The 110,692-nt window shown below is 66.2% G+C and carries 108 protein-coding genes and 2 pseudogenes (1 of these 110 only partly in view); 50 read left to right on the forward strand and 60 right to left on the reverse strand.

Annotated elements, in window-relative coordinates; all coding sequences use genetic code 11:
- The 8 genes and pseudogenes from KGR00_RS14930 to KGR00_RS14965 all read right to left on the reverse strand — a co-directional run.
- Positions 1-150, reverse strand: the 5' end (the start) of a protein-coding gene (locus KGR00_RS14930) for an SMI1/KNR4 family protein (protein WP_224424447.1). Its footprint begins 330 nt before the window's first position; only the first 150 of its 480 coding nucleotides appear in the window; its start codon is at positions 148-150; its stop codon lies off the left edge, out of view.
- Between the two features lie 121 nt (positions 151-271).
- A pseudogene (locus tag KGR00_RS14935) lies at positions 272-448 on the reverse strand (IS481 family transposase); the annotation flags it as partial.
- Between the two features lie 468 nt (positions 449-916).
- On the reverse strand, positions 917-1,657 hold the full coding sequence (locus KGR00_RS14940; protein WP_224419495.1) for a hypothetical protein: 741 nt from the start codon (positions 1,655-1,657) through the stop codon (positions 917-919).
- A gap of 186 nt (positions 1,658-1,843) precedes the next feature.
- A complete protein-coding gene (locus KGR00_RS14945) occupies positions 1,844-2,164 on the reverse strand; it encodes a hypothetical protein (RefSeq protein ID WP_224419496.1) in 321 nt (106 codons plus the stop codon).
- Positions 2,165-2,327: 163 nt separating this feature from the next.
- Positions 2,328-3,353 (reverse strand): phage late control D family protein, encoded by a 1,026-nt coding sequence (locus KGR00_RS14950; protein WP_224419497.1) that lies wholly within the window; start codon positions 3,351-3,353, stop codon positions 2,328-2,330.
- 165 nt (positions 3,354-3,518) lie between these two features.
- Positions 3,519-4,550 carry an ABC transporter substrate-binding protein gene (locus tag KGR00_RS14955; protein WP_129140022.1) on the reverse strand — a complete coding sequence of 344 codons (1,032 nt, stop codon included), beginning with the start codon at positions 4,548-4,550 and terminating at the stop codon, positions 3,519-3,521.
- Positions 4,547-5,950 carry a sensor histidine kinase gene (locus KGR00_RS14960; protein WP_224419498.1) on the reverse strand — a complete coding sequence of 468 codons (1,404 nt, stop codon included), beginning with the start codon at positions 5,948-5,950 and terminating at the stop codon, positions 4,547-4,549. Before KGR00_RS14960 ends, KGR00_RS14955 begins: the two co-directional genes overlap by 4 nt.
- Positions 5,947-6,615 (reverse strand): response regulator, encoded by a 669-nt coding sequence (locus tag KGR00_RS14965; protein WP_129140020.1) that lies wholly within the window; start codon positions 6,613-6,615, stop codon positions 5,947-5,949. The genes KGR00_RS14960 and KGR00_RS14965 overlap by 4 nt, the downstream gene beginning before the upstream one ends.
- Positions 6,616-6,749: 134 nt before the next feature.
- Between KGR00_RS14965 and KGR00_RS14970 the strand changes: the two genes are divergently transcribed.
- The 4 genes from KGR00_RS14970 to KGR00_RS14985 are packed head-to-tail and all read left to right on the forward strand — an operon-like array spanning position 6,750 to position 10,770.
- Positions 6,750-7,736 (forward strand): tripartite tricarboxylate transporter substrate-binding protein, encoded by a 987-nt coding sequence (locus KGR00_RS14970; RefSeq protein ID WP_224419499.1) that lies wholly within the window; start codon positions 6,750-6,752, stop codon positions 7,734-7,736.
- Positions 7,733-8,182 (forward strand): tripartite tricarboxylate transporter TctB family protein, encoded by a 450-nt coding sequence (locus KGR00_RS14975; protein ID WP_129140018.1) that lies wholly within the window; start codon positions 7,733-7,735, stop codon positions 8,180-8,182. The genes KGR00_RS14970 and KGR00_RS14975 overlap by 4 nt, the downstream gene beginning before the upstream one ends.
- Before the next feature lie 12 nt (positions 8,183-8,194).
- Positions 8,195-9,694 carry a tripartite tricarboxylate transporter permease gene (locus KGR00_RS14980; protein ID WP_224419500.1) on the forward strand — a complete coding sequence of 500 codons (1,500 nt, stop codon included), beginning with the start codon at positions 8,195-8,197 and terminating at the stop codon, positions 9,692-9,694.
- Positions 9,691-10,770: an AbrB family transcriptional regulator gene (locus tag KGR00_RS14985; RefSeq protein WP_224419501.1), complete on the forward strand. Its 1,080-nt coding sequence runs from the start codon at positions 9,691-9,693 to the stop codon at positions 10,768-10,770. The genes KGR00_RS14980 and KGR00_RS14985 overlap by 4 nt, the downstream gene beginning before the upstream one ends.
- Positions 10,771-10,788: 18 nt before the next feature.
- On the opposite strand, the gene KGR00_RS14990 is transcribed toward KGR00_RS14985, so the two are convergent.
- Positions 10,789-11,595, reverse strand: a complete 807-nt coding sequence (locus KGR00_RS14990; protein WP_343232815.1) for an amidohydrolase family protein — start codon at positions 11,593-11,595, stop codon at positions 10,789-10,791.
- Positions 11,596-11,678: 83 nt separating this feature from the next.
- Between KGR00_RS14990 and KGR00_RS14995 the strand changes: the two genes are divergently transcribed.
- The 4 genes from KGR00_RS14995 to KGR00_RS15010 all read left to right on the forward strand — a co-directional run bounded on the left by KGR00_RS14995 (position 11,679) and on the right by KGR00_RS15010 (position 15,201).
- Positions 11,679-12,416: a GntR family transcriptional regulator gene (locus KGR00_RS14995; RefSeq protein ID WP_224419503.1), complete on the forward strand. Its 738-nt coding sequence runs from the start codon at positions 11,679-11,681 to the stop codon at positions 12,414-12,416.
- A gap of 71 nt (positions 12,417-12,487) precedes the next feature.
- The gene (locus tag KGR00_RS15000; RefSeq protein ID WP_129140013.1) at positions 12,488-13,471 is read left to right on the forward strand and encodes a TRAP transporter substrate-binding protein; all 984 of its coding nucleotides are present in this window, start codon (positions 12,488-12,490) and stop codon (positions 13,469-13,471) included.
- 15 nt (positions 13,472-13,486) lie between these two features.
- A complete protein-coding gene (locus KGR00_RS15005; RefSeq protein ID WP_129140012.1) occupies positions 13,487-13,942 on the forward strand; it encodes a TRAP transporter small permease in 456 nt (151 codons plus the stop codon).
- Positions 13,942-15,201, forward strand: coding sequence for a TRAP transporter large permease (locus KGR00_RS15010; RefSeq protein WP_129140011.1), 1,260 nt, complete (start codon positions 13,942-13,944; stop codon positions 15,199-15,201). Before KGR00_RS15005 ends, KGR00_RS15010 begins: the two co-directional genes overlap by 1 nt.
- 65 nt (positions 15,202-15,266) lie before the next feature.
- Here the strand turns inward: KGR00_RS15010 and KGR00_RS15015 are convergent, their stop codons facing one another.
- The gene (locus tag KGR00_RS15015) at positions 15,267-16,751 is read right to left on the reverse strand and encodes a RimK family protein (protein WP_129140010.1); all 1,485 of its coding nucleotides are present in this window, start codon (positions 16,749-16,751) and stop codon (positions 15,267-15,269) included.
- 175 nt (positions 16,752-16,926) lie between these two features.
- Here KGR00_RS15015 and KGR00_RS15020 point away from each other — a divergent pair, with 175 nt between their 5' ends.
- Both KGR00_RS15020 and KGR00_RS15025 read left to right on the forward strand, forming a co-directional pair.
- The gene (locus KGR00_RS15020) at positions 16,927-17,448 is read left to right on the forward strand and encodes an N-acetyltransferase (protein WP_129140009.1); all 522 of its coding nucleotides are present in this window, start codon (positions 16,927-16,929) and stop codon (positions 17,446-17,448) included.
- Positions 17,449-17,485: 37 nt separating this feature from the next.
- Positions 17,486-17,971 (forward strand): YajQ family cyclic di-GMP-binding protein, encoded by a 486-nt coding sequence (locus KGR00_RS15025; protein WP_224419504.1) that lies wholly within the window; start codon positions 17,486-17,488, stop codon positions 17,969-17,971.
- On the opposite strand, the gene KGR00_RS15030 is transcribed toward KGR00_RS15025, so the two are convergent.
- Entirely contained in the window at positions 17,952-18,779 is an 828-nt protein-coding gene (locus tag KGR00_RS15030) for a class III extradiol ring-cleavage dioxygenase (protein ID WP_224419505.1), read from the reverse strand. The genes KGR00_RS15025 and KGR00_RS15030 overlap by 20 nt on opposite strands.
- 252 nt (positions 18,780-19,031) lie before the next feature.
- Here KGR00_RS15030 and KGR00_RS15035 point away from each other — a divergent pair, with 252 nt between their 5' ends.
- Entirely contained in the window at positions 19,032-19,487 is a 456-nt protein-coding gene (locus KGR00_RS15035; protein WP_224419506.1) for a YbaN family protein, read from the forward strand.
- A 95-nt stretch (positions 19,488-19,582) separates the two neighbouring features.
- Positions 19,583-22,264, forward strand: a complete 2,682-nt coding sequence (gene pepN, locus KGR00_RS15040; RefSeq protein WP_224419507.1) for an aminopeptidase N — start codon at positions 19,583-19,585, stop codon at positions 22,262-22,264.
- A 36-nt stretch (positions 22,265-22,300) separates the two neighbouring features.
- On the opposite strand, the gene KGR00_RS15045 is transcribed toward pepN, so the two are convergent.
- The 10 genes from KGR00_RS15045 to nfo form a co-directional block, all read right to left on the reverse strand.
- A complete protein-coding gene (locus KGR00_RS15045; RefSeq protein ID WP_224419508.1) occupies positions 22,301-23,683 on the reverse strand; it encodes a hypothetical protein in 1,383 nt (460 codons plus the stop codon).
- Complete coding sequence (locus KGR00_RS15050; protein WP_224419509.1) at positions 23,680-24,318, reverse strand: hypothetical protein; 639 nt, start codon at positions 24,316-24,318, stop codon at positions 23,680-23,682. The genes KGR00_RS15045 and KGR00_RS15050 overlap by 4 nt, the downstream gene beginning before the upstream one ends.
- Positions 24,260-25,699 carry an FAD-dependent oxidoreductase gene (locus KGR00_RS15055; RefSeq protein ID WP_224419510.1) on the reverse strand — a complete coding sequence of 480 codons (1,440 nt, stop codon included), beginning with the start codon at positions 25,697-25,699 and terminating at the stop codon, positions 24,260-24,262. The genes KGR00_RS15050 and KGR00_RS15055 overlap by 59 nt, the downstream gene beginning before the upstream one ends.
- Positions 25,683-26,507 (reverse strand): FTR1 family protein, encoded by an 825-nt coding sequence (locus tag KGR00_RS15060; protein ID WP_224419511.1) that lies wholly within the window; start codon positions 26,505-26,507, stop codon positions 25,683-25,685. The genes KGR00_RS15055 and KGR00_RS15060 overlap by 17 nt, the downstream gene beginning before the upstream one ends.
- Complete coding sequence (locus tag KGR00_RS15065; protein WP_224419512.1) at positions 26,497-29,448, reverse strand: hypothetical protein; 2,952 nt, start codon at positions 29,446-29,448, stop codon at positions 26,497-26,499. Before KGR00_RS15065 ends, KGR00_RS15060 begins: the two co-directional genes overlap by 11 nt.
- Positions 29,445-29,954 carry a hypothetical protein gene (locus KGR00_RS15070; protein ID WP_224419513.1) on the reverse strand — a complete coding sequence of 170 codons (510 nt, stop codon included), beginning with the start codon at positions 29,952-29,954 and terminating at the stop codon, positions 29,445-29,447. Before KGR00_RS15070 ends, KGR00_RS15065 begins: the two co-directional genes overlap by 4 nt.
- A gap of 189 nt (positions 29,955-30,143) precedes the next feature.
- Positions 30,144-32,171 carry a hypothetical protein gene (locus KGR00_RS15075; protein WP_224419514.1) on the reverse strand — a complete coding sequence of 676 codons (2,028 nt, stop codon included), beginning with the start codon at positions 32,169-32,171 and terminating at the stop codon, positions 30,144-30,146.
- A gap of 268 nt (positions 32,172-32,439) precedes the next feature.
- Positions 32,440-32,961, reverse strand: coding sequence for an invasion associated locus B family protein (locus KGR00_RS15080; RefSeq protein ID WP_224419515.1), 522 nt, complete (start codon positions 32,959-32,961; stop codon positions 32,440-32,442).
- Between the two features lie 125 nt (positions 32,962-33,086).
- Complete coding sequence (locus KGR00_RS15085; RefSeq protein WP_129139999.1) at positions 33,087-33,380, reverse strand: hypothetical protein; 294 nt, start codon at positions 33,378-33,380, stop codon at positions 33,087-33,089.
- Positions 33,381-33,398: 18 nt separating this feature from the next.
- Positions 33,399-34,256 carry a deoxyribonuclease IV gene (gene nfo / locus KGR00_RS15090; protein ID WP_224419516.1) on the reverse strand — a complete coding sequence of 286 codons (858 nt, stop codon included), beginning with the start codon at positions 34,254-34,256 and terminating at the stop codon, positions 33,399-33,401.
- Positions 34,257-34,616: 360 nt separating this feature from the next.
- On the opposite strand from nfo, the gene KGR00_RS15095 reads away from it, so the two are divergent.
- Both KGR00_RS15095 and KGR00_RS15100 read left to right on the forward strand, forming a co-directional pair.
- A complete protein-coding gene (locus tag KGR00_RS15095) occupies positions 34,617-34,889 on the forward strand; it encodes a DUF1127 domain-containing protein (protein ID WP_224419517.1) in 273 nt (90 codons plus the stop codon).
- 120 nt (positions 34,890-35,009) lie between these two features.
- Positions 35,010-35,705: an aspartate/glutamate racemase family protein gene (locus KGR00_RS15100; RefSeq protein WP_224419518.1), complete on the forward strand. Its 696-nt coding sequence runs from the start codon at positions 35,010-35,012 to the stop codon at positions 35,703-35,705.
- Between the two features lie 2 nt (positions 35,706-35,707).
- Here the strand turns inward: KGR00_RS15100 and KGR00_RS15105 are convergent, their stop codons facing one another.
- A complete protein-coding gene (locus KGR00_RS15105; protein ID WP_224419519.1) occupies positions 35,708-36,886 on the reverse strand; it encodes an MFS transporter in 1,179 nt (392 codons plus the stop codon).
- A gap of 315 nt (positions 36,887-37,201) precedes the next feature.
- Here KGR00_RS15105 and KGR00_RS15110 point away from each other — a divergent pair, with 315 nt between their 5' ends.
- Positions 37,202-37,405 carry a putative motility protein gene (locus KGR00_RS15110; protein WP_129139994.1) on the forward strand — a complete coding sequence of 68 codons (204 nt, stop codon included), beginning with the start codon at positions 37,202-37,204 and terminating at the stop codon, positions 37,403-37,405.
- A gap of 70 nt (positions 37,406-37,475) precedes the next feature.
- On the opposite strand, the gene KGR00_RS15115 is transcribed toward KGR00_RS15110, so the two are convergent.
- The 7 genes from KGR00_RS15115 to KGR00_RS15145 all read right to left on the reverse strand — a co-directional run bounded on the left by KGR00_RS15115 (position 37,476) and on the right by KGR00_RS15145 (position 41,196).
- Entirely contained in the window at positions 37,476-38,108 is a 633-nt protein-coding gene (locus tag KGR00_RS15115; protein WP_129139993.1) for a cell wall hydrolase, read from the reverse strand.
- Positions 38,109-38,329: 221 nt separating this feature from the next.
- Positions 38,330-38,476 carry a hypothetical protein gene (locus tag KGR00_RS15120; RefSeq protein ID WP_224419520.1) on the reverse strand — a complete coding sequence of 49 codons (147 nt, stop codon included), beginning with the start codon at positions 38,474-38,476 and terminating at the stop codon, positions 38,330-38,332.
- Positions 38,476-39,000, reverse strand: a complete 525-nt coding sequence (locus KGR00_RS15125) for a hypothetical protein (RefSeq protein WP_224419521.1) — start codon at positions 38,998-39,000, stop codon at positions 38,476-38,478. The genes KGR00_RS15120 and KGR00_RS15125 overlap by 1 nt, the downstream gene beginning before the upstream one ends.
- 130 nt (positions 39,001-39,130) lie before the next feature.
- Entirely contained in the window at positions 39,131-39,580 is a 450-nt protein-coding gene (locus tag KGR00_RS15130) for a GNAT family N-acetyltransferase (protein ID WP_129139992.1), read from the reverse strand.
- A 151-nt stretch (positions 39,581-39,731) separates the two neighbouring features.
- On the reverse strand, positions 39,732-40,259 hold the full coding sequence (locus KGR00_RS15135; protein WP_224419522.1) for a GNAT family N-acetyltransferase: 528 nt from the start codon (positions 40,257-40,259) through the stop codon (positions 39,732-39,734).
- Between the two features lie 29 nt (positions 40,260-40,288).
- Positions 40,289-40,636 (reverse strand): putative quinol monooxygenase, encoded by a 348-nt coding sequence (locus tag KGR00_RS15140; protein WP_224419523.1) that lies wholly within the window; start codon positions 40,634-40,636, stop codon positions 40,289-40,291.
- A gap of 74 nt (positions 40,637-40,710) precedes the next feature.
- A complete protein-coding gene (locus tag KGR00_RS15145; protein ID WP_224419524.1) occupies positions 40,711-41,196 on the reverse strand; it encodes an Lrp/AsnC family transcriptional regulator in 486 nt (161 codons plus the stop codon).
- 432 nt (positions 41,197-41,628) lie between these two features.
- On the opposite strand from KGR00_RS15145, the gene KGR00_RS15150 reads away from it, so the two are divergent.
- Positions 41,629-43,317, forward strand: coding sequence for a 2-isopropylmalate synthase (locus KGR00_RS15150; RefSeq protein ID WP_224419525.1), 1,689 nt, complete (start codon positions 41,629-41,631; stop codon positions 43,315-43,317).
- 56 nt (positions 43,318-43,373) lie between these two features.
- Here the strand turns inward: KGR00_RS15150 and KGR00_RS15155 are convergent, their stop codons facing one another.
- The gene (locus tag KGR00_RS15155; RefSeq protein ID WP_129139987.1) at positions 43,374-44,192 is read right to left on the reverse strand and encodes a formate/nitrite transporter family protein; all 819 of its coding nucleotides are present in this window, start codon (positions 44,190-44,192) and stop codon (positions 43,374-43,376) included.
- A 129-nt stretch (positions 44,193-44,321) separates the two neighbouring features.
- Here KGR00_RS15155 and KGR00_RS15160 point away from each other — a divergent pair, with 129 nt between their 5' ends.
- The 5 genes from KGR00_RS15160 (at position 44,322) to KGR00_RS15180 (ending at position 48,505) form a co-directional block, all read left to right on the forward strand.
- Complete coding sequence (locus KGR00_RS15160) at positions 44,322-45,020, forward strand: MgtC/SapB family protein (protein ID WP_129139986.1); 699 nt, start codon at positions 44,322-44,324, stop codon at positions 45,018-45,020.
- A gap of 60 nt (positions 45,021-45,080) precedes the next feature.
- The gene (locus KGR00_RS15165) at positions 45,081-46,274 is read left to right on the forward strand and encodes a multidrug effflux MFS transporter (RefSeq protein WP_224419526.1); all 1,194 of its coding nucleotides are present in this window, start codon (positions 45,081-45,083) and stop codon (positions 46,272-46,274) included.
- Positions 46,275-46,355: 81 nt separating this feature from the next.
- Positions 46,356-47,279, forward strand: coding sequence for a lipid kinase YegS (yegS, locus tag KGR00_RS15170; protein ID WP_224419527.1), 924 nt, complete (start codon positions 46,356-46,358; stop codon positions 47,277-47,279).
- 47 nt (positions 47,280-47,326) lie between these two features.
- Entirely contained in the window at positions 47,327-47,764 is a 438-nt protein-coding gene (locus KGR00_RS15175; RefSeq protein ID WP_129140056.1) for a nucleoside deaminase, read from the forward strand.
- A gap of 87 nt (positions 47,765-47,851) precedes the next feature.
- Complete coding sequence (locus KGR00_RS15180; RefSeq protein ID WP_224419528.1) at positions 47,852-48,505, forward strand: hypothetical protein; 654 nt, start codon at positions 47,852-47,854, stop codon at positions 48,503-48,505.
- Between the two features lie 93 nt (positions 48,506-48,598).
- On the opposite strand, the gene KGR00_RS15185 is transcribed toward KGR00_RS15180, so the two are convergent.
- The 4 genes from KGR00_RS15185 to phhA all read right to left on the reverse strand — a co-directional run bounded on the left by KGR00_RS15185 (position 48,599) and on the right by phhA (position 51,600).
- Positions 48,599-49,030: a MarR family winged helix-turn-helix transcriptional regulator gene (locus KGR00_RS15185; protein WP_224419529.1), complete on the reverse strand. Its 432-nt coding sequence runs from the start codon at positions 49,028-49,030 to the stop codon at positions 48,599-48,601.
- A 188-nt stretch (positions 49,031-49,218) separates the two neighbouring features.
- Entirely contained in the window at positions 49,219-50,409 is a 1,191-nt protein-coding gene (locus KGR00_RS15190) for an amino acid aminotransferase (RefSeq protein WP_224419530.1), read from the reverse strand.
- Entirely contained in the window at positions 50,393-50,749 is a 357-nt protein-coding gene (locus KGR00_RS15195) for a 4a-hydroxytetrahydrobiopterin dehydratase (RefSeq protein WP_224419531.1), read from the reverse strand. The genes KGR00_RS15190 and KGR00_RS15195 overlap by 17 nt, the downstream gene beginning before the upstream one ends.
- 53 nt (positions 50,750-50,802) lie before the next feature.
- The gene (gene phhA, locus KGR00_RS15200; RefSeq protein ID WP_129139979.1) at positions 50,803-51,600 is read right to left on the reverse strand and encodes a phenylalanine 4-monooxygenase; all 798 of its coding nucleotides are present in this window, start codon (positions 51,598-51,600) and stop codon (positions 50,803-50,805) included.
- A 283-nt stretch (positions 51,601-51,883) separates the two neighbouring features.
- Between phhA and KGR00_RS15205 the strand changes: the two genes are divergently transcribed.
- The gene (locus KGR00_RS15205) at positions 51,884-53,434 is read left to right on the forward strand and encodes a sigma-54-dependent transcriptional regulator (protein ID WP_224419532.1); all 1,551 of its coding nucleotides are present in this window, start codon (positions 51,884-51,886) and stop codon (positions 53,432-53,434) included.
- Positions 53,435-53,453: 19 nt separating this feature from the next.
- On the opposite strand, the gene KGR00_RS15210 is transcribed toward KGR00_RS15205, so the two are convergent.
- From KGR00_RS15210 to KGR00_RS15220, 3 genes are read right to left on the reverse strand one after another with little or no spacing between them, the layout of a single operon-like run.
- Positions 53,454-54,863, reverse strand: a complete 1,410-nt coding sequence (locus KGR00_RS15210) for an FAD-binding oxidoreductase (RefSeq protein WP_224419533.1) — start codon at positions 54,861-54,863, stop codon at positions 53,454-53,456.
- Positions 54,864-54,886: 23 nt separating this feature from the next.
- On the reverse strand, positions 54,887-56,254 hold the full coding sequence (locus KGR00_RS15215; protein ID WP_224419534.1) for a Na+/H+ antiporter NhaC family protein: 1,368 nt from the start codon (positions 56,252-56,254) through the stop codon (positions 54,887-54,889).
- Positions 56,255-56,312: 58 nt separating this feature from the next.
- Positions 56,313-57,602: an FAD-binding oxidoreductase gene (locus tag KGR00_RS15220; RefSeq protein WP_224419535.1), complete on the reverse strand. Its 1,290-nt coding sequence runs from the start codon at positions 57,600-57,602 to the stop codon at positions 56,313-56,315.
- A gap of 232 nt (positions 57,603-57,834) precedes the next feature.
- Here KGR00_RS15220 and KGR00_RS15225 point away from each other — a divergent pair, with 232 nt between their 5' ends.
- Positions 57,835-58,485, forward strand: coding sequence for a GntR family transcriptional regulator (locus KGR00_RS15225; protein WP_224419536.1), 651 nt, complete (start codon positions 57,835-57,837; stop codon positions 58,483-58,485).
- An 8-nt stretch (positions 58,486-58,493) separates the two neighbouring features.
- On the opposite strand, the gene KGR00_RS15230 is transcribed toward KGR00_RS15225, so the two are convergent.
- On the reverse strand, positions 58,494-58,859 hold the full coding sequence (locus tag KGR00_RS15230) for a hypothetical protein (RefSeq protein ID WP_224419537.1): 366 nt from the start codon (positions 58,857-58,859) through the stop codon (positions 58,494-58,496).
- Positions 58,860-59,018: 159 nt separating this feature from the next.
- Between KGR00_RS15230 and KGR00_RS15235 the strand changes: the two genes are divergently transcribed.
- Positions 59,019-59,915, forward strand: a complete 897-nt coding sequence (locus KGR00_RS15235) for a LysR substrate-binding domain-containing protein (RefSeq protein WP_129139970.1) — start codon at positions 59,019-59,021, stop codon at positions 59,913-59,915.
- 9 nt (positions 59,916-59,924) lie between these two features.
- Here KGR00_RS15235 and KGR00_RS15240 read toward each other — a convergent pair whose 3' ends face one another.
- From KGR00_RS15240 to KGR00_RS15285, 10 genes are all read right to left on the reverse strand, one after another.
- The gene (locus KGR00_RS15240) at positions 59,925-60,476 is read right to left on the reverse strand and encodes a GNAT family N-acetyltransferase (RefSeq protein WP_224419538.1); all 552 of its coding nucleotides are present in this window, start codon (positions 60,474-60,476) and stop codon (positions 59,925-59,927) included.
- A 70-nt stretch (positions 60,477-60,546) separates the two neighbouring features.
- Entirely contained in the window at positions 60,547-61,641 is a 1,095-nt protein-coding gene (gene modC, locus KGR00_RS15245; RefSeq protein WP_224419539.1) for a molybdenum ABC transporter ATP-binding protein, read from the reverse strand.
- Positions 61,638-62,333: a molybdate ABC transporter permease subunit gene (gene modB, locus KGR00_RS15250; RefSeq protein WP_239031380.1), complete on the reverse strand. Its 696-nt coding sequence runs from the start codon at positions 62,331-62,333 to the stop codon at positions 61,638-61,640. The genes modC and modB overlap by 4 nt, the downstream gene beginning before the upstream one ends.
- 12 nt (positions 62,334-62,345) lie before the next feature.
- Positions 62,346-63,155, reverse strand: a complete 810-nt coding sequence (gene modA / locus KGR00_RS15255; protein WP_129139966.1) for a molybdate ABC transporter substrate-binding protein — start codon at positions 63,153-63,155, stop codon at positions 62,346-62,348.
- An 83-nt stretch (positions 63,156-63,238) separates the two neighbouring features.
- On the reverse strand, positions 63,239-63,604 hold the full coding sequence (locus tag KGR00_RS15260; protein ID WP_224419540.1) for a winged helix-turn-helix domain-containing protein: 366 nt from the start codon (positions 63,602-63,604) through the stop codon (positions 63,239-63,241).
- Positions 63,605-63,670: 66 nt separating this feature from the next.
- Positions 63,671-64,339, reverse strand: coding sequence for an amino acid ABC transporter permease (locus tag KGR00_RS15265; protein WP_224419541.1), 669 nt, complete (start codon positions 64,337-64,339; stop codon positions 63,671-63,673).
- Positions 64,340-64,344: 5 nt separating this feature from the next.
- Positions 64,345-65,100 carry an amino acid ABC transporter ATP-binding protein gene (locus KGR00_RS15270; protein ID WP_343232816.1) on the reverse strand — a complete coding sequence of 252 codons (756 nt, stop codon included), beginning with the start codon at positions 65,098-65,100 and terminating at the stop codon, positions 64,345-64,347.
- Positions 65,100-65,774, reverse strand: a complete 675-nt coding sequence (locus tag KGR00_RS15275; RefSeq protein ID WP_129139961.1) for an amino acid ABC transporter permease — start codon at positions 65,772-65,774, stop codon at positions 65,100-65,102. The genes KGR00_RS15270 and KGR00_RS15275 overlap by 1 nt, the downstream gene beginning before the upstream one ends.
- Positions 65,775-65,874: 100 nt before the next feature.
- The gene (locus KGR00_RS15280; protein ID WP_129139960.1) at positions 65,875-66,726 is read right to left on the reverse strand and encodes a transporter substrate-binding domain-containing protein; all 852 of its coding nucleotides are present in this window, start codon (positions 66,724-66,726) and stop codon (positions 65,875-65,877) included.
- Between the two features lie 414 nt (positions 66,727-67,140).
- Positions 67,141-67,617: a peroxiredoxin gene (locus KGR00_RS15285; protein WP_129139959.1), complete on the reverse strand. Its 477-nt coding sequence runs from the start codon at positions 67,615-67,617 to the stop codon at positions 67,141-67,143.
- Positions 67,618-67,832: 215 nt separating this feature from the next.
- On the opposite strand from KGR00_RS15285, the gene KGR00_RS15290 reads away from it, so the two are divergent.
- Positions 67,833-68,453 carry a TetR/AcrR family transcriptional regulator gene (locus KGR00_RS15290; protein ID WP_224419542.1) on the forward strand — a complete coding sequence of 207 codons (621 nt, stop codon included), beginning with the start codon at positions 67,833-67,835 and terminating at the stop codon, positions 68,451-68,453.
- A 71-nt stretch (positions 68,454-68,524) separates the two neighbouring features.
- Here the strand turns inward: KGR00_RS15290 and preA are convergent, their stop codons facing one another.
- From preA to KGR00_RS15310, 4 genes are all read right to left on the reverse strand, one after another.
- Positions 68,525-69,823 (reverse strand): NAD-dependent dihydropyrimidine dehydrogenase subunit PreA, encoded by a 1,299-nt coding sequence (preA, locus tag KGR00_RS15295; protein ID WP_224419543.1) that lies wholly within the window; start codon positions 69,821-69,823, stop codon positions 68,525-68,527.
- The gene (locus KGR00_RS15300) at positions 69,823-71,208 is read right to left on the reverse strand and encodes an NAD(P)-dependent oxidoreductase (RefSeq protein WP_224419544.1); all 1,386 of its coding nucleotides are present in this window, start codon (positions 71,206-71,208) and stop codon (positions 69,823-69,825) included. Before KGR00_RS15300 ends, preA begins: the two co-directional genes overlap by 1 nt.
- Positions 71,209-71,304: 96 nt before the next feature.
- Complete coding sequence (gene hydA, locus KGR00_RS15305; protein ID WP_224419545.1) at positions 71,305-72,747, reverse strand: dihydropyrimidinase; 1,443 nt, start codon at positions 72,745-72,747, stop codon at positions 71,305-71,307.
- A 93-nt stretch (positions 72,748-72,840) separates the two neighbouring features.
- Complete coding sequence (locus KGR00_RS15310; protein ID WP_224419546.1) at positions 72,841-73,707, reverse strand: nitrilase-related carbon-nitrogen hydrolase; 867 nt, start codon at positions 73,705-73,707, stop codon at positions 72,841-72,843.
- A 552-nt stretch (positions 73,708-74,259) separates the two neighbouring features.
- Here KGR00_RS15310 and KGR00_RS15315 point away from each other — a divergent pair.
- Positions 74,260-75,768 carry an NCS1 family nucleobase:cation symporter-1 gene (locus tag KGR00_RS15315; protein ID WP_129139953.1) on the forward strand — a complete coding sequence of 503 codons (1,509 nt, stop codon included), beginning with the start codon at positions 74,260-74,262 and terminating at the stop codon, positions 75,766-75,768.
- A gap of 143 nt (positions 75,769-75,911) precedes the next feature.
- Here KGR00_RS15315 and KGR00_RS15320 read toward each other — a convergent pair whose 3' ends face one another.
- Both KGR00_RS15320 and KGR00_RS15325 read right to left on the reverse strand, forming a co-directional pair.
- Positions 75,912-76,934 (reverse strand): sugar ABC transporter substrate-binding protein, encoded by a 1,023-nt coding sequence (locus KGR00_RS15320; RefSeq protein ID WP_224419547.1) that lies wholly within the window; start codon positions 76,932-76,934, stop codon positions 75,912-75,914.
- A gap of 276 nt (positions 76,935-77,210) precedes the next feature.
- Positions 77,211-78,563, reverse strand: a complete 1,353-nt coding sequence (locus KGR00_RS15325) for an MFS transporter (protein WP_224419548.1) — start codon at positions 78,561-78,563, stop codon at positions 77,211-77,213.
- A 370-nt stretch (positions 78,564-78,933) separates the two neighbouring features.
- On the opposite strand from KGR00_RS15325, the gene KGR00_RS15330 reads away from it, so the two are divergent.
- Both KGR00_RS15330 and KGR00_RS15335 read left to right on the forward strand, forming a co-directional pair.
- Positions 78,934-79,515 (forward strand): ANTAR domain-containing protein, encoded by a 582-nt coding sequence (locus tag KGR00_RS15330; protein ID WP_224419549.1) that lies wholly within the window; start codon positions 78,934-78,936, stop codon positions 79,513-79,515.
- A gap of 9 nt (positions 79,516-79,524) precedes the next feature.
- Positions 79,525-80,739, forward strand: coding sequence for a CmpA/NrtA family ABC transporter substrate-binding protein (locus KGR00_RS15335; protein WP_224419550.1), 1,215 nt, complete (start codon positions 79,525-79,527; stop codon positions 80,737-80,739).
- Between the two features lie 81 nt (positions 80,740-80,820).
- On the opposite strand, the gene KGR00_RS15340 is transcribed toward KGR00_RS15335, so the two are convergent.
- Together KGR00_RS15340 and KGR00_RS15345 are read right to left on the reverse strand one after the other, a co-directional pair.
- Positions 80,821-82,536 (reverse strand): peptidoglycan DD-metalloendopeptidase family protein, encoded by a 1,716-nt coding sequence (locus KGR00_RS15340; protein WP_224419551.1) that lies wholly within the window; start codon positions 82,534-82,536, stop codon positions 80,821-80,823.
- A 202-nt stretch (positions 82,537-82,738) separates the two neighbouring features.
- Entirely contained in the window at positions 82,739-83,581 is an 843-nt protein-coding gene (locus KGR00_RS15345) for a pirin family protein (protein WP_224419552.1), read from the reverse strand.
- Between the two features lie 99 nt (positions 83,582-83,680).
- On the opposite strand from KGR00_RS15345, the gene KGR00_RS15350 reads away from it, so the two are divergent.
- The gene (locus KGR00_RS15350) at positions 83,681-84,634 is read left to right on the forward strand and encodes a LysR family transcriptional regulator (protein WP_224419553.1); all 954 of its coding nucleotides are present in this window, start codon (positions 83,681-83,683) and stop codon (positions 84,632-84,634) included.
- A 36-nt stretch (positions 84,635-84,670) separates the two neighbouring features.
- Positions 84,671-85,675 (forward strand): glutathione S-transferase family protein, encoded by a 1,005-nt coding sequence (locus tag KGR00_RS15355; RefSeq protein WP_224419554.1) that lies wholly within the window; start codon positions 84,671-84,673, stop codon positions 85,673-85,675.
- Between the two features lie 128 nt (positions 85,676-85,803).
- Here the strand turns inward: KGR00_RS15355 and KGR00_RS15360 are convergent.
- Both KGR00_RS15360 and KGR00_RS15365 read right to left on the reverse strand, forming a co-directional pair.
- A pseudogene (locus tag KGR00_RS15360) lies at positions 85,804-85,941 on the reverse strand (DUF188 domain-containing protein); the annotation flags it as partial.
- 22 nt (positions 85,942-85,963) lie between these two features.
- Positions 85,964-86,413: a YaiI/YqxD family protein gene (locus tag KGR00_RS15365; RefSeq protein ID WP_129142112.1), complete on the reverse strand. Its 450-nt coding sequence runs from the start codon at positions 86,411-86,413 to the stop codon at positions 85,964-85,966.
- A 483-nt stretch (positions 86,414-86,896) separates the two neighbouring features.
- Here KGR00_RS15365 and KGR00_RS15370 point away from each other — a divergent pair, with 483 nt between their 5' ends.
- The gene (locus KGR00_RS15370; protein WP_129142111.1) at positions 86,897-88,594 is read left to right on the forward strand and encodes a DEAD/DEAH box helicase; all 1,698 of its coding nucleotides are present in this window, start codon (positions 86,897-86,899) and stop codon (positions 88,592-88,594) included.
- Positions 88,595-88,676: 82 nt separating this feature from the next.
- Entirely contained in the window at positions 88,677-88,790 is a 114-nt protein-coding gene (locus tag KGR00_RS15375) for a 30S ribosomal protein THX (protein ID WP_129142110.1), read from the forward strand.
- Positions 88,791-88,860: 70 nt separating this feature from the next.
- Here KGR00_RS15375 and KGR00_RS15380 read toward each other — a convergent pair whose 3' ends face one another.
- Positions 88,861-90,810 carry a transglycosylase SLT domain-containing protein gene (locus KGR00_RS15380; protein WP_224419555.1) on the reverse strand — a complete coding sequence of 650 codons (1,950 nt, stop codon included), beginning with the start codon at positions 90,808-90,810 and terminating at the stop codon, positions 88,861-88,863.
- Positions 90,811-90,912: 102 nt separating this feature from the next.
- On the opposite strand from KGR00_RS15380, the gene KGR00_RS15385 reads away from it, so the two are divergent.
- The 18 genes from KGR00_RS15385 to KGR00_RS15470 all read left to right on the forward strand — a co-directional run bounded on the left by KGR00_RS15385 (position 90,913) and on the right by KGR00_RS15470 (position 109,446).
- Positions 90,913-91,257: a DUF1232 domain-containing protein gene (locus KGR00_RS15385; RefSeq protein ID WP_224419556.1), complete on the forward strand. Its 345-nt coding sequence runs from the start codon at positions 90,913-90,915 to the stop codon at positions 91,255-91,257.
- A gap of 86 nt (positions 91,258-91,343) precedes the next feature.
- A complete protein-coding gene (locus KGR00_RS15390) occupies positions 91,344-91,838 on the forward strand; it encodes a PaaI family thioesterase (protein ID WP_129142107.1) in 495 nt (164 codons plus the stop codon).
- On the forward strand, positions 91,828-92,277 hold the full coding sequence (locus tag KGR00_RS15395; RefSeq protein WP_224419557.1) for a PaaI family thioesterase: 450 nt from the start codon (positions 91,828-91,830) through the stop codon (positions 92,275-92,277). The genes KGR00_RS15390 and KGR00_RS15395 overlap by 11 nt, the downstream gene beginning before the upstream one ends.
- A 99-nt stretch (positions 92,278-92,376) precedes the next feature.
- The gene (gene htpG, locus KGR00_RS15400) at positions 92,377-94,275 is read left to right on the forward strand and encodes a molecular chaperone HtpG (RefSeq protein WP_129142105.1); all 1,899 of its coding nucleotides are present in this window, start codon (positions 92,377-92,379) and stop codon (positions 94,273-94,275) included.
- Positions 94,276-94,575: 300 nt separating this feature from the next.
- On the forward strand, positions 94,576-95,289 hold the full coding sequence (locus KGR00_RS15405; RefSeq protein ID WP_224419558.1) for a glucosaminidase domain-containing protein: 714 nt from the start codon (positions 94,576-94,578) through the stop codon (positions 95,287-95,289).
- Between the two features lie 146 nt (positions 95,290-95,435).
- Entirely contained in the window at positions 95,436-96,035 is a 600-nt protein-coding gene (locus tag KGR00_RS15410; protein WP_162500931.1) for an isochorismatase family protein, read from the forward strand.
- 526 nt (positions 96,036-96,561) lie between these two features.
- Entirely contained in the window at positions 96,562-98,133 is a 1,572-nt protein-coding gene (locus tag KGR00_RS15415; protein WP_224419559.1) for a Re/Si-specific NAD(P)(+) transhydrogenase subunit alpha, read from the forward strand.
- A 16-nt stretch (positions 98,134-98,149) separates the two neighbouring features.
- Positions 98,150-99,592, forward strand: coding sequence for an NAD(P)(+) transhydrogenase (Re/Si-specific) subunit beta (locus tag KGR00_RS15420; protein WP_224419560.1), 1,443 nt, complete (start codon positions 98,150-98,152; stop codon positions 99,590-99,592).
- Between the two features lie 124 nt (positions 99,593-99,716).
- Positions 99,717-100,778, forward strand: a complete 1,062-nt coding sequence (locus tag KGR00_RS15425; protein WP_224419561.1) for an NAD(P)H-dependent glycerol-3-phosphate dehydrogenase — start codon at positions 99,717-99,719, stop codon at positions 100,776-100,778.
- Positions 100,775-101,260 carry a phosphohistidine phosphatase SixA gene (gene sixA / locus KGR00_RS15430; RefSeq protein WP_224419562.1) on the forward strand — a complete coding sequence of 162 codons (486 nt, stop codon included), beginning with the start codon at positions 100,775-100,777 and terminating at the stop codon, positions 101,258-101,260. Before KGR00_RS15425 ends, sixA begins: the two co-directional genes overlap by 4 nt.
- A 264-nt stretch (positions 101,261-101,524) precedes the next feature.
- Positions 101,525-102,442, forward strand: coding sequence for a 5-dehydro-4-deoxyglucarate dehydratase (kdgD, locus tag KGR00_RS15435; protein ID WP_224419563.1), 918 nt, complete (start codon positions 101,525-101,527; stop codon positions 102,440-102,442).
- Between the two features lie 24 nt (positions 102,443-102,466).
- Positions 102,467-103,738, forward strand: coding sequence for a glucarate dehydratase family protein (locus KGR00_RS15440; RefSeq protein WP_224419564.1), 1,272 nt, complete (start codon positions 102,467-102,469; stop codon positions 103,736-103,738).
- Between the two features lie 63 nt (positions 103,739-103,801).
- Positions 103,802-104,881, forward strand: a complete 1,080-nt coding sequence (locus tag KGR00_RS15445; RefSeq protein ID WP_224419565.1) for a TRAP transporter substrate-binding protein — start codon at positions 103,802-103,804, stop codon at positions 104,879-104,881.
- 63 nt (positions 104,882-104,944) lie between these two features.
- Complete coding sequence (locus KGR00_RS15450; protein ID WP_224419566.1) at positions 104,945-105,475, forward strand: TRAP transporter small permease subunit; 531 nt, start codon at positions 104,945-104,947, stop codon at positions 105,473-105,475.
- Entirely contained in the window at positions 105,475-106,791 is a 1,317-nt protein-coding gene (locus tag KGR00_RS15455; protein ID WP_129142094.1) for a TRAP transporter large permease subunit, read from the forward strand. The genes KGR00_RS15450 and KGR00_RS15455 overlap by 1 nt, the downstream gene beginning before the upstream one ends.
- Positions 106,792-106,801: 10 nt before the next feature.
- Positions 106,802-106,954: a hypothetical protein gene (locus KGR00_RS15460; RefSeq protein ID WP_162500930.1), complete on the forward strand. Its 153-nt coding sequence runs from the start codon at positions 106,802-106,804 to the stop codon at positions 106,952-106,954.
- Between the two features lie 148 nt (positions 106,955-107,102).
- Complete coding sequence (locus KGR00_RS15465) at positions 107,103-107,837, forward strand: FadR/GntR family transcriptional regulator (RefSeq protein WP_224419567.1); 735 nt, start codon at positions 107,103-107,105, stop codon at positions 107,835-107,837.
- 31 nt (positions 107,838-107,868) lie between these two features.
- Complete coding sequence (locus KGR00_RS15470; RefSeq protein ID WP_224424448.1) at positions 107,869-109,446, forward strand: aldehyde dehydrogenase (NADP(+)); 1,578 nt, start codon at positions 107,869-107,871, stop codon at positions 109,444-109,446.
- 121 nt (positions 109,447-109,567) lie between these two features.
- Here the strand turns inward: KGR00_RS15470 and KGR00_RS15475 are convergent, their stop codons facing one another.
- A complete protein-coding gene (locus KGR00_RS15475) occupies positions 109,568-110,515 on the reverse strand; it encodes an AEC family transporter (protein WP_224419569.1) in 948 nt (315 codons plus the stop codon).
- Positions 110,516-110,692: the final 177 nt, after the last annotated feature.

The raw sequence follows: 110,692 nt of genomic DNA on the forward strand, positions 1-110,692 counted from the left end.
GTCAATATAGCTTTCTAGCGGCACGCCTCCATTATATTTTAACAAAAAGCTTTTGTACGCTTCGGGTAATGCATGGCCCAGCTCATCTTCAGCCCTGCTCAAATCCTCAGGGCGTAATTTTTTACCTGTGGCAGTCATATGGCTTAGCATTTTAAAATCCTGTTAGCGAGATGCCGGCGCTGTCGGGCCCCGCTTGGTAAATAACTCGGGACGCTTGGTCTGCCATTCCTTCATCATCTCGATGGGTAATTGATTGTGCTGGGCAAGATTAGTGACGTGTATGCGATCGATCATGTACATCGTCACGGTACCGCCAGCGCCGGATGGTCACTGTGGCAACGCCATACTGACGGACTAGCTCACTATCCGTGATGCTGGAGGGCGCTGCCTGGATCTCGGCACGGATCTTCGGTGTGGTGGTCGCCTGTTTATGTAGCTTGATGTCCATATCCTTGCTCCCGGATGAACTGCTGAAGAAGCTCCTTGGCGGCCAGCAAAGGATAACTTCTATAGCTCATTTGATCATCCGGGACCCTACAAGTACTTGTGAGATGCTGTGGGCATGATCTTGGTCTATTTTTTCCCCGGGGAGCATGTCCCATGCCTCAAGGAAATATCTTTCAAATCCTTCTTTGTTGCCGTTTTGTTCTGCCTCGACAGCCATCTTACCTTTTTCGTATATGAGATTTTCAATTTCCTGTGGGAGTTTTTTTTCCTGCCATGATAAATTTCCTTAATGGCCTATGGGTGGTAGGTATGTTTTTCCAATTTTTGCGCCTTGAGACCTGCTTATCGAGTGATCATCTAAAGTGTAGTTGTCGGAAGCCAGTCTCAATGATCAAGTACAGACCATGCTGAATGGGGCAGGTGGTTGCACTCAGATTTGCGACCGTCTTTGCCAAGCAAAACCCGGTGCTCATAGCAATCTAAAAGAACGTATTGTTTTAAAAAACACATCACTTTTCACCTCCCATAATGGCGTAAAAGTGGTTATCATTACTCTGTAATGACCATGGGGAGCGCTAAAAGAAGCGATGACGGTTGTTGTTTTTTCATTGTCATTGGAAAGATTAAAAATCTCATAAAGACACTCGATTCTTTTTATGCCGCAGTCAGCGATATTTGATGTAGAGATGTCGCCTGACAAGTTTGATTTGAAGCTGCTTTCAAGCGTTAAAGCGTATTCTTCGAGGGTTTGCGATTCATTGCTTTTATCGTAACCAATATACATCGCTACTTTGCCTTTATCGTCCACCGTTTTTAGAATGTAGTTTGTCTTGTTAGGTGCATATACAGTCCATGTGTTTGGAATTAATATGGAAAAATCGCCAATGGTAATTTTGTTCATGGCGGCATTGCTGACTACTTCAGCGTGATTGGCACTTTTTGTAGTGTTGATGGTTTTTTCAGTGGCAGGGATGTCTTTGGCGTGAAGTACTATAATGAAAATCAATGCAAAGTTATAAGCTTTTAGAAAGCGGCTGAAGTTTCTGCCAGATTTTGGAAGACAGAAAGGAAGTGCTATTACTGATGGAATCAAAAATGCCGTTAAAATGACATCCGCCGCCAACCCCTCGTAGTTCGCATAACCGTTGGAGGTGGCTAGAGTAAAAAATGCACAAATAAGGAATAGCAAAAATGAGATGAATATTGTCATATTCTCGCGTTTTCCCGATGAGGTATGGGTTACATTTTAAATTCAAAAGAGTTGTCCGCCCACTAAAATTCTAGCGACTCGACGTAAGTTCTGAATTCAGGAGTGCAACGCCATGCTGAATGGGGCAGGTGTTGCATTGGGCCAGTAGACCGCCGCCCTTTGACACGAAGATTTTAGATCAGACATTCATTGAGCTTCTAAAATCTCGGGAAAGTTTTGGTTGACAAACGATATGGCAAACTCATTAGGATCTACTGAGACGCCTTGCTCCTTAGCTTGATCTAAATACTGCAACCATAAATCAATAATGGTATCTGGCATAGATTCCGGGAAATCCATTTGGGTGCTAACTATTTTTAACCAGCCTCCGCTTGTGTTGTAGATACTGGCTAGTTTTGGTTCCATTTTTTCTAACATTTTTTCCTGGGTATCGCTGAGCTGATTGATGCAAGCAAGGACGTAATGATCAAGTAGTAAAAGAAAAGGCTTTCCTGAATATCTATCCATAAGTCATTCTCAAATAAAATCCGGGTGAGTGGTTAAGCTGTCCAAAAACTCTGAAAAGCTTCTTGAAAGTTTTAGCCTGATCTCGCCTTCGTCATGAAGAAAAATCAAAACCGAAGGAGGGCTGTCACTTAAATCCAAATAAATCTGGTTGTCTCCAGCATCTCTACCGATGGGAAGTTAAGGTCCGCTCGACCTCGCCGCCCTCGTCGTGCAACGGGTGCTGGGTGAGTTCGAACCAGCGCCCGGCCTGGAGCTGGCGGGCGCCGCCGGCGCCGTGAAAGCGCTTGGCCAGCGACTCGTGGGCCTCGAGGCGGTTGGCGGTGAGGCGTTCGCCGCGATCATGGCTGCGGTAGTAGTACTCACCGGCGTAGTCGTAGAGTTCGCGTTTCGGCAGGTCGCCCGGGTCGCTCAGGGTGTCTAGGCCGGTGCGCTTGGGAAGCTGAGGCTGCTTGTAGTCGAAGCTGGCGACGCTGACCCGGGTGGGTTGCTGGTGGCGTCCGCCACCCCAGTGGGTCAGGGCGTCCTCGGCCTCGGTGGCATCCTGGCGGTGGAAGCGGATGGCCCGGGGCTCGACCGGTGCCGTGGTGTCGGTATCGTCGGTGAAGACCACGCAGTGGTCGTCCTCGCCGTGTTCGACGTAGTACCACAGGCCCTCTTCCTCGCAGAGGCGGCTGACGAAGTGCAGGTCGCTCTCCCGATACTGCACGCAGTAGCTGCGGGTCGGGTAGCCGCGGCGCAGGTCGAAGCGCCAGCGGCCGCCGGCGGGCGGGAAGCCGGCGAATACGTCGGTGAGGATGTCGACCACCGAGCGATTCTGGAAGATGCGGGTGTCGCGGCCCAGCTCGAGCATCCTGAGCCACGGCACCAGGGTCAGTTGGTAATAACTGACGCCGCCGTCCTCGCCGAGCAGTGCCGCCTCATGGACCAGCCCGTGCAGCGGCCGGTAGCCACCGTCGGCCTGCAGGATCGACAGACGCGCCGGCTGGGCCATCAGCGTCTTGAGTTCGATGTCGCTCTGCTGGGAGATACAGTCGATGGTGTAGGCGAACGGTTCGCTGACGCGCTCCTCGCCGGCCAGACGGTGCGGGATCAGTGACGCGCCCGGCACCGAGAGCTGCAGCAGACGTTGTGACTGCGACAGGTCGATGCCGAACGTATCGAATAGCGTATCGCGAAGCGTGTCGGTCATGAGCGGCGCGTCTCCCGGGTGATGACGCGGCCACGGGCCGCGCCGTAGCCGACTGTCACGAATGAATCGATGGGAAACTTTACGTAACACGCGCCAATGGTCGCTATCGCGAATGACTGAAAGACCCTGTCGGCAATGTCTTACAATCGTGTCGGCAATCGCGGATCAGTCGCCGTCCTCGAGGATATTGATCTCGCGCCGCCAGCGATCCATGAAGGCCGCGCGGCGCTTGGGGTCGATGAACGCAAGCAGCGAGGCGTCGAGGGGAATCGGGTAGAGATGGTCGCCGACCTGGTCGCGCAGGCGCTGCGCGGTGTAGGGGCCGACCACGTCGGGGCGGATGCTGAACAACGGCGTCTGACCGGCGAGTACGCGCTGGCCGGCGCGACTGAGCAGGAACTCCATGAAGCGGATCGCCGCCCGGGGGTGCGGGGCATCGCGATGCACGAAGGCCATGCGCATCAGCACCAGCGCATAGTCCTTGGGAACCTGCACCATCACTTCGGGATGATCCTGGGCCCAGACCATGGCGTACGAGCCGAGCAGATTGTAGCCCAGCCAGTAGCGTCCCTGAGTGAGGCCTTCGAGCATCGCCCGGGTCTCGTCTTCCAGTGCGACGTCCGCCGCGCCCATGGCGGCGACCAGGTCCCAGAATCGCGAGCTGTAGCGGGCGTCCTGCTGAAAGAGCGTATAGCCGATGCCGCTCACGCTCGGCGAATAGGTGGTCACGCGTCCGCGCAGCAGGGCCGGGTGCGTGTCGAGCAGGTCGTGCAGGTCGGCATGGGTGGTCGGGGGCAGCATGTGCCGGGCGAGATCCAGACGATAGGCCATGACGATCGGCTCGAAGGTGAAGCCGAACACCGCGTCGCGCCACTTGGCCCATTGCGGCCAGTTCCGGGTCTCGGGGGTATCCAGGCGGCGTGCGTAGCCCTGATTGACGCGCGCCAGTTGCCAGGGCATCGCCGAGCTGATCACCACGTCCGGTGGCGGCCCGGCGGCGACGCGTCGGTCGACCTCCCGGGTGGAGCGATCGTGGAAGTGAACCTCGATGTCGGGGTTTTGCCGGGCGAAGGCGTCGAGCAATGGCTGCACGACCTCGCGGTCCAGCGCCGCCTCGATGCGCAGCGGCTGGGCCTGGGCGGCTCCGGCGAGCACCGGGGCGATCGTCAGCAGCAGGGCGGCCATCCAGGTTTTCATGAGGTCGTCCCGGTCGCGGCGAAGGGAAAGCGCAAGCGCGCTCGCAGGCCGCCCTGGTCGCCGGCCTCGAGGGACAGTTCGGCGGCGTGACGCAGGGCGATCGAGTGGACGATCGCCAGGCCCAGGCCCGAGCCTTCGGTGTCCTGACGGCCGCCACGCTCGAAGGGCTGGTGCAGACGCCCCAGCCACGCTGTCGGCACGCCGGGGCCGTCGTCCTCGACGACGAGCTCGACGCTCTCGGCGTCGCGTTTCACGCGCACGGTGATCGTCGTGCCGGCGGGGGTATAGCGCAGGGCGTTGTCGATCAGATTGCCCAGCAGCTCGCGCAGTGCCCAGGGCTCGCCGCGAATCGTGGTCGGTGCCTCGGGCAGCGGTGCCAGGCCGAGGTCGTGATCGCGGGCCGCGAGGCTGGCGGCCGATTCCAGCAGGGTGTCGCGCACCAGCGTCGCCAGCTCGACACATTGCGTTTCGTGATGCCCGGTCAGATGCCGCAGGCGTGCCAGGCTGAGCAGCTGGCTGGCCAGGCGGCTGGTATCGGCGGCACGCCGGTGGATCATCGTCAGGGCCTCGTGCCATGCCTCGGGCGAGCGCTCCTCGAGCGCCAGTTCGCTGGTGTGCTGCAGGCCGGCCAGCGGTGTCTTGAGCTGGTGGCTGGCATCGGCGGTGAATCGCAGCAGGGCGTCGTGGCTGTCGCGTTGCCGGGCGAACAGCGTGTCGAGCGTCTCGGCCAGCTCGCGCAGTTCCTCGGGGACCCTGGCGTCCAGCGGGCGCATGTCCTCGGCCGTTCTCTGGCGCAACAGGTGGCGCAGGCGGCGCATCGGCGTGAGGGCCGCGCGCATCGCCAGCAGCATCAATACGCCGGCCAGCAGGACCATGGCCAGAAAGCGCGACACCGAGCGTTCGAACAGTTCGTGGGCCAGGGCGCGACGGCCGCTCAGGGTGTGCCCGACCCAGATCTGCACGGGATCCTGGGTCTGCCAGCCGGCCGACTCCAGTTCGCGGCCGTGAAGACGCCAGTCGGCGCCCAGGAAACGGGCGTTGCGCCAGACGGGCCGTTGGGCCGCGGCGTCTTGCCAGGCAGCGGGGACGGAGAAGTCCAGATCGGCCGTGATCGTCTCGCCGCGGGCATCGAGCACCGCGTAGAACACCCGCTCCTGATGATGCGTGGCGAGGATCGACAGCGCGGCCGCGGGGATCTTGACCACCGGCTGCCCGCCCTGCCACTGGATGCCCTCGGCGATGGTCAGGCCGGCCGCTTCGAGCTGGCTGTCGAAGGCGCGCTGGGCCGCGTTGCGGGCACCGAAATAGGCTTCCAGCAACAGCAGGGCGCCGAGTCCGCTGACGGTGACCAGCAGCCACAGGGCCAGCCGCGACTTCAGCGACCCGGTGACCTCGATCACGGCGTGTCCATCTCGAGGCGATACCCCAGCCCCCGGAAGGTGCGCACACGCAGGCCGCTGCCCTCGAGGCGCTTGCGCAGGCGGCTGACGTAGACCTCCAGGGCGTTGGAGCCGACCTCGGCGAAGCCGAAGACCCGGTTCTCGAGCAATTCGCGCGGGGCGATGCGCTCGCCGTGCTGGAGCAGCCCCTCGATCAGGCAGCGCTCGCGGTGGGGCAGGTCGAGCGGCGTAGCGTCGAGATACACGGCGCCACTCTGGGCATCGAAACTCAATGGCCCCAGGCTCAGCCGGTTGCTGGTGCGCTGCTGGCTGCGGCGCAGCAGGGCGCGCACCCGGGCCTCGAGCTCGGCCAGCGAGAACGGCTTGGCCAGATAGTCGTCGGCGCCTTCGTCGAGCCCCCGCACGCGGTCGTCGATGGCGTCGCGGGCGGTGATGATCAGTACCGGCGTGGCATTGCCGCGGTCGCGCAGCCAGCTCAGCAGACCCAGGCCGTCGCCGTCGGGCAGGCCCAGGTCGAGCAGGATCAGGTCGAACTCGGCACGCTCCATGGCGGCGTGGGCCGCCTGGTAGGTCGTGAACGACTCGACCTGATGGCCGAGCGGGGCCAGGGACTTGTTCAGGGAGCGCGCCAGCAGCGCGTCGTCCTCGACGACCAGTATGCGCATGGGACCAAAGTCGTAGGTGGTGGCTGTGACGATGACAGGTTGATGAAAGGGTCTCGCCCTACCATCGCTCGTGTCACACCAGTGGCGATGCCGGTGGCGTCGTCGCTTCCACGACAAGAAGACAGGAGTTCGCCATGAAGTTCAACCGCTTGTTCAAGAGCTGTTCGGCGCTGGCGCTGGTCGCCGGCGGTCTGGTACTGGGCAGCGCCCAGGCACAATCCGGCAAGAGCGAATGCATCGCCCCGGCCAAGCCGGGGGGCGGCTACGATCTGACCTGTCGTCTGGCGGCCAACGGCCTGCTGGAGACCGGGCTGATCGACGAGCCGATGGTGGTTACCTACATGCCCGGCGGCATCGGCGCCGTGGCCTACAACCACCTGACCGGGGTGCGCACCGACGACCCGAACCTGATCGTCGCCGCCAGCACGGGCGCCGCGGTCAACCTGTCGCTGGGCAAGTTCGGCGATTACAGCGGTGACGAAGTGCGCTGGCTGGGGGCCTTCGGTGTCGACTACGGGGCGATCGTGGTCAAGGCCGACGCGCCCTGGCAGAACCTCGACGAACTGATGGACGACCTGCGCGACAATCCCGGCGACATCGCCTTCGGTGCCGGCGGCACGGTGGGCAGTCAGGACTGGATGAAGGCCGCGCTGACCGCCAAGGCGGCGGACATCTCGCCGCGCAAGCTGCGCTATGCGGCCTTCGAGGGCGGTGGCGAGGCGCTGTCGGCGCTGCTCGGCAATCACATCCAGGTGTTCACCGGCGATCTGTCGGAACTGCGCTCGCAACTCGCCAGCGGCAAGATTCGCGTGCTCGCCGCGCTCTCCGAGGAACGCATGGGCGGGCCCTTCAAGGACATCCCCACCGCCGCCGAGCAGGGCTATGACGTGCAGTGGCCGATCTGGCGCGGCTTCTACATGGGCCCCGATGTCAGCGACGAGGCCTATCAGGCCTGGGAGAAGCGTTTCGAGACGCTGACCCAGAAGCCGGCCTTCGAGGAGATGCGCGCCAAGCGCGGGCTGTTCCCGATGGCACGTTTCGGCGATGACTTCGACAGCTACGTGCAGCAGCAGATCCAGCAGTTCAAGGGGCTGGCCAAGGAAGTGGGGCTGACGCAATGAATCGGACCGCCGATCGGGTTCTCGGTCTGGTCCTGATCGTCCTGGCGGCGGGTGCCGCCGCCTGGGCGACGCGCTTCAACGTACCGTTCAGCTACGACCCCCTGGGGCCCAAGGCCTTCCCCATGGGGTTGGCGCTGATCCTCGCCGTTCTGTCGCTGGTGCTGGTGATCCGGCCTGGCGCCAACGGCGAGTGGCCGGATCGCCCCATGGCGCTGAAACTGGGCCTGGTGCTGGCCGTGCTGCTGGTCTATGCCTTGCTGTTCACGCGACTGGGCTATCCGCTGACCTCGTTGTGCGCCGTCACCGTACTGGCGCGCCTGTTCGCCGCCAGCTGGCGCAAGGCGCTGGTGACCGGCGTGGCGATGACCGTCGTGACCTACTTCCTGTTCACCCAGGCGCTGGGCATTGGCTTGCCGGAAGGGCGCTGGTTGAGCGCCTGGTTCTAGAAGGAATCCGCAATGTTCGATTTCCTGATTCAGGGCTTCGAGGTGGCCTTGAGCCCGCTGAATCTCGGCCTGGCGCTGTTCGGGGCGATTCTCGGCACCCTGTTCGGGGCGCTGCCCGGGATCGGCCCGATCAACGGCATCGCCATTCTCATGCCGCTGGCCTACACCCTGGGGCTGCCGCCGGAGTCGGCGCTGATCATGCTGGCGGCGATCTATACCGGCGCCGAGTACGGCGGGCGCATGTCGAGCATTCTGCTCAACGTGCCCGGCGACGCCGGCGCGGTGATGACCACCCTCGACGGCCACCCGCTGGCCAAGCAGGGCCTGGCGGGGCCGGCGCTGGGCCTGTCGGCGGTGAGTTCGTTCGTCGGGGCGACCATCGCCATCATCGGCCTGACGCTGTTCGCGCCGCTGCTCGCCGAAGCCGCCGTGCAGTTCGGCCCGGCGGAGCTGTTCGGCCTGATGGTGTTCGCCTTCGCCTCGATGTCGGTGATGATGGGCAAGGACCCGATCAAGACCGCCATCGGTGCGGTGATCGGGGTGATGATCGCCACCATCGGTGTCGACTCGAGCACCGGGGTGATGCGCTATACCTTCGGCATGGCCGAGCTCCAGGACGGCATCGACCTGGTGGTGATGATCATCGGCCTGTTCGCGATCAGCGAGATCCTGCTGATGCTCGAGCACAACATGCGTGGCGGCGGCGAGGGACTGCCGCCGCTCGGCCGGGTCTTCGTCAGCTGGAAGGAGATCCGCCGCTGCCGCGCGACCATGGGGCGCTGCGGCCTGCTGGGCTTCCTGGTGGGGATTCTGCCGGGCACCGGCGCCTCGGTGGCCGGGGCGGTCGCCTACACCACGGAAAAGCGCATCAGCGACAAGGAGGGCACCTTCGGGACCGGCGACATGCGTGGGCTGGCGGCCCCGGAGGCCGCCAACAACGCCTCCGCCGCGGGGTCCTTCGTGCCCATGCTGACGCTGGGCATTCCCGGCTCGGGAACCACCGCCGTGCTGCTGGGGGCGCTGATGCTCTACAACATCGACCCCGGTCCGATGCTGTTCTCGGAGCGCCCCGAAGTGGCCGGCGGGCTGATCGCTTCGCTGTACATCGGCAACCTGGCGCTGCTGGCGCTCAACCTGCCGCTGGCCGGGCTGTTCGCCCGGGTGCTCATCGTCCCGCGTTGGGTCCTGGTGCCGGCGATCACGCTGCTGGCATTCGTCGGCGTCTTCCAGCTGCACTCCAACCTGGCGGCCATCTATCTGATGCTGCTCATCGGCGTGGGCGGCTATCTGCTGCGCAAGCTGGGCTTCTCGCTGGCGCCGGTGATCCTCGGCTTCGTGCTGGGCGGGATGATGGAGAGCAACCTGCGTCGTGCGCTGTCGATCAGCGGCGGCGACCTGGGTATCCTCTGGCAGTCGGGAATCTCCATCGGCCTGTGGATCGCGGCCGTGGCACTGCTGGTCCTGCCCTGGCTGCTGCCGCGTGTTGCGGGCATGGCGCAGAATCGCTCATGAGCGCGGGACCGAATCCGCGGCGGGCCTGGCTGACGGGCGTGATACGTTTTCTGCCGACGCTGCTGCTGGGCATCGCCGGCGGCGGGCTGGCCTATGTGGCCGGCCTGCCGCTGCCCTGGCTGCTGGGCGCGCTGATCGCCTCGACGCTGGTCAGCCTGAGCGGCACGCGTCTGCGCTCGCCGGGGCGGGCGCGCCGGGTCGTGCTGGTCGTCATCGGTGTCATGCTGGGGACGGCCTTCTCGCCCGACATGACCGGCGACGTGACCGCCTGGGGCACGAGCCTGATCGTCATGCTGGCGGCGACGGCGCTGATGATGGCCTTCTCGATGTGGTTCGGGCGGCGTGTCGCCGGGTATTCGGTGAGCACGGCCCTGTATGCCGGCGTGCCCGGCGGGGTGTCGGCGGTCACCCTGATGGCGGTGGAGTCGAACGCCGATTTGCGCATCGTGGGGCTGACGCATGCCGTGCGCATTCTGGTGCTGCTGGTGGCGATTCCGCCGGTGTTGAGCCTGCTGGGGCATGTCACCCTGCAATCGCAAACCGTCGGCTGGGCCCATTGGCTGGCGGTCCCCGGCCCCGGCGACAGCCTGATGCTGGCGTTCGCGGGGCTGGCCGGGGTGTGGCTGGGCCGTTGGCTGCGCCTGCCCAATCCGCTGCTGTTCGGCCCGGTGCTGGTCTCGGCAGCGCTCCACGTCAGCGGCATGACCGAGGCGGGTATCCCGCCGATGATCGTCGCGCTGGCCCAGGTGATCATCGGTCTGTCGGTGGGGGTGCGGTTCGGCGGCACACCGCTACGCGAGGTGGGCCACGGCCTGATGATGGCGGTGGTCCAGGCCGTGGCCCTGTTGGCGATCGCCGTCGGCGCGGCCTGGGGCATCCATGCCGCGACCGGAATCTCCGCGGCGGCGGCGTTGCTGGCCTACATGCCCGGCGGCGCCCCGGAACTGAGCCTGGCGGCACTGTCGCTGGGCATCGACCCTGCCTTCGTGACCTCCCACCATCTGCTGCGCCTCAGCGTCCTGGTCCTGCTGCTGCCCTGGCTGCTGCGCGGGATGTCGCGGCTGGCGCAACGCTGAGCGGCGGGTGCCGCCGCGCTATGCGGTGCGCTCGAACCCGTAGAAGCGACAGGGCGTCTCCCAGGCGATGGTGGTCAGTGCATCGTCTCCCGCCCAGTCCTGCAGGTCCTCGAGGGCCTTGTCGAAGCTGTAGAGATGCTCGTGCTGGGTCCATGGCCAGTCGCTGCCCCACATCAGCCGCTGGGGGCCCAGGGTGTCGAGCAGCCGCTTGGCGGTGTCGGTCACGCTTTCCGCCTGACTGCGGTAGGGGGCCGAGCACTTGACCCAGAAGCGGTCCCGGTCGTGGCCGTTGCAGAGCCGTTCGACGACCGGATCGCGCCAGGCGCTGTCCCGCGGGCGACCGAAGTGGTCGACGACCACCTCGAAGTGCCATTTCGCCAGCCGGTCGAGGATCGCCAGCAGCGCCGGACCTTCGGCCTGGACTTCGAGGTGCCAGCCGCGTTGCTTCAGGCGCCGGAACAGGGCCTGCCACGCCGGCGCGTCGAGCGCGTCGGCACGCTGGCCGATCCAGTTCAGCCGCGTGCCGCGGATGCCCAGTGCCTGCATGCTGTCGAGGCTGGCATCGGTGACGTCCGGGCCGACCACCGCGACGCCCCGCAGGCGGTCGGGATGCTCGCGCAGGCAATCCATCAGGTAGCTGTTGTCGGTGCCCAGGAAGCTGGGTTGCACCAGCACGGCGTGGCTGATCCCCCAGGTGTCGAGTCGCTCCAGGTAGGTGGCCAGCGGCGCCTCGTAGCGAGGCCGGTGGCGTGGATTGTCGGTCACCCGACAGGCGCTCGTGAAGACGTGCGCATGACTATCTATGCTCTTATCCATTGGTCGCATGGTGCTTGTGTCCGCAGTCGTCCTGTGCCATATGTGTCACAGCTTGTCTACTCTTATATAAGACCATAAGTACACTGTGCGCCATGAATTTACAAGATTCCGCCGAGCAAGAGCGTCAGCCGCGGTATTACCGCATCTATCGGGCGATTCTCGACCGCATCCATCGCGGCGAGCTCAAGCCCGGCGACGGGCTGCCGTCGGAAATGAATCTGGCGCAGGCCTACGGCGTCTCGCCGGGGACCACGCGCAAGGCCATCGACCTGCTGGAGGAGCGGGGCTGGGTCGATCGCCAGCACGGGCGGGGCACCTTCGTCCGGCGCGTCGATTTCAGCCATTCCCTGGCGCGCTTCTTCCGTCTCACCGACCGTCAGGGCACACCGCTGACACCGACCAGTGAACTGCTCGGCGTGCGTGCCGTCCCGGCGTTGGCCGAGCCGATCCGCCAGCTCGAGCTGGCCGAGGATGCCGAGCTCATCGAGATCGAGCGCCTGCGTCGGGTGGAGGGCACGCCGCTGCTCTACGAGACGCTGTATCTGCCGGCGGCGCGCTTTGCCGCCTTGCTCGACCTGCCCGCCGAGGCTTGGGGCGATCTGCTGTACCCGCTCTACGAGCGCGTCTGCGGCGAGATGGTCTTTCGTGCGACCGACACGCTCTCCGCCGTCACGGCGAGCGATACGGTGGCGACACAGCTGGCGGTCGAGCCCGCGTCGCCGGTGATCGAGATCACCCGTCTGGCCCGGGGGTACGACGAGCGTCCACTGGAGTGGCGCGTCAGCCGCGGGCGGCTCGATTGGTTCCATTACAGTTTCGACATTCGCTAGGCGGCCACCGGCCGCCACGACAAGCGCCGCGGCAGCGGCGCGACATAAACCAGCAAGTAAGGGGTCACGCCATGTCCTTCAAGAAAGCCGTCATGCTCGCCGGTATCGCCGGCGTCGGGGTGGTCGCACTGTCCGCGCACGCCGAGCCGCGCGAGGTACGCATCGCCACTCACGTCTCGGCCGAATCGCCGCTGGCCAAGCAGGCCGAGATGTTCGCCGAACGCATCGAGGAGAAGCTGCCCGGGCAGTTCGACTTCGCGTTCTATCCCAACGGCCAGCTCGGCAAGGAGTCGGCGCTGCTCGACAACCTGCAGCTCGGCACCATCGAGATGGTCAACGTCGCCTCCGGGGTGCTCAAGGTCGACGACAAGCTGGGGATCTTCGATCTGCCGTGGCTGTTCCAGGGGCGTGATCACGTCCAGCGCGCCATGGCCGCCGGGCTGGAAGACGCCATCACCACGGACATCGAGGACAACATGGACGCCCATGTGGTGGGCATCTACGAGAACGGTTTCCGGCACATCATCAACTCCCAGCATCCGATTCGGATCCCGCCGGATCTCGAAGGCATGAAGATCCGCATCTCGGGCGGTGATTTCCGTCAGCAGATCTTCGCTTCGCTGGGTGCGGTTCCCGCCAAGCTCGCCTGGGGCGAGACCTTCACCGCCATGCAGACCGGCGTGGTCGATGGCGCCGAGGCCGCGGCCTACGGCTTCTATGGCCAGAAGATGTACGAGGTGCAGGACTACCTGTCGCTGACCAAGCACGTCTACACCCCGTCGTTCCTGCTGGCGTCGCCGAGGTTCTGGTCGTCGCTGACCGACGAGCAGCGTCGGGTGTTCGACGAGGTCGGCGAGAACATGCGCGATGCGGCCTACGCCCAGGCGGCCGAGATCGAAGCGTCGAATCTCGAGGCGATGGGCGAGTCGCTGGAGATCAACGAGGTCGACATCAAGCCGTTCCGCGATCGCGTGCAGTCGGTCTATGACGACTACTCGAAGCAGTATGGCGGCGAGTGGCTGAACCTCGTGTATCGCACGGCCAAATCCTCGTAAGGGCGGAGCGCCACGATGCTCAATTGGCTGGATAGACTCGTGCGCGTGGTGGTGGGGGCCCTGGTGGCCGCCACCGCCGTCGCGGTCTGCCTCAACGTCTTCTTTCGCTACGTCCTGAACTCGGGGCTGGTGTGGGCCGATGAGGTGCCGGGCTTTCTGCTGGTGTGGATCGCCTTTCTGGGCGCCTATCTCGCCGCCCGGGACGACGGCCACATCGCCTTCGACATGCTGGTCGATGCCTTTCCGCGTGCGCTGCGCCGCGTCGTGCGGGCACTCGGCGATCTCGCCGTGACCGGCTTCTTTGTGCTGCTGGGCGTGACCTCCTGGCAGATGATTGCGCGCGTCGGCGGACGCTCCATCGAAACGCTGCCCATCGACCAGGGTGTGTTCATGGGCGTGCTGCCGCTGGCGAGCATCCTGATGGTGATCGCCATGCTGGCGCGCCTGATCGACCGTTGGAGGAACGCCTGATGGCCTGGCTGGTAGTCGCGATGCTGTTCGGCATCATTCTGTTGGGCGTCCCCGTGGGGTTCGCGCTGATGATCACCGCCGCGGTGTCCATGTGGCTGGCTGACATCAACCTGCTGATGATCCCCGTGCAGATCTACTCGGGCAGCAATTCGCTGGTCCTGCTGGCGGTGCCGCTGTTCATCCTGATGGGCGAGCTGATGAGCGCCACGAGCATCGCCCAGCGCCTGATCGACCTGGCGGCGGCGCTGGTGGGCTGGATGCGCGGCGGGCTGAGCCACATCAACGTGGTGACCTCGATGTTCATGGCCGAGATGAGCGGCTCGGCGGTCGCCGATGCCGCCGTGATGTCCAAGATCTTCGTGCCGCAGATGGAACGCCGCGGCTACCCCAAGGGGTTCGCGGCCTCCATCACGGCAGTCTCGGCGACCCTGGGCATCATCATCCCGCCATCGATTCCCATGGTGCTCTACGGGGTCACCACCAATACCTCGATCCGCGATCTGTTCATCGCCGGGATCGTGCCGGGGCTGCTGCTCGCGGGGGCGTTCATGGTGACCTCGTGGCTGTTCGCGCGGCGCGATCATCATCCCCGTGAAGGCGATTTCCAGGTCAAGGCGCTGGGCGTGGCGTTCAAGCGCGCGCTGGTGCCGCTGGCCATTCCGCTGATCGTGGTGGGCGGGCTGATCGCCGGCATCTACACCCCCACCGAGGCGGCCGGCATCGGCGTCGTGGTCGCCCTGCTGTTCGGCCTGCTGGTCACTCGCGACCTCAATCCGCGGGTTCTCGGTTCGCTGCTGGTGACCACCGGCCGTCAGACCGCCGTGGTGATGATGATCGTCGCCGGCTCGGCGGTGCTCGGCCAGTACCTGGCCAACGAACGCCTGCCGCAGCAGATCGCCAGCGCGCTGGGCGGCATCACCGACAATTACGTGCTCAACATCCTGATCATCAACGTCTTCGTCCTGCTGCTGGGGATGTTCCTGCACGCCAGCGCGGCGATCATCGTGGTCGTGCCGCTGTTGCTGCCGATGGCCACCCAGATGGGCATTGATCCGGTGCACTTCGGGGTGATCGTCTGTCTGAACCTGGGGATCGGCCAGCAGACACCGCCGGTGGCCAGCGTGCTGCTCACCGTGTGTTCGACCACCGGCCTGAAGATCGAGCAGGTCATGGGCTACTGCAAGTGGTTCCTGCTGTCGATGTTCCTGGTGCTGATGGTGGTGTCCTTCGTGCCGGCAACGGCGCTCTGGTTCCGCTGATGTGGCGGCCTGCCCGCGCGTGACCCGGCCCGCTCGGACCCCGGTGCTGCGCGCGGGCGCGGCCGTCAGGCCGGCCGGCGGCGATTGGCCTCCATGCGTTCGAGAAACACCGCCATCACGCTGTCGTAGAGGCGCGGGCCGAGCACCACGTCCTCGACGCCGGCGTCGAGGTTGGGATTGTCGTTGACCTCGATCACCACCACCCGCTCGCCGATCTGCTTGAGATCCACGCCGTAGAGGCCGTCGCCGATCAGTCGCGTGGCCTTGAGCGCGGCGCGGATCACCGGCTTGGGCACGTCCTCGGGGACGTGCGTCGTGAAACCGCCGCTGCGCGTCTTGCCGCGCGAGTGATCGTAGATCTGCCAGTGGCCGCGGGCCATGTAGTAGCGGCTGGCGAACAGCACCTTGCCGTCGAGCACGCCGATCCGCCAGTCGAAGTCGGTGGGCAGCCACTCCTGGAGCAGCAGCAGGGCGGAGGCGGCGAACAGTCGCTCGGCTTCCTGAACCAGCTGCTCGCTGGAGGCGATCTTGACCACCCCGCGGGAGAAGGCGCCGTCGGGGACCTTGAGGACCATCGGAAACTGCAGTCCGGCGGCCTTTTCGGCCAGCCGCGGCAGGTCGTCGCGATACAGCAGCAGCCCGTCGGGGGCGGGCACGCCCTTGGCGCGCAGCAGCTCGTGCAGGTAGACCTTGTTGGTACAGCGCAGGATCGAGCGCGGGTCGTCGATCACCACCAGGCCTTCGTGTTCGGCCCGTCGTGCCATGCGGTAGGTGTGATGATCGAGGCTCGTGGTCTCGCGGATGAACAGGGCATCGAACTCCGCCAGCCGGCCCTCGTCGCGCTTGGTGATCAGCGAAACATCGATTCCCAGCCGGCGCCCGGCGCGAATGAACTGCTTGAGCGCGCTCTTGTTGCTGGGCGGCAGCGCTTCCTTGGGGTCGACGAGGATCGCCAGGTCGTAGCGATAGCGTCGGCGCGCCTTGGGCGTGCGCCAGACCTTGCGCGAATGGCGGTTCAGGGCCTGGGCGAACAGGTCCTGCTCCTCGCCGCGCAGGGCGGTGAGCGCCAGTGGCTTGAGCCGGGTCAGCCGCCACAGCCCCTGGCGGCGCTGGAAACGCGCTTCGAGCAGCGGGCAGGGCAGCCGCTCGAACAGCCGGCGGGCCAGCCTGCCGAGACCTGGCTCCAGACACTCGCCGAACATCACCCGCAGGGTGAACGCCTCGCCGGGCAGGGCGCCGCGTCGGGCGAGCTCGTCCATCAGCGGCGCCAGCGATTCCAGCTGCAGGTCGACCAGCGCCTTGCGCGACAACTGATTGAGCGTTTCGACCGTGGGCAGTACCCGCTGGCCGCGCGCCTGGGCGAGCAGCGACACGTAGTAGCCGGTCTCCAGATAGTCCAGGTCGCCGCACAGGTTGATGACGTGGGTGGCGCCGTCCTGCTCGCCGTTGGACTCGCGGGCCAGGTAGTCGGCGGCGGTGATCAGATCCTCGGTCGGGTAGTAGGGGCGCCAATCTGAAAGGCGGTCGACGACGATGCGCAAGGGGGCCATGAATGCGTTTCCTGCTTGCAAAGGGAGCGGGACGGGGCAAAATTGCCGCTAGCATGCCCTTGACCGCCACTCGCGACAAGCGGGGGCGCCGGTGAAATAATTTCATGCAACCAGGCCATGACAGGCCGGTTTTCGGCGTCCGACAATGCCTTCGCCGTCAGTTTCGGAATCCGTCATGAATTCGCCGCAACCACCGCTGCTTCGCGACGCCCGCCCCGAGGATCTCGATGCCCTGTGTCGGCTCGAGCAGGCCTGCTTCGCGGGGGATCGCTTCTCGCGTCGCCAGCTCTCCCATCTGCTCAAGCGTGCCAAGGCCGTGACCCGGGTCGTCGTCGATGAGCACGGCGAACTGCAGGGCTACGGGACCCTGCTGTTTCGTCGCAACAGCCGCACCGGCCGGCTCTATTCCTTCTGTGTGCACCCCGAACGGCGTGGCGGCGGCGTGGGCCGCCGCCTGCTCGCCGCGCTGGAAGCGGTCGCCGTCGAGCGTGGCATGCAGCGCCTGAGCCTGGAAGTCCGTGCCGACAATCGCGTCGCCATGGGGCTTTATCGACGCATGGGCTATCTGCCGCGGCGCTGGCTGGACGACTACTACGTCGACGGCTGTGCCGCCTGGCAGATGGACAAGCCGCTGGCCGACACGGCAGTGGACGAGGGCCTGGCAGATACCGCTGCAACCGCGGAGCGCATCGGCTAGGATGCCGAGCCAGCCCCTTACCTTCCGGAGTCCTGCCATGCCCTCTTTCGATATCGTCTCAGAGCTCGACAAGCACGAAGTCACCAATGCCGTCGACCAGGCCAATCGCGAGCTCACCACGCGCTTCGACTTTCGCGGCGTGACCGCGAGTTTCAGCGAGGAAACCGACGCAGTGCTCATGGAAGCCGACGCCGAGTTCCAGCTACGCCAGATGCTCGACATCCTCAAGGCGCGCCTGATCGCCCGGGGCATCGACGTCGGTTGCCTCGAGGAGGAAACCGCCGAGACCGGCGGCGTGCGAGTCCGCCAGCGGATCGTGCTGCGTCAGGGCATCGATCAGCCGCTGGCCAAGAAGATCGTCAAGTCCCTCAAGGACGCCAAGCTCAAGGTGCAGGCGCAGATCCAGGGCGACAAGGTGCGGGTCACCGGCAAGAAGCGCGACGACCTGCAACAGGCCATCGCCCTGCTCAAGAGCGACGAGTCGATCGAGCTGCCGCTGCAGTTCAACAACTTTCGCGACTGACTTCTCGGGCTGGCGTTGCATCCAGCAGCGCAGCGGTAGCGGCGTCCGCCAGTGCCAGCATGCTCAGGTTGCCGAGCATGAAGCTTTCGTGAAGCGTGACCATCGGCGCGCCGCCGAGGGCGGCGACCGCCATCGGCAGGGGCAGGAAGTGCTCCGCCGAGGGATGGGCGAGGGCGCCGTGCGGGGCCCGCTCGCGCCAGGCCGCGAGGGTCTCGGCATCGCCGCGCTCGGCGGCATCGCGGGCCCAGTCGTGAAAGGCGCGGGCCCAGTCATCGGGCTCGCTGCCGGGCGGCTTGCGCTTGCCCAGATTGTGGGTGGCCGACCCCGAGCCGATCAGCCATAGCCCCTCCGCTTCGGCGAAGCGTCCCAGCTCGGTGGCGAACGCGAGCCGCTCGGCATCGCTCATCGCCATGGGAACGCTGACCGGCAGCAGGGGCACGTCGGCCTCGGGCCAGACCAGCGACAGCGGCGACCAGATGCCGTGATCGAGCGGGCGCCGTGCATCGAGATCGACCGCGAAGCCGGCGTCGGTCAGGGTCGCGGCCAGACGCTCGGCGGCGTCGGGCAGGCCCGGCGCCGGGTAGCGCATGCGATAGAGCGCCTCGGGAAAACCGTGGAAGTCGTGCAGGGTGTCCGGCCGGGCCGCACTGCCCAGGCAAGGGCGTGGTGTCTCGAAGTGCGCCGAGATCACCAGCGCGCCTCGCGGCCGGGGCAGGTGCCGACCCAGGGCGGTCAGAAAGTCCCGGGCCGGGTGCGTCTCGAGTGCCAGGCTCGGCGACCCGTGGGAGAGAAACAGGACATGGGGCATGGTGCGTCTCCTGACTGTCTGCCGACGAGCATAACGCCGTGTCACGCCGCTGACAGCGTGCGTTCGGGCAAGGGACCCTTGCCCGAGCGGCAACGATGCCCGCGGTGACCGACTCGCCCCGGCGATGCCAGCAGCCGGTTGGCGGGCATCGGCGTCGCGCTTGACCCAACGCAAGGTGCGACGATCCTTCGCGTGCCAAGATGCGCCGAAATCCGCTAGCCTGAACAGAACCGCGAGACGGAGACACGACCCATGCCCAAGCTCAAGCATGCCATCTATACAAGCCTGGCCGCGGTCAGCTTCGTGCTGGGGGTGGTGGGGCTGTTCCTGCCGCTGATGCCGACCACCGGCTTCATGCTGCTGGCGGTGTGGCTGGCCTCGCGGGGATCGCCACGCTTCGCGAGCTGGATTCGCCAGCACCCGCGGTTCGGGCCGCCGATCCTCGCCTGGGAGGACGAGCGGGCGATTCCCCGGCATGCCAAGTGGATGGCGGCCACGATGCTCGTCGTCTCGACGCTGGTGATCGGCTTCACCGTCACCTCGCCGCTGCTGAAGCTGGCGCTGATCGTGGGGCTCGTCGCGCTCGGGGTGTGGATCGTCACGCGGCCGGAACCGCGCGCCGCCTGTCCGTTCGCCTTGGCCGCCGATGCCGCCGCCGAGAAGCGCCTGTCCGAGACCTCCTGCGCCTCGCGCCAGTCGGGGCGCTGAGCCATCCGGCACCGGGATGGCCCGCCGTCGCCTTTGAGACTCCCGCCTCGCTCGCCGTACAATGCCGGTAACCTTGTACAAGGAGTACCAGTGTCATGTCCGATACGCGCGTTTCCGAAGAGGCCGAGATCAAGCCCGTCGACGCCGCTCACCAGCCGGTCTACCTGAAGGATTATCAGCCGCCGGCCTATCGTGTCACCCACGCCGAACTCAAGTTCGATCTCGAGGCGTCCGCCACCCGTGTCGATGCCGTGCTGCATCTCGAGCGCCACCCCGACAGCGCCCCGGGGCAGCCGCTGGTGCTCGACGGCGAGAAGCTCGATCTCGAGCGCGTGGCCATCGACGGCCAGGACCTGGGCGAGGACGAGTATCGCGTCGACGCCGCCACCCTGACCATCGACGCGGTCCCCGAGCGCTTTCGTCTGGAAACCCGGGTCGTGATCGATCCGGCCAGCAACACCGCCCTGGAAGGGCTGTACCTGTCCAACGGCATGTTCTGCACCCAGTGCGAGGCGCAGGGCTTCCGGCGCATCACCTTCTACCCGGATCGTCCGGACGTGATGGCGACCTTCTCGACCACGGTGATCGGCGACAGTGCCGCGCTGCCGGTGCTGCTCTCCAACGGCAACCCGGTCGAGAAGGGCGAGCTGCCCAATGGCAGGCACTTCGTCACCTGGGAGGACCCGCACCCCAAGCCCAGCTACCTGTTCGCGCTGGTCGCCGGCAAGCTCGAGAAGGTCGAGGACCACTTCACCACGATGAGCGGTCGCGAGGTCACCCTGCAGCTGTGGGTCGAGCCCGAGAACCTCGACAAGACCGAGCACGCCATGCGCTCGCTGAAGACGGCCATGAAGTGGGACGAAGAGACCTATGGCCGCGAGTACGACCTGGACCTGTTCATGATCGTCGCCGTCAACGACTTCAACATGGGCGCGATGGAGAACAAGGGGCTCAACATCTTCAACTCGGCGGCGGTGCTGACCCACCCGCAGACCGCCACCGACGCCGCCTTCCAGCGCGTCGAGGGCGTGGTCGCCCACGAGTACTTCCACAACTGGTCGGGCAACCGCGTGACCTGCCGCGACTGGTTCCAGCTCTCGCTCAAGGAGGGCTTCACGGTCTTCCGCGACCAGAGCTTCTCGGCGGACGTCAACTCGGCGCCGGTCAAGCGCATCGAGGACGTCTCCTTTTTGCGTACCGCGCAGTTCGCCGAGGATGCCGGGCCCACCGCGCATCCGGTGCAGCCCGACCATTACATCGAGATCTCCAACTTCTACACCCTGACCATCTACGAGAAGGGCTCGGAGATCGTGCGCATGCTGCGCAACCTGCTGGGCTGGGAGACCTTCCGCCAGGGCAGCGATCTGTACTTCGCGCGCTTCGACGGCCAGGCGGTGACCATCGAGGACTTCGTCGGCTGCATGGCCGAGGTGTCGGGGCTCGATCTCGACCAGTTCATGCGCTGGTACTCCCAGGCCGGCACGCCGGAGATCGACGCCCATGGCGAGTACGATTACGCCAAGGCCGAATACCACCTGACCCTGCGTCAGCGCACGCCGACCACGCCGGGCCAGCCCGACAAGCTGCCGCTGCACATTCCGGTGCGCGTGGGCCTGGTGGGCACCAAGTCGGGCGAGGACCTGGCGCTGACCCTCGACGGCGAATCGCTCGGCAAGTCGGGCGTGCTGCACCTGCGCGAGGAGGAGCAGACCTTCGTCTTCACCGACGTCGCCGAGGCGCCGGTGCCGTCGTTGCTGCGGGGCTTCTCGGCGCCGGTCAAGCTGCGCTTCCCCTACGGCCGCGAGGACCTGGCCTTCCTGCTGCAGCACGATTCCGACGGCTTCAACCGCTGGGACGCCGGCCAGCGTCTGGCGCTGCTGGCGCTCGACGACCTGATCGCCGCGCACCGCAACGGCGTCGAGAAGGTGATGGACGCGCGGGTCATCGAGGCGTTCCGCACGCTGCTCACCGAGCCCGCCGATGACAAGGCGGTACTCGCCGAGATGCTCACGCTGCCTTCCGAGGCCTACATCGCCGAGCAGCAGCCGGTGGTCGATGTCGACGCCATCCACGCCGCGCGGGAGTTCGTCCGCCAGTCGCTGGCCCTGGCGCTGCGCGACGACTTCCTGGCGCTCTATCAGGCCAACCGCAGCGACGCGCCCTACGCGCCGACCGCCGAGCAGATCGCCGAACGGCGCCTCAAGAACGTCGCCCTGGCGTACCTGATGAGCATCGAGGACGAGGAAGCGGTCGAACTGGCCCGTCAGCAGTTCGAGGATCAGCACAACATGACCGACGTGCGCGCGGCGCTGACCCTGCTGGTGCACAGCTCGCGGGGTGACGTCGCCGATCCGCTGCTCAAGGCCTTCGGCGAGAAGTGGGCCCACGATCCGCTGGTCATGGATCAGTGGTTCAGCATCCAGGTCACCCGGCCGCAGTCCGACGCCCTGGAGCGCGTCAAGTACCTGATGGATCACCCGGCGTTCTCGCTCAAGAACCCCAACCGGGTGCGCGCGCTGATCGGCGCCTTCGCCGGCCAGAACCGGGTCAACTTCCATCGCCTCGACGGCGAGGGCTACAAGCTGCTGGCCGATGTGGTGATCGAGCTCAACCGGCTCAACCCGGAGATCGCCGCGCGGATCATCACCCCGCTGACCCGCTGGCAGCGCTACGACGAGCAGCGCCAGGCGCTGATGAAGGCCGAACTCGAACGCATCCAGGCCGAGGAGCTCTCGCCCAACGTCTACGAGGTGGTCGAAAAGGCGCTGGCCGGCTGATCCGCGTCAACGACGACAGGCAGGACGACGGGCCGCTCATCGAGCGGCCCGTTGCTTTCGAGGGCAAGGGGGTCGCGTATGTACCAGCCAGAGTGGCGTATCGCCGGTCAGTCGGGCGGGGAAGAAGGCGCAGCGCCGGCCGTCGAAGGCATTGACCAGGGCGGCTGTCGAGACCAGCCGCCAGCTGCCCGCGCGCAGGCGAATGGCGGCGTCGCCGTGGTAGTAGGCGTCGGTGACCCCCAACCGGGGCAGCGCCGCGCGCAGCAGCTCGACCTCGTGGTGGGTCACCAGTTGCGAGTCGCCGGGATGATGGCGCAGATAGGCGATCGCCTGCTGGACCGGCGCCAGGCGCGGGGCGCCGGCCAGCGCCCCGACCAGCAGCGTGCCCTGGCCGAGCAGCAGCGCGGCGAGCAGCCCCGTCGCCAGGTACCTCGGCAGCAGGGCGCGCAGCGCGGCGACGGCGAGCAACCCGCCGAGCGCGACGAGCGGCAGCAGGTGACGCAGATGCTGCGGGTTCTGGGCCAGGGCGGTCCAGGCCAGCGCCAGCCACCACAGCAGCAGCCAGGGGCGCAGGGCCGGGCGATGCCGTGTCAGCCACGGGGTGGCGAGGGCCACGACCAGCCCCAGCAGTGCCCAGATCACGCCCTGCACGCCAGCCTCGCGCAGCGCGCCGGGCCAACTGGTGTGGGCGTCACGGGCGCCGGCCGCCTCGCCCCAGATCAGGAAATGGCCCATCACGAAGCGCCAGCCCTCGGCGACGTAGGCGGCGCCGTCGGCCTGCCAGACGAAGGCCAGCGCGGCCAATACCATGAAGATGACGGCGACGACGAAACGCCGCCACGGCCAGCCGGGGCGACGCAGGAAGCCGCCCGCCTGGGCCAGCCACAGCAGCGCGTAGGTGGGCCGCACGCACCCGCCCAGCCCCCAGGCCAGGCCGGTGGTGACGCCGCCGCCGCGCAGCGCCAGCCAACCGGCCAGCAACAGCAGGCAAAGGCCGGGGCCGTCGGTGAGACCGGAGATCGCCACCTGGCCGGTCAGCGGGGTGGCGAGAATCAACAGGGTCACCGTCAGGCCGCCGAGGTCGTCGTCGAGCAGCCGGCGATACAGCGCGCCGGCAAGCCAGGCCATCGCCAGGGTGGCGACCAGCGAGACGCCGAACAGCGCGGCGAAGGGCGTGGCGGTGACAGGGGCCAGCAGGCGGGCCAGCCAGATCATCCCCGGGTAGCCGGGGAAGTTGGGCGAGAACGCGAGGACGCTGAAATGCTCGACGCCGCGGGCCAGGAACAGCGCATCGTCGCTGCCGGGCAGGGCCGGGAAACGCCACAGCAGTACGGCGCCCAGGATGAGCGCCGCGAGCCCGGCAAGGCTGCCCGACCAGCGTGAAGCCGGGCGGCGCAGGCGGTGGGGCGAAGCGCTCATTGCAGCGGCGCGAGGACCTCCAGCAGGTGTTTTCTGGCCTCGCGGTAGGCGTCCGGGTCGGCCGGCTTCTGACCCACGCCGAACACCCCGGGGTTGCCCAGCGCGTCCATGCCGGCGTTGATCGCCTGGTTGGCGGCGTCGCGAGCATCGGCGTCGAGCTGCGGCGTGACCAGATCGAGAAAGCGCTTGGCCTTGAACACCAGCGCCTTGGCGGTCTGGTAGTCGTCGAGGTGTTCGCCGGCGCCGTCCAGGCGGCGCCGGATCTCGGCGACGAAGGCGCTGTCGAGGGCCGCGACCACGGTGCCCGTGTCGCCGCTCTTCACCGCGCTCTCGAGCTCGGCGTAATAGTCGCGGTCGAAGTCTTCCTGCAGGTAGGCCAGCTCCGGCTTCAGATCCTCGAGGGTCTCGAGCGCCTTGGCCTGATCGTCGGCGGCCAGGGCGTCGAGCAGTGTCTGGCGGCCCTCGATCAGTGGCTCCTTGCCGGCGGCGGCATAGGAGTAGGCCCAGGCCTGGCTGGTCGTCAGGGCGAGCAGTACCAGCAGCGCCAGCAGCCAGAGGTGGCGCGCCGGGCGGGGCTCAGGCGACGCTTTGGGTCTCGATGACGGTCTTCTCGTTGCGGTGATTGTAGATCTCATGGCGAAGGTCTCTTTGTTCCAGCAAGGCTTGGGCCGCCAACTGGCCCATCTCCATGGCGGTGTCGGTGAAGATGTAGCGGAAGGTGCCCTGGCGGCCGCACATCAGCAGGTTGTCGAAGCGGCCCAGATAGCCCAGGTTGCGCTGACGCTCCTGATGGTAGCCCAGCGCCATCAGCGGGTAGGCATGCGCGGCGTAGGCGGAGAAGTGCTCGCCGGTGGCGCGCTCGCGGGGGATGCCCAGGCGTTCGAGGTCGGCGTGGGCACGCTCGCGCAGCGTCTCGCCGTCCATCCGCCAGGTGGCGTCGCCGACGTTGCAGGGGATCTCGAGCATCACCGAGGTATGGCCTTCGGGGGCCATGTAGGGCGAGCGACGACGCGGTTCCTGCAGACGGGTGGCGAGAATGTCCGGGTCCGACAGGTACTGCCAGGTGTGCGGCGAGATGTCCGGGCCGCGCATCGGCATGTTGAGAAAGCGCAGCGCGCGAAAGCCCAGCCGCGATTCGCCGCCGAGCATGCGCACCATCTCGGGCAGCGGCAGGCTGCTGATCACCGCATCCACCGGCATCTCGCCTTCGTCGCCGTCGCGGCCGAAGCGCACCGCCTTGATGCGGCCTGCCTCGCGGACGAAGCCCTTGACCGGCGCGCCGGTGATCACCTCGCCACCGTGACGATGGATGAGATCGACCAGGTTGTCGAAGATCATGCCGAAGCCGTGACGCGGGTAGCGGTAGTGGCGGGCGTAGGTGCGCGGGGTGTCGCCACGACGCTGGATCAGCCGGCGGGCGACGTCGCGCAGGTCGATCAGGCTGATGCGCTGGGCCGCCCAGTCGCCGGAGAGCTGGCGCGGGTCGATGCCCCACAGCTTGCCGGTGTAGCCCTCGAAGAAGTTGCGATACAGCGTCTTGCCGAAGCGCGCCTCGATCCACTCGGCGAAGCTGATCTCGTCGTCGCGCTCCTCGAGATTCGGCGGGCGCAGGGTCTTGTTCAGCAGATCGAGGGAGGCCCCGGCGAGCAGCCCGGGCGGGGCGTTGCGCAGCAGGTTGCCCAGCGACAGCGGGTAGTCGTAGGTGCGCCCCTGGTAGCGGATCACGCTGGAGCGCTGGGCGTGCATCAGGTCGTCGCCCATGAGCTGCTCGATGAACGCCAGCAGCTCCGGGTTCTTGGTCAGAAAGCGGTGGCCGCCGAAGTCGAAACGGTAGGTGCCGGCACGGCCCTCGAACACCTGGGTGGCGGCCAGGCCGCCGACACCGTCCTCGGCTTCCAGTACCGTGACCTTGCAGCCGTTCTCGATCAGCTTCCAGGCGGCGGCGAGGCCGGCCGGGCCGCCGCCGAGCACGGCGACGTGGTCGGCGCGGGGGGGCACGTTAGCCGTGCTGGGCATGACGATAGCTCCGTTGCCAGATGACCAGGAATACCGCCAGGTAGACGGCCCATACCGCGAATTGGGCGGTGGTCGGGGTGGCGTTGTAGCCGAACAGGCCGCGCAGGAACATGCCGAACGGGCCCTGGTCGCTGAGCACGCCGGACAGGTCGAACAACTGGCCCTGGAACAGCGGCAGTACCTCGGCGGCCTGCAGGATGTTGGTGGCCGAGGCCAGCAGTCCGGCGGCGATCACGATCAGCAGCAGGCTGGTATAACGGAACAGCGGCTGCAGCGGCACCTTGCGGGCCCGCGAGAAGACCACCCAGACCAGCGCCACGGCCGCCACCAGCCCGATCAGGGCGCCCGTGACGCTGCCCTGCAGGCCGCCGGCGCCGCCACTGTAGGTCAGCGCCGAGAAGAACAGCACGGTTTCCAGGCCCTCGCGGGCGATCGAGACGAAGGCCAGCAGCGACAGGCCCAGCACGTCGCCGCCGGAGACCAGTTGCGAGAGATCCTCGTGGACCTGCGAGACCTTCCTGCCCGCCTGCCTGCTCATCCAGGTCACCATGTAGGTGAGCACCGCGGCGGCGGTGAGCATGATCACCGCCATGAAGATCTGCCGATACTGCTGCTGGTGAAACTGATCGACCACCACCTGGAACATCACTGCGGCGACGAACGACACCACCAGGCCCGCGGCGACGCCCAGGTAGATGTAGCGGAAGTAGCGTCGGGCATCCAGCTTGGCCAGGTGGACGAGGATCACGCCCACCAGCAGAAAGGCCTCCAGGCCCTCCCGGAAGGTGATCAGGAAGCTAGTCAGCATCGGCGGCTCCAAGGGTCTCTCGAAGGTGGTTCAAGGTGATGATGTCGGGGGTGGGCAGGTCGGGGAATGCCTGCTGGACGCGATCGGTGATCCACTGCGGGTAGATGCGGAACTGCAGCTTGCTGTCGACGGTGATCGGCCATTCGACGTCGGCGGGCAACTCGAACGCCTCGTCGCGGTAGCCGTCGGCGGGGATCCGGGTGTCCTCGAGCATCCGCGCGAAGCGCCAGAAGTGCAGTTTCACCGGCCGGCCGTTCTCGTCGCCCATCACCTTGCGGAAGAGGCGGCTGTCCTCGGGCAGGTTGCCGTCGGCGTCGGGGAAGCCGCTATGGATCAGTTCCCGGCCGCTGGCGTCGGTGACCGTGACCTGCAGCCACAACTGGCGGAAGTCGGAGACCCCGGTGGGCAGCTTGTGGGCGGCGCCGACGTTGCGCACGCGGACCACCAGCCGGCCGTCGTCGAGCCGCTCCTCGAGCTCGGCGGCGGTGCGCAGCAGCTCGATGCTCATGCGGCGCTGCTCGTCGCTGCGCAACCCGGCCAGATGGTAGTTGGCGCCGGTGAACTGGTGGCTGACCATGTTCTCCTTCATCGGCCCGCCGTCGGTGCTGCGTCCGGGAACCGGTTCGCCGATGCGCGAGATGTCGCCGTGCATGTGGCAGTCGATGCAGCTGCGCTGCTTCTCGGGGCGTGCCGGGTCGTTGAACGAGGAGGTCTTCCACGCCTGGTAGGTGCCGACGATCTTGGATCCCGGGCCGGGCGAGAACTCGTCGTGGCAGTTGCCGCAGAAGCGTGCGTCGTCGTAGAACGGCTGGCTGTAGGAGTCGGCATGAACCTTGGGCTTGGCGCCGATCAACCGCTCGGAGAACCAGCGCAGCATGGGGTTGTCGCTGGTCTCGCCGGGGTAGGTCGGGCGGTCCTTGAGGTTGACGGTGAAGGCGGCGTTGCCGCCGGCGTCCTCCAGCCGGGTGATGCGGTGGCAGAACAGGCAGCCGGTGCCCTCGTCGAGAGCGTGGCTGGTGTCCCGGTACTGGGCGAGCAGGGTCTGGCCGTCCCTGTCGAACATGCGGTTGTCGTCGGCGTGGGTCTTCTTGCCCACGCTCAGCCGCTGCGGGTTGTGACAGCCCAGGCACCAGGCGCGGAAGCCTTCACCCTCGCTCTCGCCGGCGATGTCCTCGACCACCCGGTAATAGGGATTGGAGGCGCCCATGAAGTGATGATTCGAGTTGGCCCACTGCTTGTAGATGGTGCTGTGACAGCCGGCGCAGGAGGCCGAGCTGAGCCACTCCTCGGGGTGGACGAAGCGTTCGTCGCGGTCGAAGCGCAGCCAGGTGGAGACGTAGGGCAGGTTCTGACGGCGGGTCACGTAGGCGTGCAGATCGTCCATGGCCGTCTTCACCACCGCCGGGGGATGATCGGGATCGACCGGCTTGGCGCCGTCGCGGGTGTCCTCGCCGAGGCCGCCCTGGGTGTCCTGGATCATGCGGATGTAGTCGCCGACGAAGTCGCCGCCGACCATGTGCTCGAGGCCAGCGTGGCCGGTGATGGCGGTGTTGTCCGAACGATTGGGGCCATGCGGATTGGCCTCGCCGGCCGCCATCAGGTAGCGGTTGGTGAAGTTGAAGCCGTCGACGTGGCAGCTGTCGCAACTCATCCAGAAGTCGCCGGCCATCGGGTAGTCGGGGTTCTCGGCGGTATTGGCATCGTTGAAGATCGTCTTGCCGCGACGTACCGGGGCCGGCAGCGGGTCCTCGGCGACCAGTTTCGCCCAGTGGGGGGTGTCGACACGGACCCGCGCGAAGGGCGAGTCGCCGCCGGTATTCAGCCGCGTGACATCGAGGCTCATGGCGTTCTGCACGTAGAGCTTGTCGCCCAGTGCCACCAGCCCGCGCGGGTTGTCGCCGGGGATGTCGCGCACCAGCTGCGAGGCCTGGGCGCCGCTCTCGGTGCCACGGCCACGCTTGCTGTGGCCGAGCTTCTCGGGGTCGTGGACCCCGCGCGAGCGATCGAAGACCAGCACGTCCTCGCTCCCCGCCATGGTCACGTAGACCTTCTTGCCGCTGGCGGAGAACTCGGCGTCCGTGGGGTTGGAGGTGATCAGGGTGCGGTTGCGGGTGTTCTGCAGGTTGATCTGCTGGAACAGCTGCTTGCGCCAGGGCAGGATCTCGCGCTCCTTGCCCGGGGTCAGCGCGAGCTCCGAAATCGCCGGAAACACCGTCGACTGGAACTGGAAGGGGTGGTCGAAGTTCCACAGCACGTGGGGCAGCCAGGCGACGCTCTCGTCCGGCGACACGGCGATGTCGTCGAGGCGCCGCGGCAGGCCCTGGGAGACGCTCTCGTCGGGATTCTGTTCGACGGCGAGGTCGATGCGCTTGACCCGCTTCGGCGGCAGACGGCTGGTGTCGTAGAGCGACACCTGGCCGGTCATGGCGTGGCTGACCAGTAGCCGGCCGTCACTGAGCAGCGCCAAGCCTCGCGGCGTGTCGGCGGTGCCGAGGCGCTGGCGGATCTTGCCGTCGAGGCCGACACCGACCAGCTCGGCCGACTCGTAGAGCGTGACCCAGAACAGCCGATTGCGGGCATCGTAGACCACGCCGAAGGGTTTCTTCGCCAGCGACAGGGTCTTCTCGACCTCGAGGGTATCGGCGTCGAGCAGCCAGAGCGTCTCGGCGAGATCGTCGGTCACCGCCAGCAGCCCCGCGTCGGGTGCCAGGGCCAGACGTCTGACGTCGCGGCCCAGGTGGCGCTCGATGCGCTGGTCGGGATCGTCGACGGCGATCCGCGAGACGCTGCCGGCTTCGAGATTGGCCGAATAGAGGAAGTCACCGTCCGGCGAAGCGATGAAGCCGCCGCTGCTGACCGCCGCCGAGGCCGTGACACAGACCAGCAGGCACACCAGTGCCGTCAGCCCCCGCCACCCCGTGCTGCGCGACACTCGACTCATGGCGTCGTCCGCAGCCAGCCCAGGCGCCGCCACAACGGGCGCAGTACCGACCAGCGGAAGGCGTGACGCAGCAGCAGCGGGGCGAAGGTCAGGGTGGCGATCAGGTGGGCCCAGTGCATGACGGCACCCAGCGTGTCGCCGCGATTGCCCCACCACACCAGATAGAAGCCGCTGACGGCGATGATCAGCAGGAGAATTTCCATCAGCCGGCCGGTGACGCGCAGCAAGGCCTTGCGCGAAGTCTGCAAGAGCCGCCGGTGAGCGAGCCAGAAGGGCGCCACCACGAGTGGCGCGCCGAACATGCCGAGCAGGCCGTGCAGGGCCAGCGACCAGCGCTGCAACGGCCAGTCCGCCGCCCACCAGGCGACCAGCGGCAGGCCGGTGAGCAGCAGGGCGTAGAGGGTCCACTCCGCGGCGCGATGACGATAGGCCAGCCGCCACCAGTACCCGGCGGCGGCCTCGGGCAGCGGGGAGCGCGATGTCAGTCGGGTGGGCAACGTCGTCATGTCGAGCTGTGCGCGATAACCGTTCTCTGCTGGGAGACTAGATGATATCAACCCTCATTCTTATTCGCTTGTTCTTTTCTGCTCGACCTTCGGCGTGGCGCAAGGTTCCTTGACCTGACGCATGTCGCGACGGCCGACAACGCAAAAGGCCGCCCGGTGGGGCGGCCTTCGGTCGAGCGGGGTGGCGTGTCAGTCGGCCGCGACCGTCGCCTTGGCGGCCATGACCGCGGCCATGCCGTTGCCATCGCCGGCGGCGGTGACCTGCGGGACGTGGTCGTCGTCGGTATCGCCGCCCTTGCCGGGGATCACGTGCTCGCCGGTGTCGGTGCCCCATTCGGCGAGCTGCATGCCGCCGTCGAGACTCGGGCCGTTGTGCACGGTGCGGAACCAGCTCACGTAGCGCTGGGTCAGCGGGCCGAGTTCCAGGGCCGCGGCGTTTTCCTGGCCTTCGTTGCGGAACTGCAGCATGGCGCTGCGCAGCCCGCCGGAGATCGCCGCCTCGCTCAGCGGGGTGTGCACGGTGGGCTCGCCGGGCCGGGTGGCCCAGGTGCCCACGGCGTCATCGTAGAGTTGCTCGTCGATGGCGAGATACAGCTTGCGCCCGGCGTCGCGGTACTTGGCATCCTTGGTCGCGGCGAAGGCCGCCCCCAGGCCGCGCAGCATGGCGAACTGGGTGGCCAGCGACCGGCCGTCGTCGGCTGTCACGGCGTCGCCGTCCAGAGTCAGGCCGTCGCTGACCAGGCCATCGTCGGTGAAGGCGTTGGCGAGCAGGAAGTCGGCCTGACGACGGAGCATCGTCAGGGCGCGTTCGCCGAGATCGGTCTCGATTTCGGAGGCCGCGGCCTCGGCGCTGGCGTAGCCGACCGGCTGCGCGCTCTGGGCGCGATGGTAGATGTCCAGCGCCACCAGGCTATAGGCGGCGTCGAAGGTGGTGACGTGCTGGCCGCGCTCGCCGTCCTGCCAGGTATCGACCAGAGTGCCGGCCTCATCGTCGAAGTGCAGCGCATCGAGGTTGCTGAAGACCAGGTGCGCGAGATTGCTGGCCAGCGAGAAGGCGTCGTCGCCGACGACGTCGTTGGTGGTGTCGTCGTCACGATTGGCCTCGGCGGTGGCCTTGAACGGCTGGCCGTCGAACACGGCGAGGAAGGCCGGGTTCTGCGACTGGTTGGCGTCGCGCTGGTCGGTGAAGCCGTAGTACTCGGCGAGCGGCCACAGCAGCATCCATTCGTCGCGCAGCTGCGAGCTGGCATCGGCGACGCTCAGTTCGCCGAGGGCGTTGACGCCCTGCTGCTGGACGAGACTGGTGTCGATGCGATGCGGGAACCACACCGGCTGCTCGGCGGGATCGTAGTCAGGACTCACCTCGGCGCCGAGCGACTCGCCATCGTAGGCCAGCCGGTTCTGGAGCAGGGCCATCTTGTCCAGCGAGATCTCGGTGAGCAGCATGCCGTTGAAGCCGTCGACCGAGGAGACCCCCAGGGCGTAGGTGCCGTCCTGGTCCATGTCGGCGGACCGGGCGGCGGTTTCCTCGTCGCCGTCGGTGGTGTGCATGCCGCCCAGGAAGTCCTGCGACCACATGACTTCCTTGAGCAGCATGCCGCCGATCGCCGCCGGGCTCAGCTGATCGTCCATCTGCGCGGGATCCCAGGCCAGGCTGGCGAAGTCGCGGCTGTAGGCGGGGATGTCGGTCTGCACCGTCTCGCCGCCGGCGGTGGTGACTTCATCGTGGTTGACGACGCTGGTGTCGACCTTGCCGGCGAAGGCGGGCACGCCGGCGCGCAGCGGCAGGCTGATCGGGTAGAGGTTCAGGGGGATCTCGTCGGTGGGATAGCCGACGGCCTGGCTCAGGCCGATCACCCGCTTGCCGAGATCCTCGAGACTACCGCCGCGGGCCTGGTTGCGCGGGCCGTTGGCGAGGTGCGGGCCCATTCGCGACTGGTAGTTGACCGCGTACATGGCCTCTTCGGAGTACTCGTAGCTCTCGATGCCGGCGGTGTAGTCGAACGCCGTGGGCTGGTCGATGGCATTGGGGTCGAGGATGTCGAGGTCGAGACCCAGCGACTCGGCCAGGGGCTCCCCGGAGAGTTCGAATTCGGTATAGGCCAGCATGCCCGGTCCGACCTCGAAGGTGTCGTCGTCGACGTTGACCGTGACGCCGGCCTGGGCCGACGCGCAGGCCAGCAGCCAGGGCGCAACCACCAGTGTTGTGCGTTTCATGGTGTTCCTTTCGTATCCCGATGATGAGTGTCGCGATGATCGACACGCCCGGCACGGCGAGACGAAGGAGCGGTGGCCGCGCAAGCGTGATGAGCATCAAATGATATTGGTTGGCATTTCGGTTGGCAATCGCGAGTCGCTGCGACCTTGTGCCGAGAGCGCGCCATCGGGAAGGGCGAGCGGTGCGGGGGGCGGTGAAGCCGGGCGGGAAGCGACGACGGCCCCATCGCGGGGCCGTCGTCCGGCGGCATGACGCGGCCGCTCGGGGTCAGCGGGCGATCCGCTGGCTGGCGTCGGTAAAGCCCATCAGCGAGATGTCGAGGTCCATGCGCTGGCCGTCGGGACCGATCAGGCTCACGGTCGCCTTGCTGCCGCTGCGCAGCTGGTTGAGCAGCTCCGGCTTGACCGGGATGTCCGCCCGGCAGCCATCCGGCACGCAGACCTGATAGGGGAACTTGAGCGGCTTGCTGTTATCGATGGTCAGTTGCAGGCCCGGGGCGAGGCGCACGCCCAGCGGCAGCAGGAAGACCATCGCCGGCCCGTCGATCTGGGGCGGATAGGCGATCACCACGCGCATCACCGGCTCGTTGCCCCCGGGGTTGTCGATCAGTTGGGTCATGGTGCAGTTGCCCTGGGTGGGGTCGGTCGGGCAGCGCACCTCCCAGTCCTGGAAGCGCTGGGTCTTGACGTTGGCACCGTTGGCGCCCTGCTGCTGGGCGAAGGCCACCGGGGCCACGGCCATCAGTATCAGGGCGGTGGCCAGCAGGCGGCGGGTCAGGCGTTCGAGCATGGCGAGGGGACTCCTTGTCGTCGGATGGTGGAAGGACTCGGGTTCAAGGTAGTTCAACACGATGAGGGGGCCGCTGGCGAATGCGGCGCCCTTGCCGGGGGTGGCGAGCGATCGGCCGGGCCCATTCAGGCGATCAGCCAGCCCAGCACGAACAGGCCGATCAGCACCCAGCAAAGGCCGCCGACGACACTGCCGCGCAGGAAGGCGCGTAGTCCCTTGTAGAGCAGCAGCAGGCCGATGACCAGCACGATCAGGCTGAACAGCGAGGCGCTGATCCCCAGCGAGCCGGTCAGCCCCTCGAGGAAGTCGTGAAGCGCGAAGTAGAGGCCACCGAACAGCGAGCGCAGCAGCTCGACGAGGGCGTGAATGGCGTCGCCGAGCGTTTCGCCCAGCCAGTTGAAGAATCCGTCTTCTCGCATGGGGGTCCTTGTGTCGAATCAGGCGGGCCGAGGCATGGCCTGTTGGGCGCGCAGCCAGGCGATCTCTTCCGACCACAGCGCCGGGTCGATGGTTTCCAGAATCAGCGGAATCCCGTCGAGCCGCGGGTCGCGCATCAGGGTCGTGAAGCCCTCGAGGCCGATATTGCCATGGCCGAGGCTGTGATGCCGATCGACGCGGCTGGCGAACGCGCTCTTGGCGTCGTTGAGATGCATGCCGCGCAGGTAGTCGAAGCCGACCATCTCGCCAAATTCGTCGAGCGTGGCGGTGGTCGCTTGCGCGCTGCGCAGGTCGTAGCCGGCGGCGAAGGCATGGCAGGTATCGATGCACACGCCGACGCGGGACTTGTCGTCGACTTGCTCGATGATCGCCGCCAGATGCTCGAAGCGGTGGCCGAGGTTGGTGCCCTGGCCGGCGGTGTTCTCGATCACCGCGACGACCGACTCGGTCTGCGCATGGGCCCAGTTGATCGACTCGGCGATGCGTGCCAGGCAGTCGTCCTCGCTGATCCGCCCCAGATGGCTGCCGGGATGGAAGTTGAGCAGCGTGAGGCCGAGCTGCTCGCAACGCCGGCATTCGTCGAGGAACGCCGCCCGCGATTTCTCCAGGCCGTCGCGCTCGGGGTGACCGAGGTTGATCAGATAGCTGTCGTGGGGAAGGATCTGCCCCGGACCGAAGCCATGGTGGGTGCAGGCCTCGCGAAACTCGGCGATGGCGGTTTCGCTCAACGGCTTGGCGTGCCAGCGGCGCTGGTTCTTGGTGAACAGCGCCAGGGCGTCGGCGCCGATCTCGACGGCGCGCTCGATGGCTTTCGCCGGGCCGCCGGCGGCGCTGACATGGGCTCCGATGTGCTTCATTCACGGCTCCACGGATTCCGGAAGGGCGTCATGATAGAGCCTGAGCGGACGGTTCGCGAATCGTGCCGGTTGACGCCGTTAATAAGGGATGGTTCTAATGAATGAGCGATGGTCGATAAAGCCATCGCTTTTTCGTCAACCACCCGTCGGACCTCGACATGATGCTATCCCGGGCCACCTGGACCAACGCCACGTACCGAGTCATGAATCATCGTGACCCACGTATGTGCGTCCGTCCGTGTGCCGTCGATCGAGTCTGACTTTCCCGGCCGCGGATCCTACCGCGGCCCCGAGTGATTTCTCACCAGCCATCTCTCTTTGCCTCGCCAGGATCCCGGCCTCCCGACAGGAGACCGACCCATGATTCTGGCAACACTCTACCGCAACATCGCACGTGCGCTGCATGCCCGTCGCCGTGGTCGCGTGACCCTCGAGTCGCTGGCCCACCTCGACGCGCGCCTGCTGCGCGATGTCGGCCTGCATGTCGAGGCCGGCGCCGTCAGGCCGCTCGACCCCGAGGCCTTCGCCGCGCGCGTCGAGGTGCGTCAACTGCCGCTCACCGGCACGCCGCGGGTGGCCGGCAACCGTGACGAAGGGGGATACTGTCCCCACTGTGGCGCGGCGCTGACCTAGCGTGGCCGCGGCCGCCGGAGGAGCGGTCGCGGCGACTCCATGCCCCATCGACGACGGAACCAAGGGATCGGCCCCGTCGTCGCCCCATGCACTGGAATACCTATCCAAGGAGAGACAAGCATGAAGACCATCGGTGTGCTCGGTGGGATGAGCTGGGAGTCGACCCAGAGCTATTACCGGCTGCTCAACGAGGGCGTCAAGGCCCGCCTGGGTGGCTTCCATTCGGCCCGCGTGTGCCTGGTCAGCGTCGACTTCGCCGACATCGAGACCCTGCAGCGGGCCGGCGACTGGGACGCGGCCGGACGCTACCTGGCCGCCTCGGCGCGCCAGGTCGAGGCGGGCGGCGCCGACTGCCTGGTGCTGGCCACCAACACCATGCATTGCGTCGCCGAGGCGATCGAGACCGCCATCGACATTCCGCTACTGCATATCGCCGACGCCACGGGAGCGGCGCTGCGCGAGGCCGGGATTCGCCGCGTCGGCCTGCTGGGAACGCGCTTCACCATGGAGCAGCCTTTCTATCGGGAACGTCTGGAGCAGCGTCACGGTATCGAGGTCGTGGTCCCCGACGCCGAAGCGCGCCAGGCCGTTCACGACATCATCTTCCAGGAGCTGGTACTGGGAACCATCGACGACACCTCCCGCGAGCGCTACCTGGCGATCATCGACACGCTGGCCTCGCGGGGGGCCGAGGGCGTGATCCTGGGCTGCACCGAGATCGCTTTGCTGGTACAGCAGGCGCACACCGCGTTGCCGCTGTTCGATACCACCGACCTGCACGCCCGGGCAGCGCTCGCCTTCGCGCTGGACGACTGAGCTCACGCGGTAGCCGGGGCCGTCTCGTCGCGAATGGCCGCCAGCAGCAGGGCACAGGCCAGCGACACCAGCGCCGTCGCCACGAAGACATGGGGCATACCCCATCCGGCTGCGATGATGCTGCCGAGCAGCGGGCCGAGTACCTGACCGAGGTATTGAAAGGCGGTCGACCAGCCCAGCACCACGCCGAGCTGGGCAGCGTCATTGCCGAGTTCTCGCAGCGCCGCTTTCAGGCAGGGCAGCACGCCGCCGAGCGCGAGCCCCATCGCGAAACGCAGCGTTGTCAGCGTGATCAGATCGTCGACGAAGGCCTGAGGCACGATGCAGGCGATGCTGACCAACAGGCCGGCGATGGCGACACGTCGGGCGCCGTAACGGTCGGCGAGGGTACCGAGCCTCAGCGACGAGATCAGGCTGCCCAGCGCCGTGGCGGAGAGTACCAGGCCGGCCGCCGAGGCCATCGCCAGGCCGTGGTTGTCCAGTCCGGCGACGACCGTCGAGATGATCGGCTCGATCGACAGGGTAGCGACCATCAGGCCTGCGGTGGCCACCAGCACCGCAAGCATGACCGGTCGTACCCGAGTCGTCGCGGGGCGGGAGTCGGCCTGGGAATTGCGGCGCCCCGGCGGTACTCGCTCGCGAATCAGCAGGGCGGTCGCCAGGACGTTGACGAAGATCAGGCTGCCGGTGATCAACAGGGCCTCGCGCATGCCCACATGAGTGGCGAGGATGCCGCCCAGGGCGGGGCCGACAAGGCTGCCCGCGAGGATGCAGGCCGAGAGGGCGCCCTGTGCGTAGCCACTGCGCTCGGCGGGCGCCTCCCGGGCCATCAGGATGGTCGCGCCGGACGCGTAGCCGCCGGCCACGCCGGTCAGCAGGCGCAGCAATGCCAGTTGCCAGGCGCTGGTCGCCAGCCCCATCAGCGTCATGCAGACGAACATGCCCAGGCTGGCGCGGACCAGGTTGAGACGGCAGCCGTAACGATCGGATAGCTTTCCCCACAGCGGCGCGAGCAAGGCCGCGGTGATGAAGGTCGCCGAATAGATCGCCCCTGACCAGAGATACACCGCGTCTGTGGAGTAATCGTCCAGGGTCTCCAGGTAGGCGGGCAGGAAAGGCAACATCAATGTCATCGCCACGACATTGATGAAGGCTCCGCCACCGCTGATCCAAAGGTTCATCTGCCAACTGCCGTTCGTTCGGCTCGGGGGCGTCGTCATCGCCTTGGTACTCGTCGCTTCGGGGGTCGAGTGACGGTATAGCGCTCCTTTTATAAAAACAATTCATGTTTATTATTAATTGGATTCCATAATGTTATCTCAGAGGCTAGGGCGTGATCGCGACACGACGCCATCGGCGAGCGGCGTTCGGGAAGCGGGATGTCACGGTCGAGGCGCTCGTGTTGGTATTTCGTATCCGCGCTAAGGTTGGGCGTGGCGATGCCGATAGACAGGGTGTAGGTTCGACATACACTCACCGATGCCGAGGTTCGCAACGTGGATACATCCGTCAACGCCACCGTGGGCACGGCCGTGGCCCTTCAGCAGTTCAATGCCGACCAGCAGGCCCAGACGAGCCTGCTCAAGCAGGCGCTGGATACGCAAGCGTCACAGATGGAACAACTGATGGACTCCGTGACTCCGCAGAACCAGCTGGCCACGACCGGCACCGTCGGTACCCGCATCAACACCGTCGCCTGATCGGGCGCTACCTACGGCGCCGTGGTGATCCCGCGGCGTCTCCTTTCTCGCCTCGCCGTGCCGGCGATCATCAGCAGGGGCAGTCGCCCTCCGGCCGATAGAAGATGAAGTCGCCAGCCTCGAAGGTCTGGGTGAACTGCTTCGACCAGTAGGGTGCCGCATTGCGGTGATGGAAGAACAGTGCGCCGCCGGTCCGATCTTTCAGTTGCCCGTTGAGCGCCTTGCGTGCGACCTCCTTGGCCGTGTCGTAGGCGGTGTCCTCCCTGGCATCGTCGGCACGCCCGTCGCACCACCACGAGAACTGGCAACTGCCCTGTTCCGAGCCCTGCTTGACCACGCCGCAGACAGTATCGGGGAACCCCGGGCTGCCGAGTCGGTTCATTACCACGTTGGCGACGGCTTCCATGTCGGTGGCCTCGGTGCCGCGGGCCTCCCAGTAGATGGAACGCGCCAGACAGGTAATGGGGTCGTCGAGCGGCGCTTCACCGGCGGGGTCGACGGCCTGGACGCCGGGTGGGGTGATCAGCTCGGCCCTGGTGGGCGGCTTGCCGTCGCCATCGGAGGCGGCGCTGTCCTGCAGGTTCTCCGCCTTTCTTTCGGCGATGACCGCCTTCGGGGAGGGCGCGTCGGCCGCGGCGATGCCCGGGAGCGCGAGGGCAAGACAGAGCAGGCAGGCAGCGATTCCCCGAGTGGGTGAGTGCATGATGGATGACTCCTGACGCGGATTGTCGCGGACGGGCGTCCCGTGTCGACGCTCGCAGTGAGTGTAGATCGTCGCACTGGAAGCCGGTGGCTGGTTCGGTGCGTCATACCGGCCACTGAGGCGGCGTGCACACTGTCCGGTCTGACTCACGCGGTCCGTTCGTGTTCCGGGAGGCCCAGGACCACCCACTAAAACCCAGGCGGCCTGCGGACCCTGCGCCATCACGCCCAGCGCATCGACAGGTCGAGCGACACCAGGATCGTCGCCATCTCGCCCGGCAGATAGTTGGCGGCGCCATCGCCGAGGAAGTGCGTCCATCGGCATCCGGTTATATAGCCTGGGGCGGGAAACCGATGGTTGGGTGTCATTACCACCCTTCCGGCCAGCCTTGCGGCGGTGGTTGTAACTTGGATTTGATGAACGTCAAATACTTGGGATCATCGAGTTCGAAAATTGCCTTGCCTGCAGGGATGTAGGCTCGTGCCAGTTCGTCCTCGGCTCTTGCCATGTTGCCGAGTTCATATTGGCACTGGCCGAGCCGAAGGTGCAGGAATGGATTTCCGATGGCCCCGGGAAGGTGCATTGCGGCACTGAAGTTGTCACGACACGCGGCGTAATCGTCGTCAAGAAAATTGGCATCGCCAATGGCGGCGAGCAGCCATAATGCAGCATCCCACTCTTGCTTTGGCTCGGGTAGAAGTTCCCATGCCTGCCGATAGGTCGCGATAGCCTTGCGGTAATGTTGGCGCTCTGCTAGAGCATCGCCCCGTTCGGAAAGGCTTTTGACTCGGGCGTCGATGGTGGCGGGCAGCTCCTTGGGTTCGGGGGGCTCCGCCGCCATTGTGACCGAAGTGGCGAGCAAGGCCATGGCCATCGTGATGAGCCTTTTCATGATAACCATTCCGTTCCTCTTCTTGACCCGCAGCCTTCTGAGGCTCTGCACACCTGTAGCGGAGCTGCCCCAGCCGGCAATTCTGACGATTTCATTCTGATTCCTACGATGGCTCGCGCTTGGCACTGAGTTAGCAAGGTGCCGACATCAGTACATAACGTTCTCGGGCGGCGAACCCCGCCGAACGATAAAGGCGCTGGGCTTGTTCGTTGTTCCGCGCGACCTCCAGGCTCAGCGCTCGGACACCGAGCGCTGCCAGCGCCTGCTTGACACGATTCAGGATGATCTTGCCGATACCCATGCCTCTTTTTTCTCGAACGATGAAAAACTCGTCGATGGTCGCTTCGCGCCCTCCGAATTCGATGGAATGCACGAAGCAAACTGCAATATATCCTATCGGTTGTGAATCCCAATCAATGATCCATAAGCGGCCCAGTTCACTGTCGCCGAGAAGCGGCCGGATCGAGGATGGCGAATATGTTTCATCACCGCAAATGCCCTCGAACTCATGATAGGCACGAACATAAGGTTCCACGATGTCCAGATCGCTTTCTGTCGCCATTCTCAAATGGATGTCCATGTTCTATCTCCGTCAGCACTGCAATCGGTCAGGTGTTCTGTGTGTGCCTGACAATCCCTTTGGCCGTTCATGCAGGGTGAGGAATGGAGCGGGGCGGAACTCGAACAAGCGCATTCAAGGCGTCGCCCTATGGTGGCGTCCGAGGTGGTCCTTATCTAGCGTTCGGCGCCCCGGTACCGAGTGTCTTCTCCATGCCCAGCGTGGCGTTTTCCTCGATCGCCACGCGATACCCGTGACGCCGGTAGAGATCGAGCGCTGGACTGTTCTTGAGCACGCGCAGCCGAATGCGATCCAGCCGCCGGTGGCGGGCGAGCCGCTCCACTTCGCGCAACAGCCAACTGCCGATGCCACGCCGACGATAGGCGGGCACGAGCTGCAGTTCGCGAAGATAGGCGTGCGTGGCGGTGTAGTTCAGGGAGAGAAAGCCGACGAGCGTCTGGCCGGCCATCAGGCGATAATTGTCCGCTTCGGCATAGCCCTCGCGAAACAGGCGGGGGCGCCAGGCGACCCCGACTTGCTTCAGGGAGGGGCGCATGTTGTCGCGCACCAGTCGCTCGGCTCGCCCGCGGTCGGCCGGAGTCGCGGGCTCCAGATGCACGATCTCGTCGCCGAGGTTGAGGGTGACGGCGTCGGTCGACCGATACATCGCCAGACGCGGGCGGTGATCGTGGCCACTCATGTCATGGGGTCTGCAAGCGGGTTTCCAACCTAGAGCGCCGGGGCGTCGAAATCGCTGGGCTCGTCGGTATAGACGCAGACGTTGGCGTCCTCGATGTCGCCGTCCTCGGCTTCCAGGTGCGTGGCGAAGAACCGGCGGATCTCCTCGCGCTGGCAGTGGGCCTCGAAGGAGGCGCGATCGGCCCAGACCTCGTGGAAGACGATCGGGTAGCTGGTGCCCCGGGCGAAAGGGTTGTCGACATGGCGGGTCACGGTATAGCGCAGGCAGGCGTCCTCGCGATGGGCGTTGGGTTCCAGGGCCTGGAGCGCCCTGAATACCGCATCTTCCTTGCCGGGCTTGGGCTTGAAGCTGGCAATGCAATAGACCTTGGATGACATGCGGACTCCGTGACGGATGGGATCAGGCCGCTCACGATAGCATGTTCGAAACGCGTGCGGGCAGGTCACGGGCGTCATCCCACCGGTACCACCGGGTGGTCGATCACCCGGCGCAGCACGAAGCTCGAATGGGCGCCACTGACGCCGTCGATGCGCGTGATGCGGTTGAGCAGCAGGTCCTGATAGTCGTCCATGTCGCGGACCACCACCTTGAGCTGGTAGTCGGCCTCCTGGCCGGTGATCAGCAGGCACTCCTGGACCTGGGGCAGGGCGGCGACCTTGGCTTCGAAGTTGGCGAAGCGCTCCGGCGTGTGGCGGTCCATCGATATGTGCAGCAGTGCCGTCAGGCTGTAGCCGAGACGCTTGCTGTCGACCTGGGCGCGGTAGCCGGCGATCAGTCCCGATTCCTCGAGGGCGCGAACGCGACGCAGGCAGGGCGATGGCGAGAGGCCGATACGCTCGGCGAGCTCCTGATTGCTGATGCGGCCCTCGCGCTGAAGCACCTCGAGGATGTGGCGATCATAGCGATCCAGAGCAGGGATTGGCGATGTCTCGGACATGATGGGCAATTTATTGGGCTTGAAGGAATGGTTGTAGGCATTTTATGCCAATATCTCGTCGAATCGCCATGTCATTCGCAATCCTTCGTCGCGTCGTCTGGCTTATGCTGTTGTTTATCGTCACGAGCGATAGAGAAACACTGCACAAATGCCTGCACGGGCGAATCGCTGCGTTGCGCGGTGCGCGGAATCCTCACATATACCCCATATGCTTCGGTTCCTGTGCTCCGTGCGCCTTGCGCTTCATCCCGCTCGCCTATTTGTTCAGCGCTTCCCTAGCCGGCGGTCGTCACCACACGCCCGCTCGGCGATACGCAACGGGCCGGACACCCCACAAGGGTCGGCCCCGTTCCCGACGCGCCCACCCGGCCGGGGAACGCGACACCAGGCGGCCAGCCGCCGCCTACATTTATCGTTGGCAAGGAACCCGACATGGCTTCGTTCGACCATCGCAAGTATCGCCCCGCCCCCCGTGTGCCCGCCTTCGACCGCCAGTGGCCGGATCGCCAGCTCGATCGTGCCCCGACCTGGCTCAGCGAGGATCTACGCGACGGCAACCAGGCGCTACTCGAGCCGATGAGCGTCGAGCAGAAGAAGGCGCTGTGGCGGGTGATTCTCAAGGTGGGTGTCAAGGAAGTGATGGTCGGCTTCCCCTCGGCCAGTCAGCCCGACTACGACTTCGTGCGCTGGCTGATCGAGGAGGACCAGATTCCCGAGGACGTGACCATCGCGGTGCTGGTGCAGTGCCGCGAACATCTGATCGAGCGCACCTTCGAGGCGCTGGTCGGCGTCGAACGCGCGATCATCCACCTCTACAACTCGACCTCGACCGTGCAGCGCGAGCGGGTGTTCGAGATGGACCGCGAGGGCATCACGCAGATCGCCGTCGACGGCGCCACCTGGGTCAAGGAACAGGCCGCGCGCCATCCGGATGTCGACTGGCGCTTCCAGTATTCACCGGAAAGCTTCTCGAGTACCGAGATCGATTTCTCGATCGCCATCTGCGAAGCGGTGATGGACGTCTGGCAGCCGACCCCGGACAACAAGGTGATCCTCAACCTGCCCAACACCGTCGAGGCCGCCGGACCGCACCACCACGCCGACCAGATCGAATACTTCTGCCGGCACATCAAGAATCGCGAGTCGGTGATCGTCTCGGTGCACACCCACAACGACCGCGGTGGCGCGGTGGCGGCCGCCGAGCTGGCGCTGCTGGCCGGGGCCGAGCGCGTCGAGGGCACCCTGCTGGGCAACGGCGAGCGCACCGGCAACATGGACATCGTCACCCTGGCGATGAACCTCTACAGCCAGGGCATCGACCCGGAGCTGGATCTGTCCAACCCCGACGAGATCATCCAGGTGGTCGACGAGTGCACCGGCATCGCGCTGCACCCGCGACATCCCTGGGTCGGCGAGATGGTCTACACCGCCTTCTCGGGCAGTCACCAGGACGCCATCCGCAAGTCGCTGCGCAAGCAGGGTGACGACGAGCCCTGGCAGGTCGCCTACCTGCCCATCGACCCGCGCGACATCGGCCGCGACTACCAGGCGGTGATTCGCGTCAACAGTCAGTCCGGCAAGGGCGGCATGGCGTTCCTGCTGGAGCGTGACTACGGCATCAGCCTGCCGCGCTGGCTGGCGCTGGAACTGGCACCGCACGTCCAGCAGGCCAGCGAACGGGTGACCGGGGAACTCAGCAGCGCGCAGATCCGCGATCTGTTGCGCGAGACCTTCGTCATCGAGGCACCGCTGCGTCTCAAGGGCTACCGGCTCGACCGCGACGAGGCCGAACAGCTCAGCATCACCCTGTACGAGGGTGAGAAGACGCTCTCTCTCGAGGGCGCCGGCAACGGCGTGATCTCGGCGTTCATGGACGCCTGGCAGCGTCACAGCGGTCAGGTGGTGAGCGTGGTCGACTATGGCGAGCACGCCCTCGGCGAGGGCAGCGACGCCTCGGCGATCGCCTTCGTGCAGCTCAACATCGACGGCCAGCGTGTCAGCGGCATGGCCGAGGATGGCGATACCGTCAGCGCTTCGCTCAAGGCGGTGCTCTCGGCGATCAATCGCGTTCGGGCCGGGGCCGCCGAGACGGTGGCGAGGCGCGAAGCGACGCCGGCCTGAGCGTCGCGACAAAGAAGTGAGGTCCCGACGACCGCCCGCCAGGCGGTCGTCGACGATCAGCTGTCGCTGCGAATCTGGGCGTGACTGATCAGCGCGAAGATGAAGGTACCGCCGACCACGTTGCCGGCCAGGGTGGGCAGCACGAACGACAGCAAATACTCGCCGAACGAGGCCTTGCCGGCGAACACCAGATAGATCACCTCGGTGGAGCCGGCAATGATGTGGGTGAAACCGCCGATCGCCACCAGATAGGTGACGATCAGGATCACCCAGATCTTGGCCGCGCCGGCGGCGGGAATCAGCCACACCATGGTCGCGATCATCCAGCCGGCGACCACGCCCTTGGCGAACATCGCGCCGACACCGTTTTCCAGCAGGTGATGGCCCAGGCCCAGGAATATCTTGTGGGTCTCGCCGTCGAACAACGGCATGGCGACGATGGCGTAGGCGGAGATCGCCGTACCCAGCAGATTGCCGACCAGCACCACGCTCCAGAGCCGCAGCAGGCGCAGCAGCTTGAAGAAGCGCGGTTCGCTCATCAGCGGCAGTACCGCCGTGACGGTGTTCTCGGTGAAGAGTTGCTGCTGGGCGAGAATCACCACCAGAAAGCCCACGGTGTAGCCGAGCGAGGCCACCAGATAGGCGATGTCGGTATCCGGCAGGTGGGCGGCGAGCAGGCCCTTGGCAAGCATCGAGAAACTCATCGACAGCCCGGCGGCGAGCGCCGACCAGAACAGTGCCGAACTGGTACGGGTCAGCTCCTTCTCGCCGTCGGCACGGATGGTTTCGTGAACGGCCGCGGCCTGGGAGGGCAGGTGGTCGTCGTCGAGCTCGAGATCATGGCTCGGCGGGGTGGTGGATCCGGTTGTCGGCACGCGAAGCTCCTTTTCGGCGGTGGCCTGAGGCCTCGACTCTGCGCGAAGGGGGCGGGACTGACAAGTCTTCCGCGACACGATTCGGCTATTCTTGAATCAGGGTTCGACGATGGAAGAGGGAGTGACACCATGCAGGGAGAGGCACTGACGATCGTCTTCAACCTGGGAGCTGCCTGGCTGGCGGGCAGCCTGATCGGTCTCGAACGCAGCTTTCATGGCCGGCCCGCGGGGTTTCGTACCCATGCGCTGGTGTGTGCCTCGTCGGCGCTGCTGATGCTGGTCACCACCTATCAGTGGCAATGGCTCGACGCGGGAATCCCCGAATCGACCATTCGCACCGACCCCACGCGCATGGCGCAGGGCATCATGACCGGTATCGGTTTCCTGGGCGCCGGGGTGATCTTCAAGGAGGGGCTCAACGTCCACGGCCTGACCACCGCCGCCTCGATCTGGATCACCTCGGCGCTGGGCATCCTGTTCGGCGTGGGCTTCATGATGCCGGCGGTGCTGGCCACCGTGGGCACGCTGCTCACGCTGTCGCTGTTTCGCTGGGTCGAGCAGCACCTGCCCAGCGAGTGCTATGCCGACCATGTGCTGAGCTATGCCCGGGAGTCGGCGCCCGATGAAGCCTCGGTGCGGCGTTTCATCGGCGAGTACGACTGCCGGGTCCAGTCGATCAGCTATCGGCTCAGCGAACATGGCAGCCTGTTCCAGTATCACATGGTGTTGCAGACTCACGACAAGCGGAATCTGGCGCGTCTGGCGCATGATCTGCGCCATTCATCGCCCAACGTGCTGGAATTCCGGCTGGCGCCTGCCGGCGAATGAGCGGCTTGCCCTGGCCGGCCAGGACGTTACAGTAGTCGGCCCACGACAGTCGGAGTTTCCATGTCCCTCGATTCATCCCCCGCCGGGCCGGCATATCGCTGGCTGTTGCCGTTGCTGATCGGCGGCGTGATGCTCATGCCGCTGGCGATCGATATCTACCTGCCGTCATTGCCGGTCATGGCCCGCGACTTCGGTCGCCCTTCCGCCGCGCTGCAGGTCACCATCACGCTGCTGCTGTTCAGTGCCGGGCTGGGGCAGATTCTGGTCGGTCCGCTCGTCGACCGTTTCGGGCGGCGTCCGCTGCTGATCGTCGGCGCCGGTGTCTATGCGCTGGGTGCCCTGATGGGCATGCTCTCGATGTCGCTGACCCCGCTGTATCTCTCGCGGGTGCTGCAGGGGCTGGGGGCCTGTGCGGTCACCGCGGTGGTCTTCGCCGCGGTGCGCGACGCCTTCACGCCGACCCAGGGAGCGCGCCTCTACAGCTATCTGAACGGCTCGCTGTGCCTGGTGCCGGCGCTGGCGCCGGTGATCGGCGGCCTGCTGGCGGTAAGCCTGGGCTGGCGCAGCAATTTTGCCTTCATGGCGCTGTTCGCGTTGACGCTGCTGAGTGCCGCCGTCTGGCGTTTCGCCGAGACCCGGCCCAGCGACGTGACCCCGCCGCGTCCGCTCTACAGCTGGGCGCGTTACCGCGAGGTGCTGGGAAACCGGCTCTTCGTGCGCTATGCCGGCACCGCCTGCATCGGCATGGCGGCGATCCTGGTCTATGTCTCGGCGGCGCCGGTGTTGCTGGTGGAGCAACTGGGGCTCGACGAGCTGACCTTCGCCGCCTGTTTCGGCGGCAACGCGCTGATCAACATCATCGCCTTCTTCCTGGCGCCCCGCGTGATCCATCGCCTGGGTCGGCGTCCCACCGTGCGGCTGGGACTGGCGCTGGTGCTTCTGGCCGGCTTGTTGCATGGTGTTGCCGTGGTCGCTGCGCCGCTGTCGATCGTCTCGTTCATGGGGCCGGTGGCGGTGCTGTCGATCGGCTTCTCGCTGGCGCTGGGGGCGGCGTCGAGCCTGGCCCTGGAGCCGTTCCGGGCGCTGGCGGGCACCGCCGCGGCGCTGCTGAGCGCCATCCAGTTGGGCGGTGGCGCGGTGGTCGCCACCGCGATGCTGGCCACGCCGCTGCCCCTGCAGGGCGCGCTGGCGGTGGTGGCCACGCTGCCGGTGGCACTGTTGCTGTTCAGCGACAGGCGCGGGAGCCCGGCATGATGGCGCGAGCGCTTGCGATGCGCGGTGCGACGGGCGATGGTATATCTCTCAATGGACTGAACGAACAAGGAAGGCGTGCGCATGGCCGAGACGGAGCGCCCTCAGGCTCGCTTGATCATCAATGGCAAATCGGCACAGATTCCCGAGGTCCGCGATGCGGTCGATGCCCTGCGCGACCAGGGGCACGCGCTGGACGTGCGGGTCACCTGGGAAGGCGGCGATGCGATCCGCATGGTGCATGAAGCCGTAGACGCCGGCATTTCCCGGGTGATTGCCGGGGGTGGCGACGGCACGGTCAACGAAGTCGTCACCGGGCTGATGGCCCTCGAGGCGTCGCAACGCCCGTCGATGGGCATTCTGCCGCTGGGCAGTGCCAACGATTTCGCCAATGGCGTGGGGTTGCCGCTGGAAGCCGAGCCGGCGTTGACGGTCGCGCTGGAGGGACATCGCCATCGGGTCGACGTGGCGCGCCTCGGCGAGGACTGTTTCATCAACATGGCCACCGGGGGCTTCGGTGCCGAGATCACCACCTCCACGCCGGTGGCCCTCAAGCGATTGCTGGGCGGGGGGGCCTACTCGCTGATGGGCATGCTCAAGGCCTGGCGTTACCAGCCCTATGCGGGCCACTTGCGCTGGCCCGACGGCGAGCTGGAGACGCCGCTGTTCCTGCTGGCGATCGGCAACGGCAGGCAGGCGGGTGGCGGCCAGCAACTGGCGCCCCAGGCCAAGCTCGACGACGGTCTGCTGGACGTGCTGGTGGTGCGCGATTTCTCGTCGTTGCACGAGATGCGCCAGGTACTGAGCGAGATCGAGCGCCTGCCCGAGGATGGCGAGTTCGTGCGCAACATTCGCACGCCCCGGCTGAGCTTCACCAGTGACGCGGCCTTTCCGCTCAATCTGGACGGCGAGCCGCGTCGCCTGCGGCAATTCGAGGTGACGCTCGAGCCGCGCGCCATCGAATTGATGATGTCGTCGGACACGGCCGTCTTGTCGTCGGCATCGTGACGGGACGGACATAGAGGAGGATCAGTCGCATGGAAGAAAATGAGGTCGTGGACGCCTTCATGCAGGCGGCGATCGACGAGGCGCGCCAGGGGCTGGAAGAGGGCGGGGTGCCGATCGGCTCGGTGCTGGTCCACGACGGGCGAATCATCGGTCGCGGCCACAATCGCCGCCAGCAGAAGGGCAGCGTGGTGCTCCACGGCGAGATGGACGCCCTGGAAAACGCCGGACGACTGCCCGCCGCCGTGTATCGCCAGTCGGTGCTCTACACCACGCTGTCGCCCTGTCCGATGTGCAGCGGGGCGATCCTGCTCTACGGCATTCCCCGGGTGGTGATCGGCGAGCATCGCACCTTCCTGGGCGACGAGGCCCACCTGCGCGAGAGGGGCGTCGAGCTCGAGGTGCTCGACAGCGCGGCCTGTCGCGAGTTGATGGCCACGTTCATCGCCCGGCACCCCGAGGTGTGGAACGAGGATATCGGCGAGTGAGCTGCCGGGCGCCCTGTTGCGCCGTGGCATGGCGTTTGCTGCAATAGCGGCCGTCTGGCCGACCCACCGAACTCAAGGAGAACATCGATGCCCAAGATGCCCTGGAAACTCGCCGCCGTGACGGTACTGGTTCTGGGCCTGTCGGCCTGCAATGGTGATGACGAGGCGTCGAGCGCGTCGGGACAGAGCGATACCACCGACGCGCCGAGCCAGTCGTCGGTGGCGTCGTCGCAAGCCGCGCAGGACGCCAGCGCCGCGACCGGCGAGGCGAGTTCACGGCCCTCCCGCGAGCCGGCCGCCGGCGAGAGCCGCACGGCGCGGGAGGCCGGCGAGACGTCGTCGACCCCGGCAGCACTGTCGGACGACGGGAGTGATACGACCCTCGCCGACGACGCGTCAGCGCCGGCCGATGACGGCGCCGTCGCGGGCGATGACGCCGACACGGCGCAGGCCGGGGCGTCGGCAAGCGCCGGTGACGTCGCCGCGGACGAGCCCGAGACCGACGGTAGCGTCGGGAACGGCGATGCCGAGCCAGCCGGCGACGGGTCGTGGGACGATACCCAGGGCGAGGTCGACCAGGCGCTCAAGGAAACCGAGCGACGCTTCAAGGAGGCCGAGCGCGAAATCAACGAGCAGTTCGAGGAAGCCCAGCAGCAGGACGTCAAGCAGCAGCAGGAGATCCAGGCTCCCGCCGTGGAGGCGGATAACGGCGATTCCGCCACGTCGTCCTCATCTCCCTGAGAGCGTCTCTCCACGCGCTAACCCCGCCCCGATCGGCAACGGCCTGTCGGGGCGTTTTCGTCGACTGCCACGGAGACGGGCGGTCTCGCGCCGTCATGCGGTGTCGAGGTTGTCGAGCATCCTGTGCGCCAGGCCGAGGAAGGTCGTCACTTCCGCCTCGCTCAGCCCTTCCAGCAGACGGCCCGCCACGTCACGTTCCACCTGATCGGTGCGCCGCATCAGTGCTTGCCCCGTGTCGCTCAGGGCGACGATCTGGCTGCGCCCGTCGCGGGGGTTCGGGGAGCGCGTGATCAGGCCCATGCCTTCGAGTTCCTTGAGCGTGCGGGTGATCTGCGCCTTGTCGCGGCGCGTGTCCTGCGCCAGCCGGTTGGCCGTGCAGTCGGCACGGTCACGGATTCGGCGCAGCAGATGCATGTGCATGCCGTTGAGCGACAAGCCGTAGTCACGGATGGCCTGCTTGGTGGCGATCTTGAACTGGAAGGCCAGTTGCCAGATCACGTCGTGGACGGCGACTGCATGTCTCATCGAGGCGTCGGGTTCCCGGAGCATGGCGGCAAAGGCCGACATTGTCCCCGAGGGGGCGGGGGGCGGCAAGCCGTGGGCGGACGTCAGTGCAGGGCGAGGGCGGTGATACGCGTTGGCGGATGGGAGCCCCGGTGAACGACAGACGCCCGGGCGGGCCCGGGCGTCTGCAGGCGGTCAGGCCGGCGCGGTCACTTGACGACGCTGGCGATCGCCTCGGCGACGTAGGGCAGGTTGTCGCTGACCAGTCCGGCGACGTTGGCGCGGCCGGAGCGCACCATGTAGATGCTGTACTCGTCGCGCAGGCGGTCGACCTGTTCGGCGTTGAGCCCGGTGTAGGAGAACATCCCGCGCTGCTCAGCGATGAAGGCGAAACGCTCGTCCAGCCCGTGCGGCTTGAGGGCATCGACGAAATCGCGCCGCAGGCCGTTGATGCGGTCGCGCATCTCGGCGACTTCCTGGCGCCACTGGGCGGCCAGTTCGGCGGACTCGAGGATCTCGATGACGATCGAGCCGCCATGGGCGGGGGGATTGGAGTAGTTCTCGCGGGCGACGATGGCGATCTGCGAGCGCACGTTCTCCATCTGCTCGCTGTCCTTGGCGACCACGATCAAGCAGCCGGTGCGCTCGCGGTAGATGCCGAAGTTCTTCGAGCAGGAGCTGGTGATCAGTACTTCGTCGAGGCTCTCGGCGAACAGCCGCACGCCGTAGGCGTCCTCGTCGAGCCCGTCACCGAAGCCCTGGTAGGCGAAGTCGATCAGCGGCAGCAGCTTGCGTTCGCGAACCACCTCCAGGACCTGCTGCCACTGCGCCTTCGACAGGTCGAAACCCGACGGGTTGTGACAGCAGGCGTGCAGCACGACCACGTCGCCTTCGGGAATGCGCTTGAGTGCCTCGAACATGCCGTCGAAGTCGAGGCGGTTGTCGGCGTCGACGTAGGGGTACTTGTGCAGCTCGATGCCGGCGGCATGGAAGATGCCCAGGTGGTTGGGCCAGGTGGGGTCGGAAACCCAGATGCCCTTGCCGGGGAGGTTGGTCTTGACGAAGTCCGCCGCCAGTCGCAGGGCACCGGTGCCGCCCGGCGACTGGGTGGCGCTGGCGCGATTGGCGGCCAGCACCGGGGAGTCCTCGCCGAGCACCAGCGGCAGGATCGCCTGGCCGTAACGCGGATCGCCGTGAGAGCCGATGTAGCTCTTGGTGGTCTCGTTCTTCAGCAGCCGCTCCTCGGCTTCCTTGACGGAGCGCAGGATCGGGGTGTTGCCGTTCTCGTCACGATAGACGCCGACACCCAGGTCGACCTTCTGCGGATTGGTGTCCTTCTTGAAGGCATCGATCAACCCGAGAATGGCATCACCGGGGACCCGCTCAATCTGCTCGAACATTGGACTGTGCTACCTCGTCGGTTCTGGCGGCTAGGATGAAGTCGTTCCTGTGCAGACCCTTGATCGAGTGGGACCACCAGGTCACGGTGACCTTGCCCCATTCGGTCAGCAGTGCCGGATGGTGACCGGCCTCTTCGGCGATCTCTCCGACCTGGTTGGTAAAGGCCAGGGCCTGCTTGAAGTTGCGGAACGTGAAGACGCGTTCCAGTTGCATGATGCCATCGCGCTCGAGGATCCGCCAGTCGGGGATCGCGGGCTTGAGTTGCTCGATCTCGCTGTCGGTGACCCGGGGGGCGTCCCAGCTGCAGGCTTCACAGGCTTGTTCGGAAAGCTGGCTCATCGTCGGCTCCATGAGAGGTGTCGTTTCAGGGTAGTGATGGCGGCGGGCGCCTGTCAGGCCCCCGCGGCCTGCTTGGGTTCGAAAGTGGGGGCATAGAGCCCCAGTGCCATGGCCTCGTGGACCAGCGCCATGATGTCGCGGCCGGCCAGTTCGTGGAGCGTGTCGAGGCCGTCGATGACGTAGTAGAGCGGTTGCAGGATGTCGATCCGGTAGGGGGTGCGCAGGGCGTCGATGGGATCGAAGGGGTGATGCGCCGGTACGTCGGACAGGGCGTGGAAGGTCTCCTTGGGCGAGGAGATGATGCCGCCACCGTAGATGCGCCGGCCCTGGGGCGTGTCGACCAGGCCGAACTCGACGGTCATCCAGTAAAGCCGTGCCAGATAGACACGCTCCTGCTTGCTCGCCGCCAGTCCCAGCTTGCCGTAGGTCTCGGTGAACTCGGCGAATGCCGGGTTGGTGAGCATCGGACAGTGACCGAATATCTCGTGAAAGATGTCCGGCTCCTGGAGATAGTCCAGCTCCTCGGGGGTACGAATGAAGGTGGCCACCGGAAAGCGGCGGTTGGCGAGCAGCTCGAAGAAGGTGTCGAAGGGAATCAGCGCCGGGACCGGGGCGGTGCGCCAGCCGGTGGTCGCCTGCAGGACACGGTCGACGTCACCCAGTTGGGGGATACGCTCCATGGGCAGGGCCAGGCGTTCCAGGCCGTCCAGGTATTCCTGACAGACGCGCCCCTCGATGATCGCCGTCTGGCGCGCCATCAGCGTCTGCCAGGTGGCGTTCTCGGTCTCGCTGTAGTGGATGATCCCGTCGGCGTCGGGATGGTGGGCCTGATACCGGGTCTGTTTCGCCATCTCGGGCTCCCGTTTGGCAAGTTGTCGTTGTCGGGAAGGAATGCCCTTCAGCGTAGGTGCCGCCGGTTGGCGCGGGGAGGGGCTTCATGGGACGGCAGGCGGGAGAGATACGCCATTTTCGTCAAGAAAACCTGACGAATGACGATGTCGAGTCGCAAAAAAGCACAGGAACCCGATCTCCGTGGATCGCGACGCGCCTTGGTGTCAGAATATCTTTACGAGTGAGTCACATTGCCGTGACGCCGTCTTCTCCATCGACTGCCGTTTTCGAGGTTCCGGGTTCATGCGTCTCAAGTTTCATTGCCAGAATCGCATCGGCATCCTGCGCGACGTCGTTTCTCCCTTCGCCGACTACGGCCTCAACGTGGCCCGCGGCGAGGTCGGCGGCGACCAGGGCAATGCCATCTACCTGTTCGTGCCGCACCTGCTCAATGCCCAGCTCGCCACGCTCAAGCCGACCCTCGAGGCGTTGCCCGGCGTGTTCAGCGTCAGGCGCGTCAGCCTGATGCCCAGCGAGCGTCGTCACCTGGAACTCGACGCGCTGCTGTCGTCGCTGTCCGATCCGGTGATGTCGATCGACATGGACGGGCGGGTCGTCGCCGCCAACCGCGCCGCCGGGCAGATGCTCGGGGTGCGTGTCGACGAGGTGCCCGGCCTGTCGCTCGACCGCTATATCCAGGATCTCGACCTGCCCGGCCTGGTTCGCCGCAATAACGCCCGCATCAACGGCCTGCGGCTCAAGCTCAAGGACGAAACCTACCTGGCCGACATCGCGCCGCTGCACACCGAGAACGACGACGTGGCCTCGCTGGCCGGGGCGGTGGTGACCCTGCACCGCGCCGACCGGGTGGGCGAGCGGATCTACCATGTGCAGCGTCAGGAGCTGCGCGGCTTCGAGGCGATCTTCCAGGCCAGCCCGCGGCTCGCGGCGGTGGTCCGTGAGGCTCGCCGCATGGCTCCGCTGGACGCGCCGCTGTTGATCGAGGGCGAGACCGGCACCGGCAAGGAGCTGCTGGCGCGGGCCTGTCACCTGGCCAGCCCGCGCGGTCAGGCGCCGTTCATGGCGCTCAACTGCGCCGGTCTGCCGGAATCGATGGCCGAGACCGAGTTGTTCGGCTATGCGCCGGGGGCCTTCGAGGGCGCGCGTCCCGAGGGCAAGCTGGGGCTGCTGGAGTTGACCGCCGGCGGCACCATCTTCCTCGACGAGGTGGGCGAGATGAGCCCGCGGCTGCAGGTCAAGCTGCTGCGCTTTCTGCAGGATGGCGGTTTTCGGCGGGTGGGCAGCGACGAGGAGACCTATCTCGACGTGCGGGTGATCTGCGCCACCCAGCAGGAGCTGCCGCGGCTGTGCGCGGCCGGGCAGTTTCGTCAGGACCTCTATCACCGGCTCAACGTGCTGTCGGTGCATATCCCGCCGCTGCGCGAGTGCCTCGACGGTATCGCCGAGCTCGCCACGCATTTCATCGACCGGGCCGCGCGGCAGATCGGCTGCCCGATGCCAACCCTCTCGGACGCCGCACGCGCGCGGTTGAGCGCCTATTACTGGCCGGGGAACGTGCGGCAATTGGAAAACGTGCTCTTCCAGGCGGTCTCGCTGTGCGAGGGCCACGAACTGTTACCGTCGCACCTGCGCCTGCCCGATGTCGGCGAGAACAGTGGCCTGGCCGGCATCGATCTCGAGGGCTCGCTGGGCGAGATTCTCGGCGAGGTGGAAAAGCGCGTGCTGACCACCCTCTATGCCGAACACCCTTCCAGTCGTCTGCTGGCCCGGCGGCTGGGCGTCTCGCATACCACCATCGCCAACAAGCTCAAGCGGCACGGCATAGGCGGTTGAGCAATGTCGCTCGGTCGAATCACTCGATGACCGAGGCGAAGACGTCGTTGAGCCGGGTCAGCGCCGGCTTGATGAGCGGCGCCGGTCGCTCGCGCTTCATCAGCGCCTCCTCGCCGGCGTAGCTGAGGGTGATCGCCTGGGCGGCCAGCCAGCGCAGCGGCTCGGGCTCCCAGCGCTTGAGCAACTGGCGATGGCCGCCCCGGGAGAAGGCCCAGGGCATGCCGGTCAGTTCGCTGTCGTGGCCGAGGATCTGCTCGGCCAGGGTGCGCCCGAACAGGTGCGAGGCGGCGACGCCCTCGCCGGCATAGCCGCCGGCGGTGGCCAGGCCCGCGTCGCGGTCGACGATGGCGTGGGGACGGAAGTTGCGCGACAGCCCCAGCGAACCGCCCCAGCCGTGATCGACACGGATGCCTTCCAGCGCCGGGAACAGGTCGACCAGCAGGTCGCGGCGCATGTCTATCGCCGCCGGGTCGATGGCCTGGCCGTGACGCGGCCGGGCGCCGTAGGAATAGCTGCCGCGGGCACCGAAGATCAGCCGCCCGTCGGCACTGCGTTGACCGTAATTGACCAGCCGGCTGGCGTCGGCGAAGGTCGGCCGGTCGTCCAGGCCCACCGCCTGCCATTGCGCCTCGCTCAGCGGCTCGGTGGCGATCACCAGGCTGTGCACCGGAATCACGTGGCGCCGGAAGTCTGCCAGGCGTTCGGCATAGCCCTCGGTGGCGCAGACGATCATCGGTGCCGTGACGCTGCCTTCCCGGGTTTGCACGCACCCGCCGTCGACGTGCTGGGCACGACTCTGCTCGTGGAGGGTCACGCCCAGGCGTTCCAGGGTCTCGGCGAGGCCATGGAGCAGCTTGAGCGGGTGCACGGTGGCGACCTGACGCTGGTAGATGCCGCCGAACGGCTTGCGAAAGCGTGCGAGTCGGGTCAGTTCGTCGGCGCTCAGCCAATGACAGTCGGTCTCGCTGTGCCCCAGCTCATGGAGATGAGCGAGGTAGTCGCGCTGGATGGCGAGCTGGTCGCGGTAGCGCGCCGCGGCGTAGATCGCGCCGCCCTTGTGAAAGTCGGCCGCGATGCCTTCCCGCGCCAGGGTCGCGCCGAGGGCGTCGACGTTGTCGGCGAGCACTCGGCAGCAGTCTTGGCGGCGGGCACGGTCGAGATCGCCGACATGGCGTTCCAGGCCGGCGAGGCTACCGATCACCCAGCCGCCGTTGCGCCCCGAGGCACCGTGGCCGATCCGCTCGGCCTCGACCACCGTCACCTCGCGTTGCGGGTCGAGCGTCTTGAGGTAGTAGGCGGTCCACAGCCCGGTGAAGCCGGCGCCGATGATCGCCACGTCGGCTTCTTGCCGGCCCCGTAGCGACGGGCGTGTCGCGAATTCGCGGTCGAGGCTGGCGCGCCAGTAATTGGGCGGCGGGGTGTCGTCCATGGTCGTCTCCCGAGTCGGCGCGATCATGCCGTCATGCCCATCACCAGGTACATGGTCGCGGCGATGGCGCCGGCCAGCGCGGCATAGGGCAATTGCGTCACGGCGTGCTGGAACGGCGTGCAGCCGCTGGCCTGGGCGGTCAGCACCGTGGCATCCGAATAGAAGCAGGCGTGGCTGCCGAAGGTGCTCGCGGAGAGGGTGGCGCCGATCACCAGCGTCATGTCGGCGCCGAGGTTCTGCCCCAGCGTCGCGACGATCGGCAGGATGATCACGAACACGCCCCAGTTCGAGCCGGTGGCGAAGGATACGAAGCCCATCACGGTGAAGATCAGGAAGGGCAGCAGCGCCGCCGAGACCAGCGGTTCGACGAGGCCGATGATGTAGTCGTTGAGCCCCAGGGTGGTGTTGATCTCGTTGAACAGGAAGGCGGCGACCAGCACCGCCAGGGCGTCGAGCATCGACTTGAACCCTTCGAGGATGTTGTCGAAGGTCTGCCCGGGGGTGAGCTTGCGCAGGCCGATGAAGGCCACGATCATCCCGGCCAGGGTGACGAAGATGCCCATCAGGAAGTCGAGGTCGAACCACCAGGTGAAGAACGCCAGCGAGGCCATCGGCAGCAGGAACATCCAGATGCTGCTGCGGGTGTCGTCGTCCGCCTGCAGGTGGGCGATCTCCTCGTCGATGTGCTCGGAGCCCGGCGGCACGCAGCGTCCGGTCTCCATGGCGCGCCGCTCGGCGCGTTTCATCGGGCCGATGGCGGGCAGCTTGCCGTAAGCCACCAGCGGCACCAGCAGCACCGCGATCATCGGGTAGAACATGAAGGGGATCGCCTGGATGTAGGCCCAGACACCCTGGCCGTCCGCCGCGAGGCCGTTCTTCTCGATCAGCGTGCCGAAAAACACCGCCCAGGTCGAGATCGGGATCAGCACGCTGATCGGCGCCGCGGTGGAATCGATCACGTAGGCGAGCATCTCCCGCGAGGTCTTGAAGCGGTCGGTCACCTGGCGCATCGAGGTGCCGATCGCCAGCGAGTTCAGGTAGTCGTCGACGAACAGGATGATGCCCATCAGCCAGCAGCCGATCAGCGCGCGGGGCTTGCTGGTGGTATAGCGCATCAGGCCGTCGGCGAACGAGCGCGAGGCGCCCGACTTGAGCAGCAGGGCGATGATGCTGCCCATCAGCCCGCAGACCATGATCACCCATGCCACGTCGGCATCGGTCATCACGTTCATCAGGCTTTCGCTGAGGGTGCTCAGGGCATCGGTGGGACCGATCAGCAGGGCGCCGACGAAGGCGCCGAAGACCAGCGGTTCCAGGGCGCGGCGCGTCCACAACGCGAGCGCCAGCACCACGACCGTGGGCAGTAGAATGACGGGGTTGTCGTATTGCATGTCGTCGTCACCTCGGAGTCTTGTTGTTGTGCCTCGTGATGGGGCGGGGGGTGAGGGGTCAGCGCAGTTTCTCGAGCAGCTGGTAGTACCACATGCCGGCGGCCAGCAGGGTGTTGCCCAGCCGGTCATGGAGGGGGACGCGCAGGTGGCGCACGTCGGCGAAGGCGTCGAACTCGCGTAGCGAGCCGTCGACGGCGTTGGCCATGATCTCGCCGACGATGTGCGAGGTGGCGATGCCGTGGCCGGAGTAGCCCTGGGCGTAGTAGACGTGATCGGAGAGCTTGCCGAGCATCGGCACGCGGTTGATGACGATGCCCGCCATGCCCTGCCATTGGTAGTCGATCGCCACGCCGGCGAGCTGCGGAAAGGTGTGCTCGAGACGCGGACGCAACTCGGCGGCGATGTCCTCGGAGTCGCGCCCGGAGTAGTTGGCGCCGCCGCCGAACAGCAGCCGCTTGTCGGCGGTCAGGCGGTAGTAGTCGAGCACGAAGCGGGTGTCGTAGACCGCCAGGTCCTCGGGATCGATGGCCGCGACCAGGTCGTCGGACAGTGGTTCGGTGGTGACGATGCCCAGCGAGGCCGGAAACAGCCTGCCGCCGAGCCGCTTGCGCTCGAGACGATGATAGGCGTTGCCGGCGAGGATCACGCTGTCGGCGGTGATCCGGCCGTGCTCGCCGATCACCGCCGGTGTATCGCCATGGTCGATGCGCACCACCGGCGAGTGCTCGAAGAGCTGCACCCCCAGGCCCGCCGCCGCCCGCGCCTCGCCGAGGCAGAGATTGAGCGGGTGCAGGTGCATGTTGTAGTCGTTGCGGAGCGCGCCGTGATAGAGCTCGGTGCCCAGTACCTCGCGTACCGCAGCCGAATCGAGCCAGTGGACGTGCTCGCCGATGGCGTGACGTTGCGACACCTCGTAATCGTCGCGCAGCGCCTTCAAATGGCTCGGCTGGTAGGCGGCCTGCAGGTGGCCGAACTTGAGATCGCAGGGGATCGCGTATTTCTCGACTCGTTCGCGGATGATCCGATGGCCCCGCCAGCGCAGATCCCAGACGAAATCGGCGGCGGCGTCGCCCAGGGTGCGCGGCAACTGCTTGAGCATGGCGTCCTGCCCCGACAGGCTGCCGGTGACCTGGCCGCCGTTGCGACCGCTGGCGCCCCAGCCGATCTTGTGGGCCTCGACGACGGCGACCCGATAGCCGCGCTCGGCGAGTTCCACGGCGCTGGCCACGCCGGTGAAGCCGCCGCCGACGATCGCCACGTCGACGCGATGGTCGCCCTCCAGCACCGGGTACGCGGATTCCTCGACGATCGATGCCGCGTAATAGGAGGCGCAGCGTTCCTCGGTCATGACACGACCTCGGGTCTCGGGCGGAACAGCATGGCAGCTTTCGGCAACATGGCGGCACCTCTTGTCGTTGTGTGATCACATGTGTGTGATCACACTAGCAGCGGCCCGAGAGGCTTTCAATCTCGGTGTTGCCAGCGACGAGGCGAGCGCGGTGAATTGCGTTACAGTGAACCCCGATGCCGCGTACCACGCCCGTACCGCGTTCATTCATGCCACCGACAATGACACCTGCATGGAACTGACACCGAGTCGCGACAGCTTTTCGCCAGATACCGCCTCCACCCGCCTGCACCGGGCGCTGCGCGTGCGCCTGTGCGAAGGGGACTTCTCACCCGGCGAAGTGATCTCGATTCGCCGCATCGCCGCCGAATACGGCACCAGCGCGATGCCGGCGCGCGAAGCGATCCGCTGGCTGGTCACCGAAGGGGCGCTGGTGTTCTCCGACAGTCGCAAGATTCGCGTGCCCGAGTTGAGCCGCCAGCGCTTCGCGGAGGTCCTGTTCGCGCGCCAGAACCTCGAGACCGAGGTCTCGCGCCAGGCCTTCGTCCACATCGGCGAGGCCGACATTCTCGAGCTCGAGGCCATCGACGCCCGGATCAACACCGCCATCGAGGAGGCCGACATCGTCAGTTACATGCGCGGCAACTATCAGTTCCACTTCCACATCTACCGGCTCAGCGGCTCCTGCGTGCTGTTGCCGCTGGTCGAGGTGCTGTGGCTGCAGTACGGCCCCAGCATGCGCTACATCTGCTCGCGCTGGGGCGCGAGCATCGCCGACGATTACCACCGCGAGGTGACCGAGGCACTGCGACGCGGCGATCGTGACGGCTTCTGCCGGGCGATCGCCGCGGACATCGAGCAGGGCATGATGCTGCTCGGCTGATCCTCCGCTCAGGCCGGCGGAGCCGTGGCTCGCTCGCGGTAGGGCGCTCTCCGGGTCGCGGCGAGACGGCGTTCGCGACGCTCGAGCAGGGCGCGGGTGGCATCCTCGCGCCACGGCAGACTCGCCGCCCATTCGATCTCGGCGCGGCAGTGCCCCATGTCGGCGAGAATGGGATCTTCATGGTCGAGCAGGGGCAGGAAGCGACGCCGAAACTGGCGGCGGCGTCGCCAATCGCGGAGTCGTGTCTCCACGGCCTGGATCAATCCCAGGGGCGGCATCGCCGGCATGTAGAAATCGGGCATCGGCGGTCGCGACGGGAGGCGAGTTTGGCGATCCTGGCAGCGTTCGCGGCGAATCGGGTCGAGAGCGGACATGACACATCTCCTGATGACCGGCCGCACGCGCGGTCGGTAAATCGTGGATGAATGACGAGGGTCGCGACCTCGGGATTCAGCTTGGCTGACGCTCTTTGTTCAGTACAACGAAAAGGTCTACATTGAGTGTTAAGGAAAATTGAAGCCATTGGTGATGTCATGCCCCACTCCACGGCCACCCTCCCTCCGACCCTGCCGTTGCTCGATACCGACGTGCTGCGGACCTTCGTCGCCATTGCCGAGAGCGGCAGCTTCACTCGTGCGGCCAAGCAGGTGTTTCGTACTCCCTCGGCATTGAGCATGCAGATCAAGCGCCTGGAAGAGACCCTGGAGCGTACGCTGTTCGTGCGCGAGGCGCGTCAGGTCCGTCTGACGCCGGAGGGCGAGGTATTGCTCAGCTATGGTCGTCGGCTGCTCAAGCTCAACGAGGAGGCGGTCACGCACTTTCTCGCCCCGCCCCTGGAGGGCGCGGTGCGTTTCGGCAGCCCGGACGACGTCGGCTCGCGCATCCTGCCGCGGGTGCTGGCGCAGTTCGCTCGCTCGCACCCCGCGGTTCAGGTGGACGTCGTGGTGGGCCGTAGCGTGGAGCTGCTCGAGCGGCTGGACCGTGGCGAGCTCGATCTGGCACTGGTCACCGCCGGCACTCAAGAAATGCCGGGTGGGCGTGGCGAGGTGGTGTACAGCGAGCCGCTGGCGTGGGCGTGTCTCGACGGTGGTGTGGCCCTGGAGCGCACGCCGTTGCCGCTGGCGCTGGCCAATCAGGGCTGCGCCTGGCGGGCGATGGCGCTGTCGGCGCTGGATCGCAGTGGCCTGGCATATCGCATCGCCTATACCAGCGAGAATTGCGCCGGTCAGGAGGCGGCGCTGCTCGCCGATCTGGCGGTGGCGCCATTACCCCAGAGCATGGTGCGCCCGCCGTTGCGACGCCTGGGTAGCGAGGCCGGCCTCCCACCGCTCGGCGAGTATCGGGTGCAGTTGATTCGCGCCGCCGAGGCCGGCTCGGCGAGCGAGGTACTGGCCGGGCATGTGATCGAGGCCTTTCAGGGCCTGCGTTAGCAGGTGGTCTCAGGGATCGCGTGGCGAGGCGGCGTCGCCCAGCGCACGTTGCATCAGCACGGTGTCGAGCCAGCGGCCGAACTTGAAGCCCACGGCGTGAAAGGTGCCGACGTGCGCGAAGCCGAAACGCCGGTGCAGGGCGATCGAGCCGGCGTTGTCGCTGTCGCCGATGATCGCCAGCATCTGCCGCCAGGGGCCGCGTTCGCAGCGATCGATCAGGACCTCGAACAGGGCCTTGCCGATGCCCTGGCCGCCGCGCCCTTCGGCGACGTAGATCGAGGTCTCCAGGGTGTGACGATAGGCCGGCCGGGCATGGTAGGGGCCCGCGTAGCAGAAGCCGAGGATGTTATCGGACGCGTCCACGGCGACCAGATAGGGCAGGCCGGCGGTGGCGATCGAGGCATGACGGGCGCGCATCTCGTCGAGCGTCGGCGCCTCGAGTTCGAAGGACGCCGTGCCGTGTTCGACGTGAGCGGCATACAGATCGCGGATGGCGGGCAGGTCGGTATCGCGGGCATCGCGCACGGTGAGGGAGCTGGGGGACGAGAGGGTTTGGCTCATGACGTCGTCACGCTTGGAAGTGTTGCGATCAATGATGCCTGCCTCGCTCGCCTTGTCCAGCCGGGGCCGGTCAGGACGCGGCGAATGCCACGCTGCGGATCAATGCCACCACCGTCATGCCTTCCCGCAGTCCCAGTTCGTCGAACGACTTGCGGGTCAGCCGCGCACGCAGGAACTGGCCACCGACACGCAGGCGCAATTCGACGATCGCCGCGCCGGGGGCCGGGTCGGCGACACCTTCGATCGTCGCCGTGAGGTGGTTGCGATAACTGGTCCCCTGGGGGGGCGCGAGGGCCAGGGCGACATCGCGCACCGGCACGCGCAGGCGGCGACGTTCGCCGGGCGCGGCATCGAGCGCCGGTACCGTGAGCCGCTGGCCGTCGTCGAGGCGCAGGTGACTCAGGGCGTATTGCGGCTCGTGGCATTCGAGCGTGGCGCCGAGCAGCGAGACGGCGTCGAAACCGCCCAGGTGCGCGGTGAGTTCGAAGCGCGCGAGCATGCTGTCCAGGGCACCGTGGGCGATCACTCGCCCGGCGTCGAGCAGCACCAGATGATCGGCGATGGCGGTCAGCTCCTCGGGGTCGTGGCTGACGTAGACGATTGGAATGTTGATGTCGCGGGCGAGCCGGGCGATGTAATTCAGCAGTTCCTGCTTGCGCGCCCCGTCGAGCCCGGTGAGCGGCTCGTCCATCAGCAGTACCCGCGGCTCGCTGAGCAGCGCCCGGCCGATCGCCACGCGGCGCGCCTCGCCACCGGAGAGCGTGGTCGGAAAGCGCTCCAGCAGATGGCCGATGCCCAGCATCTCGACGAGGCCATCGAAGCGCCCGCGCGCCGCCGGGCGCATGCCGTAGGCGAGGTTACCGCGTACCCGGTAGTGGGGAAACAGCCGGGCCTCCTGGAAGACCACCCCCAGACGCCGGCGGTGGGGAGGCACCGCCACGCCACGCGCGGTGTCGGTGAGCGTCTCGTCGCCGAGCGTGATGGCGCCTTCGTCGGGGAGATCGAGGCCGGCGATCAGTCGCAGCAGGCTGGTCTTGCCGCTGCCGGAGGCGCCGAACAAGGCGGTGACGCCCCGGGCGGGGACGCTCAGGGTCGCGTCGAGATCGAAGTCACCCTGGCGCTTGCGGACGTCGATATGTAGCGCGTTTGCCGGCTCGTCGGTCATCCGTCCCGTTCCTTGAGGCGGCGCCGTGCCTGGCGGGTCAGCCATTCCGAGGCCAGCAGCGAGGCCATGGCGATGGCGATCGACAGGGCGCACAGTCGGGCGGCGGCGGCTTCCTGTCCCGGCGTCTGGATCAGGGTGTAGAGCGCCAGGGGCAGGGTGCGCGTCTCGCCGGGGATGTTGGAGGCAAAGGTGATGGTCGCGCCGAACTCCGAGAGCGCCCGGGCGAAGGCCAGCACCGCGCCGGTGATCAGTCCCGGGAAGGCCAGCGGCAGGGTGATGGTGAAGAACACCCGCCAGCGATTGGCGCCCAGGGTGCTGGCGGCGGCTTCCAGCTTGACGTCCACTGCTTCGAGCGAGAGGCGCACGGCGCGCACCAGCAGCGGGAAGGCCATCACCCCGCCGGCCACCGCCGCCCCCTGCCAGGTGAACGGCAGCGTGATGCCGAAGGTGCCGTCCAGCCACTGCCCCAGCCAGCCCCGGCGGCCCAGCGACAGCAGCAACAGATAGCCGACCACCACCGGCGGCAGCACCAGCGGCAGGTGCAGCAGGCCATCGAGCAGCGCCTTGCCGCGAAAGTCATGGCGCGCCATCAGCCAGGCCACGGCCACGCCGGGTACCAGGATCCAGCCGACCGCGCTGCCGGCGACCTTGAGGCTGATCAGGATGGCCTGCCATTCGGCATCGGAGAGCATCAGCGACCGCGCTCAGGGGCGAGTGGTGGGGGCCGGCGAGAAGCCGAACTTCGTGAAGAGGGTCATCGCCTCGTCGCCGGTCAGCCAGTCGCGGAAGGCCCGGGCAGCGTCACTGGCGGGCGGGTCGATCAGCGCCAGCGGATAGGTGATGGGCTGGTGGCTGTCGGCGGGGAACACGCCCAACTGGTGGACCTTGTCGCTGGCCTGGGCGTCGCTCCGGTAGACGATGCCCAGGGGCGCCTCGCCGCGTTCGACCAGCGCCAGCGCGGCGCGCACGTTGTCGCCACGGGCGAGCCGGGGTTCCAGGGTCCGCCATTCGCCGAGCGATTCGAGCGCCTGCCTGGCGTAGATGCCGGCGGGGACGTGATCGGGATCGCCCACCGCCAGCCGCCGGCCGTCGTCGAGCCGCGAGGCGACCGGTTGACCGGCACCCGGCGTGAAGGGTTCGGCGTCCTCCTGCGGCGCGCCGATCAGCACCAGGCGGTTGCTCAGCAGATCCGCGCGCTGGGTCAGCGTCACATCCTGCTCGGCCAGCCAGTCCATCCAGCGCTCGTTGGCCGAGACGTAGAGGTCGGCCGGTGCGCCGTTGGCGATCTGGCGGGCAGCGGTGGAGGAGGCGGCATAGACCGCCACGATGTCGGCGTCGTGATCGGCTTCGTAGTCGGCGATCACCGCATTCAGGGCGTCGGTCAGCGAGGCGGCGGCGTAGACAGTGACGGTGGGCGTGGCCCGGGCCAGCGATGCACCGGCAAGCAGGGTCAGCGCCGCCAGCTGGCAGAGGCGCAGGGTCCGGCGGCGCGTGGGGTGCTCGGATCGAGGCATGGGGTTATCCGCTATGTATGAATGGATATAGCGGCAACACTATAGCCAGGGCGTTCGTGCTCTGACAAGGCGTCGGCAGCGTTCTATTCGGACGGCGCCAGGCATTCGAGCAGGGCGCGGGCCTCGGGGCAGTCGTCCGGGGCGAGGCGCCGTTCCAGGGCGCGATAGTGATCGATCACCTCGCGGCCGAGCGGGGTGAGCGTGGCACCGCCGTGCTGGCTGCCGCCCATGCGGGTGTCGATCAGCGGCGTGGCGAAATGCCGGTTCATGGTCTCGATGAGCTGCCAGGCCTTCTTGTAGCTCATGCCCAGCTCGCGGCTCGCCGAGGCGATCGAGCCGCTGCGGTCGATCGCCTCCAGCAGGTCGGCCTTGCCGGGGCCGATGACCACGTCCTTGTCGGCGACCAGGCGCAACTGAAAGGTGGGTGTGCTGTGGCGGGTGCGGGTCATGGGCCTCTTCCGAATCGGGAAACGCCCCCGTTCTATCACGGGTCGGGTGGCCGTGCAGCCGCCACCTCAGACATGGGTGACGCCCGGCACGTAATAGCGGCGTTCCACCCAGTTGAGGAAGCTGGCGACGCTCGAGGTCAGCACCAGATAGATCACCCCGGCGAGCAGGAAGATCTGGAAGAACTCCAGGGTCCGCGAGCCGATGTCGGAGGCCCGGGCGGTGATCTCCACCACGCCGATGGTGTAGGCGATCGAGGTGAACTTGAGCTCGATGATCGCCTCGTTCGACCACTGCGGCAGCACGCGGCGCAGTGCCTGGGGCAGCACGACGTAGCGGATCGCCTGCCACTGGGTCATGCCGCAGGCACGCGCGGCGACCAGTTGGCCCTGGGGCACCGAGAGCACCGAGCCGCGGAAGTATTCCGCCTGGTAGGCAGCGCTGTTGAGGGTGATGGCGATCACCGCCGAGGTGAAGGCGTCGAAGACGATGCCGAGCTGCGGCAGGCCCAGATAGATGAAGAACATCTGCACCAGCATCGGCGTGCCGCGAAACAGCTCGATGTAGGCGGTGCTCAGGGCGTACCAGAAACGGTTGCCGTAGACCCGCGCCCAGGCCAGGGCGAGCCCCAGGAAGAACCCCAGGACGATGGCGATGATCCACAGCGACAGCGTGACCGGCACGCCCTTGAGCAGTTCGGGTAACTGCTCGGCGCTGAACTGCAGGAACTCGATCATGGCGCTCACCCGTGCTCGGCGATGACGTTGAGAAAGGCCCGCGTGCGGTCCTGGGCCGGCTGCGAGAAGAGCGTCTCCGGCGGACCCTGCTCGACGATGTGGCCGCCCTCCATGAACACGATCTCGTCCGCCGCCTGACGGGCGAAGCCCATCTCGTGGGAGACCACCAGCATGGTCATGCCGTCGTCGGCGAGACGCTGCATGACCTTGACGACCTCGCCGGTCAGTTCGGGGTCGAGTGCCGAGGTAGGCTCGTCGAAGAGCATCAGCGTGGGGTCCATGGCCAGGGCCCGGGCGATCGACACCCGCTGCTGCTGACCGCCGGAGAGTTCGGCGGGGTAGGCGTCGGCCTTGTCGCCGAGCCCCACGCGCTCGAGTTCCTCGCGGGCGCGGCGGATGGCCTCGTCGCGGGCCTGGCGCTTGACGCGGATCGGACAGATGCTCACGTTGTCGAGCACGCTGAGATGCGAGAACAGGTTGAAGTCCTGGAACACGAAACCGATCCGGGCGCGCATCCGGTCGATGTTGGCGTCGCTGATCTCGACACCGTCGAGTTCGATGGTGCCCCGGTCGGGCTTGGTCAGATGGTTGAGACAGCGCAGGAAGGTACTCTTGCCGGACCCGGAAGGGCCGATCAGGACCTTGGTCTCGCCGCGTGCCAGCGTCAGGGAGATGCCCTTGAGGACCTCGTTGTCGGCGTAGCGCTTGTGGATGGCGTCGGCGCGCAGTACGGGAGTGTCGGCCATGGGGGTTCCTGTCATCACTGGCGTTTTTCGAAACCGGGCACGGCGAGTCGGGCTTCCAGCCAGTAGAGTCCGCTGTTGCCGGCCTTGTTGACGATGAAGTAGAGCAGCGCCACCACGGCGAACACCGTCAGCGTGTTGCCCTGGGTGCTGGTGATGATGTAGTGCGCCTGACGGGTCAGCTCGACCACGCCGATGACGTAGGCCAGCGAGGTCTCCTTGATCTCGGAGGAGAACTCGTTGGTCCAGGGGCCGATGGCGTGGCGGATCGCCTGGGGAAAGAGGATCCAGCGGATCGCCTGGGCCAGGCTCATGCCATGGGCCCGGGCGGCGGTCATCTGCCCGGCGGGGACCGACTGGAAGGCGCTGCGGAAGATCTGCGACTGGTAGGCCCCGGAGCGAAAGCCCAGCGCCAGGATCGCCGCGGCGAACGACGAAATGTCGAAGACCCCGGCCAGCCCGTAGTAGAAGATGAACAGCATGATGATGATCGGCACGCCGCGGAACACGCGCTCGTAGGCCTTGAGTGGCCACTGCACGAAGCGGGTGCGGGGGCCGTAGAGCTGCAGCAGGCAGATCGTCAGGCCGATCACGAAGCCCAGCGCCAGCAGCGCCGCCAGCAGGATCACGGCGATGCCCAGGCCCTTGAGCAGGAACGGAAAGTCCCTGAGGATGACGTCGTAGATGTTCATGCCGGTGCGCGTCCGTCAGGCGAGTGACACACCCGACCGACGCCGGTGCTCCTGCGGGAGGGCACCGGCGACCGGATCGGGCGCCGATTGATCGAAGCGATCAGTTGCCCAGGTCGGGCAGCCCGGCCACGGGCTTGGCGTAGGTGTCGACGAACGCGGGCATGTTGCCGGGCACCGGCGGCACGGTGACGCCCGGGATGTAGTCGTGGACGATGGTCGCCCACTGGCCGGAATCCGCGAGCGCGACGATGCCCTGGTTGAGCTTGGGCAGCAGGCCCTGGGGGTCGCCCTTGCTGACCGCCAGTGCCAGCGGGGCGCGAATGAAGATCTTGCCGGCGATCTTCACCGGGCGGCCTTCGTTGATGTATTCCTGCGCCGAAGTGTCGTCGACGTCGACCGCCGTGAGGCGGCCGTTGAGCATGTCGCTGATCGCGGTGACGTAGCTGTCGTAGCTCTTGAGGTTGACGTCGATGTCGCTGTCGAGGACGTTTTCCTCCATCCAGGCCTTCTGCGATGAGCCGCCCTGGACGCCGACGTTGGCGCCGCAGCACACGGCGGTGAAGACGTTCAGATCGGAGTCCTCGGGGACCACGATCACGTCGTTGGTTTCCCACCAGGGCACGGTGAAGTCGATCACCTTGCTGCGCTCCTCGGTCACCGTCAGGCCGGTGGCGAGGATGTCGATCTTCTCGGCCGAGAGTGCAGGGATCAGCGAGGGAAAGGGCAGGTCCTTGAACTCGATCTCCAGCCCTTCGTTCTCGGCGATCTTCTTCATGGCGTCGATGGCGATGCCCTTGTATTCGCCGGCCTCCACGTAGGCCCAGGGCGGGAAGGAGGCCTCGACCCCCACGGTGTAGGTGTCGGCGGCCTGGCTGTTGGCGGCGGCCAGCGTGCCCAGCGACAGGATCAGTCCGGCGGTCAGCGTCTTCGTCTCGAGTCCCAGAAATCTCATCGGTCACCCTCGTTATTGTGGGTTGTTATCTTGGTCGCCGGCGCCCGCTTTTCGTCGCAAAACCCCCGGCCGAGCGCCGTTACCGATAAAGCGTAGTCCAAAATCGGCGCTTGCTTCGTTCAAGAACCGTTGGACATTAAGGGGTTGCATCCGCGACGAGAGAGCTCGCCTCGCGGTATTTCATTCGGGGCGAGGAGTCAGTCGGTGATAGGGGCTGAACGAACGATGGGGCCAAAAGCGCCTTGGCATCGGGCGTACCGCTGGCCGGGCCCCACCGGGCCGCCGATCAGGCGCGGGGCGCGACAGGCTGGAGGGTGGGGCTGACGGGGACAAGAGGCGTGCTCGGCGTAGTGCGCGGTTCTCCGTCACCACGCCGAGCGCAGGCAGTTTGCGTGCAGCGCAGCACGCCGTGGCTCAGAGCTTGCCCAGCACCGTCTCGGCACTGCTCTGGTCGACGCCCTTGGCATCCACGCCCAGGTATTCCACCACACCATCGTCGGCGATCAGCGCGAAACGCTTGCTGCGCGTGCCCATGCCACCGCCGCTGGCGTCCATGTCGAGGCCCAGCGCCCGGGCGAAATCGGCATTGCCGTCGGCCAGCATGGTAATCTGCTGGGCGTTCTGATCCTTCTGCCAGGCATCCATGACGAAGGCGTCGTTGACCGCCATGCAGGCGATGGTGTCGACGCCCTTGGCGAGAATGTCGTCGGCCTTGATCACGAAGCCCGGCATGTGGGTGTTGGAACAACCGGGCGTGAAGGCACCGGGCACCGCGAACAATACCACCCGCTTGCCGGCGAACAGCTCGCCGGTCGAGATGTCCTCGGGGCCGTTGGCACCGTTGGTCTTGATCGTGACGTCGGGAATCTTGTCGCCTACCGAGATGCTCATGAGTCGTCCTTAATCCTGAGTGTGAGAGCCGGCATTTCGCCGACCCGGTAACCCTTCACTCTAGCAACCGTCCGCCGGAGAGGGAACTGCCCGCCGGGCGACGGGGCCGTCACCTGGCCCGGTGCCCTACGACCAAGGCATCCCCCTGAAATCCCGCGAAAAATGGTAGACTCGCGAATATCTTACAGGGAGTCGGTAGCGGTCCAGGGGACGTCATGGCCAAGCGGAAGAGCGGGATTCGCCAGCGCAATGTCGAGAACATTCTGCTGGCGGCGGAGCGGGTGTTCGCCGAGAAGGGATATGCCGGTGCCTCGATGGGCGAGATCGCCCAGTTGGCCGAGATCCCCAAGTCCAACGTGCATTACTACTTCTCGACCAAGGAGGAGTTGTACCGCGAGGTGTTGCTGGGCCTGCTCGAGGTCTGGAAGCAGGACGCGCTGTGCTTCGAGCTTTACGACGACCCGCGCATCGTGCTGTCGACCTACATCCGCGCCAAGATGCTGCATTCGCGCAATCGCGCCGCCGGCTCCAAGGTCTGGGCGGCGGAGGTGATGCAGGGTGCTCCGGTGCTCGGCGACTGTTTGCGCGACAACCTCTACGAATGGGCCAAGCTCAAGGAGGCCAAGATCCGCGAATGGATCGAGGCCGAACGCATCCTGCCCGTCGACCCTTCCTACCTGCTGTACATGATCTGGGCCTCGACCCAGCACTACGCCGATTTCGACTACCAGATCTACCTGCTCAACGACGATGCCCCGCTCGACGACAGGCAGTTCGAGCGCGCGGTGCAGACCGTGACCAGCACTCTGCTGCGGGGGATCGGGTTGTCGCCGTGAGCGCCTCCTGTTCATTATGACGAAAAACCCCGGCTCGTGGCCGGGGCATCGTATCTATCTCGAGGCTGGTATCACGCCGATTCGCGGAAGGGATTGCGCGGGTCCTCGTTCCAGCTCAGGTAGGGCTTGCCGCTTTCCTGGGGGACCATGGTGATGCAGCCTTCCACCGGGCAGGTGATCTGGCACAGGTTGCAGCCCACGCATTCTTCCTCGATCACTTCGTAGCGTCGCGCACCGGCCTCGTCGACGAGCTTGGCGATCGACTGGTGCGAGGTGTCCTCGCAGGCGATGTAGCAGCGTCCGCACTGGATGCACTGGTCCTGGTCGATATGGGCGATGGTCTGGAAGTTCATGTCGAGATACTTCCAGTCGGTGGTATGGGCCACCGCCTTCCCGGAGAAGTCGCTCAGGCGTCGATAGCCCTTCTCGGCCATCCAGCGTGCCAGGCCATCCTGCATCTCTTCGACGATGCGGAAGCCGTGGAGCATGGCGGCGGTGCAGACCTGCACCGCACCGGCGCCGAGGGCGACGAACTCGGCGGCGTCGTGCCAGTTGGAAATCCCACCGATGCCGCAGATCGGCAACCCTTGGGTGGCCGGGTCGCGGGCGATCTCGGCGACCATGTTCATGGCGATCGGCTTGACCGCCGCGCCGCAGTAACCGCCGTGGGTGCTCTGGTGGCCCACGGTAGGGCGAGCGACCATGTGGTCGAGGTCGATCGAGGTGATCGAGTTGATGGTGTTGATCAGCGACACGGCGTCGGCGCCACCGCGCAATGCGGCACGGGCCGGCGCGCGGATGTCGGTGATGTTGGGGGTCAGCTTGACGATCACCGGCAGCCGCGAGTAGGTCTTGCACCAGCGCGTGACCTGCTCGATCAGGTCGGGGTTCTGGCCCACCGCGGCGCCCATGCCGCGCTCCGGCATGCCGTGGGGGCAGCCCAGGTTGAGCTCGATGCCGTCGGCGCCGGTGGCCTCGACCCGGGGCAGGATCGCCTTCCAGCTCTCCTCGACGCAGGGCACCATGATCGACACGATCAGCGCCCGGTCGGGCCAGCGCTGCTTGACCTCGGTGATCTCGCGCAGGTTGGTCTCCAGGCTGCGGTCGGTGATCAGCTCGATGTTGTTGAAGCCCAGCACCTCGCGGTTCTTGCCGAAATGCGCCGAGTAGCGCGACGACACGTTGACCGGCGCCGGGTCCTCGCCGAGGGTCTTCCACACCACGCCGCCCCAGCCCGCTTCGAAGGCGCGCTCGACGTTGTAGGCCTTGTCGGTGGGCGGCGCCGAGGCCAGCCAGAACGGGTTGGGGGACTTGATGCCGGCGAACTCGATACTCAGGTCGACGTCGGGTCGTTTGGCGATCGCTTTCATTACGCCACCTCCTGCTGGGCCATGAGATCCTGATGAATGGCCTGGGCGGCCAGCTTGCCGTGCTGCACGGCCTGGACGGTGAGATCCTGCCCCAGGGCGATGCAGTCGCCGCCGGCGTAGACGCCGGGCAGGTCGGTGCGGAAGTGGCCGTCGACGTGGACCTTGCCGCCTTCGCGTTCCAGCCCCGGGATAGCCGCCAGATGGGCCTCGTCGAGGGCCTGGCCGATCGCCGTGAAGACGCCGTCGGCGGCGATCTCCAGTGTCTCGCCGGTGTCCACGAGGGTGCCGTCGCGGGATTCGGTGCGCGCGAAGCGCATGCCGGCCACGCGGCCTTCGGCATCGAGCAGGATCTCTTCGGGACGCGCCCAGGTGACGATCTTGACGCCGTTGGCGCGGGCGATCTCCTGTTCGTGGCCGGTGGCGGGCATGGCATCCAGGCCACGCCGGTAGACCAGGGTGACCTCGTCGGCGCCGAGACGTGCCATCTGCACCGCCATGTCGATGGCGGTATTGCCGGCGCCGATCACCACGCAGCGCCGGGCCAGCGGTAGTGCGCTCAGGTCGTCGGTCTGGCGCAGCGTCCGGATGTAGTCGGTGGCCGGCATCAGGCCGGGCGTCGCCACGTCGGGCGCGCCCTCGCCGGTCAGCCCCAGGCGGCGGCTGGCACCCAGCCCCAGGCCGAGGAAGACCGCGTCGTGATCGCGCTTGAGGGTGGCGAGGTCGAGGTTGTCGCCGAGCCGCTGGCCATGGCGAATCTCGATGCCGCCGACCTCGAGCAGGAAGTCGATCTCCTTCTGCGCGTAGTCGTCGACCAGCTTGTAGCGAGCGATGCCGTATTCGTTGAGCCCGCCGGGCTTGGGGTCGGCCTCGTAGATCGTCACCCGATGACCGTGGGTCGCCAGGCGGTGGGCGCAGGACAGCCCCGCCGGGCCGGCGCCGACCACGGCGACGTGTCGTCCGGTATCGGCGGCGCGCGGGAAGGGGTGTTCGGTGAAGTGCATGTGGTCGATGGCGTGACGCTGCAGCAGGCCGATCAGCACCGGCTGGCACTCGGCGTCGTGGTTGCGCACGCAGCTCTGCTCGCAGAGGATCTCGGTGGGGCAGACCCGGGCGCAACTGCCGCCGAGGATGTTCTCCTCGAGGATGGTCTGCGCCGCGCCGTTGATGTTGTCCTCGCTGATCTCGCGGATGAAGCGCGGGATGTCGATGTCCGAGGGGCAGGCTTCGATGCAGGGCGCGTCATAGCAGTAGAGGCAGCGCTGGCTCTCGATGATCGCCTGGCGCTGGGTCAGCGGCGGGTGCAGGTCGCGGAAGTTGGCTTCCAGCGCCGCAGCGTTACGGCCGCCGTCGCCGGCTCGGGGCAGGTGATCGAGGGAATCGGTCACGGTCGGTCTCCTTCGGCGCCGCCGTTCGCTCTGGGCGACGCGGCGGGCCGGTTGTTGTCATTTTCGTTATGGGTCGTACGGGGCGTAGCGGGCGCCTCAGCGTTCCACGGCCGTGGGCGCGTTGCGCTCGGCGCGCTTCTTGAGCACGTCGAAGACCCCCGGATAGGCCGGGCGCTCGAGGTAACGGCCGGCGCCGCGCTCGGCGCGCAGGTCGCCGTCGCGCCACACCCACTTGCCCTGGCTGACGGTATGGCGGGGGATGCCGGTGACCGTTCTGCCCTCGAAGATGTTGAAGTCGACGTTCTGGTGATGGGTCTTGGCCGAGATGGTGCGAGTGCCGTTGGGGTCCCAGACCACCAGGTCGGCGTCGGCGCCTTCCTGGATCGCCCCCTTGCGCGGGTAGAGGTTGAAGATCTTGGCGGTGTTGGTGGAGGTGACGGCGACGAACTCCTGCATCGAGATGCGTCCGCCGCCCACCCCGGCGTCCCAGAGTACCGCCATGCGATCCTCGATGCCGGCGGTGCCGTTGGGGATCTTGGTGAAGTCGTCCTTGCCCATCATCTTCTGATCGGCGCAGAAGCAGCAGTGGTCGGTGGCGGTGGTCTGCAGGTTGCCGGACTGCAGGCCGGTCCAGAGTGCCGCCTGGTGCTCGGGACTGCGGAAGGGTGGGCTCATCACGTGGCCGGCGGATTGCAGCCAGTCCTTGCTGCGATAGACGCTGTCATCGATCAGCAGGTGCCCGGCGAGCGCCTCGCCGTAGACCGGCTGGCCCTGGCGGCGCGCGTAGGTGATCTCGTCGAGGGCATCCTTGCACGAGACGTGCACCACGTAGATCGGTGCGCCCAGCGTGCCGGCGATGCGGATCGCGCGGCTGGCGGCCTCGCCCTCGACCTGTGGCGGGCGCGACAGCGGATGGGCCTCGGGCCCGCTGAGCCCCTGGGCGAGCAGCTTCTGCTGCATGTGATGGACCAGCTCGCCGTTCTCGGCGTGCACCGTGGGCACGGCGCCGAGTTCCAGGCAGCGGGTGAAGCTGGCCACCAGGATGTCGTCGGTGGCCATGATGGCGTTCTTGTAGGCCATGAAGTGCTTGAAACTGTTGACGCCGTGCTCGCGTACCAGGGTGCCCATGTCCTCGTGAACGCTGTCGTCCCACCAGGTGATGGCGACGTGGAAGGCGTAGTCGCTGGCCGCCTTCTCGGCCCAGCCGCGCCAGGTCTGGAAGGCCTCCATCAGCGGCTGGCCGGGGCTGGGAATCACGAAGTCGATGATCGAGGTGGTGCCACCGGCCAGCCCCGCGGCGGTGCCGGTGTAGAAGTCCTCGCTGGCCACTGTGCCCATGAACGGCAATTGCATGTGGGTATGCGGGTCGATGCCGCCGGGCATCACGTACTGGCCGCCGGCGTCGATCACCTCGGCGTCGCCCGGGACATCCAGGTCGGGGCCGACGGCGGCGATCTTGCCGTCGACGCAGAGCACATCGGCGCGGTAGGTGGCATCGTGGGTGACGACGGTGCCGCCACGGATCAGGAGGGTCGCCATGATCTTGGAACCTCTTGGAGTTGTTTGGCCGTTGGGATCAGCACGAGGGGCGCCGGAAGCGTGGCGAACGCAGCCCGTTTCCGGCGGGCCTCGTCATTCGCCGTCGGTGAGGCGCGCGTAGGTTTCCGGCCGGCGGTCGCGGAAGAACTGCCAGGTGTTGCGCACCTCGCGGACCATCGCCAGATCCACCTCGTGGATCAGCAGCTCGTCTTCCTTGTCGCTGGCCTGGGCCTCGATCTGACCGCGCGGATTGGCGATGTAGGAACTGCCGTAGAACTCGCCGATGTTCCAGGGTGCCTCGCTGCCGACCCGGTTGATGGCGGCGATGAAGCAGCCGTTGGCCGCCGCCGAGGCGGGCTGTTCGAGTTCCCACAGATATTGCGAGAGGCCGGCCACGGTGGCCGAGGGGTTGAAGATGATCTCGGCGCCGTTGAGCGCCAGGGCCCGCCAGCCTTCGGGGAAGTGACGGTCGTAGCAGATGTAGACGCCGATCTTGCCGTAGGCGGTGTCGAACACCGGCCAGTCGGACTTGCCGGGCTTGAAGAAGTATTTCTCCCAGAAGCCGGCGACCTGGGGAATGTGCGTCTTGTGGTACTTGCCGAGATAACTGCCGTCGGCGTCGAAGACCGCGGCGGTGTTGTAGTAGATCCCGGTCACCGTCTCTTCGTAGATCGGCACGACGATCACCATGCGGTGCTTGGCGGCGAGTTCCTGCATCATCCGGCAGGTCGGGCCGTCGGGCACCTTCTCGGCGGCGGCATACCACTTCTTGTCCTGGCTGGGGCAGAAGTAGGGCTGGTTGAACACCTCCTGGAAGCAGAGCACCTGAACGCCGTCGGCGGCGGCCTTCTCGATATAGGGCAGGTGCGCCTCGTTCATGGCGTCACGGATGGCTTCCGGCGCCAGGTCGGTGCCGGTCTTCAGGGCCATCTGGATCAAGCCGATCTTTACCTTTTGCATGCACGGTTCCTCGTTGCGAGTGTCTTGTTGTTGGACTGCCTGAAACCTGACAGCAGAGACAGGATAAGAATGAAGCTAGTCGCTGTTTAGGATGTCTAGCAAGGATTTTTTGAAAAATATTCAGAGGCTTTTAAAAACAATTGTTTAGTGTTCTTCGGGCGCGCTTTCACCAGTTTGGTGATGCCGTGCACTAGATTCTGCGTTTTCTATATTTTCTTGTTAATCAGTATCTTGAGATTGTATTGAGCGCCAGTTGAGCACCGGGCTGCGCGGATTGTGCACTACTTTGGAAATTGACTAGAGTGTCAGGGTGTTTCGATACCTGTCCTGGCTTCTCCGCAACGGGTCTGTCGGGGCGGCGGGGTTTAAACCTGACACTCGAGGCAGGTTTTTGAGGTTAGAAAAAACAATGACTTGTGTCGCCGATGACCCGCGGCGGCGCGGAAAACGACAACAATGTATCGACCCGGCGCGCCATTCGGGCACGTTTCTTGCGAAGCGAATGCCAGCCCCGTCGGGGAGACTGGATAGCCATACGAGGAGACAACAACAATGACCGAAGCGACATCACGTGCCGTGCGGCGCGGCGAACTCGTCGAACTCGAGGTCGGCGAAGACGTCCGCGACAGCTCCCGCTTCAATGAGGACATCGCGCCGACCCGCCTCGAGGAACGCACCTGGTCGCGATGGAACGTCGCCGCGCTGTGGGTGGGCATGGCGATCTGCGTGCCCACCTATACCCTGGGCGGCGTGCTCACCGCCTATTTCGGTCTCAGCGTCGGCGAGGCACTGCTCACCATCCTGCTGGCCAACATCGTGGTGCTGGTGCCACTGACCCTCAACGCCTTTCCGGGGACCAAGTTCGGGATTCCGTTCCCGGTGGTGCTGCGCTCGTCGTTCGGCATTCGCGGCTCCAACGTGCCGTGTCTGATCCGTGCCCTGGTGGGCTGTGGCTGGTTCGGCATCCAGACTATGTTCGGTGGCCTGGCCATCCACCTGCTGCTGTCGGCGATCTTTCCGCCCTGGCGGGCGCTGGACGGCGTCGGCGAGGTGATCGGCTTCTTCCTGTTCGGGGCGATGAACCTCTACGTGGTGATTCGCGGCGCGGAGTCGATCAAGTGGCTGGAGACGCTGGCCGCGCCCTTGCTGCTGGCGGTGGGGATCGGGCTGATGGTGTGGGCGATGCCCCACGTCTCGATCGACGAGCTGATGAGCCAGCCGCCGTCACGCCCGGAGGGGGCCTCGGTGTTCGGTTACTTCTTCGCCGGACTGACCGCCATGGTCGGCTTCTGGGCCACGCTGTCGCTGAACATTCCCGACTTCAGCCGCTTCGCCAAGAGCCAGAAGGACCAGATCGTGGGTCAGATCATCGGCCTGCCGCTGACCATGTTCTTCTTCGCCGCCCTGGGGGTGGTGATGACCGCGGCCTCGGCTTCGCTGGTCGGCGAGACGGTCTCCGACCCGGTCAGCCTGATCGGCCACATCGACAGCCCCGTGTGGGTGGTCATCGCCATGGTACTGATCATCGTCGCCACGCTGTCGACCAATACCGCGGCGAACATCGTCTCGCCGACCAACGACTTCCAGAACATCGCTCCCAAGCTGATCAACCAGACCCGCGGCACCTTGCTGACCGGCCTGGTCGGCGTGCTGCTGATGGGCTACGACCTGCTGCAGAAGGCCGGGCTGATCGATTCCGGGGTGACCCTGGAGAGCCTCTATTCCAACTGGCTGCTGGGCTATTCGAGCCTGCTGGGGCCGATCGCCGGGATAATGGCGGTGGACTATTTCCTGATCAAGCGTCAGTGGCTCGACGTCGCCAGCCTCTACAAGGACGGCGCGGCGTACCCGGCCTACAATCCGGCCGGATTCATCGCCTTTCTGGTGCCGGTGGCGCTGACGGTGTTCTCGCTGGCCACCGGGGCCTGGACCTGGTTCTACGACTACGGCTGGTTCACCGGCTCGGCGCTGGGCGCAGTGGTCTACTACGTTGCCAGCCAATGGCTGGCCGGGCCGGTCGTCGCCGAGCCGCCGGCGGTGGCCGAGAAGGCCAAGCCCTGACCCCTTCGATGTGTAAAAGCGCCAACGCCCGGCACTGAGCCGGGCGTTGCCTTGCGGGTTACGGTCGATATCCTTGATGGGGCATGTGACGGGCGTCTTTTCCCGGGACAAGGGCGGGAAAATCCTCTGTCCGAGCGAGGCGTTCAGCCCCAGCAGCGTTCGAGACCCTCCTCGATACTGATGGAGTCGACGCCCTCGACAGGGTGGTCGGTGACCAGGTTGACGCCAGTGTTGATGAAGTCCAGCCCCGGACTGTTCTGGGGTTTCTCGCCGGTCTCGACATAGGTCTTGACCGCTTCGATGCCCTTCGAGGCCATGAGCAGCGGGTACTGCTGCGCCGTGGCGCCGATGACGCCTTCCTGAACGTTCTTCACGCCCGGGCAACCACCATCGATGGACACGATGGTGGCCTGATCCTCCAGGCCGGCCGCCTCGAGTGCCTGATAGGCCCCGGCGGCGGCGGGTTCGTTGATGGTATAGACCAGATTGATGCTCGAGTCCTTCTTCAGCAGGTTTTCCATGGCCTTGCGCCCGCGATCCTCGGCGCCGTAGCTCACGTCGTGGCCGACGATGCGCGGATCGGTTTCGTCACCCCATTTGTTCGGGTCCTTGACGTCGATGCCGAAGCCCTGCATGAAGCCCTGGTCGCGCTGCACGCCCACCGACGGCTGGCTGACGGCCAGATCCAGAAAGGCGATACGGGCTTTCTCGTCGTCCACACGTTTCCTGGCCCATTCGCCGATCAGCTTGCCGGCCTGGACGTTGTCGGTGGCGAAGGTCGCGTCGGCCGCGCTGGCCGGTTGCAGCTTGGTATCGAGCGCGATGACCATGATCCCGGCCTGACGCGCTTTGCCGATCGACGGAAAGATCGCCTTGGTATCGGACGGGGTGATCAGAATGCCGTCGACGCCCTCGTCGATGCAGGATGCGATGGCGGCGACCTGGTTCTGGTTGTCGCCGTCGTACGTGCCGGCATAGGTTGTCAGATCGACTCCCAGTTCTTTCGCCGTCTGTTCGGCGCCCTTCTTCATGGTCACGAAGTAGGGGTTGGTATCCGTCTTGGTGATCAGACAAGCGCTGACGTCCTTGGCAAGGGCGGGCGAGGCGAGTAGTGCGGCACTCAGCGCCCCGCAGGATGCCAGGGTTTTGATCCAGATTCTGTTCATTGAAGGGCTACTCCTGCGTCGCGAATCGCGTTTTATCGTTTTATGACGGCGGCGCGGCCGAGCATGGCGGGAAGCCGGAAACCGTGCGCCGTGCTTTCGATTGGGCGAGATGAGGAAAAATCTGTAAATGCATCAAAGGTCTAGTGCTTTTTGACCACCCCGGTTCGCCGACGCCCGGTCACGTGCCGGGGCGTCGGCGTCGCAGCGCCACCGATAGCCCGCCGCCTGCAGGTGGAACAGCGTTGCGGAGCGGGCCGGCGTGGCAGGATCGGGAATTCAGCGCAGCGACAACGCGCCGGGGGCGGCCTCGCCGTCGGCGGCCGCGCGGTAGGCCGCGTCTTCCTCGGCCAGCACCTGCGGTGAGAAGCGCACCAGGAAGGTGAAGAAGGCGGCAACCATCACCGCCATGCCCAGGTAGAGCAGGCCCTGCTGGTAGGTCAGCGTCTCGGCGCGGAACAGGAAGCCGGCGGCCACCGCCCCGGCGTTGCCGCCCGCACCGACGATGCCGGCCACCGCTCCCAGCGCCTTCTTGTTGATGAAGGGCACGACCCCGAAGGTGGCACCTTCGGCCATCTGGGTGAAGAGGCTGAACACCAGCATGATGCCGATGGCCACGGCGAGGGTCTCCATCTGGGCGAAACCCATCAGCGCGATGCCTTCGCAGAACATCGCGATGAACAGCCAGCGCACGCGTCCCTTGAGGCCGCCATTGCGGGCGAACAGATCCGAGAACACCCCGCCCAGTGTCCGCGCGAACAGGTTCATCAGGCCGAACAGGCCGGCGATCAGGCCGGCGGTGGCCAGGTCGAGTTCGAAATTGTCGAAGAAGTAGATGGCGGCGATGTTGTTGATGGTCAGTTCGACCCCGAAGCAGGCCGCATAGACCACGAACAGGGCCCAGACGCGGACATCCCTGGCGGCGGCGCCGAAGGTGCTGCGCATGCTGTATTCGCGTTCGCTGCGCGGCAGTTCGCCGCGTTCACGCAGCTCACTGAAGTTGCCGTCCGGGGCGTCCTGGGTGAAGCGGTAGTAGGCGATGCCGGTCAGGAACAGCACGATGCCCGGCACGACCATCGCCAGGCGCCAGCCCAGGGTCTCCTCGACGCCCAGCATCATCACCGCGGCGAAGATCAGTGGCATGACGATCTGGGTCGTGCCCCCGCCCAGGTTGCCCCAGCCGGCGGTGGTGGCGTTGGCGGTGCCCACCACGTTGGGGCCGAACATCACCGAGGTATGGTACTGGGTGATCACGAACGAGGCGCCGATCGCGCCGATCGCCAGGCGGGCAAGGAAGAAGCTCTCGAAGCTGTCGGCGAGACCGATCAGCATCACCGGCAGCGAGCCCAGGCACAGCAGCCAGGTGTAGGCCTTGCGCGGGCCGATCTTGTCGCACAGCACACCGATCGCCAGGCGCACGATGACGGTGATCGCCACCGAGGCGATGATGGTATTGCCGATCTGGGTCTTGGTCAGGCCGAGATCGTCGCGCACCACCGCCATCAGCGGGGCGATGCCGAACCAGCCGAAGAAGCAGATGTGGAAGGCGAACCAGGAGAGGTGGAAGGCGCGCATTTGCGGGGTCTTGAGACTGAACAGGCGGATCCTGTTGGCCTTGTTGCGAATGTCCATGGGACAGCCCTCATCGAGTGGTTTCGAACACGGAGTCGTGGGCCTTCGCCGTTGAAGGTCCGGGTTCGACGCACTCGTACTCGCGAGGCAAGCCTGGTCCACGTCAGTCTGCCAAGCCCCGATGCAGAAGCCGTGCCAATCGATGCGAGGTGCGATATTTCAAGCGCTTGGGCCGGCCGAAGCGGCTCTCGCCGGTGTCGTGGAGCGCCGCTTTGGGGCACCCATGACCGGAGTTGCACCCGAACGATGCACCCGGACGAGACGCCGGCGCCGATAAGACGCCCCGATCGGGCGGTGACATGCTGGCGCGATTACTGCATGAAGACTGGATGGACGGAGGAAGCAGGGCATCCCTAGCAGAGGAAGGGGCATGACAATCAGGATTCTGATCGTGGATGCCAAGGCCGAGCGGTCCCGGGAGCTCGATCGGGCGCTGGCCGAGGCAGGGTTCGAGGTGGTGACCATCGTCGACGAGCAGGACGATCTCTATGCGACCATGGCGCGCACGCAGCCGGACGCGGTGATCGTCGACGCGGCGCTGCCCGGGCGCGATACCCTCGAGCACCTGGGCCAGCTCGGCAAGCGCTATCCCAAGCCGATGATCATGCTGGCCGAGGAGGAAACGCCGGAACTCACCCAACAGGCCGCCCGGGCCGGGGTCAGCGCCTATGTCGTCGACAGCGTGATGCCGGCGCTGGTGCGCTCGATGGTCAACGTGGCGATCGCCAGCTTCGAGTCGCATCGCGCGCTCAAGGGCGAATTGAGCCGTACTCAGGAAACCCTGACTCAGCGGCGGACGATCGACCGGGCCAAGAGTCTGATCATGGAAAACCGCGGCATCGGCGAGGAAGCCGCCTACCAGTATTTGCGCAAGACGGCCATGAACCGGCGCATGACCCTTCACGAACTTGCCCGGGAACTGCTCGCCGCGACCGGCAGGCAATCATCATAGGAGACAGGCATGAACGCGATCCCGGCCGATGGCCCGTTCACCGCGCCCGAGCGGCGGCAAGTCACGCTGGGCATGTTGCCGCTCAACGATGCCGCGCCGCTGGTGGTGGCACTCGAGGAGGGCTTTTTCGCCGAGCAGGGGCTCGAGGTGACGCTCGTCGTCGAGTCGTCCTGGGCGAGTCTGCGCGACGGCCTGCAACTGGGGCTGCTCGACGCTGCCCAGATGCTGGCGTTGATGCCGCTGGCGTCGACGCTGGGGCTGGATGGCCGGCCGACCCCGGTGCTCTCGGCGTTGACGCTCAATCTCGGTGGCAACGCCATTACCGTCTCGCCCGAACTCCATGCGCGCCTGCTCGACGTGGCGCCGCACGGACTCGACGCGCCACTCGAACAGGCCCGGGCCCTGGCGCGGGTGGTCGCGGCGCGCCAACGGGCCGGCGAGGCACCGTTGCGCTTCGCCAACGTCTACCCGTTCTCGTCGCATCGCTATCTGCTGCGCTACTGGCTGGCCGCCGGTGGCATCGACCCCGATCGCGATCTCGATCTGCGGGTGGTACCGCCGCCCCAGATGGTCAGTCAACTCGAGGCGGGCCGCCTGGACGGCTACTGCGTCGGCGAGCCCTGGAACCGCCTGGCGGTCAGTCGCGGCTCGGGGGTGGTGCTGTGCGACAGTTTCGCCATCTGGGGCGCCAGTCCGGAGAAGGTGCTCGGTGTGCGAGAGGCCTGGGCCGACCGCTACCCGGCGACGCACCGCGCTCTGCTGAGGGCCCTGCTCGCGGCCTGTGCCTGGCTCGATGATACGCCGGCGCACCGCGAGCGGGCCGCGCGACGGTTGTGCATGGGCGGTTATCTGGACGTCTCGCCGCTGGTGGTCGAGGAGGGCTTGCGACTGCCGACTCAGACGGCTTCGTCGTCGGGCAGGACGCTCTTTCACCGCCACGCCGCCAACTTTCCATGGCGCTCGCAGACCCGCTGGTATGCCGCTCAGATGCAGCGCTGGGGACACCTGGACGCGTCGCTCGATCTGGAGGTGGCCCTCGCGGGCTGCGTGCGTCCCGACCTGTACCGCCAGGCGGCGGATGAACTGGCACTGTCGTGCCCGCTCAGTGATGTCAAACCGGGTGGCGAGGGCGCTCACGCCGGGCCCTGGACGCTCCCGGGAAGTCGTGGCGATATCGCCATGGCGGCGGACCGCTTCATCGACGGTGAGGTGTTCACCGCCTGATTGCAGGGTGGCGTGGCGGCAGAGACGACGAGGCCCCGCCATGGCGGGGCCTCGTCGTGCTGGTCATCCAGAACCGAGGGGTTAGATATCGTCGGGACGATGCTTCGACGGGGATACCTTCGCCAGCTGGCCGTTCTCGCGATCCTCGAGCTTGGCCAGCAGCTCCTTGGACTGCTTCTTGAACGCCGCGAGCGCCTTGCCGGACAGGTTCTTGCTCTCGGGCAGCTTGACGCGCATGGCATCCACCGGGCGATTGTTGACGATGATCTCGTAGTGCAGGTGGGGCCCGGTACTGCGCCCGGTGTTGCCCGACAGGGCGATCTTCTCGCCCATGTGGATGCGCTGCCCCTCCTTGACCAGGGTCTTGGAGAGGTGCATGTAGCGGGTCTTGTAGCCGTTGTCCTGACGAATCACCAGGTAGTTGCCGGCGCCGCCGCGCTGATAGGCGGCCTTGACCACGCGGCCGTCGGCCGGCGCGCGCACGGGCGTGCCCCGGGGCATGGCGAAGTCGGTGCCGTAGTGGGGCGAGACGCGCCCGGTCACCGGGTTGACGCGACGCAGGTTGAAGGAGGAACTGATCCGATAATGCCCGTTGAAGGGGTAGCGGTCGAAGGCCGGGTCGAGGCTGTGGCCGTCCGGGGTATAGAAACGATCGTCGTCGTCGTTGCGGACCACCGTGAGGTCGGTACGCTGGCCCTCGTAATGGGCGGCGAGGATGCGCGAGTCCATGGCCTGGCCGTCGACCATGTCGGATTCGACCAGTACCTGGAAATGATCGCCGCGACGGGCGTCGCGGCGGAAGTTGATCTTCTTGGCCAGCAGATTGGTCAGATCGGCGACATCGCCGTTCGACAGCCCGGTGGCCTCCGCGGAGCCGGCGAAGCTGCCGCTCACGGTACCGGCGAACAGCCGCTGGGTGGCTTCGGTGGCCTTCTCGACGGTGGCGACGTCGAACGGTGCGTCGCCGCCGTCACGCTCGATCAGGTAGCCCTCGCGGGCGTTCTTCATCACGCGCAGGGCCAGCAGGTGGCCGTTCTCGTCGAGCTTGAAGTCGAGGTTGTCGCCGACCCGCCAGCGCGTCAGGACCTGCTTGTCGGGCAGCTCGTCGAGCAGGCCGATGACCTCGCTGTAGCCCAGGCCGAAGGTGCGCTGGGCCATCACCGCAAAGGTATCGCCGGGCTGGACGGTGTAGGTTTCCCACTGGGGAACGAAGACTTCCTTGGCGGCCAGCTCGTTGGCCAGGTCCACATCGCCATCGTCCAGCACCAGCGGGTCGGAGGAGAAGACGTCCTGGTCACTGCCGTCCATGTCGGTGGGTGTGCTGCGGGCCAGTTGCAGGGCGACTTGCAGCACATCGTTGCCGATGGACGCCGGGGAGGCGATGGTATCGGCCCGGGCCACGTCGGAACTGCCGGCCGGCTGCAGCGGTAGCGGGTCGGCTGTCGGTGGCAACTGGGCGGCCTGCGCCTGCTGGATGAAATCGATGTCGACGATGCCCTGCGGGGCCAGGTCGGCCAGCGGGATCTCGTCGTCGGGGGAATTCGCTGCGGCCGGCTGCAGCGCGGCGACCGGTGGCGTTTCGGTGGCGGAAACCGTCGCCACGCTGTTCACGGAATCAGAAGTGTCACTCGACGCGGGGATGCCGACGGCCAGATTGACTTGACGGGAGGCCTCGGTATTTCCGGTGTCATCGAATGCGGCAAGAATCTTGTGCGTGCCCAGCACGGTGACCATGGTGGCAACGGGAATAAGCAGCAACTTGTGCGTGCGGGGCAGCGAATGAAGGATTCGCAACATATAAAAAGGGCTCGGGTGCATGACGATTGACAGAAACCGAATGCACCTTAACCCATGCCCTACGGCATGCCTACCCTGTATGGCCATACAGGGTATTAAGCTGACCACCAACGGCTACATGAGGTTACTCATTGTCACTCCCTGTGACTGATGGGTTGCGGCAAATCCCTTTGCCTTTACTGTACAAGACGAACGCCGTTCGTCAATGCGCCTTTTCGGCGAATGTGCCGTCCCGATAGTCGCGAAGCGCCTGGTCGAGCTCCTCGCGATGATTCATCACGAAGGGCCCGTAATGCGCGATCGGCTCGTGATGGGGGTGGCCCGCAAGCAGCAGCGCCTGGCCGCCGTGGCGACTGTCCAGGGTCAGCGTGTCGCCGCCGCTCAACCGGGCCAGCCGCTGGCTGCCGATGGGGCTGCCCGCCACCTGCATCTCGCCCTCGAAGACGTAGACCAGCAGCGTGGGGGCGGCCGTCTCGAGGGTCAGCGAGGCGCCGGGCTCGAGGGTGACATGGGCGATGCCCGACTCCCCGGCCAGGGCGTCCAGCGGGCCACTGATTCGCTGCGAGGACGTGCTCCAGTCGCCGCCCAGGGCCACCAGGGCGGCGCCTTGCGTCTCTAGGCGCGGCATCTGGGCGTGACGGATGTCACGGTAGGTCGCCGGGCTCAGCTTGTCGCGCGCCGGCAGGTTGATCCACAGCTGAAAGGCGTGCAGCCCTTGGCTGTCGGTCAAGGGCATCTCCGAATGGATGATGCCGTGTCCGGTGTGCATCCACTGGGCATCGCCGGCGCCGATGGTGCTGCGATGACCGAGGTGATCCTCATGAGTGAGGCCACCGTGGATAACATAGGTCAAGGTCTCGATGCCGCGATGCGGGTGGGGCGGAAAGCCGCCGATGTAGTCATCCGGCTGGTCGGAGCCCAGTTCGTCGAGCATCAGGAACGGGTCGAGCCCGCCGCCGAAATCGTGGATACGCGAGATCTTGACGCCGTCGCCGTCCTGGCTGGGATGACTGGTGACGAGACGTTCGATGGTACGAGCGGACATGGCGAAACTCCTGATCGTGACTTGACTGATTTCGATTGTAGGACGATTTTTTCGAAGGTTAAGCGCATAGTTTTGCCGATACCTTTCGAGGAAAACGAAATGTCACGCGTCACCCTGGCCCAATGGCAGATGCTGGCGGCCGTCATCGACCATGGCGGTTTTGCCCGTGCCGCCGAGGTCGTGCACAAGAGCCCTTCGACCCTCAATCATGCCGTCCACAAGCTGGAGGCGCAGCTCGGTGTGGCGCTGCTCGAGCCGGTGGGCCGACAGGTCAGGCTCACCGAGGCCGGCGAGATGCTGCTGCGCCGGGCCCGGCAACTGATCGAGAACGCCGCGGCAATCGAGGACGTGGCGGCGAGTCTGGCGACCGGGCTGGAGGCCGAGGTGGCGCTGGCGGTCGACCAGATATTTCCCCCCGATGCACTGGCCGAAGCGCTCCAGCAGTTTTCCGACGACTATCCGCACGTGCGCGTGCAGCTGCACGAGACGGTACTCAACGGCGGGGTGGAGATGCTCTACGACCGGCGGGCCGATCTGGTGATCTCCGGGCTCGCCGCGCAGGGCTTCCTCGGCGAGCCGCTGGTGACGCTGCGCTTCATCGCCGTGGCCCATCCCTCGCATCCTTTGCATAGGCTCGGCCGTGAACTGGATCTGCGCGACCTGACTCGGCATCGGCAATTGGTCGTGCGCGACTCGGCGCTGCGCCAGTCGATGGACGCCGGCTGGCTGAAGGCCGAGCAGCGCTGGACGGTGAGCCATCTGGCCACCTCGCAGGACATGCTGGAGCGCGGGTTGGGATTCGCCTGGCTGCCGGAAACGCGCATTCGCGAAGCCCTCGATACAGGCCGCCTGGTACCGTTGCCCCTGGCGGCCGGCGGCGAGCGCGAAGTGCCCATGCAGTTGATCTTCCAGGATCGCGATCGTGCCGGTCCGGCGACACATGCCATGGCCCGGGCCTTGCATCGGGCGGTATTGGCCTGCCGAAGTTCGATTATATCGAATGAAGATGGGCAAACATTGCGCGGCAACGTCGATGAAATCGATTTATCCTGAGCCTCGACATCATCGTAGACACGAGGAGGCGACATCATGGGCCTGTTGATCGACGGACGCTGGCACGACCAGTGGTACGACACCGAGTCCCACGGCGGGGAGTTCGTGCGGGAATCCGCCAAGTTGCGCGATTGGGTCACCCGCGACGGCGGGCCCGGTCCCGATGGCCAGCCCGGCGTCGAGGCGGCCGGGGATCGCTTCCATCTCTACGTCTCGCTGGCCTGCCCCTGGGCGCACCGCACCCTGATCCTGCGCAAGCTCAAGCAGCTCGAGCCCTTGATCGGGGTCTCGCATACCAGCCCGCTGATGCTGGGCAACGGCTGGACCTACGACACCAGCGAAGGCTCGAGCGGCGATGCGGTCAACGGCGTCGATTACCACTACCAGCTCTATACCCTGACCGACCCGCATTATACCGGCCGGGTCACGGTGCCGGCGCTGTGGGACAAGCGCGAGCGGCGCATCGTCAGCAACGAGTCCGCGGACCTGGTGCGGATGTTCAACGACGCCTTCGATCATCTCACCGGCAACCACCTGGACTTCTACCCGGCGGATCTGCGCGAGACCATCGACGCGGTCAACGCTGATGTCTACGACCACATCAACAACGGCGTCTACAAGTCAGGGTTCGCCACCGAGCAGGCCGTCTACGAGAAGCACGTCACGGCGCTGTTCGAGGCCCTGGATCGCATGGAGGCCCGGCTCGCCGAGCAGCGCTATCTGGCCGGCGAGTGGCTCACCGAGGCCGACATCCGCCTGTTCACCACGCTGGCGCGCTTCGACGCGGTCTATCATGGCCATTTCAAGTGCAATCTGCGGCGGATCGAGGACTATCCGAACCTGTCCAACTACCTGCGCGAGCTGTATCAATGGCCGGGCATCGCCGAGACGGTCGACCTGGGGCACATCAAGCGCCACTACTACTACAGCCACGACACCATCAACCCGACCCGCATCGTTCCCAAGGGGCCGCTACTCGAACTCGACCGGCCGCACGACCGCGAGCGCCTGCCGGGGCGCGGCGTGCGCGAGAAGCACTGACGCCGAGCCGGAAGAGGCAAGAACGGCGCTCCGCGCCTGGAAGAGAGAAGATCGGCGTTTCGTGCCTGGAAGAATAGGGCACATTGGCTTTTCTTCCTTCTTCCTTCTTCCTTCTTCCTTCTTCCTTCTTATTTCTGCTTGGCCAGCCATCGGTCCAGGGCATTGGCGAATTCGCGGCGGTCGACGTCCGAGTAACTCTTGGGGCCGCCGGTATGCTCGCCGCTGGCGCGCAGGGTTTCCATGCCAAACCTTGTCAGCCGCATCTGCCTGCAGATGCGAAACGCCGGATCAGCGATTCTTGGCCAGCCATCGGTCCAGGGCATTGGCGAATTCGCGGCGGTCGACGTCCGAGTAACTCTTGGGGCCGCCGGTATGCTCGCCGCTGGCGCGCAGGGTTTCCATGAAATCCCGCATCTGTACCCGGGCGCGGATGTTGTCCGCGGTCAGCGACTCGCCGCGGTTGGTCATCACGCTAGCGCCCTTGTCGAGTGCCTCCATGGCCAGCGGCAGGTCGGCGGTGACGAGCAGGTCGCCCGGCGCGATACGGCGGACGATCTCGTGGTCGGCGGCATCGAAGCCGCTGGCGACGGATAGCCCCTTGACCCAGCGCGAGGGGGGCAGCGGCAGGGTATGGTTGGCGACCAGCCAGGTCGGTGTGGCGGTGCGTTCGGCGGCGCGGATCAGGATGTCGCGTGCAGCGCGTGGACAGGCATCGGCATCGACCCAGAGATTCGGCATGCGGTTCCCCAAGAAATGGCCGGCTCCGTTCGCTGGGCCGGCGATTGACTGAACGAAATGGAAAAAGCGTAGGCAAGTGGCCCTCGACGATGGTAGTATGCCATTTCCTCGCATGTGTTGACCCCACCATCCTGTTGAATGATTCCCCGAATGCAGCCTCGACGGCTGGGGACGTTCTCTCGCAAGGCGCACCGACGGCTCGTTGAAGAGTCGACGATTTCGTGCCTGGGTGCATTGATGGAATGCCGCCGCTGCCCAGCGGTTCGGCATCGATGAGGTCGCCACACTGTCCGCCAGCCGGTACACCCGCAATGGCGGTCGTCAAGCGGACAGGACGCAGGAGCGGGCCGGACGATAGCGTCGTTCGGCCGAGCGCGACCCGGTGCCATGTCAAGTTGCCCGCCTCAGGCGTCAGGCAAGCGGAAGCGGCAAGGCACCACGACATTTTCCGCCGGCATCGATGCCGGCCATTCAAGGTGTGATATGACCTCGACTTCTGTTGCCTCGCCGAGCTTCGGCGACCTGGCACTCGTGCCTGCCGTTCTCTCCGCTCTCGAGACGCTGGGCTACGAAACACCCTCGCCGATTCAGGCGCAGACCATCCCGGCCCTGCTGGAAGGGCGGGACATGCTGGGCCAGGCCCAGACCGGAACCGGCAAGACCGCCGCTTTCGCCCTGCCGCTGCTCAGCCGCCTCGACCTCGGTCGTCGCGAGCCCCAGGTGCTGGTGCTCGCGCCTACCCGTGAACTGGCCCAGCAGGTCGCCGTATCGTTCGGCAAGTACGGCCAGAACCTGTCCGGTCTGGAAGTCGCCAGCCTGTGCGGCGGCCAGGACTACCGTGAACAGCTTGGCGCCCTGAAGCGTGGCGCGCAGATCATCGTCGGTACCCCCGGCCGGGTGATCGATCACCTCGATCGCGGCAGCCTCAAGCTCGAAGGACTGTCGGCGCTGGTCCTCGACGAGGCCGACGAGATGCTGCGCATGGGCTTCATCGACGACGTCCAGCGCGTGGTCGCCGATACCCCCAGCGACGCCCAGCGGGTCTTCTTCTCGGCGACACTGCCGGCGGAGATCGAACGCATCGTCAACCGTTATCTGGTCGATCCGGTCAAGGTGGCCATCGAGGCTCGCGCGGGCACCGCCGAAAGCATCGAGCAGCGTCTGGTGCGCGTCGACGGTGCCGCCAAGCTGGAAGCGTTGTCGCGTATCCTCGAGGTCGAGCCGGTGGATGCGGCGATCGTCTTCGTGCGGACCCGTGCCGCCTGCACCACGCTGGTCGAGCAGCTCTCCGCACGCGGCATCAATGCCGCGGCGCTGTCGGGGGATCTCGACCAGAGCCTGCGCGAGCGTACCGTGGCGCGGCTCAAGAAGGGCAAGATCGACGTGCTGGTCGCCACCGACGTGGCGGCGCGTGGCCTCGACGTGCCGCGTATCACGCACGTGGTCAACTATGACCTGCCGCAGGACAGCGAAGCCTACACGCACCGTATCGGCCGCACCGGCCGTGCCGGTCGCTCGGGGGTGGCGATCACCTTCGCCGGCGTTCGCGAGACCCGCAAGGTGCGTTGGCTCGAGCAGGCCACCGGCCAGACCATGGCCGACACCGAACTGCCCGACGAAGCGGCGATCCGCGCCCATCGCGACGAGCGTTTCCGCGAGCGTGCGCTGGCGGCGCTGACCGCCGGTGCCGACGAGCAGCGCGCACTGATCGAGCGCCTGGTCGCCGAGGGCCACGATCCGCTCGAGCTGGCCTGCGTCTTCGCGGCGCTGGCACGTGGCGACGAGGCCCCCATCGGGCGTCTGCCCAAGCCGGGCGAGCGCAAGGCCGCGCCGCGCGACGGCAAGCCGCCGCGCCGCCGCGACAGCGGCCCCTCCGAGGGCATGACCCGCTATCGGGTGTCGGTGGGCCACAAGGATGGCGTCAAGCCCGGCCAACTGGTCGGCGCGCTGGCCAACGAAGGCGGTATCGAGGGCGGGCGTATCGGTCGCATCGACATCCGCAATGCCTTTTCGGTGGTCGAGCTGCCGAGCAGCCTGCCGACGTCGATTCTCGCCAAGATGGCGCGCGCCCGCGTCGCCGGTCGCCCCCTGGAGATCGCCGAGGATCGCGGTGCCCCGGAGCGCCCGGCACGTCGGCGCAGCAGCGGCGATGACCCGCTGCCGCGTCGCTCGCGGGCCTGAACGACGCAGGCTTGACCCTGCGGGCGCGTGTTCACCACACTGACGATTCGACATGACATGTGCCGATAGCCAGGAGGTGAACATGGCCCAAGGAGACAAGCGCAGCCGTCGCGGCAAGATCGCCAATGGCAGCTACGGGCGCCGGCGCCCGCAGACGAGCCGCAAGGCGCAGCGCTACAAGCAGCGCGGCTTCTGAGACGGTGAAGTGACAAGAACGGGGGCGGCCGAATGGCCGCCCCCGTCTTTTTGCGTGGCGATGTCGCGCCTCAGTTGCGGGCCAGCAGCGAGGCATCGTAGCGGGGCTGGCGCTCCGCGGCATCGAGCAGGGCGACGTTGCGGGTGTCGCCCCCCTTGGCGAGGCTTTCGAAGATCACCCGGTAGGCGAGTACGGCCTGCACGTACTGGCGGGTCTCGTGATAGGGAATGCTCTCGACGAATAGGTCGAAGGCCTGTGGCGCGTCGCGCAGCCAGCGATCCACGCGGCCCGGGCCGGCGTTGTAGGCGGCCACCGCGGCGAGCCGATTGCCGCTGTAGCGATCGAGCATCTCGCGGATGTACTGGCTGCCCAGCTTGATGTTGGTCTCCGGGGTATACAGTTGCTCGGTATCGGGGGCGTCGAAGCCGTGACGTTGACTGACGTGGCGCGCGGTGGCCGGCATCAGTTGCATCAGGCCCCGGGCGCCCACCGGCGAGCGGGCCTGCGGATTGAAGGCACTCTCGCGGCGGGCGATCCCCATCAGCAGGTACGGGTCGACGTCGGCCTGCTTGGCCCAGCGCTGGAAGCTCTCGCGATAGGCGGGCGGGAAGCGCCAGTCGAGGGCGTCCCACTGCTGCGAGAGAATGGTGGTCTGGACGACCATCGCGTACCAGCCCCGGCGCAGCGCATAGTCGGCCAGCGCCTGCGCCTCGGGGGCATCGGCCTTGCGCGAGGCGTAATACCACTCGCTGCGGGCCAGCCCCGGCTCGCCGATGCGCATCAGCGCTTCGGTGCGCTGGACCACCGGCCAGTTGGCGACCTCCTGACGGTAGGCGTCGTTGAACGTGGCCTGTGCCCGGTTGAGATCGTAGGGCTGGCCGAGCCGGTCGGCGGCGGCGAAACCGAAGAAGTTGCGCTGGTCGGCCGCGGCGGCGTAGGCCTTGCGGGCGGTCTGCGAGTCGCCCAGTTCGGCCAGGGCCCGACCCAGCCAGTACTGCCAGCGGGCGTCCTGGCGTGGGTCATCGGGCATTCGATGGACCCAGTCGATCACCCCCTGCCAGTCGCGCTCGGCCAGCGCGCGGCGCACGCGCAGCTCGTAGAGATCGGGGTCGTTCAGCCGGGGCAGTACGTCATCGACCCAGCCCCGGTTGTTGGGGATCTCGCGGACCATCGAGTAGAACGCCAGGTCCTTCTCGACGGCGTGGCGGCGATCGTCGTCGAGGGTCAGGTGCGATCCGACCTTGCGCCATGCCTCCAGTGCCGCTTCGGTATCGGCGCGGGTGAACTGATGCATCGCCGCGGCGAACAGCGGCCCGCTGGCGCCCCGGGGCCCGACGTCGCGGGGCACCTGGGTGATCGCCGCGTAATCCTTGCGCAGCCGCTCCAGGGCGGCCTCGGCCTGGCCCCAGCCGGCGGGCAGCTGGCGCTCCAGGTAGGCCATCAGGCCGCTCTCGCCGTTCTCCCAGGCGAGCAGCAGGCGCTGCCAGATCTGGGGTCCGGCGATCTCGCCACGGCGACGCAGCGTATCGAAGAGCGTGTCGCATTCGCTGGGCTGTGAATGGCCGGTGAGCCACAGGGCGCGGCCGCCCTCGGCCGCCTCGTCGGGGGCCCGGTCGAGCAGGGCGGTGTAGTAGTAGCACTGGCGGATCGTCCCGCTGGGTTCGCCGTCGCTGACCGCCAGCAGGTCGTCGAGGCGACCCGCCTTGCCGTAGGCCACTTCGGCGAGGCCGCGCATCCAGGCGGCCAGCGGTGACCCGGCATTGCGGGCCAGATAGGCGTTGATCTCGTCCGGCGACACATCGGGCAGGCGGGTACGCAGGCGATGGTACTCGACGTAACCGGCGAGGACGTGTCCTTCGATGGCCGATTCGTCGATCCGGTTCCATTGGTGGTGGCGCGCGGCGTTCAGGGCGTCGCGCAGGGCGCGATCATCGGTCTCGTCGGCGGCGGCGGAAGCCGGCAGGCTGATCATCAGCGCGCTCAGCAGGGCGAGTCCATGACGGGGAACTCGAAGGGGCATCGACGGCTCCTCCTCGGTGCTTGCCTATCGGTTGCGATCTGCTTCATCCTCGCCGATACGTGCGATCTTGAGTAGTGTCGCACGACGACGACAGGAGAGCACATGGGCGCCTTCAAGGGATGGAACATCGCCGCCCGGCTGAAAAAACGCGGCCGGGCGCTGTCGCACATCGGGCGCGCCATGCGCTTGTTCGCCCCGATGTGTGCCGACGTGATGCGCGGCCGCTATCGTCCGGTGCCGTGGCCGGCCTTCGGCTGGATGGCGTTGGCGGTCGTCTATCTGGTGTCGCCGCTCGATCTGATTCCCGACTTTCTGCTGCTGATCGGGGTGGTCGACGACGTGGTGATCGTCGGCTGGCTGCTCACCCGCGTCGACGCGGCGCTCACCGACTATCGCCGCTGGAAGGGCGTCGATCTGCCTGACCGGCGCCCGCCCGACGACCGCTGAGAGCCCGGTTCCGGTCCAAACGTCGGATGGTCCGACGCCCTTCGACGAGCTATCGTTAGTGCTGAATTCAAACGAGGGTTTGAACGATGGCCGGACCCACCTCGGACGTCGACTGGCAGCGCGCCATCGCACGCTTCGTGACCGCCGTGCCGCACACCCGCGACCTGGGATTGACGGTCGAGGCCGTCGAGCCCCCCGAGGTGCGCGTGCGCCTGCCCTGGCAGCCGGTGCTGCTGGGCGACCCGGTACGCGGCCTGATCCATGGCGGCGTGCTGAGCATGACCCTCGATACCCTGTGCGGGGCCAGCGTGCTGTGCGGTCTGCCGCGGCCGGAGGTGTGTCCGACCCTCGACCTGCGCATCGACCATCTGCGTCCGGCCGTCGCCGGCGAGGACCTGTTCGGCGCGGCGCGGGTCGTGCACATCACCGACTCGGTGGTCTTCACCGAAGGCCGCCTGTGGCAGGACGCGGCGCGACCGGTGGCCCGCTGCACGGCCAACTTCGTGCGTCTCGGCGAACGCAACACGCCGGCGGGGCTGGCCGAGGCCCTGTTCGCCGGGGAGGGCACCGATGAATCGTGACGACTGGTTCCGGCGCCTTCGTCAGGACGACGACCTGCAGGCGCTGGTCGACGACATCCCCTATGCGAGGCATCTCGGCATCACGGTCGAGGCAGCGGAGAACACGCTGCAGTTCGTCCTGGCGCCGCATCCGCACAACATCGGCAATCCGTTGGTGCCGGCATTGCACGGCGGCGTGGTGGCGGCGTTTCTGGAAACCGCCGGCACCCTGGCGCTGATGCGCGAGGCGCGCAGTACGCGACTGCCCAAGATCATCGACTTCTCCATCGATTATCTGCGCAGTGCCGCTCCGGTAGCGACCCGAGCCGAGTGCCTGCTGGTCCGCGAGGGCCGGCGTCTGGCCAACGTCCGTGCTCTCGCCTGGCAGGACGACCCGGCGAAGCCGGTGGCCACGGCGCGCATGCATTTCCTGCTGAGCGACCCGCCCCCGGCGGGGTGAGGGGGAGAGCCTCACCGATGACGCCAGGTGCTTGAAAAGCCGACCGGAAACCCCATATCCCGGGCGTACCGTTTTCAACACCATGAGGGGCCCGACACCATGACCACCGCCACCCATGAAGAGACGCTGGGTTTTCAGACCGAGGTCAAGCAGCTGCTGCATCTGATGATCCACTCCCTGTATTCCAACCGGGAGATCTTCCTGCGCGAGCTGATTTCCAACGCCGCGGATGCCGCCGACAAGCTGCGCTACCAGGCGCTCGACAACGATGCCCTCTACGAAGGCGACAGCGACCTGCGCATCGAGATCGAGCATGACGCCGAAGCCGGCACCGTCACCGTGCGCGACAACGGCATCGGCATGACCCGCGACGATGTGGTCGCCAATCTGGGGACCATCGCCAAGAGCGGGACGGCGGAATTCCTCAAGCAGCTCTCCGGCGAGCAGCAGAAGGATGCCAAGCTGATCGGTCAGTTCGGGGTGGGCTTCTATTCCGCCTTCATCGTCGCCGACGAGGTCACCGTGCGCACCCGTCGCGCCGGCAACGACAGCGGTGTCGAGTGGCGTTCGCGCGGCGAGGGCGAGTTCACCGTCGCCGACGTCGACAAGCCGCAACGCGGCACCGAGATCGTCCTGCATCTCAAGGAAGACGCCCGGGAATTCGCCGATGACTTCCGGCTGCGCAACCTGGTGCGCAAGTACTCGGATCACATCGACGTGCCGGTGCGCATGCCCAAGACCGAGACCGCCAAGGACGACGACGGCAACGAGATCGAGGGCAGCGAGGTCACCACCTGGGAGACCGTCAACGAGGCCCAGGCGCTGTGGGTGCGGCCCAAGAGCGAGATCGACGACGACGAGTACAAGGCGTTCTACAAGCATATCGCCCATGATTTCAGCGACCCGTTGACCTGGAGCCACAACAAGGTCGAGGGCAAGCTCGAGTACACCAGCCTGCTCTATGTACCGGAGCGCGCGCCGTTCGATCTCTACGAGCGCGACGGCGCCCGGGGAGTGCGCCTGTACGTGCAGCGCGTGTTCATCATGGAAGATGCCGAGCAGTTCCTGCCGCTCTACCTGCGCTTCGTCAAGGGCATCGTCGACACCAAGGACCTGTCGCTCAACGTCTCCCGCGAGCTGCTGCAGAAGGACCCGCAGGTCGACAAGATGAAGTCGGCGCTGACCAAGCGCGCGCTGGACATGCTCAAGAAACTGGCCAAGGACAAGGACGCCTACCAGACGTTCTGGAACGCCTTCGGCAGCGTGCTCAAGGAAGGCCCGGCGGAAGACTACGCCAATCGCGACAAGATCAGCGAGCTGCTGCGCTTCTCGACCACCCATACCGATACCGCGGTGCAGGATCAGTCGCTGGCCGACTATGTCTCGCGCATGAAGGAAGGCCAGCAGAAGATCTACTACATCGTCGCCGACGGTTTCAATGCGGCCAAGAACAGCCCGCATCTGGAGATCTTCCGCAAGAAGGGCGTCGAGGTGCTGCTGCTCCACGATCGCATCGACGAGTGGCTGATGAGCCATCTCACCGAGTACGACGGCAAGGCCTTCGTCGATATCGCCAAGGGCGATCTCGATCTCGGCGACATCGAGGGCGAGGAAGAGAAGCAGGCCCAGGAAGAGACCGCCAAGGCCAAGGAAGATCTGGTCAAGCGCGTCAAGGACGCCCTGGGCGACAGTGTCCAGGAAGTTCGCGTGACCCATCGCCTGACCGATTCGCCGGCCTGCGTGGTGCTCTCCGAGCACGAGATGGGCTTCCAGATGCGGCGCATCATGGAAGCCGCCGGCCAGCCGATGCCCGAGGTCAAGCCGATCCTCGAACTCAATCCCGAGCACCGCCTGGTGTCGCGTCTCGAGGCGACCGACGGCGAGGGCTTTGCCGATCTGGCGCACATCCTGCTGGATCAGGCGATCATCGCCGAGGGCGGTCACCTCGACGACCCGGCGGCCTATGTCAAGCGTCTCAACGGGCTGCTGACCGCCTGAACGGTCTCGGCCTGTGAGCCATCGCTAACCCGTCGGCCTTGACTGGCCGGCGGGTTTTGTCGTTTTATACGGCGATGCAGCAAACGGGTCCAGCGGCTCTCGGAGCGGCTGGTGACTGTTTTCCTCTGGAGAATCATCGTCATGCGTCGATGTCGTCCCTTCCGGCGACGTCCGCGAGTCACATCCCCGCTAGCCTTGATGATGTGTCTCGGTATCGGCGTTGCTTCCTTTCCCATGATGGCTCACGCCGAGCCGGCATCGGAAACGAGACCCCTCCCGACCGCAGCCTCGAGCGACAAGATGGCAGCCCCGAGCGAAACGTCGCTCTCGCCTGGCTCCGCCGCCGCTTTCGAGGAGACCCTGATCACCGAACTTCCCGACCTGCGCAGCTATCCGGCGGGGCCGGCGCGCAAGCAGGCGTTTCTCGAGCTGGTGGTGCCCATCGTCGAGGCCGAGAATGCCCGGATTGCCGAGCAGCGGGCCTTCCTCGCCGGGCTCGAGGCCCAGGGCGGGCCGCAAGGCGAGAGTCAGCGAGCCGCCTTGAACGACCTGTGCCGCGCCTACGACGTCGAGTGTCGCGGCAAGCCCGATGCAACGCTGTTGACCCGGGTCGCCCCGGTGCCGGTGGCGCTGGTGGTGGTCCAGGCGGTCGAGGAGTCGGGGTGGGGCACCTCGCGGTTTGCCCGCCAGGGCAACAATCTCTTCGGCATGCGCTGTTTCAGCGCCGATTGCGGGCTCGAACAGCGGGGCAGCGGGCGCGGTTACCAGGTCTTCGCCAGCGTTCAGGACGCCGTGCGCAGCTACCTGCGCAACCTCAACACGCACCAGGCCTACGCCGGCCTGCGTCAGTTGCGCGCCCGGCTGATCGCCAAGGGGCGGGAGGTCACCGCCGAGTCCCTGGTCGGCGCGCTCGATGGCTATGCCACCCGCCACGACTATCAGGACGTGCTGCTCGGGCTGCTGCGCAGCAACGATTCGCTGATCGAGCGTCATCGCCGCGACGACACCGTCTGATCGGCAGTCCGCGGTACGCCCCCGTCACGGTCCGCCGCGGCGGGGGCGTTTTTCCGTCGCTATGTCGATTGGCCGAGCGTGGCAAGCGAATCCTTGCGCGGACACCTATGCTGAGTGGACATGCGTTCGCTTCAGGAGCCCGCGCGATGCCCTTTTCCCATGGTGCAGCCCACTTGCGTCCCGCCGATGCCCGCGACGGGGGAACGGCGCTGGTGTTGATCGACGTGCAGCGGGGGATCGACGACACGGCCTACTGGGGGCGGCGCAACAATCCTGCCCTGGAAGATCATCTCAGCGAATTGCTGGCCTGCTGGCGGGGTGGCGATGGCCTGGTGACCCATGTTCGTCACCATGCCCGGTTGCATGCCTCGCCGCTGTATCCCGGCAACGCCGGTGCCGCCTTCAAGCCCTGCGTGATGCCCCATGAGGGGGAGCGCATCGTCACCAAGTACGTCGAGAGCGCCTTCGTGGGTACCGGCCTGGAAACCTGGCTGCGCCGTCACGGTGTCTCGCGTCTGGTCGTGGCGGGTGTGGCCACCTCGCGGGCGGTGAATGCCACGGCCACCCACGCGGCCTGTCTGGACTTCGCGGTGACGATCGTCGAGGACGCCTGTGCCGACTTCGAATTGACCGATCGTCACGGCACCCACTGGAGTGCCGAAGCGGTACACGAGTTCGGCATGGTCCTGCTCGATGCGCATTGCGGAAACGTGCTCAGCACGCATGACGTGATCCGTCTTTTTTGAGGAATCGCGGCGAATTCGAGCCGGCTTGCCGGAGGCCGAAGTCAGGGATCGGCGTCACGATTGCCGCGGCGTGCCAGCAGGAATAACCGATTACTTATGCCATTCATAATCGAAACCACAGGTTTGATATTTCCAATTTTCTCTATAAAAACAGATATTTAATTCTTGGTTTGAGCATAAGTACTGCTTTATGCATGGCATAAGTCGATGATTATGATGGTTTTTTTGGGGGCGGATATTGATCTTTGCCGCGTTTGCCAAAAGACTGGGGGACCATGCGTCGCTTGACCACGATTCGTCGCTCTCCAGATTGTCGATGAGACGAGGGCTTTCACGACCATCGGGTCGTACCTTTCGCCGTCGCTAACGGGGAGGGCGCCAGAAAAATGCCAACCAGCAAGGAGTCGCAACTGATGCTCGACGTTCGACTTTCGAGGGAGCCGGGTCCGGTCGCCAGACTGCACTCGGCCAAGCAGGTCATTGCCGTTCGGGAAGGTGACCACCGTCCAGGGGAGGGAAGCGTGTCATGAAGATCGGTGCACCCAAGGAGCGTGCCCGGGGCGAGGCGCGTGTCGCGCTGACGCCGGAGAGCGCCAGTCATATCCAGAAGCTGGGTCACGAGTGCCTCATCGAAGCCGGCGCGGGCAGCGCCGCCGGCTTCGACGATGCCGCCTATCGCGAGGCCGGCGTCGAGGTCGTCGAGAGCGCCGAGGCGCTCTGGGAGACGGCCGACGTGGTGATCAAGGTGCGCGAGCCCTCCGAGGAGGAAGCCGACCGCCTGCACGAGGGACAGACCCTGATCTCGTTCTTCTGGCCGGCCCAGAACGAGGAGATGCTCGAGCGCTGCAAAGCCCGGGGCGCCACGGTCATCGCCATGGACATGGTGCCGCGCATCTCCCGTGCCCAGAAGATGGACGCCCTGTCGAGCACGGCCAATATCGCCGGCTACCGGGCGGTGATCGAGGCGGGCAACCAGTTCGGGCGTTTCTTCACCGGCCAGGTCACCGCCGCGGGCAAGGTGCCGCCGGCCAAGGTACTGATCGTTGGCGCCGGGGTGGCGGGGCTCGCCGCGATCGGCACGGCAACCAGCCTGGGTGCCGTGGTGCGTGCCTTCGACGTGCGCCCCGAGGTCGCCGAACAGATCGAGTCGATGGGGGCGGAATTCCTGTTCCTCGACTTCGAGGACAGCGAGGACGGCTCCGAAAGCGGCGGCTACGCCAAGCCCTCGAGCCCCGAGTTCCGCGAGAAGCAGCTGGCGCTGTTCCGCGAGCAGGCGCCCGAGGTGGACATCGTCATCACCACCGCGCTGATCCCCGGCAAGCCGGCGCCCAAGCTGTGGCTCCAGGACATGGTCGAGGCGATGCGACCGGGTTCGGTGATCGTCGATCTGGCCGCGGAGAAGGGCGGCAACTGCGAGGCGACCGTGCCCGACGAGCGCATCGTCACCGACAACGGCGTGATCGTCGTCGGCTACACCGACTTCCCGTCGCGGATGGCCACCCAGGCGTCGCTGCTCTACGCCACCAACGTCCGGCACATGCTCACCGATCTCACGCCGGAGAAGGATGGCACGCTCGTCCACGACATGGAGGACGACGTGATACGCGGGGCCACGGCGACCCACCAGGGCGAGATCACCTTCCCGCCGCCGCCGCCCAAGGTCAAGGCGATCGGTGCCGCCAAGCCCAAGGCGAAAGAGAAGGAACCGACGGCGGAGGAGAAGAAGGCCGCCGAACACGCCGCCTTCGTCGCCCAGACCAAGCGTCAGGTCACCCTGCTCGCCGTCGGCGGGGTGCTGATGTGGCTGCTCGGATTGGTGGCCCCGGCGTCGTTCATGCAGCACTTCATCGTCTTCGCCCTGTCGTGCTTCGTGGGTTTCCAGGTGATCTGGAACGTCAGCCATTCACTGCACACGCCGTTGATGGCGGTGACCAATGCCATTTCCGGGATCGTCATCCTCGGCGCGCTGTTGCAGATCGGCTCCGGCAGTTGGCTGGTCGGCCTGCTGGCGGGCATTTCCGTGCTGATCGCATCGATCAACATCGTGGGCGGCTTCCTGGTGACACGCCGGATGCTGGCCATGTTCCAGAAGTCCTGAACCGCGGAGACACGACATGTTGGGACACGAGTTCGTTTCTGCCGCGGCGATCGCGGCGAGTGTACTGTTCATCCTTTCGCTGGGGGGGCTGAGCAACCAGGAAAAGGCCAAGCGGGCGGTGTGGTACGGCATCGTCGGCATGGCCGTGGCGGTGGTGTTCACCGCGCTGGGGCCGAACATCGGCGGCTACTGGTGGATGCTGCCGATGATGCTGATCGGCGCGGTGATCGGCACCTACGTGGCCAGGAAGGTCGCCATGACCGAGATGCCGCAGCTGGTGGCGGCGCTGCACAGCTTCGTCGGTCTGGCGGCGGTGTTCATCGGCTTCAACGCCGATCTGGAGCGCCGCCGGGTGCTGGCCGCCCAGATCGCCGAGCGCAGCACCGAGGGATTCTCCGCCTTCGCCGCGCTGCTGGCGCACAAGACGTCGGCCGAGCTGACCTTCCTGCAGGTCGAGGCCGTGCTGGGCGTGTTCATCGGCGCGGTGACCTTCACCGGCTCGGTGGTGGCATTCGGCAAGCTGGCCGGCAAGGTCGACGGCAAGCCGCACAAGCTGCCGGGCGGGCACGCGCTCAACGCCGGGGCGGCGATCCTTTCCCTGTTGCTGGCGATCGCCTATCTGAACGGCGCGGGTTTCTGGACGCTGCTGCTGATCGCGCTGCTGGCCTTCTTCATCGGTTACCACCTGATCATGGGCATCGGCGGCGCCGACATGCCGGTGGTGGTGTCGATGCTCAACAGCTACTCCGGCTGGGCCGCGGCGGCGATCGGTTTCACACTCTCCAACGATCTGTTGATCGTCACCGGCGCGCTGGTCGGTTCGTCCGGGGCGATCCTCTCCTACATCATGTGCAAGGCGATGAACCGCAACTTCGTCAGCGTGATTCTGGGGGGCTTCGGCGGCAGCAAGGGGCCGGCCGCGGAGATCGAGGGCGAGATGGTAGCCACCGACGTGGGCGGCGTGGCCAGCGCGCTCAACGATGCCGACAGCGTGATCATCGTGCCCGGCTACGGCATGGCGGTCGCCCAGGCGCAGAACGCAGTCAGCGACCTGACCCGCAAGCTGCGCGCCGCCGGCAAGGAAGTGCGGTTCGGCATCCACCCGGTGGCGGGACGCCTGCCGGGCCACATGAACGTGCTGCTTGCCGAGGCTCGGGTTCCCTACGACATCGTGATGGAGATGGACGAGATCAACGACGACTTCGCCGAGACCGACGTGGTGATCGTCATCGGCTCCAACGATATCGTCAATCCGGCCGCCCAGGAGGACCCCAACAGCCCGATCGCCGGCATGCCGGTGCTCAGGGTCTGGGAGTCCAAGCAGGTCTTCGTCTGCAAGCGCGGGCAGGGTACCGGCTACTCGGGCATCGAGAATCCGCTGTTCTTCAAGGAGAACACGCGCATGCTCTACGGCGATGCCCGTTCGAGCATCGATTCGCTGATTCCGCTGATCGACTGATCGATCCCGCCAGCCAGCGCGTCGGTCCGGTAACGGGCCGGCGCCATCGTCGATCTCGAGACGCCCCGACACGGGGCGTTTTTTCGTTACAATGCCTGCATCACACCCCAGCCAGAGGTCGAGGATGTCCGATGATCGCTTGAAGGTCGCGGTACTGGGCGGCGGCAGCTTCGGGACCGCGCTGACCAGCATCGCCGCCGATAACGGGGCGCGGGTGCGCCAATGGCTGCGCGATCCCGAGCTGGCGGCGACGATCAACCGCGAGCATCGCAACCCGCGCTATCTGCCCGACTTCGCCATCAATCCCGCCGTCGAGGCGTCCGATGATCTCGAGACGGTACTCGAGGACGCCGAGCTGGTGTTCGTGGCGATCCCCTCCAAGGCCTTCCTCACGGTGGTGCGCCAGGCCCGTGCCTTCCTGCACCCCGAACAGATCCTGGTGAGCACCACCAAGGGCATCCAGGCCGATGGGTTCAAGCTGATGAGCCAGATCCTCGAGGAGGAGACCGGCTTTGCCCACATCGGCGTGCTGTCGGGGCCCAACCTGGCCGCGGAGATCGCCGAGAAGCAGCTCACCGCCACGGTCATCGCCAGCGACGACGCGCTGACCCGGGCCAAGGTGCAGAACGCTCTGGGCTGCGATTATTTCCGGGTCTACGCCAGCAACGATCGCTACGGGGTGGAGCTCGGCGGGGCACTCAAGAACATCTATGCCATCGCCGCCGGCATGGCCGCGGCGCTGGGCATGGGCGAGAACACCCGCAGCATGCTGATGACCCGGGCGTTGGCCGAGATGAGCCGTTTCGCCGTCTCTCAGGGGGCCAATCCGATGACCTTCCTGGGGCTGGCCGGGGTGGGCGATCTGATCGTCACCTGCTCGTCGCAGCATTCGCGCAACTATCGGGTGGGTTTCGCGCTCGGCGAAGGGCGTTCGCTCGACGAGGCGATCGAGGCGCTGGGGCAGGTCGCCGAGGGGGTCAACACCGTCAGCCTGGTCCGCGAGAAGTCGCGCGAGGAGGGTGTCTACATGCCGCTCTGCGAGGGACTCTATCAGGTCCTGTTCAATCAGGTGCCGGCCCGCCAGATGGCCACCCTGCTGATGCGCAACGAGCAGAGCAGCGACGTGGAATTCACCCTGGCCCGCGCGGACGTGGTCGAGGCCAAGCGGCGCGAGGAGGAATCATGACGGCGACGATCTGGATCATGCGCCACGGTGAGGCGGCGCCGGGACGGCCCGATCATCTTCGCGAACTCACCGAGCACGGCAGGGACGAGGCGCGACGCATGGCGGGCTGGCTCGCCGGGTCGTTGAGCGAGGCGCAACGCCGGGCGCTGCGGATCGTTGCCAGCCCCTATCGACGCGCCCAGCAGACCGCCGGGATCGTCGCCGAATCGCTCGGCAAGGACGTGGAAACGCTCGCCTCGATCACCCCCGACGATCCGGTGGCGCCGGTGATCGACTGGCTGCAGGTCGAGGCCGCGGCGACACCGACGTTGCTGGTCAGCCACATGCCGCTGGTCGGCGAGCTGACCGGGCGCCTGGTGGAGGGCGATCGCCGCAGTTCGCTGCCGATGCCCACCGCGGCCATCGCCGCCCTTGAAGCCGAGGTCTGGGCGGCGGGTTGCGCCGATCTCGTCGCCTTCCGCCATCCTGGCGATCTCGCCTGAGCCGGCATTCGGCCCGGTTGCTTTGTCGCTCGGCCCCGGAACTCGTGCATCGAGCCTCGGGGCCTGTCATTTCCAGCGCGAGAGCGCTTCTGGATCGCCTTTGACCTTGGGCGCATAGACCATGGTCTATGTTGTCATACTTCTACCGGGCTCCTAGATTCCTACTTGTATGATGTATGACACCTGGTGATGGCGCCCCCCAGCGATTGCCTGTCATACGAACCAGTTGTCTCAAATACCCGAGCCGGGCAAGAGGAACGATCCGTGAATTTTTCCAGAAACGAAGTCATCGAGGCGATCGGTGATGGCCTGCTTTCCTTCCCCGTGACCGATTTCGATGACCAGGGGCGTTTCGATCGCGACAGCTATCGCCAGCGTCTGGAGTGGTTCGTCGGCCATGACATCTCCGCCATCTTCGTGGCCGGCGGCACCGGTGAGTTCTTCAACCTGACGCTCGATGAATTCCGCGAGATCGTCACCGTGGCCGTGGAAACGGTGGGCGGCAAGCTGCCGATCATTGCCAGTGCCGGTCTCAGCGTGGGTGCCGGCAAGGCCTACGCCAAGGCGGCGGAGGAAGCCGGGGCGGATGGCATCCTGCTGATGCCGCCCTATCTGACCGAGTGCCCGCAGGGCGGCCTGGTGGCGTACGCCCGGGCGATCTGCGAGTCGACCTCGATCAACGTCGTCTACTACAACCGCGGCAACGGGGTGCTCGAGGCGGACTCGGTGCAACGTCTCGCCGATGCCTGTCCCAACCTGATCGGTCTCAAGGACGGCAAGGGCGATATCCAGGCCCTCAACAAGATCGTCAAGACGGTCGGTGACCGGCTGGTCTACGTGGGCGGGGTGCCGACGGCCGAGATCTTCGCCGAAGCCTACCTGTCGATCGGCGTGAACACCTACTCCTCGGCGGTCTTCAACTTCGTGCCGGCGATGGCGAGCAAGTTCTACAAGGCCCTGCGACAGGGCGATGCCGCGACGGTCAAGACGATCACCAACGAGTTCTTCATTCCCTTCATCAACCTGCGCGACAACAAGAAGGGCTATGCCGTCAGCCTGATCAAGGCGGGCGCGGCGCTGATCGGCAAGCCGGCAGGAGCGGTGCGCGCACCGCTCGTGATGCCCACCGCCGACGAGCGAAACACGCTCAAGGCGCTCGTAGAACGCGCTGAAACCCTGTAACGAATGCCCACGAGGGAGTACGTCATGTCGCGTATCAAATCGGTCGTCATCACGCCCATCGCCTTTCGGGATCCGCCCCTGCTCAACGTCAGCGGCATTCACGAGCCCTGGGCGCTGCGTTCGATCATCGAAGTGGTCACCGAGGATGGCCAGTACGGTCTCTCCGAGTCCTATGGCGACGAGCAGACGCTGTCAGAGCTCAACAAGGTGGCGCCGAAGCTGGAAGGGCTCGATGTCTTTCAACTCAACACGCTCAAGGCGATCGTCGACGAGGCCGTGGGGGGAGAGGGGCCCGACGAGACCGGACTCGAACTGGCCCCGGGGACCAACAAGGCGACCACCCTGCCGCGCATCTTTGCGGCGTTCGAGGTCGCGTTTCTCGACCTGATGGGCAAGCTGACCGGTCGTAGCGTCTGCGATCTGCTGGGTGGCAAGGTCCGCGATGCGGTGCCTTTCAGCGCCTACCTGTTCTACAAGTACGGCGAGCACAAGTCCCTCGATGACGGCTGGGTCGACAAGTGGGGCGAAGTGATCACGCCGGAAGCCGTGGTGCGCGAGGCACGCCAGATGATCGACGAATACGGATTCCAGTCGATCAAGCTCAAGGGCGGGGTCTTCGAACCCGAGCAGGAACTCGCCGCGGTCCGGGCCCTCAAGGAGGCGTTTCCCGATCATCCGCTGCGTATCGACCCCAACGGCGGGTGGACGGTCGAGACGACCGAGCGTCTGATGCCGGCGATGGACGGCCTGCTGCAGTACCTCGAGGACCCGACACCGGGCAAGGCGGGCATGGGCAAGGTCCACGAGACCGCCAGGATGCCGCTGGCGACCAACATGTGCGTGATCGGTTTCTTCGATTTTCCCGAAGCGATTCGCCGTCAGTCGGTGGACGTCATCCTTTCCGATCATCACTACTGGGGCGGGCTCCAGGCCACGCGCGATCTCGCCCGTATCTGCGAGACCTGGGGGCTGGGGCTGTCGATGCACTCCAACTCGCATCTGGGCATCAGCCTCATGGCCATGACGCATGCCGCGGCGGCGATCGATAATCTGACCTATGCCTGCGACACGCATTATCCGTGGCAGGAGGAAGAGGTCATCGTCGGCGGCAAGATCGCGTTCGAGAACGGTAGCGTCCGTGTTCCGGATGCCCCGGGCCTGGGCGTCGAGCTGGACCGTGAATCCCTCGCGGTGCTGGCCCGCAACTATCAGGAGTGCGGCATCCGTTCGCGCAACGATGTGAAGGAGATGCAGAAGTACGATCCGCACTGGACCGGCAAGTCTCCCCGCTTCTGAGACCGCTCCGAGGGGCGGCATGCAACGATGTTGAACACGACAACAGCGACAAGGGTAAACAACATGAAGATGCGCACGCTGGTTTATTCCATCTCCCTGGCTTCGACCGCGATGCTGGCGGCGACTGCCGTCCAGGCGAAGGAACTGCGGGTCCAGACCTCTTTCAACTCCGGCGACTACGCCTATCAGTACCTGCAGGACAACTGGGTTCCCAAGGTCGAGGAAGCCACGGGCGGCGATGTCACGCTCAATCTGATGCCTACCGGCAGTGTCGTGCCCTACAAGGAAACCATGGACGCCGTCGCCATGGGGCTGCTGGATGGCGACCTGACTGCGCCGTCCTACTTCAGCGGCAAGGACCCGGTCTTTGCACTGATGGGCGACCTGATTGCCGGTTACGACAAGCCTTCCCAGTTCCTCGATTTCTGCAAGAACGGGGGCGGCGAGGCCGTCCTGCAGAAGGCGATCGACGCCGAAGTCGGTGACAAGGTGCATGTCGTCGGCTGTGGCCCCTACAAGCGCGAGGCGCTGGTTGCCGCCGTGCCGATCCGTGGTGTCGACGACCTCAAGGGGGTGAAGATCCGCTCGCCGGAGGGCCTGGCGGCCGACGTCTTCAAGCGGGCCGGGGCGACGCCGGTCAACATTCCCTTCTCCGAGGTCTATACCTCGCTGCAGCAGGGCGTGGTGGATGCCGCCGATGCATCGGCCTACGTCAACAACGACGCTTCCGGTCTCAACGACATCGCCAAGTACCCGATCTATCCCGGCATTCACAGCATGTCGTCGCAGCAGTTCACGCTCAACCAGAGTACCTGGGAGTCGCTGAGCGAAGAGGACCAGAAGGCGTTGCACGAGTGGTTCTACGACGCCTTCAATGACCTGGCCGACGCCGTCCATCAGCAGGACGAAAAGCTGGTCGCCCGCGACAAGGCCAAGGGCGACATTACCGTCATCGACTGGCCGCAGTCCGAACGCGACAAGTTCCGTGAAATCGCCCGCGAATCCTGGGAGGCCTATGCCCAGAAAAGCGAACTGGCTCAGGAAGCGTTCGATGCGCATGTCGCCTACATGAAGGCGCACGGCCTGCTGAAGGACCAGGCGTCTCAGGGCAACGACGACAAGACCGAGAACACCCAAGGCTAACGCGTTCCCGCTTCGGGTCACGGCATGGACCGGCCGTGACCCTTCTCATGTCCGGAGTCTGCTATGCGACTACTCAGCCGACTGGCGGCGGGTATGGATCGAGTCAGCGCCTTCATCGGGTATGCGTGCGCCGTACTGTTCTTTGCCTGCATCGCATTGTCCGCCTTCGAGGTGGTCATGCGCTATATCTTTGACGCTCCTACCCAGTGGACCTTCGAGACGATAATGGCGCTGTGCGCCACGGGGTGGGTATTGACCAGCGGTTACGTGACCCAACGCAAGCGCCATATCGCCATCACCATGGTCGAGCTGCTGGTGCCGGCTCACGTGTGGAAGAAGATGGAGCTGGTGTCCCTGGGGGTGGCGATCTTCGCCCTGGCCGCCCTGATCTACGCCGCCTGGGAACCGGCGATGATGGCCATGCATGGCGCCGAGCGCAGCGGCAGCTCTTTCAACCCGCTGCTGCCGGCCTACCTCAAGCCGACCCTGGTGGTCGGGGCGGCCCTGTATCTGCTCCAGCTCCTGGCCAACGTGGTCCACTGGTTCGAAGACCGGGCCCGTGAACAATCCGACGCCCGGGGAGGCCACGAATAATGGGTATCGAACTCGTCACACTGTTGATCGTCCTGGCGCTGCTGGCGTTGATGGCCTTCGGCATTCCGCTGGGGGTGACCACGCTGTCGGTGTCGGTGTGCACGGCCCTGATCTATTTCGGCCCCAAGGGGCTGTTCCTGGTGGCGTCCAACGTCTACCACGTCCTGGAAAAGTACGAGCTGGTGGCCGTGCCCTTTTTCGTGTTCATGGCCAACGTGCTCGAACGCTCGGGTATCGCCCACGCCCTGTTCGACAGCATGTCGATCCTCGGTGGGCGCGCACGTGGCTCGGTGGCCGTGCAAACCTGTGTCGTGGCGGTGATCCTCGCCGCGATGAGCGGCATCATGGGCGGTGAGATCGTCATGCTCGGCTTGATTGCCTTGCCGCAGATGCTGCGCCTGGGCTACGACCGCAACCTGTCGATCGGCATCATCTGCGCCGCCGGTGCCCTGGCCACACTGATTCCGCCCTCGGTGGTGATGATCGTCTACGGTCTCGCCGCTCAGGTGTCGATCACCAAGTTGTTCGCCGCCGGGGCGATCCCGGGGATGATCCTTGCCGCCATCTACATCGCCTACATCGTGGTGCGCTGCAAGATGAATCCGGCGCTGGCGCCGATCAACGACATTCCCGAAACGGGCTTGCCGTTGTGGCAACGGTTGAAGTACCTCAAGGGGGCGATCCTGCCGTTCCTGTTGATCGGCATGGTCCTGGGCATGATCTATTCGGGCATCACCACCGTCACCGAGGCGGCGGCGATGGGCGCCGTGGGGGCGATGATCATTGCCGTGATTCTCAAGCAGTTCTCGTATCGAATGATCCGCGATGCAATGCGTCAGACCGCCTTGACCGTGGGTTCGATCATCTGGCTGGTGCTCGGGGCGGTCAGCCTGGTGGGCATCTACAATCTGATCGGCGGGGTGAGCTTTCTCAGCAATTTCCTGAAGAACCTGGACGTTCCGCCACTGGCGGTGATCATGATCATGATGGCGATCGTCATGGTGCTGGGGACGTTTCTCGAGTGGATCGCGATCATCTTCATCACCGTGCCGATCTTTGCGCCGGTGGTGGTGGGTCTGGGCTACGATCCGGTGTGGTTCGGGGTGCTGTTCGCCATGAATATCCAGATCTACTACCTGTCGCCGCCCTTTGGCCCGGCGTGCTTCTTCCTCAAGAGCGTGGCGCCGCCGGGCGTCGAGTTGCAGCATATCTTCCGGGCCGTGCTGCCCTTCATCGGGCTCCAGGTGATCGGCATGCTGCTGGTGTTGCTGATCCCGCAGTTGGCCCTGTGGCTGCCCAACCTGATGTTCCAGTGAGGAGGCCGATATGCAACCGTCCAACCAAGATTTGACGCGCCAGGAAGACGAATTGACCATCAGCGACTCCCCCGAGGAGGTCAACGAATTCAGGTTCGGTCTGTGGCCCGAGGTCGTCGGTCTGTTCATGGCCGGGTTCATCACCTGGATGATGTTCCTGTGAGGCCGGGGTCGGCCATGAGCGCCGCGTCACGACGCAACGGCGTCATGGCCATGCAATACTTGATAGCGAACTGGCGGTTCGATCCCGAGCGGCCGGCACTGGCCCGGTGAGGGACGAGCGAGGTATTTCGCGGCATCCAGGACGGACGATGAAGCAAGCAATGAATCAACTCGGCGTGTCACGTGTCTCGCAGCACGGCAGCCTTTCCGGCCAGGTATCCCGGCAACTCGAGACGCTGATCGTCGAGGGCCGTATCCCGGTCGGCGACAAGCTGCCGCCGGAAAACGGCCTCTGCGAGATGTTCGGCGTCAGCCGTACCGTGGTCCGGGAGGCGATCACGCATCTCAAGTCGCTGGGACTGGTCGAGACGCGCCGCGGCATCGGCACTCGCGTGCTGCGCTCGCGGCCGGTCGAGGCCCTGCCGGCCAAGCGGATCAGCCTGACGACCGTCGAGGACATTCTGCACATCCTGGAGCTGCGCCTGACCCTCGAGCCCGAGGCGGCCGCCCTGGCCGCGACGCGTCACGACGCCGAGGACCGTCGGCGCCTCGAGGCCGCCCATCGGGCATTCGTCGCGGCGTGTCGGCACGATTCGCAGGCTCGCGAGGAAGATTTCGCGTTCCATTTCGCGATTGCCCGGGCGACCCACAACCCGGTCTTCGCCACGTTCTACGAGCAATTCGATCTCGGCGCGATCCCGCGGGCCAAGCTGCTGGATGTCGAACTGGACGTCGAGGCCACGCGCCATTATCTCGAGCGCGTCGGCCAGGAACATGACGTGATCCTCGAGACGATCCTGGCGCGACACCCCGCAGCGGCCCGTGACGCCATGCTGGAGCACTTGAGTCGAGCACGCGATAACTACGCGTCTTACCGGCAATAGCCCCTATTGCCCCACGCACGAGGGAGGAATCATGACACTGGAAGGCAAACTGCTGATCGGCCAACAGGCCGTCGCCGGATCGAGCGACCCGATCCAGGCCATCAATCCGTCGTCCAACCAGCGCATGGAGCCGGTCTATGCCGGCGGCACCGCCAAGGAGGTCGACCGTGCCTGCGAGCTGGCCTGGGCGGCGTTCGACACCTACCGCGAGACCTCGCTCGAGGAACGCGCAACGTTCCTCGAGACCGTCGCCGACGAGATCGAGGCGCTGGGCAACGACCTGATCGAGCGCGCCAGCGACGAGTCGGGCCTGGCGATCCCGCGCATCGAGGGCGAGCGCGGCCGCACCTGCGGCCAGCTGCGGCTGTTCGCCTCGGTGGTGCGCGCCGGCGAGTGGCTCGACGTGCGCGTCGATCCGGAACTCCCCGAGCGCCAGCCGATGCCCCGCGCCGACCTGCGCCAGCGCCACATCGCGCTGGGCCCGGTGGCGGTGTTCGGCGCCTCGAACTTCCCGCTGGCGTTCTCGGTGGCCGGTGGCGATACCGCCTCGGCACTCGCCGCCGGCTGCCCGGTGGTGGTCAAGGCGCACTCCGCCCACCCCGGCACCAGTGAGCTGGTGGGCCGCGCCATCCAGAAAGCGGTGGCCAAGTGCCAGTTGCCCGAGGGGGTGTTCTCGCTGCTGTTCGGGTCCGGTCAGGAGGTCGGCCAGGCGCTGGTCGCCGATCCGCGCATCAAGGCGGTGGGCTTCACCGGCTCCCGCGGCGGCGGTCAGGCGCTGGTGGCCACCGCCCAGTCACGCCCCGAGCCGATTCCGGTCTATGCCGAGATGAGTTCGATCAACCCGGTGTTCCCGCTGCCCGCGGCGCTCAAGGAGCGCGGTCAGACCATGGCCGAGGGCTTCGTCGGCTCGCTCAACATGGGCGCCGGGCAGTTCTGTACCAACCCCGGGCTGGTGATCGCGGTCCAGGGCCCCGAGCTGGACGCCTTCATCGAGGCCGCCGGCCAGGCGGTGCGCGACAGCGCCAGCCAGACCATGCTCACCCCGCGCATCCATGACGCCTACGAGCAGGGCGTGAGCAGCCTGGCGAGCCACGAGAAAACCCGCGAGGTGGCCCGCGGCAGCCTGGGCGAGAGCCCCAACCAGTGCCAGCCGGGGCTGTTCGTCACCGCGGCGAGCGATTTCCTCGCCGACGAGCGGCTGCAGGCCGAGGTGTTCGGCGCCAGCTCGTTGATCGTCGAGTGCGCCGACGAGGCGGAAGTGCGGAAGGTCGCCGAGCACCTGGAGGGGCAGTTGACCGCCACGCTGCAGATGGACGACGCCGATCTCGACAGCGCCCGGGCGCTGCTGCCGATCCTCGAGCGCAAGGCCGGGCGCATCCTGGTCAACGGCTGGCCGACCGGGGTCGAGGTGTGCCACGCCATGGTCCACGGCGGGCCCTACCCGGCGACTTCGGACTCGCGCACCACCTCGGTGGGCACGGCGGCGATCCATCGCTTCCTGCGCCCGGTGTGCTACCAGAACCTGCCGGACGCGCTGCGTCCCGAGGCACTCAAGGAGAGCAATCCGCTCGCGCTCAAGCGGCTGGTCGACGGCCAGCGCGAGGGCTGAGCGCCGACGGCGGGGCGCGTTGCACGACGCTAGCCGCCGGTGTCTGCCGGTGTCCCCGACCGGCTGCTGAGAATGGCCCCATTCGTTGCGGATGGGGCTTTCTGTCGTCGGCGCGAGAGGGTCAGATCAGGCCGGTCGCCTTGAGGAGAAACAGCCCCGTGGCGATGGTGAGCATGCAGGAGAAGGTCGAGATGACGATGATGTTGGCCGCCAGCCGGGCGTTGGCATGGGCGGCCTTGGCCATGACGAAGCTGACGGCGGCGGTGGGGCTGGCCAGGAACAGGAACAGCGTGCCCAGTGCCTCGCCACGATAGCCCAGTGCCAGCGCCCCCAGGGTGCCGAGCAGCGGCAGCCAGATGGTCTTCCACAGGCTGGCATCGATCGCCAGTCGACTGCCTTCCTTGAGCGCGCTGGTGGAGAGCGTGCCGCCGATGCAGATCAGTGCCAGCGGCAGTGACATCGAACCGAAATACTCGCCCGAGGTCATCAGCCAGGTGGGCAGGCTCACCTGGAAGTAGGCGAAGGGGATGGCCAGGATCACGCACAGGATCAGGGGATTCCTGGCCAGATTGACGAGCAGCGAGCGGATGTCCGACTGGGCACCGGGGCTGTAGAGAGCCAGCACGATCGACGAGAAGATGTTGTAGATGACGATGATCGAGCCGGCCATGATGCCGCCCAGGGAAAGCCCGAAGGTGCCGTAGGTGCTGGCGGCCAGCGCCAGGCCGACGATGCCGCAGTTGCCGCGGAAGGCGCCCTGCACGAAAACGCCGCGGTCCTCGACCGGGCAGCGCCACAGTGCCCAAGCCCAGGCGAAAAAGAAGCTGGCCACCGAAAAGCCCAGGAAGTAGAACAGCAGGCCGGGTTGCAGGGCGACATCGAGGTCGGCCTTGATGATGCTCAAGAACAGCAGGGTCGGCATGGTCGCCCGGAAGACCAGCATCGAGGCGGTGGAGATGAACGCGGTATCGATCCAGCGGATGCGCTTGAGCAGGATCCCCAGGAACACCATGGCGAAGACCGGCAGGGTGACGTCGAGGGTGTGCAGGAAGGCGTCGAACAGGTTCACGGCCGTCACCCTTGGCGGACCAGCCAGAAACCGACGACCAGCGCGGCAATCACGGTGGCGAAGAACAGGGCATTACGCAGGCGGGTTCCGCGGGAACGGGGCGACGGGGGCACGAGCATCTCCTGAGGTGATGAAGGCGGGGGCGAAGGCCTCGGGGTGGCTCGCCATTGGCGTTAC

Origin of the sequence: Modicisalibacter sp. MOD 31.J, assembly GCF_020147985.1 — a bacterium.
GTDB classification, from domain to species: domain Bacteria; phylum Pseudomonadota; class Gammaproteobacteria; order Pseudomonadales; family Halomonadaceae; genus Modicisalibacter; species Modicisalibacter coralii.

Bases quoted from the DNA above. Each gene is read 5' to 3' on its own strand.
- KGR00_RS14940 (WP_224419495.1), bottom strand. From the start codon at position 1,657: ATGACAATATTCATCTCATTTTTGCTATTCCTTATTTGTGCATTTTTT.
- KGR00_RS14945 (WP_224419496.1), bottom strand. From the start codon at position 2,164: ATGGATAGATATTCAGGAAAGCCTTTTCTTTTACTACTTGATCATTAC.
- KGR00_RS14950 (WP_224419497.1), bottom strand. From the start codon at position 3,353: ATGACCGACACGCTTCGCGATACGCTATTCGATACGTTCGGCATCGAC.
- KGR00_RS14955 (WP_129140022.1), bottom strand. From the start codon at position 4,550: ATGAAAACCTGGATGGCCGCCCTGCTGCTGACGATCGCCCCGGTGCTC.
- KGR00_RS14965 (WP_129140020.1), bottom strand. From the start codon at position 6,615: ATGCGCATACTGGTCGTCGAGGACGACGCGCTGCTGGCGCGCTCCCTG.
- KGR00_RS14970 (WP_224419499.1), top strand. From the start codon at position 6,750: ATGAAGTTCAACCGCTTGTTCAAGAGCTGTTCGGCGCTGGCGCTGGTC.
- KGR00_RS14975 (WP_129140018.1), top strand. From the start codon at position 7,733: ATGAATCGGACCGCCGATCGGGTTCTCGGTCTGGTCCTGATCGTCCTG.
- KGR00_RS14980 (WP_224419500.1), top strand. From the start codon at position 8,195: ATGTTCGATTTCCTGATTCAGGGCTTCGAGGTGGCCTTGAGCCCGCTG.
- KGR00_RS14985 (WP_224419501.1), top strand. From the start codon at position 9,691: ATGAGCGCGGGACCGAATCCGCGGCGGGCCTGGCTGACGGGCGTGATA.
- KGR00_RS14990 (WP_343232815.1), bottom strand. From the start codon at position 11,595: ATGCGACCAATGGATAAGAGCATAGATAGTCATGCGCACGTCTTCACG.
- KGR00_RS14995 (WP_224419503.1), top strand. From the start codon at position 11,679: ATGAATTTACAAGATTCCGCCGAGCAAGAGCGTCAGCCGCGGTATTAC.
- KGR00_RS15000 (WP_129140013.1), top strand. From the start codon at position 12,488: ATGTCCTTCAAGAAAGCCGTCATGCTCGCCGGTATCGCCGGCGTCGGG.
- KGR00_RS15005 (WP_129140012.1), top strand. From the start codon at position 13,487: ATGCTCAATTGGCTGGATAGACTCGTGCGCGTGGTGGTGGGGGCCCTG.
- KGR00_RS15010 (WP_129140011.1), top strand. From the start codon at position 13,942: ATGGCCTGGCTGGTAGTCGCGATGCTGTTCGGCATCATTCTGTTGGGC.
- KGR00_RS15015 (WP_129140010.1), bottom strand. From the start codon at position 16,751: ATGGCCCCCTTGCGCATCGTCGTCGACCGCCTTTCAGATTGGCGCCCC.
- KGR00_RS15020 (WP_129140009.1), top strand. From the start codon at position 16,927: ATGAATTCGCCGCAACCACCGCTGCTTCGCGACGCCCGCCCCGAGGAT.
- KGR00_RS15025 (WP_224419504.1), top strand. From the start codon at position 17,486: ATGCCCTCTTTCGATATCGTCTCAGAGCTCGACAAGCACGAAGTCACC.
- KGR00_RS15030 (WP_224419505.1), bottom strand. From the start codon at position 18,779: ATGCCCCATGTCCTGTTTCTCTCCCACGGGTCGCCGAGCCTGGCACTC.
- KGR00_RS15035 (WP_224419506.1), top strand. From the start codon at position 19,032: ATGCCCAAGCTCAAGCATGCCATCTATACAAGCCTGGCCGCGGTCAGC.
- pepN (WP_224419507.1), top strand. From the start codon at position 19,583: ATGTCCGATACGCGCGTTTCCGAAGAGGCCGAGATCAAGCCCGTCGAC.
- KGR00_RS15045 (WP_224419508.1), bottom strand. From the start codon at position 23,683: ATGAGCGCTTCGCCCCACCGCCTGCGCCGCCCGGCTTCACGCTGGTCG.
- KGR00_RS15050 (WP_224419509.1), bottom strand. From the start codon at position 24,318: ATGAGATCTACAATCACCGCAACGAGAAGACCGTCATCGAGACCCAAA.
- KGR00_RS15055 (WP_224419510.1), bottom strand. From the start codon at position 25,699: ATGCCCAGCACGGCTAACGTGCCCCCCCGCGCCGACCACGTCGCCGTG.
- KGR00_RS15060 (WP_224419511.1), bottom strand. From the start codon at position 26,507: ATGCTGACTAGCTTCCTGATCACCTTCCGGGAGGGCCTGGAGGCCTTT.
- KGR00_RS15065 (WP_224419512.1), bottom strand. From the start codon at position 29,448: ATGAGTCGAGTGTCGCGCAGCACGGGGTGGCGGGGGCTGACGGCACTG.
- KGR00_RS15070 (WP_224419513.1), bottom strand. From the start codon at position 29,954: ATGACGACGTTGCCCACCCGACTGACATCGCGCTCCCCGCTGCCCGAG.
- KGR00_RS15075 (WP_224419514.1), bottom strand. From the start codon at position 32,171: ATGAAACGCACAACACTGGTGGTTGCGCCCTGGCTGCTGGCCTGCGCG.
- KGR00_RS15080 (WP_224419515.1), bottom strand. From the start codon at position 32,961: ATGCTCGAACGCCTGACCCGCCGCCTGCTGGCCACCGCCCTGATACTG.
- KGR00_RS15085 (WP_129139999.1), bottom strand. From the start codon at position 33,380: ATGCGAGAAGACGGATTCTTCAACTGGCTGGGCGAAACGCTCGGCGAC.
- nfo (WP_224419516.1), bottom strand. From the start codon at position 34,256: ATGAAGCACATCGGAGCCCATGTCAGCGCCGCCGGCGGCCCGGCGAAA.
- KGR00_RS15095 (WP_224419517.1), top strand. From the start codon at position 34,617: ATGATTCTGGCAACACTCTACCGCAACATCGCACGTGCGCTGCATGCC.
- KGR00_RS15100 (WP_224419518.1), top strand. From the start codon at position 35,010: ATGAAGACCATCGGTGTGCTCGGTGGGATGAGCTGGGAGTCGACCCAG.
- KGR00_RS15105 (WP_224419519.1), bottom strand. From the start codon at position 36,886: ATGAACCTTTGGATCAGCGGTGGCGGAGCCTTCATCAATGTCGTGGCG.
- KGR00_RS15115 (WP_129139993.1), bottom strand. From the start codon at position 38,108: ATGCACTCACCCACTCGGGGAATCGCTGCCTGCCTGCTCTGTCTTGCC.
- KGR00_RS15120 (WP_224419520.1), bottom strand. From the start codon at position 38,476: ATGACACCCAACCATCGGTTTCCCGCCCCAGGCTATATAACCGGATGC.
- KGR00_RS15125 (WP_224419521.1), bottom strand. From the start codon at position 39,000: ATGAAAAGGCTCATCACGATGGCCATGGCCTTGCTCGCCACTTCGGTC.
- KGR00_RS15130 (WP_129139992.1), bottom strand. From the start codon at position 39,580: ATGGACATCCATTTGAGAATGGCGACAGAAAGCGATCTGGACATCGTG.
- KGR00_RS15135 (WP_224419522.1), bottom strand. From the start codon at position 40,259: ATGAGTGGCCACGATCACCGCCCGCGTCTGGCGATGTATCGGTCGACC.
- KGR00_RS15140 (WP_224419523.1), bottom strand. From the start codon at position 40,636: ATGTCATCCAAGGTCTATTGCATTGCCAGCTTCAAGCCCAAGCCCGGC.
- KGR00_RS15145 (WP_224419524.1), bottom strand. From the start codon at position 41,196: ATGTCCGAGACATCGCCAATCCCTGCTCTGGATCGCTATGATCGCCAC.
- KGR00_RS15150 (WP_224419525.1), top strand. From the start codon at position 41,629: ATGGCTTCGTTCGACCATCGCAAGTATCGCCCCGCCCCCCGTGTGCCC.
- KGR00_RS15160 (WP_129139986.1), top strand. From the start codon at position 44,322: ATGCAGGGAGAGGCACTGACGATCGTCTTCAACCTGGGAGCTGCCTGG.
- KGR00_RS15165 (WP_224419526.1), top strand. From the start codon at position 45,081: ATGTCCCTCGATTCATCCCCCGCCGGGCCGGCATATCGCTGGCTGTTG.
- yegS (WP_224419527.1), top strand. From the start codon at position 46,356: ATGGCCGAGACGGAGCGCCCTCAGGCTCGCTTGATCATCAATGGCAAA.
- KGR00_RS15180 (WP_224419528.1), top strand. From the start codon at position 47,852: ATGCCCAAGATGCCCTGGAAACTCGCCGCCGTGACGGTACTGGTTCTG.
- KGR00_RS15185 (WP_224419529.1), bottom strand. From the start codon at position 49,030: ATGAGACATGCAGTCGCCGTCCACGACGTGATCTGGCAACTGGCCTTC.
- KGR00_RS15190 (WP_224419530.1), bottom strand. From the start codon at position 50,409: ATGTTCGAGCAGATTGAGCGGGTCCCCGGTGATGCCATTCTCGGGTTG.
- KGR00_RS15195 (WP_224419531.1), bottom strand. From the start codon at position 50,749: ATGAGCCAGCTTTCCGAACAAGCCTGTGAAGCCTGCAGCTGGGACGCC.
- phhA (WP_129139979.1), bottom strand. From the start codon at position 51,600: ATGGCGAAACAGACCCGGTATCAGGCCCACCATCCCGACGCCGACGGG.
- KGR00_RS15205 (WP_224419532.1), top strand. From the start codon at position 51,884: ATGCGTCTCAAGTTTCATTGCCAGAATCGCATCGGCATCCTGCGCGAC.
- KGR00_RS15210 (WP_224419533.1), bottom strand. From the start codon at position 54,863: ATGGACGACACCCCGCCGCCCAATTACTGGCGCGCCAGCCTCGACCGC.
- KGR00_RS15215 (WP_224419534.1), bottom strand. From the start codon at position 56,254: ATGCAATACGACAACCCCGTCATTCTACTGCCCACGGTCGTGGTGCTG.
- KGR00_RS15220 (WP_224419535.1), bottom strand. From the start codon at position 57,602: ATGACCGAGGAACGCTGCGCCTCCTATTACGCGGCATCGATCGTCGAG.
- KGR00_RS15225 (WP_224419536.1), top strand. From the start codon at position 57,835: ATGGAACTGACACCGAGTCGCGACAGCTTTTCGCCAGATACCGCCTCC.
- KGR00_RS15230 (WP_224419537.1), bottom strand. From the start codon at position 58,859: ATGTCCGCTCTCGACCCGATTCGCCGCGAACGCTGCCAGGATCGCCAA.
- KGR00_RS15235 (WP_129139970.1), top strand. From the start codon at position 59,019: ATGCCCCACTCCACGGCCACCCTCCCTCCGACCCTGCCGTTGCTCGAT.
- KGR00_RS15240 (WP_224419538.1), bottom strand. From the start codon at position 60,476: ATGAGCCAAACCCTCTCGTCCCCCAGCTCCCTCACCGTGCGCGATGCC.
- modC (WP_224419539.1), bottom strand. From the start codon at position 61,641: ATGACCGACGAGCCGGCAAACGCGCTACATATCGACGTCCGCAAGCGC.
- modB (WP_239031380.1), bottom strand. From the start codon at position 62,333: ATGCTCTCCGATGCCGAATGGCAGGCCATCCTGATCAGCCTCAAGGTC.
- modA (WP_129139966.1), bottom strand. From the start codon at position 63,155: ATGCCTCGATCCGAGCACCCCACGCGCCGCCGGACCCTGCGCCTCTGC.
- KGR00_RS15260 (WP_224419540.1), bottom strand. From the start codon at position 63,604: ATGACCCGCACCCGCCACAGCACACCCACCTTTCAGTTGCGCCTGGTC.
- KGR00_RS15265 (WP_224419541.1), bottom strand. From the start codon at position 64,339: ATGATCGAGTTCCTGCAGTTCAGCGCCGAGCAGTTACCCGAACTGCTC.
- KGR00_RS15270 (WP_343232816.1), bottom strand. From the start codon at position 65,100: ATGACAGGAACCCCCATGGCCGACACTCCCGTACTGCGCGCCGACGCC.
- KGR00_RS15275 (WP_129139961.1), bottom strand. From the start codon at position 65,774: ATGAACATCTACGACGTCATCCTCAGGGACTTTCCGTTCCTGCTCAAG.
- KGR00_RS15280 (WP_129139960.1), bottom strand. From the start codon at position 66,726: ATGAGATTTCTGGGACTCGAGACGAAGACGCTGACCGCCGGACTGATC.
- KGR00_RS15285 (WP_129139959.1), bottom strand. From the start codon at position 67,617: ATGAGCATCTCGGTAGGCGACAAGATTCCCGACGTCACGATCAAGACC.
- KGR00_RS15290 (WP_224419542.1), top strand. From the start codon at position 67,833: ATGGCCAAGCGGAAGAGCGGGATTCGCCAGCGCAATGTCGAGAACATT.
- preA (WP_224419543.1), bottom strand. From the start codon at position 69,823: ATGAAAGCGATCGCCAAACGACCCGACGTCGACCTGAGTATCGAGTTC.
- hydA (WP_224419545.1), bottom strand. From the start codon at position 72,747: ATGGCGACCCTCCTGATCCGTGGCGGCACCGTCGTCACCCACGATGCC.
- KGR00_RS15310 (WP_224419546.1), bottom strand. From the start codon at position 73,707: ATGCAAAAGGTAAAGATCGGCTTGATCCAGATGGCCCTGAAGACCGGC.
- KGR00_RS15315 (WP_129139953.1), top strand. From the start codon at position 74,260: ATGACCGAAGCGACATCACGTGCCGTGCGGCGCGGCGAACTCGTCGAA.
- KGR00_RS15320 (WP_224419547.1), bottom strand. From the start codon at position 76,934: ATGAACAGAATCTGGATCAAAACCCTGGCATCCTGCGGGGCGCTGAGT.
- KGR00_RS15325 (WP_224419548.1), bottom strand. From the start codon at position 78,563: ATGGACATTCGCAACAAGGCCAACAGGATCCGCCTGTTCAGTCTCAAG.
- KGR00_RS15330 (WP_224419549.1), top strand. From the start codon at position 78,934: ATGACAATCAGGATTCTGATCGTGGATGCCAAGGCCGAGCGGTCCCGG.
- KGR00_RS15335 (WP_224419550.1), top strand. From the start codon at position 79,525: ATGAACGCGATCCCGGCCGATGGCCCGTTCACCGCGCCCGAGCGGCGG.
- KGR00_RS15340 (WP_224419551.1), bottom strand. From the start codon at position 82,536: ATGTTGCGAATCCTTCATTCGCTGCCCCGCACGCACAAGTTGCTGCTT.
- KGR00_RS15345 (WP_224419552.1), bottom strand. From the start codon at position 83,581: ATGTCCGCTCGTACCATCGAACGTCTCGTCACCAGTCATCCCAGCCAG.
- KGR00_RS15350 (WP_224419553.1), top strand. From the start codon at position 83,681: ATGTCACGCGTCACCCTGGCCCAATGGCAGATGCTGGCGGCCGTCATC.
- KGR00_RS15355 (WP_224419554.1), top strand. From the start codon at position 84,671: ATGGGCCTGTTGATCGACGGACGCTGGCACGACCAGTGGTACGACACC.
- KGR00_RS15365 (WP_129142112.1), bottom strand. From the start codon at position 86,413: ATGCCGAATCTCTGGGTCGATGCCGATGCCTGTCCACGCGCTGCACGC.
- KGR00_RS15370 (WP_129142111.1), top strand. From the start codon at position 86,897: ATGACCTCGACTTCTGTTGCCTCGCCGAGCTTCGGCGACCTGGCACTC.
- KGR00_RS15375 (WP_129142110.1), top strand. From the start codon at position 88,677: ATGGCCCAAGGAGACAAGCGCAGCCGTCGCGGCAAGATCGCCAATGGC.
- KGR00_RS15380 (WP_224419555.1), bottom strand. From the start codon at position 90,810: ATGCCCCTTCGAGTTCCCCGTCATGGACTCGCCCTGCTGAGCGCGCTG.
- KGR00_RS15385 (WP_224419556.1), top strand. From the start codon at position 90,913: ATGGGCGCCTTCAAGGGATGGAACATCGCCGCCCGGCTGAAAAAACGC.
- KGR00_RS15390 (WP_129142107.1), top strand. From the start codon at position 91,344: ATGGCCGGACCCACCTCGGACGTCGACTGGCAGCGCGCCATCGCACGC.
- KGR00_RS15395 (WP_224419557.1), top strand. From the start codon at position 91,828: ATGAATCGTGACGACTGGTTCCGGCGCCTTCGTCAGGACGACGACCTG.
- htpG (WP_129142105.1), top strand. From the start codon at position 92,377: ATGACCACCGCCACCCATGAAGAGACGCTGGGTTTTCAGACCGAGGTC.
- KGR00_RS15405 (WP_224419558.1), top strand. From the start codon at position 94,576: ATGGCAGCCCCGAGCGAAACGTCGCTCTCGCCTGGCTCCGCCGCCGCT.
- KGR00_RS15410 (WP_162500931.1), top strand. From the start codon at position 95,436: ATGCCCTTTTCCCATGGTGCAGCCCACTTGCGTCCCGCCGATGCCCGC.
- KGR00_RS15415 (WP_224419559.1), top strand. From the start codon at position 96,562: ATGAAGATCGGTGCACCCAAGGAGCGTGCCCGGGGCGAGGCGCGTGTC.
- KGR00_RS15420 (WP_224419560.1), top strand. From the start codon at position 98,150: ATGTTGGGACACGAGTTCGTTTCTGCCGCGGCGATCGCGGCGAGTGTA.
- KGR00_RS15425 (WP_224419561.1), top strand. From the start codon at position 99,717: ATGTCCGATGATCGCTTGAAGGTCGCGGTACTGGGCGGCGGCAGCTTC.
- sixA (WP_224419562.1), top strand. From the start codon at position 100,775: ATGACGGCGACGATCTGGATCATGCGCCACGGTGAGGCGGCGCCGGGA.
- KGR00_RS15440 (WP_224419564.1), top strand. From the start codon at position 102,467: ATGTCGCGTATCAAATCGGTCGTCATCACGCCCATCGCCTTTCGGGAT.
- KGR00_RS15445 (WP_224419565.1), top strand. From the start codon at position 103,802: ATGAAGATGCGCACGCTGGTTTATTCCATCTCCCTGGCTTCGACCGCG.
- KGR00_RS15450 (WP_224419566.1), top strand. From the start codon at position 104,945: ATGCGACTACTCAGCCGACTGGCGGCGGGTATGGATCGAGTCAGCGCC.
- KGR00_RS15455 (WP_129142094.1), top strand. From the start codon at position 105,475: ATGGGTATCGAACTCGTCACACTGTTGATCGTCCTGGCGCTGCTGGCG.
- KGR00_RS15460 (WP_162500930.1), top strand. From the start codon at position 106,802: ATGCAACCGTCCAACCAAGATTTGACGCGCCAGGAAGACGAATTGACC.
- KGR00_RS15465 (WP_224419567.1), top strand. From the start codon at position 107,103: ATGAAGCAAGCAATGAATCAACTCGGCGTGTCACGTGTCTCGCAGCAC.
- KGR00_RS15470 (WP_224424448.1), top strand. From the start codon at position 107,869: ATGACACTGGAAGGCAAACTGCTGATCGGCCAACAGGCCGTCGCCGGA.